Below are 115,343 nucleotides of genomic sequence, written 5' to 3'. Positions count from 1 at the left end.
TCAATAACTCTTTGACGACCCCATCTTAGTTCCAGAGGACGAGCCACCATCATTCGAGAAAAGAGAAAACTTAAAAAGGGGACATAACGTAACCAATGAGGACGTAACTTCACTAACTGCTTTCCAGCATTACGAAAACGTTCAAACTCTTCTTTTAAATAAATTCCACCGCCAGTATTAAGACAGATAACACCTTTAACGATCTCTGGGCAAAGATCGGCTGTCCACAAAGCAACGCTTCCTCCTAGGGAATGACCAATTATCCAAGCTTGTTTGATATCTAAATCTTTAAGTAAACATTCCAAATCTTGAGCATAGGCATTGAGACTATAGTTTCTTGGTTGATTTTCATGATGATTTGTTCCAATAGTTGCCGAATCTCCAAAACCCCTAGCATCATAAAGTAAACATTGATAGTCCGATTGCAATAGTTGTACCAAAGGCTGCCAGTAATGACGGCTTAAAAGCCAGCCGTGAACAAAAACCAACACAGGAAGCTGGGAGTTGGCTACAGGGGCAGTTAGCTCATAGGTATGAAGTGTTTCCAGTATTTTGATCGATGGCATTTTCCTATCGTATCACCATATTTCTAAGGAATTTTCAACTTACTATTGTGTCAATTTTGACCAAAAAATTCTAATTATAAGTTTAGTTAGGAATTGACTGGTATTTACGAAGGTATAGTTTTTCTGGCACGACATACTTTTACGCCTAAAAATAGACTAATATAACTAAGATATACAAAAATATCGTGTTATAACCACAAATCAGTACAGCCATATCGGCATGGTCTTTTGGAAAAAATTATTTAGCAATTCAGATACAGTAGCAACATCAGAAACTACTGAATATAGTAGAGAACTATTCAACTCGGATGCTCAAGATTTTGCTCAGCCTCAAATAATATTTAGTACTGAGCGAGATATCAATCTCTATGAACTAGAAGAACTCTGCGATCGCGTTGGTTGGGCGCGTCGCCCTCTGCGCAAAGTCAAAAAGGCAATTAACCATAGTTTCTTAGTAGTTTCGATGTGGGAAGTCCAAGGTAAAAAGCGACGTTTAATTGGGTTTGCACGTGCTACTTCCGATCATGCTTTTAATGCCACTATTTGGGATGTTGTAGTTGACCCTAACTTTCAAGGACGGGGGTTAGGAAAAGCAATGATGAAATATACAATCTCTCAACTACGGAGCGAAGATATAAGTAACATTACCCTGTTTGCCGATCCTCAAGTAGTCAAGTTCTATCAAAGATTGGGTTTTATTCTCGATCCAGAAGGAATCAAGGGAATGTTTTGGTATCCAGACTAAAATAGCTATTCGTTACCAGTTATCAATTATCAGTAATTGTTAGTTTGATAATTTAAAGTTATGCAGAAAGACAGCTCTTAATGGGTGAACGAAGAAAGGTGTAGGAGTTAAATAATTGAGACGCTTTAAGTAACGAGCCTCTGACGAGGTAAGCAACAGGCAACAGGCAACAGGGGAAATACTTTGCCTCGCAAAATAAGGTCAGAAACTAATTATGACGTAGGTTTTAGCCTTTAATGATTCTGTTTAGTTTCTGGAAAGTAAAAAGTAACGAGTAACGGCAATTAAAATTTTGGCCACCGTAAATTTCGCTCCCCCGCTCTTAATTATCAAACGCTAATTAAAGTTGCGTTACAATCTGTAACAAAACTAAGAGTTAAAAGGAAAATATGAAAACTGCTTTAATTACAGGTGCATCTTCAGGAATTGGAGAGACATTTGCCCGAGAATTAGCAAGCAGAAACATGAATTTAATCTTAATTGCGCGATCGCAAGATAAGTTGGAGCAGCTTGCTAGTGAATTAACTTCCAAACATCAAATTAAAACCGAGGTTATAGTTAAAGATTTAACCGAACCAGGGGCAGGACAAGTAGTATTTGATCGAGTTCAGGCACAAAGTTTAACTGTGGATCTATTGATCAATAATGCCGGATTTGGCGACTATGGAGCATTTAGCGATCGCACTTTAAGTAAGCAGATGGCAATGGTTCAGCTAAATATTACTGTTCTATTAGAGCTTACAGGGTTGTTTTTACCAGAGATGCAACAGCGTGGTAGTGGAGGAATTATTAATATTTCTTCCATTGCTGGTTTTCAACCTTTGCCCTACATGTCAGTTTATGCTGCGACCAAAGCATTTGTACTAAACTTTAGCGAGGCTTTATGGGCAGAAAACAAAGATCTAGGGGTTCATGTTTTAGCTGTCTGTCCGGGACCTACTGAATCAGAATTCTTTAAACGAGCTGACTTCCCAGATACATTTGCTAACGGGAATGGTAACAGTATGGCTTCTAGTGAAGAAGTGGTTGAACAAGCTCTTAAAGCGATGGATAAAAAGCAATCTACTTTGGTAACAGGTGGTATTAGTAACAAACTGCTAGTAAATGTTCCTAGATTTGTCCCCAGAGACTTTTTAGTTACTGCTGTAGAAAAACAATTTAAACAATCAGAAAAATAATTGAAGTTTCTTCTTTTGTGTTTATTATTAAAAGCTAATTCCTATTAGTTAGCTATTGGGATATCTAGTTCAAACTATATCTATTCATAGATTGACTATTTAGCTTATTTTTTTCTAGAATTTTTGCATATAAGAGCAAAATTTGACAACAAGCTAACGGCTAATAGTTAACATCTATAAGCTTTTAAAATAGGGACTGCAATGTATTTAATCACTGGTGCAACGGGATCTTTAGGTCGTAGAATTGTCAGACAATTAAGAGAAAATGAAGAGCAAGTAAAAGCCTTTGTCCGCCTATCTTCCAGTTATGGAGAGTTAGAAGACCGAGGCGCAGAAATTTTTATCGGGGACTTAAAACAAGAAAGAGATATTGCTAAAGCTTGTCAAAATGTCAAATATATTATCAGTAGTCATGGTTCGGGAAGCGATGCTCAAGCTTTAGACTACCGAGCCAACATTGATTTGATCGATCAGGCAGTAGCTAATAATGTTGAGCATTTTGTATTTATTTCTGTTTTGGGAGTAGAGCGGGGATATCAAGATGCCACTACTTTCAAAGCTAAGCGTGAAGTTGAAAAGTATCTGATTGCTAGTGGTTTAAATTATACAATTCTTCGTCCTTCCGGATTTGCTAATAATCTAATTCCTCTAGCTGAGAGATTTAGAGATACAGGAATTTACTTTTCTATTGGAGAGCAAAAAAATCGTTCTTCTATAGTGAGTACTGATGATTTAGCGAGAATTGCGATCGCCTCAACTCAAATCGAAGCTGCCAAAAACCAAATATTTGCAGTCGGTGGTCCTGATATTCTCAAAAGAGAAGATATTCCTCGTATTTTTGCTCGCTTATTTAACCGAGAGCCAATTGTAATTAATCCACCCCTACAACTGTTTGACGGTTTAAGAATGGGAATTGGGTTAATTAATCCTCAGCTAAACAAATCATTAGGAACATTCCGTACTCTCTTGGCTAATGAGTTCTTCTGTACTGTAGATGAGATTGCTCTTTTAGAAGCCACTTTTGGTATGAAAATGGAATCTCTCGAGAGTTTCTTACATCGGTATGTTGGACAATAGAGCTATTAGTCTGCCAATTTAAAAATGATGGATGTTAAAAAAGTTCGGAGTTATAGGTTAATTCGGAGTCAGAAGATTTATCCTTTAATTCAAATTTGCTAGAGTACTATTGCAACTTTTTTGATTGTTAATTTACTTCATGTCTCACGCAGCCATCTATATCGCAGTAACTAGTCATGGCTTTGGTCATGCCACGCGGGTAGCTACTGTAGTAGCAAAATTACAACAACTACGTCCTGATATTAAGCTGATTTTTGTGACTGTTGCTCCTGAATGGTTGTTAAAGTCTTATGTTAAGGGAAATTTTGTTTATCGTCAGCGTGTTTTTGATGTGGGGGTAATTCAAAGCGATAGCTTGACCATGGATAAACAGGCTACCCTGGGAAAGATGCAGTCGATTATTGCCCGACAAGATGACATTATCGCCGAAGAAGCAGACTATATTCGTCATCATAATGTGAAATTAGTGTTAGCTGATATTCCTGCTTTAGCTGCTCCCATTGCCAGAGCAGCGGGTGTTCCCTGTTGGATGATGAGTAATTTTGGCTGGGATTATATTTATCGTGATTGGGGAGCAAGCTTTAACAAGGTAGTTGATTGGATTGAAAACTACTATCAACAGAGCGATCGCTTGTTTCGTTTGCCCCTAGCCGAGCCGATGAGTGCCTTTCCCCAGATTACTGATGTGGGACTAACCGGAAGTACTCCTCAATATGGTCAAGCAGAATTAAAAGAAAGATTTGGGCTTACTATACCGTCTGAAAGAACTGTTTTGCTGACATTTGGCGGTTTAGGATTACAAACGATTCCTTATGAGAATTTAAATAATTTTCAGGAGTGGCAATTTATCACTTTTGACCGAAATGCGCCAGATTTATCTAATTTACTAAAAATTACCAGTCATGATTTCCGTCCTCTTGATTTTATGCCTATTTGCGGACGAATAATTTCTAAACCAGGATTTAGTACTTTTTCAGAGGCATTATGCTTAGACTTACCAATCGTTTCCCTAACTCGCCAAGACTTTGCCGAGTCACAAATATTGCTTGATAATATCCAAGACTATTCGCAGCATCAAATTATTTCTCCTGAGGAATTTTTTCAAGGAGACTGGAATTTCTTACAACAGAATTTGCTACCTCCTCGCAAAACAGAGCGTTTAGCTAAAGATGGAGCTTCTACAATTGCTCAAGAAATCTCTAATTATTTTTCATAATTAATAATTATTAATTATTAATTACTTATTGTATTTCCCAAGAGTCAATCATTTTGTTGGCAGTTTCTAAAAATTTAGAAAATTTTTCTGTTTCCGCTGTATAAATTGCAATATAGACCTGATTATTCTTAATCGTAAAAGTTTCCATTTGTCTTAACGATAAACTTCCCTCTTGCCGCGAATAAACTACCATTCGGGCAGGAGATTGACCAATTTTTGTTTTGCGATCTTGATAAATTTCGATTGCGTCACCATTTTCATGATTAATGCGCTCGAAAACAGTTTGCGTATATTGCTCTAAATCCGTCGGTTCTGGTGATAAATATTCAACGGTAATATTTACCTTTTCCAGGAATAAATCAGCATCTGTTTCTAAAGGAGAAGTAAAAACAACTATTTCTCCTGTGATTGGATCATCTAGCTCTTGATATGTCCAATCTAGAGGATATTTAATCCTAAATTGATAAGCGTTATTAGTATATTCGATAAAGCTTTTATAGGCATTTTTATTAATTCCGATAAATATTATCCCTAAGGCAACTATAAAAGGTAAAGTTAGAAGTGACCAAATTATTCCTTGAATAAACTTAGAACGACTTCCTGATGCTTTGGAACTAGATCTATTGGAAAAACTTGAGGGGGGAACTTGAAATGCTTGGGGATTGCTAAAGAAAGGAGGCGGTAAAGTAACTACGTTCTGCTCAAAATCTAGTTCAGCCAAAACTTCTGCTGCCGACTGGTAACGTTGTTCAGGGCGAGTGCTAACCATTTTGTTTAGTAAATCGGCTAGCTGTGGTCTAATTTTGGCAATAGATATATATCTGGAGTTGGATATATTGTGGGTATTTTCGGATGGTAAAGATTCTGATTGAATTGTTTCGGTAATATCCCCTGTTAAACTATAGATAATTATTTTTCCCAAAGCATAAATGTCAGTAGTAAAGTTGGGCTTGCCTTCTTGTTGTTCTTGAGGGGTAAAAGCTTGATTGCTTACGGTATTAAAAGATTGATTGCCAAATAAAATTGAGTTTTTGATTCCGGCAAAATCAGTTAAAAATTTTTTACCATTTTGGTGCTCAATTAGACTTGAAGGCTGAATATTTAAATGGGCTACACCAGCTTTATGAATAAAGTTTAAAATTTCCAAAATTTCTTGTAGCCAACTGATAGCTTCAGATTCACTAATTAAAGATTCTGCTATTTTTTGTTCTAGACTTACTCCTTGAATAAGTTCCCGAACCAGAAAAAATTCGCGATCGCTCTCAAAGAAAGCCAATAGTTGGGGAATTTGTGGATGTTGGCTGATATGTTTAAGAATAGTTCCTTGGTCGACAAACGTCTGTAAAACTTTTCGCCAAGATTGAGCCCCTAGAATTTCACTGTCATATTGGGGCTGTAATCTCTCTATATGGCATTGAGGACTACCAGCCTGTCCTAGATCTTCAGCCAAATAAGTTTTGCTAAAGGCATCCTGACTTAGTTCTTGGATAACACGATAGCGGTCACTCAATATTTTGCCAACTATTGACTGCATGCAAGTCTAATTAATTTACAGTTGTGAAGATTCAGTATAACTATCTATAACTTAGTCTAATTTTCTAACTAGATGGTTCCTGAATTAATTCATCTAATCTAGCTAAAACTTCTTGACTGTGAATACTGGGTCTTACTCCCAGAAAAGTTGCTCGCAAAACTCCTTGAGGATCGATTAGATAGGTATGTCTTAATGACATAGCTCCTAACCAAGAGCCATAAGCTTTACTTACACTACCATCCGTATCTGCCAACAAAGGAAACTTTAGTCCTTCCGAATCACAAAAATCAGCATGAGAATCAACATCATCAACACTTACCCCTAAAATTTGCGTATTCCGTTCCTCATATTTTGCTAAATCTTGTTGAAAACGTCGAGCTTCAATGGTGCAACCAGATGTAAAATCTTGAGGATAAAAATATAGCACTACCCACTGACCTCGATAATCTGTCAAAGATATTTCACCATCACCGGTATTAGTAGGCAGTACAAATTCTGGGGCAGGTTCGGCTAGAGGTGGTTGTTTACCCCCCATAGCCCAAGCCTTAGGTGTTGCTAGAAAAGAAAGCCAAAATGATAAACCAAGAACTAGACAAAATCGAATTAAACTAAAACGTTTCATAATCCACAAAAATATGATTTACTTAACATGAGTTTACAAGTATTGCTATGACCATAACAAAAATTAATTTGTAAAATTGATTTGTGATGGTTCTAATTGAGTAAAATTTACTGATTTTATCTTGATATTTGTTAACTTTATTGCCCTGAACCAAAAAGTAGTTATCAAAGATGCAGATTATGAGTACAGATTTAATTGCACCCCATGGTGGTGAACTGATTAATTGCCTAGCTACTCCTGAAGAGAAAAAAGACTTCCTAGCTAAAGCTGATTCTCTACCTAGAGTACAGTTAGACGAAAGAGCTACTTCCGATTTAGTGATGATTGCGATCGGTGGTTTTAGTCCCATAAGTGGCTTTATGGAAAAAGACGACTATTTAAACGTAGTTGAAAACATGCGCCTGGCTAACGGTTTGCCATGGTCAGTACCTGTAACTCTGTCTGTAACCGAAGAAGAAGCTTCACCATTAACAATAGGAAGCTTGATTCGTTTAGATGATCCCAATGGCAAATTTGTGGGCATTTTACAACTAACTGAAAAATATGATTACGATAAAGAACATGAAGCCAAAAATGTTTACCGTACCAGTGAAGATAAACATCCTGGAGTCAAAGTAATTTACGAACAGGGTGAAATTAATCTCGCCGGTCCAGTTTGGTTGCTAGAGCGTGAAGCCCATCCCCAATTTCCCAATTATCAAATTGACCCGGCAGCATCCAGAGCTTTGTTTCAAGAAAAAGGCTGGCATACTGTAGTTGGTTTTCAGACTCGTAATCCCATTCACCGTGCTCACGAATACATTATTAAATGTGCTTTAGAAATCGTTGATGGTTTATTTCTTCATCCTTTGGTCGGAGCAACTAAGAGCGACGATATTCCCGCTGATGTTAGGATGCGCTGCTATGAAATCATGATGGACAACTATTTTCCTCAAGAGCGAGTTGTTTTAGCGATTAATCCTTCCGCTATGCGTTATGCAGGACCAAGGGAAGCGATTTTTCACGCTTTAATTCGCAAAAATTATGGCTGTACTCACTTTATTGTTGGTCGCGATCATGCTGGAGTAGGTGACTATTATGGTACTTATGATGCTCAAGAAATCTTCGGTGAATTTAAACCTGAAGAGTTGGGTATTACTCCTCTCAAATTTGAACACGCCTTTTATTGTACTCGTACTGAGCAAATGGCGACTGCTAAAACCAGTCCGGCAACCAAAGAAGAGCGTATTCATCTTTCAGGAACCAAAGTTCGTGCCATGCTTAGGGAAGGGAAAACACCACCACCACAATTTTCTCGTCCTAAAGTAGCAGAAGAGTTGGCAAAAGCAATGAAAGTTGAATAAGTAATTATCAATTACTAAAGCAAAACACTATAATTGGTTACAGGTTAAAGCTGCTAAGCTAGTCTTAACCTGTACTTTTTGGTTTTAATCAACGTTTAACAGCTATTACTGATAGGTTGATAGCTGATATCTACAAGCTAGTAGCTGATATGGGACTTGACCGCCGAACTTTTCTACAGCAAGCTGGATTGGCTTTGTTTGCCTTGGGGACTACCGAAGCAGGATTATTATTCCTAGAAAACAATAGCCAACTAGCACCATTAGTTAAAAATTATCGACAAATTTTAGCCCAGCCTACCAATCGCAAACTGGCTCTGCTAGTAGGAATTAATCGCTATCCTCATCAAGAGCATCTCGAGGGGTGTTTAACAGATCTTGAATTGCAACGAGAACTGCTGATTCATCGTTTTGGTTTTAATCCTCGAGATATTGTGGTTTTAAGCGATCGCCAAGCGACAAGAGAAAATATTGAAACTCTTTTTATCGAGCATTTAGCAGAACAAGCTCGACCCGATGATGTAGTGGTATTTCACTTTAGTGGCTATGGTGGACAAATTAAAATGCCTTTATCTATAGAGCGAGAAAAAACGCCTAATTTAACAAGTCCCGATACATTTCAGTTAGTAAATAGTCTTGTGCCTGCAGACAGCGTGTTGTCTTCTTCAAAAAGCTCAATTGCTAACAATGTATTGCAAGAAACTCTTTTGGTTTTGGCACAATCTTTGTCCACTACTAAGTGTACTTTTGTCTTAGATACCAGCTTCAACACAACTCCGCGAGTTAGACATGGTAACTTTAAAATTCGCTCTACGACTGAGATTGCTGATGCTCCTAGTTCCCAAGAGTTGCTTTTTTTGGAACAATTACGCAATAAGTTGGCTCTTAAAGGGCTTAAACCTAGTAAAAGGTTACTATCTTTGCCTGGAGTAGTTCTTTCTGCTGCGAGTAAAAACCAAGTAGCTGCAGAAAGACAGTGGGATGGATTTAGCGCGGGATTATTTACTCTTGCCCTAACTCAACATCTTTGGCAGATTACTCCTAGTAGTAGGGTACAGGTAGCTCTATCTAGAACTGCTGCAACAGTAGAGCAGATAATGGGTAGACAACAGCAACCTACTCTTAATAGTCACGATAAATCAACTATCTCATACTATCTAGCCACGGGTGATGTTCCCACTGCTACAGGAGTTATTAGTAAGGTAAACGGTAATAGTAATTTTGAAGTTAAGTTATTGGGTTTACCTGCCAAAATTCTCGATTGTTATGGAGTTAATTCTTGCTTGAGTTTGATACTCCCTAATAAGTCTCATAATTTGCCTCAACTACGAATCAAATCTATGGAAGGTTTGATTGGCAAAACCAAGTTGCTCGAGCCAGAAAGATTTGAGGTACCTCAAGTCGGACAGTTTATCCGCGAAACTATTCGGATGCTAGAACGTAATCTGAGTTTAACCCTAGCTCTTGATGCTAACTTGCAAAGAATTGAACGAGTAGATGCCACTAGTGCCTTAGCTAATATTCCAGCGGTCAATTCAGCGGTAATATCAGGAGAACAGAATGCTGATTGTCTTTTAGGTAAAGTCGATCATGTTACTTCTCTAAAAGTAACAGTGAATAATCCTGTAACTTCTGAAAATCAATTCTTTAGCTATGGTCTGTATACTCCTGGTGGAGTCTTAATTGGCAAAACTACAGGAGCAGAGGAAGAGGCAGTCAAAATTGCTATTGATCGTCTTCAGCCTCAATTTAATAATTTATTAGCAGCCAAATGGTTGGAATTAACGATCAATGATTTTTCTTCAGAGTTAAAAGTAGATGCCACCCTGACAGCAAAATTAAACAATCAGGTGACTACTAGTCTACAAAAAGCTACATTTTTATCCGAGATTAAACAACCATCTCCTAAAAAATTAGCTTTTCCCGATAAAAATCAAAGCTCCGATACGATTAATACTGTGCCAATTTTTGTCAAAGGCTCAGAAATAAACTTATCTATCTCTAATACGGGCGATCGCCAGCTATATGCCATTGTGCTGGGTATTGATGCTGATAGTAATATTTTTGCCTTATATACTCCTTCTGAAACCAAAACTGCTGAGTCAAAAGATCAACCACAGAATATAGTAGTTCCTCCCCAAACCGAATTAGTCATTCCTCAAGTAGAAAATTCCTGGAAGTGGAAAGTTCCTGATTCGGTAGGTATAAATACACTGTATGTTGTTTTCGCCGTTAAACCCTGGCAACAGACTCTCCCCGCTTTAGCAACACAGCAAAATTATAAGTCTGGTCAACCACAAATATTAAATGTTGTTAATCCTCATCTTGTCTTAGAGATGGTCATGCAAGATTTACACTCGATAAGTTCTGTTGATTCTGAGCTTTTACCTAAAGACGATGTTTATGCCTTAGATGTTCATAGCTGGGCAACTTTGAATTTTGTGTATGAAGTAGCTAATGCTTAAAAGATTGAATAATTAGGAATGAGGGATGATTGGCAACTAAGAAACTGAGTAAATCAGCCTATATGCAAGCAACTGATATTGTTATTTTGTCTAATGGTCCAGGAGAAATAGTGACTTGGGTCCGACCTGTAGTTAGATGTCTGCGTCAAACATTAGAAGATGAGCGCAATCAGGTAAGAATTTCCGTTCTATTATCTCCGTGTCCTCATAGCACTGGTAAAGAAGCGGCGATCGCCCTTAGTTATCCTGAAGTAGACCGGGTATTGGCTGCCCCAGATTTTTTCACTTACTTGCTTTGGGGTCAAACTCCAGATAATTGGCAATGGTATCAGCAAGGTATAGTGGTCTTTTTGGGTGGTGACCAGTTTTATACTGTGATGGTGAGTAAACGATTAGGATACTCAAGTCTAATCTACGCTGAATGGGATGCCCGTTGGTATCGCTTAGTCGATCACTTTGTAGTTATGAATCAAAAAGTGATTGATAAAGTTCCCCAATCTTATCATCACAAGTTTTCTCTGGTGGGAGACTTAATGGCAGATGTGGCTTTAGAAGTTAATCAAAATACTGACAATCGCCACTCAGAAGAGCCTTTGATTGGTTTATTGGTAGGTTCTAAATCTGTAAAACTATCTCAAGGCGTTCCTTTGTGCATGGCGATCGCCGAAAAAATTCAACAACAACAGCCCCAAACTAAATTTGTTATTCCCGTTGCACCTACCCTCGATATAATTACTCTCAGTAAGTATGCTAATCGGCAAGATAATCCTTTGCTTTCATCTTTGGGTAATGTAGAAGGTCGTTTAATTAACTCTGAAGGCATAGAACCTGATTATTTAATCACTTCCGGAGGCACCAAGATTAAGCTAATTACTCAATTTCCTGCTTATAATACTCTAATCAATTGCCAGATATGTTTAACTACTGTAGGAGCCAATACTGCAGAATTAGCTTCTCTAGGAATACCAATGATTGTCTTGTTACCGACTCAAGAACTTGATGCAATGCGTTCTTGGGATGGATTACCGGGTATTTTAGCCAATTTACCGGGAGTAGGTTCTCTGTTTGCCACAATTATTAATTGGTTTGTCATCAAACAAGGAAGATTATTTGCTTGGCCGAATATCTGGGCCGGTCAAGAAATTGTCCCTGAATTAGTAGGTAAATTAGACCCAGAAAGAGTTGCTGATTTAGTATTGGATTATCTGGCTCATCCAACTAAACTCCAAGCGATGCAAGCTCAATTAATTAAAGTTAGGGGTGATGCCGGAGCTGCCAAACAGATCGCAGATATAGTTCGACAAGAAATAGATTGACCCACTCCCACGCATAAAATGACGTGGAATTCTGGGATCCTGGCGCAAAATGCAGTCTGAGACTGTCTTACTTTTGCTCTCCCACTAGACAAAGCCCTGCCTAGCTGAAAAAATCAGACTACCAGAACTGGTTTTCTTCCTTTAGGCTTCGTAGAACTTAAACCCTGGCTTTTACCCCTAGCGATCTGTCTACCCAGTTAAACTACTTAGCTACGCATGTCCTTGTGCTGCTTGAAGTTTTACCCAAAAGACTAACTTTTGGAACCCCTTACCTCAACTTTATTAGGTTGCTTATGAATATAATACAACGCCCAAAACCCTTTCTGTATGAAGTTTTGATGTCGAAATTGGCGGTGGGCTACGCTGAATCGAATTCAGCTTGTAGAACCACCGCGTTGTATACCTTCGTTCAGATTGCATATACAAAATTCTCGGCTTTTTTCATCCCACACATGAATGACGTGGGCTTTCATTTTCTGTAAAATTTAGAGACTGAAGCTAATATTGTAAATATTTAAGCTATTTTAATCAGTAAATACTTTGCTTTTCTTGTCAAAAATAGATCTTCAAGGTTATATTCAGGTTAGAATTTGATACAGTAGCGTTTCAGCAACTTTAACTTTGTGGTCCCTTAAGTGATCTTAGTCAGAAGAATGTAAGTTCAACTGGTGATTGCGCTCCGCGCAGTGGCAGACCTCAAAGCTCCTATAGGGAGGATTTGCCCAATCGCTATTTAGAGCAAATGGAATTCCCCCAGTCGCTTAAAGATTATACTAATTAGCTAAGTCTTCAACAATCTTAATAAAGTCCTGACTCCAGCTATTTATTATTGCTATTCGACCATCACAGCTTTCTCTGTACTATGCTTAATGTTTCTAAGAGCAAAAGTAGCTCGCTAAATATGCAAGAGACAACCAAAAACCCTCAAAGCCCGACAAAACACCAACTAAACAATTAAGGAAAACTCTAATAAAGACTCTAATAAATATTTGGTAATATCTAAACGCTATAGGTGTGAAATTTGCTGATTTATTTCGTAATTGTTTGATTTGAGAAAAGCTAAAAACATATTGTCAACCATTTCTCAATCAATGGTTTGTATCGTTTTACGGCAATGTAATTGGTAATCAGCCATCAGAATTTTGAGGAAAATTAATGCCCAAACAGATTATTATCGCAGAACAACATCATATAGCTGCTGTTTTCTGGGAAGAACAAATACAAGAATTAATCGTTGCTACAGGAAATCAACAGGTAAGTGATATTTACCTTGGTACTGTCGAGAATGTCATTCCTGGTATAGATGCTGCCTTCGTTAATATTGGCGATAGTGAACGTAACGGTTTTATTCACGTTACAGATTTAGGTCCACTTCGTCTCAAGAGAGCAGCAGCAGCAATTACCGAATTATTGGTTCCCCAACAAAAAGCTCTGGTTCAAGTAATGAAAGAGCCAACCGGAAACAAGGGACCAAGACTAACAGGTAACATTACCCTACCAGGACGATATTTGGTTTTAATGCCCTATGGCAAGGGAGTAAAACTATCTCGTCGTATCTCTAATGAAAATGAACGCAGTCGTCTTCGTGCCTTGGCAATTCTGATCAAACCACCAGGAATGGGCTTATTGATCAGAACAGAAGCTGATGGTAAAGCTGAAGAAGCCATCATGGAAGATTTAGAATTCTTACAAAAGCAGTGGGAATCAATTCAATATCAAGCAAATTATGCTAGACCACCTGTTTTACTGAATCGCGATGATGATTTTATCCAGCGTGTATTGCGAGATACTTACTCAGCAGAAGTAAATACTATCGTGGTTGATTCAGCAGCTGGGGTCAAAAGAGTCAAGCAACAGTTGATGAACTGGAGCAGTGGTCGTTCCCCTCAGGGTGTGTTTATTGATTATCATCGGGAACAACAGCCTATTCTTGACTACTACCGGGTAAGCGCTGCAGTGCGTGAGGCTCTCAAGCCCAGGGTGGAACTACCTTCTGGGGGGTATATCATTATTGAACCCACCGAGGCCTTAACTGTAATTGATGTTAATTCTGGTTCATTTACTCGTTCGGCAACTGCTAGAGAGACTGTATTATGGACAAACACTGAAGCAGCTACTGAAATTGCCCGTCAATTACGTCTGCGCAATATTGGTGGCGTGATTGTCGTAGATTTTATTGATATGGATTCTCACCGAGATAAAATTAAATTATTAGAGCACTTCAACAACAGTTTAAGAGGAGATAAAGCTCGTCCTCAAATTGCCCAACTATCAGAATTAGGACTAGTAGAATTAACTCGCAAACGTCAAGGGAAGAATATTTATGAGCTATTTGGTCAATCTTGTGCCGCTTGTGGTGGTTTAGGACAGATAGCCTATCTTCCTGGGAAATCAGTAGCAGAGTCTTTAGAAACATCTCCTATAGTTACTCCCGCAGCAATTCGCGAACCTGTCAATAGTATTCGCCCGGTAATTGCTTCTCCTACAGAAAGACAAGAACGTCCGGAGTTAGTCAATAATTCAGGTCTTGATTTGGGATATGACCCCAGTAATCGTCAACTAGAGTTGATTAATCATCCTAACTATCAAGAACAGGGAGGAGCAAGTAACGGTAATCGTCGGCGTCGTCGGAGTCGTCGTAACGATCTGTTGATTAAAGAGGAATTAATAGAACCAGAAGGCACTGAGACAATTACCAGTAATCTAGACCAAGATACTGAAAATGGTAATGAAGAACGTAAATCTCGTTCTCAATTGCGTTCACCTCGTCGAGATGAAGCTAACTTAGAAAAAGTTACAGTAGAAATGGGGAACTTAGAACAAGAAATCTATGCCTTAATGGGAGTCTCGCCTCTAGTCTATGCCGATCATGAATCTAAAGATCCCAAATCAGTTTTGGTTTATGTCAAAAAACCTGGTGAAGAAGTAGTTGAAGTAAGCTCAACAGTCACTTCCCAAGAAGACCAAGCATCAGAAGCAGAACGAAAGCCTAAAACCAGAGCCAGAAAAAGTAGCAGTAACAAGGAAACTGAACCAGAAATTCCCGGAATTGAGGTAACAGCTCAGGTCAAAGCTATCAATGAGACAGAGTCAGAGTCTCCAGATCAAGAGGAAGTGCCGACTACTGGTCGTCGTCGTCGTCGTCGTCGCTCTTCGGTTGCCAAAGAGGTAGAAGTGTAAAAATAGTCAAGGTGAGTAAACATTCTTTTTTTGATGATTCTCTCTTATCGGGAATATGGGAGCCAAATACTCTTGTTTTAGGAGTCGATGAAGTTGGCAGAGGGGCTTTATTTGGTTCGGTGATAGCAGCAACCGTAGTCCTGCCCCGTTCAGATATTCCTCAATTAATTGCTATTGGGGTCAAAGATAGTAAAAAACTATCTGCGCAAAAACGCCTGCAACTAGTTCAACCAATTAAAGAAATAGTTGCAGACTGGCACATCAGCTCTGCCAACGTTGCTGAGATAGATCGTCTTAATATTTTACAAGCCTCTTTGTTAGCTATGAAACGGAGTGTGATGGGATTACAAGTAACTCCTGATATATGTTTAGTTGATGGTAAATTCCCAATTCCCAATTTGTCACTTTCGCAACAAACTGTGGTTCAAGGAGATTTGCGATCGCCTGTAATTGCTGCTGCCAGTATTTTAGCTAAGGTATGGCGAGATGAATTAATTACCAGCTTAGCAACCAAGTATCCCGAATATAATTTAGCTGCTAATAAGGGATACCCCACTGCACAACATCGTCTCGCCATCAAGAAGTATGGTATTACTTGCGAGCATCGTCGTTCTTTTAAGTCCTGTCAGAATTTACCTGATGCTTAGAATTTGATTGCCAAAAATCATAAATTGCTGCAAAATCTTGCTGTCCTAATCCTTGCTGAATCGCCTGTTGATAAATTTCCTTGGTGGTATTAGCTAGAGGGAGAGGAACATTAGATTCATAACCTGCTATAGCTACCATTTGCAAATCTTTCTGCATCCATTGCAAAGGAAATTCAGCTTCATATTGTGACTGCTCTAACTTTTCTTTTTTGCCAGCTAAAAATGGTGCCACAACAGGACTACCAATTAACACCTTGAGTAGCATCTCTGATGAAATTCCCCAGGCTTCACCTAATACCATCGCCTCAGCAAATCCTGCCATTGATATACCCAGTAAGAGATTAATTACTAACTTAAGAGCATTTCCCATACCTGGTTCTCCTACATGAACTACTCGTTTTCCCATACAATCCAATAAATTCCGACAATCAGCCAAATTCTGTTGCTCTGCTCCGACCAAGAACACTAACTCTTTTTGTGCTGCTTGCATTTTAGAACCAGCAACGGGGGCATCAATAAATTTTATTTGCCTTTCTGCTGCGATCGCTGCCATTTGTCGGGAAAATGTAGGATTGACCGTACTGCAATCTATCCATAAGCTACCTGCTTGCCAAGAAGTTAAAAAACCGTTGTTGCCTAAAGCAACTTCTCTGACTGCATCGGGATGAGCCAGCATGGTAAAAATTGTGGTTACTTGTTGGGCAACTTCTGCTGGAGTTGCCACACTTAATGCCCCATTGGCAACTAAATGACTAGCTTTATCTTCAGTGCGGTTAAAAATAATTAATTCATGACCTTGCTGCTGGAGGTTGCTAGCCATGCGACTACCCATAATACCCATGCCAATAAAACCGATTTTCATTGATTATGAATTCCTTACTTAATCTAAATTGGAATAAGTGCAATCTATCGTTTTGGTGAGAATAATGCCTTATCAATTGTTAAGAACAGAATATTTTTGTCTGGTTTTTATCTCAGATAGCTGATTCCTGTTTAAGCGATCGCTTAATCCGAGACAATGAAACTTCAGTAATTCCTAAATAAGAGGCAATATGATATTGAGGTATTCGTACAACTAATTCAGGATAATCTTGAGCAAAAGTCAAATATCTTTGTTGAGCTTGCTGTTGCAGTAAGCTACGCGTCCGTAATTCTTTGCGTATCAGTAACCATTCAGCAAATTTGCGACCCAATCTTTCAAATACAGGATCTTGCTCAAATAAAGCCACAAAATCACTAAACTGAGCCACTAGATATGTTGTGGGTTCTAGGGCTTGAATACCGTAAAGAACAGGCAAATTGAGGGCTAATGCTGCTAGAGAACCAGCAAAGGTATTTTCTGGAATAAAAGCCTTATTCGACTCCACACCGTCATCACTTAAATAATAAAAGCGCAGTAAGCCATGACAGACAAAGTAAATTTCATGGACTGCGGTATCTGGTAACATAATATGTTCGCGATGATTGACTGTTCTGCTTTGAAATATTTTTGCTAGCTGTCTCCATTGATCATTACTCAAGTTAACCCAGGAACCAAGAGCATTACGCATCTGTTGATATTGTTCCTTAGCTTCTGATGCAGTCATTATTGTGGCACCGGTAGTTTAAATCATACAGTTGCTCCAAAGTGTAGGTTTAATCTTAAAATCCAAGATCGGGGGACAATTCACTCGAAGACATTGGTTTTAGCTGGGGTTTTAGCTGGATCTCTTGAGATGCCCAAGTACGATAATCCTGAATTAGCTGAGTAACTAGTTTTTGTTTAATTCTGACTAAAACACTTTTGAGAAGTTGATTACCTGCTACTTCTAAGAATGGTTTAGGAGTAAGCATTAATGCTGCAGGTAATTCTACTCCTACCTCTAAATCTGCTTGCCCTGATAAAGTTGTCTCTCCTTCAACTTCTTGAGCATCTAAAATACCTTTTAATTTAAGAGAAAAACGTCGATTTATATAATCAATTCCTTTGATTTGACAACCTTCAGATTTCAAATATACACTTCCGTTAGAGCCAGACCATACTTTGAGCAATACAATTGGTTGAAAATGGTACATTTCCATAAAGTTGATGGGTCGCATTTTCAATTCAAACAAATCATCAGATATCTGTTTCATTAATCGTGGATCGGCGATCGCCTTAACTAACCTTTTAGGTTGGCGTAAATAATGCTGTATAGGTGTTTCTTCGTCTTTGAGCGATATCTGAACTGATTCTGATGTTTTGAAACTTACGTACATAGATAAAATCACCGAAGTTATTGCTAATTATTAATTTTAAGTTACATTACTTCAGATTTTATCTTAATGTAAAAAATTGATACTGTTGCTAAATCTTTGTATCTGAAAAATATATTTCCATGACGCTTTCACTTGCTTATCTAGGTCCAACGGGGACTAATTCGGAAACTGCTGCTCTAGCATACTCTAACTGGTTAACTAGTAGTCGACAGCAAAAATCTACCCTATGTCCCTATCCCAGTATTGTTTTAGCTTTAAGATCTGTAACTCAAGGGGAAGTTTCTCAAGCAGTAGTACCTATAGAAAATTCTATTGAAGGAAGTGTAACGGTTGTTCTGGATACTCTTTGGCAATCGAATAATTTGCAAGTGCATCAGGAGTTGACTATTCCCATTTTTCATGGGTTGTTATCCTATGCTTCATCTCTAGAACAGATTAAAACAGTCTATTCTCATCCTCAAGGTTTGGCTCAATGCCAAAAATGGTTAGAAAATTTTTTACCCCAAGTTCAGCTTATTCCTGCCAAATCTACTACTGAGGGCATAAAATTCCTCCAAGATGATCCAACTGCAGCTGCAGTGTCTTCTCCCAGAGCTGCTGAACTGTATCAAGTTCCATTACTAGCACCAGATATTAAAGATCGACCTGATAACTGTACTCGTTTTTGGATTGTTAGTTCTGAAAAAAGCGATCGGGGAAATTATCTTTCCTTAGCATTTAGCTTGCCAGAAAATGCTCCTGGAGCTTTGGTTAAAGCACTAAAAATTTTTGCTCAAAAAGAAATTAATTTGAGCAAAATTGAATCCCGTCCCAGCAAACGCTTGTTAGGAGAGTACATATTTTTTATTGATCTAGAAGGTAATTCTCAAGCTCCTAAAATAAAAGAAGCTTTAAGCGAATTATCCGAATGTACAGAGATTTTAAAAATATTTGGTAACTACAGTAAACTAGATAATCTGAGTTCGGAATTAGGAGTTATAAGTTAGGAGTTATATTATTTGGTGTCATTTCGATCACCCAACGATTTTTACTGTGAAATTCAGAAATTATAGCAATTTAAAGACAGCTATCAATTGTCAATTTGCCACTTAATCAATCATCCAAAGCATCTTTGAGAGCAGTTCTGGCTGCCAGGTGATTGCGTGTAGAACTGAGAATTTCCTGTTCCCGTTGTAAACGTTTGAGAGTATCTTGCATTTCTAGCAAAGCTTGTTGTTCCGATGCAACTCCATATAAATTACTAGCTACCCAGTAAGATAACTCTGTAGGGGAACTAGGTAAATCATCGGGAAGTTCGATTTTTTGACTAGTTAACTTAGCTGATAAATGAACTACATCTCGCAATAGTTCCTCAACTTTAGTTGCCATTGGTTTTAAATCTTCGGTAGGAGGTTGATCTTCGATCCACTCTACTAAACCAACACGATAGGGTTTTTCACGAATATACTCTAAGACCCTAAATCTTTGCTGTCCCAAGGTTAGCATTTTCATGCGGTCATCAGGAAGTCTCTGAAAATGGAGGATTTCAGCACAGCAACCATATTCAGCGATACCTCCCGTTGCCGGATCAATTGATAACACCCCAAAGCGGCGATCGTTTTCCAGAATTGTATTCATCATAATTCTGTAGCGATATTCAAAGATATGTAGCGGTAACGGACGGCTGGGAAACAAAACTACTTCCGGAAGGGGAAATAAAGGTAGTTCTCTGACTGCGATTGAAGAAGATGCCATCTAAAACTTGTTTTTAGCTATAACATGAATGATTGCTTATTATCTACTGTAGCGGATTTTTTATCAGAACATATATACCTTAATTAGGGAGTCAACAATAAATTTTATAATCTAGTCATTGTCTAATGTTCTCCAGGGCTGACTGAGGAGACTGAGAGTAAGTTTTATAGGTTTACTTACTAGTTGACCAAAATTGCAACTCAATTATCGATTAGCTCAACCCTTTAGAAGCGAATCCAAAGGGCTTAAAAAATGATTAATTAATTGATAATTAAGTACTAAAGTTTAACTTCTATATCAACGCCAGCAGGTAAATCCAACTTCATCAGAGCATCAATTGTTTTGGAAGAAGGCTTATAAATATCAATAATACGGCGGTGGGTACGGGTTTCAAAATGTTCACGAGAATCTTTGTCTACATGAGGCGATCGCAAAACACAATAAATTTTGCGTTTTGTGGGTAAAGGAATTGGACCAACGGCTGAAGCATTAGTTCGATTCGCAGTATCAACAATTTTCTCACAGGAAGTGTCTAATAAACGTTGATCAAAAGCTTTAAGGCGTATACGTATTTTTTGTTGTTGAATCGTTGCCATGTTGTTTAATTGTCGAGGTACGGATATTTAATTTAATATTCTGTGAATCGAGAGCAGACAGCACATTTTACCACTAGTACTGAATGACTCACCCATTTTCTCACATAACTAAGAGAGTAGACCATGTTAGCTAGGTTTTCGGCTGGCCAAATCTACTCTCATAGGTTAAGTTTTTCGTTCTATGTTGGTTGTCCTACGGACTACTTAATGATCTTAGAGACCACTCCAGCACCAATAGTACGACCACCTTCACGAATCGCAAAACGCATTCCTTGTTCAATGGCGATGGGGTTGATCAATTCAACATTCATTTTGATGCGATCGCCAGGCATTACCATCTCTACTGCACTACCATCATCGGCAGTATAATCAGTAATAGTACCAGTTACATCAGTTGTACGAACATAGAATTGAGGACGGTAGTTTTTGAAGAAAGGAGTATGACGACCACCTTCTTCTTTAGTTAATACGTAAACCTCTCCTTCAAATTCAGTATGAGGAGTAATTGAACCAGGTTTGGCCAATACCATTCCTCGCTCAATTTCATCTTTCTGGATACCACGAAGTAGCACACCAACATTATCTCCAGCCATACCTTTGTCTAGAGTTTTTTGGAACATTTCTACCCCGGTCACGGTAGTGCTGCGAGTATCTTTAATACCTACGATTTCGATAGTTTCACCCACCACTACTTCGCCACGCTCAATACGACCAGTAGCTACAGTACCACGACCAGTAATGGAGAACACGTCTTCTACTGCCATTAAGAAAGGCTTATCGACTTCACGCTCAGGAGTAGGAATATATTCATCGACTTGCTCCATCAAGTCATAAATTTTGTCTACCCACTTGTCATCGCCTTTTTTAATGTCGGACTTAGCAGTTAAAGCTTCTACTGCTTTTAGAGCAGAACCAGAAACGATCGGGATGTCATCCCCTGGGAAATCGTACTCGCTCAAAAGTTCACGAATTTCTAGTTCAACTAGCTCAAGTAGCTCTTCATCATCTACTTGATCTTCCTTATTCATAAATACTACCAAGCTGGGAACACCAACTTGCTTTGCCAAGAGAATGTGTTCACGAGTTTGAGGCATAGGACCATCCGCCGCAGATACAACCAGGATACCGCCATCCATTTGAGCCGCACCAGTGATCATATTTTTCACATAGTCAGCGTGTCCAGGACAATCTACGTGAGCGTAATGACGGTTTTCAGTTTCATATTCTACGTGAGCAGTATTAATAGTGATACCGCGAGCTTTCTCTTCAGGCGCAGCATCGATATCTTCGTAATTTCTCGCTTTAGCAGTGCCTAGTGCTGCTAGAGCTAGAGTAATTGCTGCTGTTAAAGTAGTTTTACCGTGGTCTACATGGCCTACAGTACCGATGTTAGCGTGGTCTTTATTACGTTCAAACTTTGCGCGTGCCATTGATTATTATTCCTTATTTAAATTAAGCGTTCCCTTTATTTTTAGCGATAATTGCCTCAGCTTCGACGCGAGGAACTTCGCTGTACTCACTGAACTCCATGGTAAAAATACCACGTCCTTGGGTTTTAGAACGGATATCGGTGGCATAACCAAACATTTTTGCCAAAGGGACTTGAGCAACTACTTTAGCTATACCGTCTTCGGAGTTCATTCCTTCAATGTTGCCCCGACGTGAATTTAAGTCTCCGATAACGTCTCCTAAGAAATCTTCCGGGACTTCAACTTCTAATTTCATCATCGGTTCTAAAACTACAGGAGAAGCTTGTTTAACAGCTTCTCTAATCGCTATAGAACCAGCAACCTTAAAAGCCATCTCGTTAGAGTCTACATCGTGATAGGAGCCATCAACTAGAGTAACCTTGATATCGATCAAAGGATATCCTGACAAGATACCAGATTCACAAGTTTGTTTCACCCCTTGCTCGATAGCAGGAATATACTCTTTGGGAATAGTACCTCCAACAATTTTAGAAACAAACTCAAATCCAGTTTTGGGCTCTGCTGGTTCAATTGACAAAACTGCGTGACCGTATTGACCTTTGCCACCACTTTGTTTAATGTACTTGCCTTCGGCTTGACTACTTTGGCGAATTGTTTCGCGATAGGCTACTTGCGGTTTACCTACGGTGGCTTCAACATTAAACTCTCTCAACATCCGATCTACTAGAATTTCTAAATGAAGCTCACCCATGCCTGCAATTACAGTTTGGTTAGTCTCAGGGTTAGTACTCACACGAAAGGTTGGATCTTCATCAGAAAGTGCTTGTAAAGCTTTAGACAGTTTCTCGACATCACTTTTTGTCTGAGGTTCGACAGCCACTGAAATAACCGGCTCAGGAACAAATAGAGATTCCAAAATAATCGGATTGTTCTGATCGCAAAGGGTGTCACCTGTGCTAGCCACTTTCAAGCCCACTATGGCGCCTAAATCTCCTGCTCTTAGCTCTTCAACCTCAATGCGCTCATTCGACTTAAGGACTACTAGACGGGAAATTCTTTCTTTCTTTTGCTTAGTCGAGTTATAGACATAGCTACCCTTACTTAAAACTCCTGAATAAACCCTAATAAAAGTCAAACGACCAAATTTATCAGTAGCAATTTTGAAAGCCAAGGCTGAAAAAGGCTCGTCGTCACTGGAATGTCGAACTGCTTCCTCTCCATTAGGCAACTCGCCGGCGATCGGAGGTACTTCTGTCGGAGCAGGTAGGTAGTCAACTACTGCATCTAAAAGAACTTGAACGCCCTTATTCTTAAAAGCAGACCCACAAAGCATTGGCATGATTGAACCATCAATCGTACCTTTACGGATTGCCGCTTTAATTTCTGCTTCACTGAACTCCTCTTCCATCATAAATTTCTCTAGGAGCTGTTCGTCAGTTTCAGCAATTGATTCAATTAACTTAGCCCGAAACTCTTGAGCTTGTTCTAAAAGTTCATCGGGAATTTTAACTTCTTCTATTTTCTTTCCTAAATCGTCTCGATAAACTACAGCCCTCATCTTGACAAGATCTACTATGCCTTGAAAATCTCCCTCGCTGCCGATAGGGATTTGAATTGGCACTGCATTAGCTTTAAGGCGCTCTCTAATCTGTTCATAAACTTTGAAGAAGTTTGCTCCCGTTCGATCCATTTTGTTCACAAAAGCAATTCTCGGTACATTGTACCTATTTGCCTGTCGCCAAACAGTTTCGGACTGAGGTTGCACGCCACCTACGGAACAAAACACAGCAATCACACCATCCAAAACTCGCATGGAGCGCTCCACTTCAATAGTGAAATCAACGTGTCCTGGAGTATCGATAATATTAACTTTATGATCTTTCCAACTCGTGCTGATAGCAGCCGCAGTAATAGTGATACCTCGCTCCTGCTCTTGCTGCATCCAATCCATAGTAGCTGCACCGTCATGAACCTCACCCATTTTGTAGGCAATGCCAGTGTAAAAAAGAATGCGCTCTGTTGTTGTTGTTTTGCCCGCATCTATGTGAGCTGCGATACCGATATTTCGCACTCGCTCAAGCGGAATGGTACGTGCCACAAATGCCTCCTTGCTTTTTGCAGGATGAAATTCTTATATGTTTACTAAAGTAAACACTGCTTATAATTCTATACTTTCATATCGGTGTTTATTTTGATAAAAACACTTTATATTTCAGATTTACAATAAACTACATTTTGGCAAAAGTTCAGAACTATAACATCAGCCACTTACTTCCAGCAAACAAACTAGTAAAATATCTAGATCCAAGGAAACTAAAATTAAATTATGTCCAATTTCGATATTTCAAAGGTTTATTTGAGAAATTTTAGTTGAAATGAAATAGTTCTAAATTTTTTAGTAGCGATAGTGAGCAAAAGCTTTGTTTGCCTCTGCCATACGATGAGTTTCCTCTCTCTTTTTCATCGCCCCTCCAGTTTCGTTGGCAGCATCCATAATTTCGTTGGCAAGCTTACTTGCCATAGTACGACCACCTCTGGAACGAGAAAACTGAATTAACCAACGTAAAGCTAATGTTGTACCTCTACCTTGTCTAACTTCCATTGGTACTTGGTAGGTAGCCCCGCCAACTCGACGAGCTTTAACTTCTACTAAAGGAGTTAGATTTTTGATTGCTTGCTCAAAGACTTCTATTGCCTCACTCCCCGTTTTTTCAGCAATAATAGCCATAGCATCGTACATTATGCGAGCAGCTAAAGACTGTTTACCACTGCGCATAATTCTTCTAATAGTCATGCTTAGTAAACGACTATTGTAGACAGGATCTGGAGGGATAGGACGCTTTTTCTTGGTTGAACGACGAGACATTATTTTAATTAATTTAAGTTAAAGACTAAAGAACAATAATTTTAGTCGCCTTCAATACTAAACTTGAGTTATGTTGTGGTATTGATACGACGTTTGATACAAACTAACCAAGCCGAATTACGATTTAACTGTTGCGATAGCATGATTTTTGCTTGGGACCAATCGCTACCTATAGGGCTAGTAAAAACTTATTTTTTACTGTCAAGGAATTTAGGGAACTCGTTATCAGCATTTCACTAAAAATAGCACCCTTGTCTGCTATAGCAACTCTTCAGATGGGGATGCTTCTCAGCCGCCTAGTTTTTAGCAATTAATTAATATGATACAAGCCTCAACTTTACTTAGGACGTTTAGTACCATACTTGGAACGACCTTGAGCTCTGTCTTTTACTCCAGTTGTATCTAGAGTACCGCGAACAATATGGTATCTAACCCCTGGTAAATCTTTGACACGACCACCACGGATTAAAACTACGGAATGCTCCTGCAGGTTGTGTCCAATTCCTGGAATATAAGCAGTTACTTCAAAACCTGAAGTCAAGCGTACCCTGGCAACCTTTCTTAATGCTGAATTGGGCTTTTTGGGTGTGGTTGTATACACTCTGGTACAAACCCCACGACGCTGAGGGCATTCTTTGAGGGCTGGAGATTTAGTTTTCTTTTGCGATTTAGATCGTTCGTTACGAATAAGTTGCTGAATAGTGGGCATGAGTTACTTAGCTGGCGTTACTATTTAATCCTTGAGTTAACCTTGTTGAGGAAAGCTATTGAAAATAGCAGACAAATTCTGATTATATGACACCTAGCATTTGCGTGTCAATCATATTGGCATTAATCTTGGATTTTAATGTCGTGCGACTTGGAAACCCATTGATATTAACATTAGATTTGATTTATCCAGCCCATAAATACAGTTAAACCGTGCTATTTTGTCGCGGCAAAAGAAATTCCACAACCACAAACGTTAGTTACTTTGGGATTATGAAATCTAAATCCTCCTCCCATCAGATCTTCTGAATAGTCTAACTTTAAGTTCTCAATATATTCCCACGATTCTGAGCTGACTACTACATGGATATCATTAATTTCTAACAAACGATCATTGGAATGCACAGCTTGGTGATTTCCATCTTGGCTATCTACCGAATCTTCTAGCTGTAAGTCATAAAATAAGCCAGAGCAACCACCTGATTTTACCTTTAACCTCAAAGAACTTTTGAGTTTATGGGTGTGTAGCTGAATACGCTTGATCTCTTTTGCTGCGGTTGGACTGATCTCGAACATGAAAAATTTGCTTGATTTATCAAGTTTTACCTGTTAATTTATGCTACAGCAAAATACTAATTTTCCAATGGTGTGAATTAGCTTCGTTGATATTAAAAGTTTTTTAGCTCTTAGCTCTTAGCTTTAAGCTTTAAAAATCTACTGGTTAAGACCGTGTTCAAATGAGTGCTGTTGATCTTCATAAACCGCAACTTGAGTTACTAGAAAAAGAATCTAAAAAGCTTATAGCTTATGGCATATAGCCTACAGCTTTTTAGCGAATTACTGGATTTCTTAATTCACACTAGACGTGTAGTACAAATTCTTACTAAGACATACGGAGAAAATCCTTTTCTATAAGAAAGTCAATGTCAACCTATTGACGCGAATAATCATCGCTAAAACGGATAATGTCATCTTCTCCAAGATATTGCCCATTTTGAACTTCAATCAAAACTAGTTTAATCACGCCAGGGTTTTCTAACCGGTGAGAAGTACATTGAGGTACGTAAGTAGACTGATTACTACCGAGAATCATCTCTTGATCGCCACAAATAACTTTGGCAGTGCCAGAAACTACGATCCAATGTTCACTTCGATGATGGTGCATCTGTAAACTAAGACGATGACCGGGATTTACTTCAATTCGCTTAATTTTATAACCTTTACCTTCTTCCAAAGTAGTAAAAGAACCCCAAGGACGAATCTCTGTGGCGACGACTCCTAATTGAGTTGGCGATGATGGTATAGCTGTAACGCTGTTGCTTGGTTTAGATTTGGTTTTTGTTGACTGGGACATAATTACTAGATTTGTTGAAAATAAAATTTACGAACTCAATTCAATTTGCGAGCTTATTTCAAGTTGTCGCTACAATAATATCTGCTAGAAAAGATTTATCAAGTCAATCTATCAAAAAGATAACAGACAATTTTGTAAAATCTAAGTCAAATGCTTTGACAAGCAAGACATCTATACAGAATCTTCATGAACGATGGCTTGAAAAAAGATATTTCAATTACAAATTAAAGTTTTGATAGATATTTGGCAGCACTCTATAAGTAAAAATACTTAATAATATACTGAGTATTTCTGAAATATGATTGTTGATTCCAGAAAACTGTATTCAATAAACCTTTTTATGAAGGTTTACTTCAGTTAGAATAGATATCCTATAGATTGATTTACCAGTTGTTCACTGTTCTAATTAAATAAAAACTATAACTACTGAGTATTCAATTAGCTTAGGTTGAGTTGTACTGAGAATATTGCTGGTATTTATTAGTATCTGTGTCTAACACAATATGATTTTAGATCAAGCATCTGGAAACTTGAATATTGGTATGCTGAGATGAGGAGTAGACAAAATCCCCTTAGCTTTTTCATATATCAAACTTTAGCAGTATTGAGATTGAGACATCAGGTAAATAGTAAACTGTCAGTAATCTGATTACTGGACGTTCTATGTTCGCAGTTAATCTAATCTGGTTTTCAACTATAAAGTGCTTTTTTGTCTAATTTAACGCTAATTAATTTGTAATCTTGAATAACTAATCAGGGTAAGACAATTTTTATTCAATGCTGATTCTACGGCTTTTAGAGTGAATCTGCAATAACAATTAACTATCAAATAACTATCAAAAAAGATATCTAAAATAATTCAACATATTTGGTATGGACAAGCTGGCAATGGAATCAAAAGAAGTTATAAGCAGAAATGTGTATCAGAACAACCGAGAATACGAGTCGAATACTAAACCTTTTCAAGGTCAACGTTGGTTAGTAGAAGAAAGAGATGCTTGTGGTGTAGGATTTATTGCCTATCAGGATGGTCGACAAAGTAATAAGCTAATCAAGCAAGCTCTCAAAGCTTTAGGATGTATGGAGCATCGGGGTGGATGCAGTGCCGATCGCGATTCGGGAGATGGCGCAGGGATTATGACATCATTACCCCAGAAACTATTTGCTACTTGGTTTGCTGAGAATAGCATTTCTCAACCACAGTCAGAAGCTTGGGGAGTAGGCATGATATTCTTGCCACAAGCTGAAGAACAGGCTGAAGAGGCTAAAAAATTTGTTGAAAAAATAGTAGAAGCTGAAAACCTAACAGTCTTGGGTTGGCGAGAAGTTCCTGTCAGCCCAGAAGTCTTAGGTGAACAAGCAAAAGCTTATCAACCTCATATTGAGCAAATTGTTGTTACCTCTCCTGAAAACTTAGCGGGAGATGATTTAGAGCGCAAGCTATATGTAGCGCGATCGCGAGTTGGTAAGCAGTTATCAGATGACTTTTATATTTGCTCTTTTTCTTGTCGAACAATTGTTTATAAAGGAATGGTGCGTTCGGTTGTTCTGAGAGAGTTCTATCAAGATTTAGCTAACCCTGATTATGAAAGCAGTTTCGCTGTTTATCATCGTCGTTTTAGTACTAATACGATGCCGAAATGGCCCTTTGCACAGCCAATGAGAATCTTGGGTCACAATGGCGAAATTAATACTCTGTTAGGCAATATCAACTGGATGTCCAACAGAGAGAAAGAATTAGTTGCCAATTTTAGTGAAGCATCTTTACCTAATTGGAATCAAGCTGAGATTAAAAGTTTGACACCCATTGTTAACAATGACAATAGTGATTCCTATAATTTAGATAGTGCTATGGAGCTATTGGTGCGGAGTGGTCGCAGTATTCCCGAAGCAGCAATGATTTTAGTTCCAGAGGCCTATAAAAATCAACCTTCCCTACAAGAATATCCCGAAATAGTTGATTTTTACGAATATCATAGTGGTCAGCAAGAGCCTTGGGATGGTCCTGCATTGTTAGTTTTTAGTGATGGTAAGACCGTTGGTGCCACCTTAGACCGTAATGGTTTACGTCCTGCTCGCTACAGTATTACTAAGGATGGTTATGTAGTAGTAGGTTCGGAAACAGGAGTGGTCGATTTACCAGATACGGAAGTAATCGAAAAAGGTAGATTGGGTCCAGGTCAAACTATTGTGGTGGATCTCCAGAGCAAAGAAATATTACGCAATTGGGAAGTTAAACAGCGCATTGCTCAAGTAAAACCCTATGGAAAATGGATCGAGCAATATCGTCAATCTCTTGAATCTCAGGAGTTTGGTACAGCCAATCTGATTACTGAAGCAGAATTACTACAACAACAAACTGCTTTTGGCTATACTGCCGAAGATGTGGAATTGATCATTCAGTCGATGGCTATCAACGGTAAGGAGCCAACGTTCTGTATGGGAGATGATATTCCCCTGGCAGTGCTGTCTAATAAGCCGCGACTGCTATATGACTATTTCAAACAGAGATTTGCTCAGGTAACAAATCCAGCGATCGATCCTTTAAGAGAAAAGTTGGTCATGTCCTTGTCCATGCAGCTGGGTTCTAAGGGTAATATCCTTAACTTACAACCTGAAGATGCCAGATTACTAAAATTAGAATCTCCAATCTTAAACGATGAAGAATTAGCCAGTATTCAAACTTCTAGCTTTAAGACCCAAAAGCTGTCTACCTTATATAAAATTGCTACTGGACCAAATGGTTTAAAAGATGCAGTAGCCCAGTTATGTGAAAAAGCGACAGCCGCAATACAAGCTGGAGTAGAAATCATTATTTTGTCTGACCACCCAGGAACACAAAATATCGGAGCAGAATATAGTTATATTCCTCCTTTACTAGCGGTTGGCGCAGTTCATCATCATCTAACCCGTCAAGGATTACGTTTAAGAGCTTCTTTGGTAATAGACACAGCTCAATGCTGGAGTACTCATCACTTTGCTTGCTTAATTGGTTATGGTGCTTCGGCAGTTTGTCCCTATTTAGCCTTAGAAAGTGTGCGTCAGTGGTGGAATAATCCTAAGACGCAGAATTTAATGCAAAATGAGCGTATTGAATTTGTTAGTTTAGACCAAGCACAAAAGAATTATCGTAAGTCCATTGAAGCAGGATTACTGAAAATCCTCTCCAAAATGGGAATTTCTTTGCTTTCTTCTTATCATGGCGCACAAATTTTTGAAGCACTAGGCTTAGGAGTTGATTTAGTTGATTTAGCTTTTGCTGGCACAACTTCTCGTTTAGGTGGTCTGACTGTTGCCGAGTTGGCTCAAGAAGTTATTGCTATTCATCAGAGAGCTTTTCCTGAACTTCAAGGGAAAAAGCTAGAAAATTACGGTTTTGTTAAATATAAAAAAGGCGGAGAATATCATATGAATTCTCCTGAAATGTCGAAAGCATTGCATAAAGCAGTTGCCAGTAAGCAGTATGACCATTACGAACTTTATAAACGGCAGTTGCAGGGAAGACCAGCTACAGCCTTACGAGATTTATTGGATTTTAAACCAGATCGTCAATCTATTCCCCTAGAAGAAGTGGAGTTAGTGACCAGTATTGTCAAACGTTTCTGTACTGGAGGGATGTCTCTTGGTTCTTTATCACGGGAAGCTCATGAGACTCTAGCGATCGCCATGAATCGGATTGGTGGCAAGTCCAACTCTGGAGAAGGGGGGGAAGACTCAACTCGCTTCCAGATTTTAGATGATGTAGATTCTGAGGGTAAGTCCCCAACTCTACCTCATCTCAATGGTTTGCAAAATGGTGATACTGCTAGTTCAGCCATTAAACAAGTAGCATCAGGACGGTTTGGGGTGACTCCAGAGTATCTGATGAGTGCCAAACAACTGGAAATTAAATTAGCTCAAGGAGCAAAGCCAGGGGAGGGAGGACAGTTACCAGGGAAAAAAGTCAGTCCTTATATTGCTTCTTTGCGTCGTTCTAAACCAGGAGTAACTCTAATTTCTCCTCCTCCACACCACGATATTTACTCCATCGAAGATTTAGCTCAGTTAATATTTGATCTGCATCAAATTAACCCGACAGCTAAAGTTTCCGTCAAACTAGTTGCCGAAATCGGTATCGGTACAATTGCCGCTGGTGTAGCTAAAGCTAATTCTGATGTGATCCAAATTTCTGGTCATGACGGTGGAACTGGTGCATCGCCTCTTAGTTCCATCAAACACGCAGGAGTTCCTTGGGAACTGGGATTAACTGAGGTACATCGAGTATTGCTAGAGAATCAACTGCGCGATCGCGTTCTCTTGCGAGCTGATGGAGGCTTAAAAACAGGCTGGGATGTCATTATGGCTGCTCTTATGGGAGCAGAAGAATACGGCTTTGGTTCAATAGCCATGATTGCCGAAGGCTGTATTATGGCAAGAGTTTGTCATCTGAATACTTGCCCTGTGGGAGTAGCAACTCAACAACAACACCTTAGAGACCGTTTTAAAGGTGTGCCGGAACACGTAGTTAACTTTTTCTACTTTGTTGCCGAGGAAGTACGCTCGCTGTTAGCTAAATTGGGTTATCGTAAGCTCGAAGAGATCATTGGTAGGACTGATTTACTGAGACAAAACCCCGAGGCTTCAATAGCCAAAACCGAGGGGTTAGATTTGAGTTGTTTAATTGACCTACCCAATGTCAAGGCAGATCGTAGCTGGTTACAACATGGTGATGTCCATACTAACGGAGCTGTCTTAGATGACGAATTACTAGCCGATCCAGCAATTACTAAAGCGATCGCTAATCAAACTAAAGTTAGCAAAGATGTAACTATTATTAATACCGATCGCAGTGTGGGAGCAAGAATTTCTGGAGCGATCGCCACTAAATATGGCAATAGTGGTTTTGCAGGAGAAATTAAGCTTAAATTCCAAGGTGCTGCTGGTCAAAGCTTTGCTGCGTTCAACCTTCCGGGAATGAAGATGATTCTCAGAGGAGAAGCTAATGATTATGTAGGCAAGGGAATGCACGGTGGAGAAATTATTATTACTCCTGCAAAAGGCTCAACCTACGATTTTGCTAGTAACGTAATTATTGGTAATACCTGTCTGTATGGTGCCACTGGTGGAACACTCTATGCCAATGGTCGTGCTGGAGAGAGATTTGCAGTACGAAACTCTATGGGCAAAGCCGTCATCGAGGGAGCTGGCGATCACTGTTGTGAATATATGACAGGTGGGGTTGTAGTAGTTTTAGGTGAAGTAGGACGCAATGTCGGAGCAGGAATGACAGGAGGATTAGGTTACTTCCTCGATGAAAGTAATACCTTTACGAGAAAAGTTAATCCTGAAATTGTCAAGATTCAACGAGTTATTTCTCCCGCAGGAGCAAAACAACTGCAAGACATGATCTTGAAACACATCGAGAAAACTAATAGTCCTAAAGGAAAAGCAATTCTGCAAGATTGGGACAATTATCTAGATAAATTTTGGCAGGTAGTACCACCATCAGAAGCTGATAGCCCAAAAGCAAGTCTAGAAGAAAATAAAGCTCTTACTTCGGTATAGCTTCTCGGCCACCAATAAATATTGTTAATAAAAAGGGGTAGGGGTTAATGAAATGCCAACTACTCTTTTTTGTATCTTCAAAAAATCAAATTTTGCAGAGTTACATTTACTTTTATTACCAAAAGTGGATCTTCAAAAGTTTGTTAGTAGACTTTTAGTAAAAAATGTCGGTAGTATTTTCAATTGTTGATTGCTTAGAAAGCCTAAGCTCAAAACCAGCTCAATGATTGAAATATAAGAACTTAAGTAAATTTTTAGAGTAGTATCTTAAATATAATTTTTTCAGGTATCACTGTTGAATAATAGCCCTACCAATTATGACTAATTCATCTCCTCAAGATCCGCAAAATTCTGACCCACAGCGCAGAAAGAGACCCGTGGGCGGAGTGACTTTCGATGAAATGATCGCCATGATTGTTGCTTTTTCCACTATTGGGGCAATATTGTTTTGGTCTTTAGGCGTTAAAAAAGATCGGCTTGCTGGTGACTTTGGTTTAGGCAAGTGGGATAATTTACTTTCCGCTGGTCAAACTAAGGATACCGGAATAGAGTCAACAAATATTGAACCAGGTAAAAGCTTTTCCAGTGCAACAGATTTGGACTCTTCCGAATCAACATCTAGGTTATCAGAATCAGAATCACTAGGAATTGTAACGCCTCCAATCCAAGAGTTTAATGTTACCTCTGGAGTTAAACAAAAAACTGAGCAACTTGATTTTGAAGATAACCTAGCTCCTGTAACTGGGGTTGCTACTCTGCCAGCACTCACAACTCTTCCTAATGGGAATCAAGACACTGATGCTGATCCTACAGTGAAAGAACAGGCTGGAGCAACTAACGACATAGATTCTCAGACAACTGCTCCTGGTAACGCAGGAACCAATGACGACATAGATTCCCAGGCAACTGCACCCGATAACACAGGAACGAATGACCAAACTGAGTCAACCGAAATGCCTGATGATATTGCTCCTAGTTATTGGGCTTATCCTTTTGTCAAGCAGATGAGCGATCAGGCGCTAGTTCCCGAATTTTCCGACGATCATAATTTTGAACCTGATAAGCTGATTACTAGAGCTAGTATGGCAACGCTAATTAGCCAAGCTTTTGACCAGCAACCTGAAACTAAAGAAATTAAGAAATTCAAAGATGTAACCAATAAAAACGCGATCGCAGCTGATATAGACAAAGCAGTCCGTATTGGTTTCATGCATGGTTATTCTCAGGACGAGTTTCGTCCTTTAGAAAATATTCCTCGTTATCAAGTACTAGTAACTTTGGCAACAGGATTAGGCTTAGAACCGTCCCAAGATACGGAGCAGATTCTCCAAAAATTTAGGGATGGTGCAGATATGCCTGATTGGGCAAAACAACAAGTAGCAGCAGCCATAGAAGCGGGTCTAATGGTTAATCATCCTGATTATGCTAAAGATTCTCTGATGCCGAATGAACCAGCAACTCGTGCCGAGGTAGCAGCGATGATTCATCAAGCTCTAGTAGAAAATGGTAGACTTGAGCCTTTAGAGTCTGAATATATTCTTAATCCCTAAAGTATAAGTAGATAGAAGTATTTATTTGTAAAAATTACAGAAGATAGTTTTTGGCAGTATCTTTGCTAATTAATTACTATACCCCTAGATTAAGTCTATGGGTTTTTTTATCTTTGCTCTTTCACGATTATTTATGTCTGCTCCTCCGATTCAATGGTATCCAGGTCATATCGCCAAAGCCGAAAGGCAACTTAAAGAACAGCTCAAGCGAGTCGATGTAGTTTTAGAAATACTTGATGCCAGAATTCCTCTAGCTTCTCATCATCCTCAAATCGACAATTGGATTGGTGATAAACCTCGCATCATCGTCCTTAATCGTATGGATATGATTCCTGAGTCAACTAGACAAGATTGGTCAAAGTGGTTCAAATTACAAGATGAACAACCATACTTTACTAACGCTAAACAAGGCAAGGGAATCAAAGCAATTAAAAGTGCTGCCCAAAAAACAGGAGTAGCAATGAATCAGCGTCGGCGCGATCGCGGAATGCGTTCTCGTCCTGTCCGTGCAGTGGTAATTGGATTTCCCAATGTAGGTAAATCTGCCCTGATTAACCGCTTAGTGGGTAAAAAAGTAGTTGTCAGTGAGCGTCGGGCAGGTGTAACTCGTCAGTTACGCTGGGTCAGAATTTCTGATGAAATTGAATTGCTTGATGCTCCAGGTGTAATTCCTTGGCGACTCGAAAATCAGCGTGATGCAGTAAAATTAGCTATTTGTGAGGATATTGGTCAGTCTGCCTATGACAATCAAATCGTGGCAGCCGCAGCAGTAGATTTATTGTTGGAGTTGGGTTTTAGTAAAGCACTCGAATCTCGCTTTCAGCTTGACCCTACTGGAATGACTGGAGAAGCCTTTATTCAATTAGTAAGCGATCGCTTTTACAAAGGTGACAAGGAAAGGGTTGCCCGTCAAATACTGTATGATTTTCGTACAGGGAACATGGGGGCTATCCCCCTGGAATTACCACCTGTGTGAGAAGTTTATTGATTTTTGGCGGACATAGTGAGATTGGGAAGTGAGGAAGAAAGGAAAAAAGACAACATAGTGAGATATAAACGGTTAATTTTGTTATTATCGTTAGTTTTTTGGTCTGTGTTTATGCCAATAGCTAATGCAGAAATGTGTGGAGTGCGGGATGGACATCAGATCTGTATTCTCAAGCTAAAACGCAGTGCAAAATACTATTGGGAATATCGAGCGACTGTCAGTATTGACGGGCAAAGGCAAAGAAACCAAGAAATCTACAACTGTCGCGATCGCACTTTGACTCGCAAGGGCAAATATCCCATACCTCTCAAATCTAATAGCCCAGGAGAGTTAGTCTGTAACTTATTTCAAAAATAATAAAATAGTAATTAAAGACATTAATTTTAGAGGATTCAGCAATGGAAGCGATCGCCATTCCTCAGGGATTTCGCGTAACTCCAGAACAATTTGAGCAATTAGCTTTTGCCGAACAACTAGCGCGATTGGAGTTGACTGATACTGGAGAGTTAATTGTTATCAGTCCTACGGGAGGAACAGCAGGAAGAAAAAATCGACGCTTAACACAACAATTGGGAAATTGGGCTGATCGAGATAGTACTGGAGAAGTATTTGATTCTTCAACGGTTTTTATTTTACCTAGTGGAGCAAGGAGAGGTCCTGATGCTAGTTGGATTAAACTAGAAAAATGGAATCAACTGACTCAAGCACAACAAGATGGATTCCCACCACTAGCTCCTGATTTTGTAATTGAATTAGTAAGCCCTAGTGACCTAAAAAACCAGCGATACGAAGATTTACAGTTAAAGATGCAAGAGTATTTAGACAATGGAGTCAAACTAGGTTGGCTGATTGAGCCATCGGCTAAAATAGTTGAGATATATCGGTATGGGCAACCAGTAGAGATATTAAACAATCCTCAAACTCTCTCGGGAGAAGATGTGTTACCAGGATTCACTTTAGATTTAATTGAAATTTTTACTGCTTAATTTTGTTGATTAGTAATCAGCTCGAATAATTTAGATAGTGAGCGATCGCTATTCCAAGTTTCCATTCTACTGATATACTCTTCGCGGTTATTAAATACCGTGTGAATTTTATCAAGCAAGCTATCTTTAGTTAAATCTTCCTCCAAAATCATTTCAGCAAACCCCTGTTTTCTAAAAACTTGAGCGTTCTCAATTTGGTCGCCACGACTGGACTTTTTTGATAGGGGAATCAGAATCATCGGTTTTTTGAGAGATAAGAATTCAAAGATAAAATTAGAACCTGCACGAGAGATCACTAGATCCGCAAGGCACATTAAATCCGCCAGTTCATTAGATACATATTCAAATTGCTGATAGCCTTCTTGTTTTAGATCTTGCTCCACATTACCTTTTCCACAAATATGGATAATTTGGAAATCTCTTAATAATGAATCCAGAAGAGAGCGTATTGTTTGATTGATGTATACAGAGCCAAGACTACCACCTGCAACTAAAATCACTGGTTTGGTCGACTCAAAATTGCAAAAAAGACGTCCTTTTTCAGAATTACCCTGTTTTAGCTCTGGACGTACTATTGCCCCGATAAATTCTGCCTTATCTTTGGGTAGGTGCTGAAGGGTATCTGGAAATGTAGTGCAAATTTTTTGAGCAAAATACATATTGATACGGTTTGCTAGCCCTGGTGTCAAGTCAGATTCATGGGAAATAACTGGTACATTGTTCAATCGACTACCAAGCACAACAGGAACAGAAACAAAACCTCCTTTAGAAAAAACAACTTTAGGCTGTTCATAACGAATAATTTTATAAGCTTCAATTATTCCTTTTAGCACGCGGAAAAAATCAGTAAAGTTTTGTCGAGCAAAGTATCGTCGTAATTTGCCTGTAGAAATGCTGTAATAAGTTACTTCAGAAAAATCTGAGATTAATTTTCGTTCAATTCCATCAAAAGAACCAATGTATATTATTTTCCACCCTGACTCAATCAACAAGGGAATTAAAGCTATATTGACAGTGATATGACCAGCAGAACCACCACCTGTTAGCAAAATCTTTTTCGTCACTTTTGATATTTCAAGTTATTTCACAAACAATATAAATTAATTCGACCAATTTTTGCTTTCATCCTTTATAAGGTATGCTTCCTCAAAGAGTTAATATTAACAAAAAATAAAAAATAAATGTCAATAAAAAGAGATAAAATCCAAGCAGGTAAATTTCAGTGGTTTTATCGTCAAACAGAGTTAGAAAGCGAACGTACACCTCTACTTTTTTTACATGGTTTACCTTCTCATAGCTATACGTGGCAGAAAATGATGTCTCTTTTAGCCGATGAAGAGATTCCCAGTATTGCCCCAGACTGGCTGGGATGTGGATTTTCTGATAAACCCAATCAAAGAAATTTTGCCTATACACCAGAAGCTTTTTTAACAGCCTTAACTGAATTAATTAACGCTCTAAAGTTAGACAAATTTTATTTAGTTGTTCAAGGATTTTTGGGTTCGGTTGGTTTGCAGTATGCTTTCCAGAATCCCGAACAGATAGAAGGATTGATTATCCTAAATACCCCTATTACTACCAGTGCCAAACTGCCTTGGGCTATGAAACAAATGACATTTCCCCTAGTAGGGGACATGATGACTCAAGATCCTTTGTTGGTTGATCGCACGATCGAAAAAGGCAGTGGCTTTGTAGTGGCCGATGAAGATCTTGATGTATTGCGGAAACCATTTTTGCAAAGTTCAGACGTTGGTAGATCCTTAATGGCTATCCTCAAAAAATTACAGTTAGAAAACACTACCAAGGAAATTGAAACTGGACTAAGTCAGTGGGCAAAACCCGCTCTAATTATTTGGGGAACAGCAGATAACTGGTTAAATGTTACTGATATCCAAAAACTGGCAGCTACTAACTCAGAGATTACTTTAGTCGAGTTGCCTGAGGCTAAACATTATCCTCAAGAACACTGGTCATCGGATATCGCTACCGAAATTTTGCAGTTTTTCCGCCGTAAAATTTTTTAAAGATGCAGGTTTCCTGAGAAAATTAAGTCAAAGTAACAAAGTTTGTTTTGAGCAAGATGAAAATTTTCCGTCCTATTCTTTCTTTAATATTAGTTTTAGCTACAACTCTTTTGGTTAGCTGCGGTGGTCCTAGTGCATCTGCACCACCTACTTATACTCCCGAAAAGCTACAGAAAATTAGCACTTATCGTATTCCTCTTGATGTAGCTCGTCAAAGAATTCCTGAATTAGGTCAATATATTACCAATGAAGATTGGGTCAATGCAGATAATTTTCTGCATGGTCCTTTAGGTTTAATCAGAAGAGACTTAACTTATCTGTCTAATGCTTTGCTCCCTGACGAACAAAAACCAGCACTAGATGTGGCTAAAGATATTTTTAAGCATATTGAAAATATTGATGCTGCTGTTGATGAGAAAAACTATAGGGTGGCAATTAACCAATATAAAGAAGTGGTGTCTGATTTAGATTCCTATTCCAGCTTGATTCCCGAAACTAAAAAACCAGTTGACCAAGCAGCAAAAGCTATGGAAGAAGCGGAAGTTATATTTGAAGGAGTCAAGGCGGAAATAGAAGATACTATTGAGCAAATTAGTCCTGAATTTGATGATAATGCTTAATTTAATCTGATACTAGTAAATTAACTTGAGAAAGGCTTGGCATTGCCGAGCCTTTTAAGTATCTATAATCAATAGTTATGAGTAAAATTGCCATAATTGGCTGCGGTGTCGTGGGAGCCGCGATCGCCTATGAACTAAGCCTGATTCCAGACTTGCAGATCACGGTAATCGAAAAAAATACTCCTGCTTCTGGTTCCACAGGCGCAGCTTTAGGCGTGCTGATGGGGGCAATTAGCCACAAGAAAAAAGGTAGAGCTTGGCGACTTCGTGCTACTAGTTTAAAACGTTATGAAACTTTAATCCCCGAACTTGAAGCAATCACTGGACTGGATATTCCTGTTAATCGCCAAGGTATCTTTAAGCTGTTATTTGCAGGAGATAATCTAGACAAATGGCAAAAATTACAAGAATTTAGAAAACATGAGGGGTGGGACTTAATAATTGGCGATCGCGATTATGTGAGTCAGCAGTGTCCTCATCTTGTTCATGAGAAGATTATAGGCGCAGTTTATTCTCCTCAAGATCGACAAATTGATCCTGTTAAATTGACAAATGCCTTGGTAGCCGCTGCAACAGTGAATGGAGTCAAGTTTCATTTTGGGTCAACAGTAGAAAATTTTCTCACTCAACCAGCAAAAGAAAACGAACAATTAAGCTGTCGTCAACTAGTAACCTCTACCGACAAAATAGAAGTAGAGCAAGTAATTATCTCAGCGGGATTAGGTTCAACTCCCCTGACTAGATCTTTGCACCAAACAATTCCCATTCGACCTGTACTAGGACAAGCGATTAAATTTAAGCTAGATAGTCCTTTAGGTCATCCCAATTTTCAACCTGTAGTGACAGGCAATGATATCCACATCGTACCATTGGGTAATCAAGAATATTGGCTGGGGGCAACGGTCGAATTTCCAACGGAATCAGGTGCAAGTTTTGCCAATCCTAAATCTCTAGAACAACTAAAGCAGGAAGCGATCGTCTTTTGTCCTCAATTAAAAACAGCAACTATTTCCAAAACTTGGTCGGGTAAACGCCCTCGTCCAGAAGGTATCCCTGCCCCTATTATTGGCAAATTATCAGGCTACAACAATATTTTGCTAGCTACAGCTCACTATCGCAATGGAGTCTTGCTTGCACCTGCCACAGCGTTAGAAATTGTTCAGATGATTAAAAATGAAACTTGTTTTAAAAGCTAATGGCTAATGGCTAATAGCTAACATATCCAATATCTCTTCCGAGCAAGCCGAGGCAATACTAAACATCAGTAATATCAGTAATCATTCCTAGTAAAAATGTATTGCCATCAAGATTTTGAAAACAGGATTTCTTGGTAATAATTATTTTGTCATTTCCTTCTTCATCGGTAAAAGGTTCTTCATCAATTTCTTGACCTCCTGAGAGCATAACCAGCTCATCTTTTGCCCAGTAAATATCTGCTTGTTCTTGAGGAAAGAAGTCTGGTTCAGATTTGCCCAAAATTTCAGCTTTAGAAGCACCGATAAATTTGCAGTAAGCATCGTTAACTAATACCCACTGATGATTTGTATCTTTAACAAAAATCGGACTACTAATACTATCTATTGCCTTTTCTAAAAAGTCTTTAGCATTTTCAGTTTGTTGTTTTTGGTTACTGATATCACTAACATCCTCATAAGAGCCAAATAAACCAATAATACGACCATTTTTGTCTTTTAAAGCTATTTTATTGGTTCTGAGTATTAATATTGAGCCATCTTCTCTAATTTGAGATTCTTCATAATTAATTTTAGGTGTTCCACCAGCTAGAATTACCTCGTCATCAGCACGATACAGATGAGCAGACTTATGCCAACTTAATTCAAAATCGTTTTTACCAATAATTTCTTCAGGGGAGTTTAATCCTGCATCTTGGGCAAATAGCTGATTACATCCTAAATAATTAAAGTTTTTGTCTTTCCAAAAAAATCTTTGCGGTAAGGTATCAAAAATTAGACGAAGTAATTGTTGCGATTCTCTTAATTCTTGCTCTGCTTGTTTGCGATCGCTAATATCTATCATTAGTCCATCCCAAATTATCGAACCATCAGCCTGTTTTTCAGGTTTAGATGCAGTTTGAATCCATTTGGTTTTACCTGAAGGAGTGGTAATTCGACCTTCCCAATATTTAGGCTGTAAAGTTTGTGCCGATTTTTCTACCACTTGTTCAAAGCTAGATAAATCTTCAGGGTGAATCAGAGATAAGATTAGCTCTGAATTTGACATCAGTAAGTCTGAAGAAACTTCACATATTTCATGGCAGTCAGAACTAATATAGGGAAATGAGAAGCTGCCATCAATTTCTTGCTTAAACTGATAAATTGACCCTGGAACGTTGACGACTAATTTTTCAAAACGAGCTTTGCTAGCAATTAATTCTTCAGTTCTTTTGGCGATCAAGTTTTCTAGATTTTGAGTTTGTGTCTGTAATTGCTGTTCTAACTCGACTCTTTCAGTAATATCTTCAAAGGTTCCTACTATGCCAACGATATTGCGATGACTATCGTGAAGCAACATTTTATTGGTTTTTAGCCATCTTTGGCTACCGTCAGCTTGTTGTTGTGGCTCGATAATATTATATTCAGAAGTTTGAGATTCAACTACTCGGCGATCGCATTCCCGAAACCAGTCTGCTTCTTCTTTTTTCCAAGGTAAATCATAATCAGTTTTACCTACAATTTCTGACTGATTATTAAAACCAGAAACTTCGACAAATCTTTGGTTACAACCTAAATACACAGAATTACAATCTTTCCAGAAAATTGCCATCGGCATTGCATCTAGTATTGATTGTAATTCTGAAACTGATTTTGAAAATTGTGGGCTTGATGATGGAGAACCAACTTGTTCTACACTCAGTAGAATCAAACTTTGTTCTTCTAGTTCAATTTTTACTCCTGACAGACTAACAGGAATAGGTTGTCCATTAGCATCTAAGTAAGAACGCTCTGCGGTAAATTTCCCTTTGGTATCTAGGCTAGCTCGATCTATCGATTGACTAGCGTGATATTTAGCAGGGGTAATCGCCCAGATATTTAACCCTAAAGTAGCAATTAATGTTCGACCAATGAGATTGGCAAAAGCTTGATTAGCGTCTAATATTGTGCCATTAAATTGATAGACTGCTTGGGGAATAGGGGAATTATTCCATAAAGTCCGATGATAATCTTGATCATTAATTGACTGGGTTAAATTCTCAGATTGTTGCTGTACCATTGATAACTTCGATATTCTCAGCTTAGTTTCAGGTTAGCTTTAAGTTTTCTAACTTAATTAACTAGATTGCACGTCGCAGCACTTTTAAACCTCTCAGTGTCTAGTCATTTTGAAAGCTATTCACAGGACATGGACCATTAGTATCAGTGTTCCCGAAAAACTAGGAGAAATTAACAATCAAACAAAGTAAAGGGAAATGGCGATTAATTACCATTTCCCTGAGAGCGAGAACATTTAGATTGTTGTTAGTAAATTTCTTTGGTGCAAGTTAGTCGTACATTCTTGCTTCTAAAGCACTAGGATTTTCTTCGCAATATAGTTCAAATTCACTCTTGGGTTTTTCTACAAAGTCACTTTTATTGAGAATATCGCTAATAGAAATTATGCCCAACAACTCACCTTTGACTACTGGTGCGCGACGAATACGAGTATTGGCAAATAACCGCGCCACGTATTCTACCCCTAAATCGGGATTAACTACTACACAGGGTTTAGTCATAATTTCATAAACCCGCATCTTTTTAGGATCGTGTCCAAAAGCTGCCACTTTATAAACAATATCGGTTTCAGTGACGATACCATAAGGATCGGTATCACTGCGACGTTCAACAATGAGACCACGCAAACCTTTATCTTTCATCAGCTTGACGGCATCAGCAACTGTTGCCGAACCACTTATGGTAGCAACATCCCTAGTCATAATTTCTTGAGCTTGCATCATAGTGATTTCTCCTCTAGTTGAAAACCTTGGTAACTAATCTTCGTAAATTCGGCATTCTTCAGCGTCAGGATTCTCAGCACAATAAGCTTCTAAAGAACTCATGCTTTTTTTCTCTTGACGTTTATGCGCTGCTGCCGCTTGCAATTCTTCTACTTGATCCCAGGCTGCAGCACATTCGGGAGAAGTTGCTCCCTTAGCAGCACAGATCGCACGAGCTTCTTCGCGAGCAACTTCAATTCTGTCTTCGATATATAGTTGTTTCGGTTTCTCAACAAAATCACCTTTTTTGAGAATATCGCTGATAGAGATGATTCCTAATAATTTCCCTTCAATAACGGGGGCACGACGAATACGAGTATTGGCGAATAACCGCGCCACATACTCTACTCCTAAATCGGGATTAACTACTACACAGGGTTTAGTCATAATTTCATAAACCCGCATCTTTTTAGGATCGTGTCCAAAAGCCGCCACTTTATAAACAATATCGGTTTCAGTGACAATACCGTAAGGATCGCGATCGCTGCGACGATCGACAATTAATGCTCTTAATCCTTTATCTTTCATCAACTTTACAGCCTCGGCGACTGTGGCAGAACCATTAACAGTAACTACATTTGTAGTCATGATATCTCTGGCTGAGAGCATCGATTTTTATCTCCTAAAATTTATTGCAGTTATTAAAAATGTAGCTAAAAATTGCCAGCCAAATATTTATGTCGACAATGTTGTCAGCCGGGACATTGTTGAACCATTGTTTTTGGGAATAGCTAGGGGAGAATTGTTGATATTTTGCTGTCTAGTAAAATTGGATGTGCTTGAAGCATGGGCTTCGATGACATCGCCACTTAGAGAACAAATAATCAGCAAATAATCACAATTAGGGCATTCTGTCTGAATTACTCGATTTTCTGGACAATTACCATATTTTGTTGCTTGGCTGATAAAGTGCTTGCGAATCGCCTGACCACCACAATTGGAACAGGGGATGGTGTAAGTTTGATCCATTGGATAGAGTTTTATATGAGAATTCGATTGAAAACTGGAAACAATTTGAGAAAGGATTAAGGATGAATTATCAAGAAATTTGTGCTTAACATCTGCATAGCCAAGACTCAAAAGAAAAAATGATTTAGTGCAGTTGCCAACTTTTGTTACTCTTCATCCCTCATCCCTCACTTTTAAATCAATGCCTCCAATATGCTAACAAGCTCTAAAGTCTCAGTTGTGTTTCTAAGATGTTGCTGTAGGTTTCGTAGGGTTTTGTTCCGAATAGGCTTTCTACTAATTCACCATTTTTAAACACTAGTACAGCGGGAATACTTCTGATACCGTACTTTTTGGCGTTGTCTTTATTTTGGTCAACATCAACTTTAACAACTGTCGCGCGATCGCTATATTCCGTTGCTAATTGATCGATTAAGGGCGCAACTACACGACACGGACCACACCAAGATGCAGTATAGTCAGCAACTAGCAGCTCCTTTTCAGCAAGTAACTGTTCAAATTCACTTTTATCAACGTAATTTGCTTTGGTTTCAGAAGTCATTTGATTAATCTAGTAAATAAATAAATTTTAAATTTCGATTTTAGTAGAGTTCGTCTTCTTGATGAGTCATAATCTTGCAGTCAGAAGTAGGGAAGGCGACACAAGTCAGCACAAATCCTTGCTCCATCTGATCGTCATCTAGAAACGCCTGTTCAGACTGATCGACAGTTCCTGAGAGAATTTTTCCGGCACAACTAGAACAAGAACCAGAACGACAAGAAACAGGTAAATCGATATCGTTTTCTTCAGCAGCATCAAATATATATTGGTCGTCTGCTACTTCAATGGTTTGGTTTAATCCTTCGGCTTCGTTAACTAAAGTTACTTTGTATGTTGCCATGGTTTGATTCTGCTTATTTGTTTAGAGATGAAACTTTTGTTGATAAACTTATGTATATATATGCTTATTTGCTTAATCACTATGAGCGCCGAAAATCTCAATACCCATAATGAAATTTGGCAAAGATTAGAAAAGGGGAGACAGGCTAAAGCTGCCGAGGGTGGGTACGCTGGCTACGGTTCTCCTGCATTTGGTCAAAAGGTTGTTAACGGAGAATTGGTAACAGACCCTCATGAACAAGAAATTATTGAATTAATTCGTCGCCACCACAAATCTGGGAAATCTCTTCAGCAGATTGCTGACTGGTTAAATCGCCATGGTTATAAAACCAAGCGTGGTCAACAATGGCGCAGAATTTCAATTAAACGAGTGCTTGACCGTCTTTATGGGAGAACCAAGCGAACTTCTGGTATCAAAAACTCCTTTTAATCAATCGACACCTATAAATGCTTATAAACAATATACAATAAAAGCTATAGTTTTTTATTTGTAACATCCCTTTTAATAATAAACCCTAAGTGAGTCAAAAAAACGTCGTTTGATCGCAAGACGCTTTTGGTTAGAAATATTTGTCTGATTAAATATTTATCTCAACCAAGCACAAGGATTCGATGAGCAGAAATAATTAGACAAACATTTAATTAAATTTAATTAAAATAAATTTTTAATACTTTAATAATACTTAATATAAAAATAAGAAAATTATTACTAAAACAATCTTGACGACCCAGAAAAATTTTTTATGGTCTTACTATGAAATCCAATGACCAATTATTCACTACACCAGATTTAGAAATAGCAATTGATCGTCATCCTCTAATAGTTCAACCAGATGTCTCTTTGACTAAGGCGATCGCCTTGATGGGTCAAGCTAAAGGAACTAAATGTGAACTAGTTGAAGACTATCACTCAGAATTTTTCTTTCGAGACAAAAATCGTTCTGGTTGTGTCTTAGTTATGGAAGACTCAAAAATATTAGGCATTTTAACCGAGCGAGATATTGTCAAGCTCACTGCTGCCAAACTAGTGTTTGCTGATGTGACCGTTGCCGAGGTAATGACACAACCAGTGGTGACTCTACTCCGGGAAAATTTCCAAGATATATTTGCAGCACTGTTTTTGTTTCGTCGTTATCGTATTCGTCACTTACCTATCGTCGATGATGCAGGGCAGTTAATTGGTGTTATCTCACCAGAAACTATCCGTCAGGCGATACGTCCAGCCAATTTACTTAAGTTAAGACGTGTCTCAGATGTAATGAGTAGAAATATTATTCATGCTCCCTTAAATACAACGGTGTTGAATATCGCCCAATTGATGGCAGAGAATCGAGTGAGTTGTGTGATCATTACCGAAGGAGACGAAGCAGAAAATATCTTGATTCCTGTGGGCATTATTACCGAAAGAGACATTTTACAGTTTCAGTTCTTGCAAGCTAGGTTAGATAACTTGGAAGTTGAGCAAGTCATGAGTACCCCATTGTTTCTTTTAAGTCCAGAAGATTCATTGTTATCTGCACATCAAGAAATGCAGCGCAGAAGAGTCCGTAGATTAGTGGTCTCATGGAATTGGGGGCAAGGATTAGGAATTATTACCCAGACTAGTATGCTGCGTATTTTTGATCCCATGGAAATGTTCAGCGTAATCGAAACTCTACAAAGTACGGTTCAGCAGTTAGAACAAGAAAAAGCAGAACTGTTAGCCTTAGTCAAAAAAGGAAGTTAATTGCCAAAAAATAGTACGGATAAGATGATTAAAACTTTTTATTTTTGCTGGTGGAAAGGATGAAGATCGACTTTACGAAAAATTAAAGCCGATCGCTATCTGTACTCGACAAACAAAATAAGCTGATTGTGGTGATCGAAGTTATGCAAGAACAACGGGAGCATCACCCTGTTCGCTTAGATATTACTTTAGCCGGCACGCCAACTGCTACTGAGTAAGGAGGAATATCTTTATTTACTACTGCTCCTGCTCCGATTACGCTACCTTGACCGATAGTGACTCCATCTAAAACCTTAACGTTCGTTCCCAACCAACAGTCGTCCTCAATGACAATTCCCTTGCAGGTAATTCCTTGTTCAACAATCTTACGGTTAGGATCTGTAAAATTATGATTGTTACCGTATATTCCTGAATGAGAGCCGATAAGACAGCTCTTCCCAATTTTGATCGGGCCAGGACCAGCTAAACAAGTGTAAGGACCAATATATGTAAATTCACCAATCTCAATATTTCCTTGGTCAAGAGCTCTAATATCAACACCATGATCAAGGTTTACTTTCTTTCTCAAATAAATTCGACTGTTATTTCCAGAAGTATTAATCTGAACACCAGAAGAAATGATTACTTGATCTTCAAAGCAAACACTATTGTTTCCTACTTTGGTTTTGTTCTTGGCTGAACTACTAATCTGAACTCCACGATGAATTTTGACGTTGTTGCCTATTTCTATATACCGAGGTTGAATAAATTCTACTCCTGAGTCAATGCGTACCGAACTACCTATCTTGGCAAAAAGAGAACTGTAAATCCAATTTCTTAGAACAATACCTGGCGCTCTGGGGATCCATTCTACTAAAGAAGTTAAGATAGATTCTTTGCGATATAACCATAACGAATCAGGTTGTGCCCTCTCCTTTTTCATAGCTAGATTGAACATTCCCTTACTCTGACAAGGTTTGAAGATTCAGCTTTATTACTAGCATTAGCATTAAGTCGTTCATCTAGTAAATCCAGAATATTATTTTCTGGCTTGGGATCAAATTTTCTGGCAAAATGAAAGTTTTTATTAACAATCTTGTCATAATCGACAGTAGTTAAATTTCGAGCGCAGCCCGCAAGCTCTGCAGGAAAATCTAAATAGCGTAGACAGTCATTACAAATATTAACTTCTTTACTATTGGCTAGAATAGTAGCAACAATAGATTCTTCAGGAGCGAGAGTTCTTCGATAGTATTTCAATAGCTCAGGATGCTTCACTAAATAATTTCTTAGTAAATCAACACATTTTTTAGATAAAGTATTCCAGTACCATCCTCCATAACATTTAAAATTATCACTAAAAGGAGTTGAATGGGCTTGAAGTCCGATCAGAGCATACCGCCACTGTATATTTAAAAAAGGTACGAAAGGCTCTATTCTCGTCATTTTTCTGAGCCACCACTTGCTCCATTCTGGAAGTTTTATATACTTGGCAAAATAGCGTTTTTGGCCTCCTTCTTTACCCCAAGGAGATTTTTCTGAATATATATCCCAATAATTGATAAACCCATCATATTCTGTTGTAGCTAAGAAGGTTTCAATCTCTGGAATTGGAAGAACTGGATAATCCTGACCTGACAAACAAACTAGCCAGTCATAATCAAAATTATTTTCAAATAACCAATTTATAGCATTTAGATAAACTGCTAAAACAGAGTCATCACCACGTCTGACTGATTTATTTCTTTTGATGAGTTCAATTCCATAAAATTGCCTCAGTTCGTTTAAATCTAGAGAAGAACAACTGAAGTCATGACTGAGTAAAACTAATGAATTAGGACTAGACATTTTAATAACTTTAACTAACCGACAAACTTGTTCCGGATTTTTATGGCTTTGAATGAAATAGACCACTTTCATAAGGCAATAATTCTGATTAAATTTTTTTCACGACTAGCAATTAGTTTTATGGTGCATTGGAAGCAACTATAGTAATCTTCAGTAATATTGAATAATCTCTATTACCTATTACTTACTTGTTACCCTGGTGAACAATGTAACCTCTCCAATAAAATAGGCTTAATATATCTGCTAAAAATGAGGATTTCATTGAAAAAAGTCGATGTATTGTAGTCGTGGGAAAAAAGTCGATGTGATTTATTGTAGTCGTGGGAAAAAAGTCGATGTATTGTAGTCGTGTAACTTAATGATACTATCCGAATAGTTAACGGAATCGGTTAATATATTTTGTTACATTTCAATGGAAAAAAATTTACAGAACTATATTGATTTTTTCAAAGTCTTAAAAAACTGTACAATAGTTTACTCTACTACCTTCTGAACATACCCATAACTCCGTTGAGACCATTTTGGGATATGTAATGGGTAGTAGATATAATCCTGCCATGCCTTCTCAAAGCTGGGCAGCAGTTCTCAAATTCTGGCAAGGTTTATCAGTCAGGCTCCGAGAAACCCGGAGCTTGCTTTGTGGTTTGGCGTAAGAAACATATTCTAGTGCTGCGTCAACTAATTAATGATGGATATATTTTTACAGTTAAAAACTATCTTTTAACCTTTTCACCTTTCCCTTTACCCGTCAATTATTAATTGACAGAATACTAGACCAGGATAGGTATTAGTAGCATGATGTTACCGTCTCTGTCTACTTATTTCCAATAAGGTCTATTTTATTTCCGAGTTTTCGAAATTTCAATAGTAATTTAGTTCTTGTTACTGTATTGACAAGAGTATGCTCAATCTTACCAAGGAGTCGAGCAACTAAAGATATCTCTTTATCTGAAATTTGATATCCTAACTTTTGAAGTTCATCGTTTTCTCTAAATGCTAAAAATACTCTCATTTTTTGCTTGGAAGTAAGTAAATTTTTCCATTTATCAATTTCACTAACTTCAGGATTTCTATTATACATTTTTTGCTCATACCAAATCTCTTCTTTGGTAATCGCTTTTTCACCAAAATGTTCAAATTTGGAAGGTTTTAGCATCTGTTTTGACCACTCAATACCCAAAAAATCACAAATTTTCTTGGTTTCATTTTCGGGTTCTGTTACCAAGTTTTCATAAACTAATAGTAGGATTTTTGTGGGAGTTTTGCTAACAGATAAAAATCCACTGTCAAGGCAATTTTTAGTATGAGCAATAGCATTTTTTATGTTACGAATATATTTTACTCGATTTCTTCCTTTCTCTTGAGCGCGTTTGCCAACTTGAAGTAGTGATGAAACTACTGCTCTAGGGTCTCTAACCACATAGATAAAATGCGAGGCAGGAAATAATTCGATTAGCTCTGAGAACACTAGAATATTTTCAGGAGTCTTCTCACTATAAAATTTACAGTTATTTTGATTAGCTAATGGGAGAAAAAAATTTTCGATCAGGGAGCATATTTTTTGATCCGCCTCTTCATGAGAACAAAGAGCTGAAAGAAATTCTTTGCCAATATTTTGATGTATTTCCCTTCTTAAATAGATAATCTCTCTGAGTAAGAGGAATTCTGGACCACCACAAATATCTGGGTGCGAATCGAGAATATTCTGAACTAATGTTGTTCCAGAGCGAGGTGCTCCCCCAATAAATATTAGTCTTTCACCCCTGTTGGTTTTACAGGTATGGGAAAGTTGGTTTATTGGCTCAATCATGCTCCTAATGTATTTATCAAAAGTTGTTGTTTCTTTTACAATAGCGTCAATCAAAATAGCATCGTCGAAATTGACACATTAGGAAGCACATCGGTTTCTGAATAAGCATAAATACTCGGGCTAATGTCTTTGTTCAAATAAGCACAGCGCAGTCTCAACATGGGAGATACATTTTTTTGATTCCATCTAACTCATTTTAAAGTCTAAACTACCATCGAATTGATATAGGAATAGGCTTTAAATTGATTGTCATCCCTTCTTTTCCAACATCCCATTCAAGATATACATGATTTTCAGTTCCTTTGGTAATAAATATCAGATTTCTAGAGCAAAACCATTGAACTTCTTCTGAAAGTTTTGGATTAGATGTTGTATTAATTTTGACTTTAGTGAGTCTATGTTTACTTCCTCTATGCTCAAGTAACAAAGGATTAGATAAATTTCTTTCACATGGGGCTTTTGTTACTTTTGAAATAAATAGTAAAGGTTCATACATTGAGTTGGGAGGCGTAACTATGGGAATAGTCGCACCTCTTGGCAAAAATGGTGCATTGTATGACCACGTTGGGACGGGAATATTCTGCTCTGTATTTCGGATAAATCTAAAAGATACTCCAAATGGGCTTGCTCCAGTGTCTTTCCATTGAATCCTTTCCCATAGAGATAGAGGTTGTACTAAATTTGATTGCAATTCTTTGACATTGTCGGGAAAAAGAAACTCTAAATACGCATTATCAAAGAAAGCACATTTACTAGCAGTTCCTTGACCTTGATGAATTTGTTTTGTTGACAAATTTAAACCAAACTCAGTTGCAATATTATCAAGGTCTAGTTCATTGGATACACAAACAAATACATGGTCTAATTCCAACATCAGTAAAGTTTTATTGAAATAACTGTCTTAAAATTAAACGTCTTATTATCTATTTAGTCGTAAAATATAATAAAAAATTGCGATGATAGTCTACTCAATCCGTTAAAATTATTGATACCTCAAATATCAGTAACAAGTATGGTTATCTCTGAGATAGCATTACCCTCTTTAATTGAAATTGCGCAACAAACTCGCGTAGCAGCAGGAAAGCTGGCGGTATTGTCTACAGAAGCTAGAAATAATGCCTTGGAAGCAATAGCTAAAGCTTTAGAGGCTTCTAAATTAGAGATTTTAGCTGCTAACGAAGCAGATCTTAGAGTGGCCGAAGCAGATAATATTGCTCCTGCATTGTACGCCAGACTTAAGCTAGGAGAATCAAAACTACAAGCAGCGATCGCCGGCGTGCGAGATGTAGCTAAACTAGATGATCCAGTTGGGGTAAATCAGATTCATCGTGAGCTAGATGAAGGTTTGATTTTAAAGCGAGTTACCTGTCCTTTAGGAGTGTTAGGAATTATTTTTGAGGCTCGTCCTGAAGCCTTAATTCAAATTACTAGTTTGGCAATTAAGTCGGGTAATGGTGTAATTCTTAAGGGTGGCAGAGAAGCAATTAACTCCTGTCAGGTATTAACCAAAGTAATTCGCCGAGCATTAGATTCTACTGAGATCGACTCTGATGTGGTGCAGCTTCTAACTACTAGGGAAGAAATTAAACAGCTACTAGAACTCGATCAGTATGTAGATCTAATTATTCCCAGAGGTTCAAACTCTTTCGTACGTTATGTTCAGGATCACACTCGTATTCCTGTTCTGGGTCACGCAGATGGGATCTGTCATCTTTATCTTGATAGTGCGGCAGAGATCAACAAGGCCATAAATATTACCGTCGATGCTAAAACCCACTATCCCGCAGCCTGTAATGCAATTGAGACCTTACTAGTGCATCAGGATATTGCAGAAGAATTTTTACCCCAGATTGCTACTGCTTTGGAAGCAGAAGGCGTGCAACTGCGGGGAGATGAAGCAACCAGAAAGATAATTAATGCGACTCCCGCCAATGAACATGACTGGAAAACAGAGTACAGCGACTTAATTTTAGCTATTAAAATAGTTGATTCTCTAGAAACAGCGATCGCTCATATTAACCAGTATGGTTCTAAACATACCGATGGGATCATTACCGAAGATCGACAAGCTGCTGTCATGTTTCAAGATCGTGTCGATGCGGCAGGAGTTTACCATAACTGTTCAACGCGGTTTGCAGATGGTTTCCGCTATGGCTTTGGTGCGGAGGTTGGCATTAGTACTCAACAAATGCCTCCTCGGGGTCCTGTTGGTTTAGAAGGTTTAGTGACCTATAAATACAAAGTAACTGGTAATGGTCACATTGCAGCTACTTACACTGGATCAGATGCTAAACCTTTTACCCATATTGATTACTAATTACTGATTACTGATTACTGAAGCCCAAAACTATTGAAATTCTATGCTTTGATATTAAATTTATAAGTTCAATCGTGTCAGGCGTCATAGTTTTTACTTGTGGAAAAATCTAACATTGATATTTATGATTTTGCTAAAAAGTTTGCTGTTAAGATAGTTAAGCTATGCAACTGGATAGAACAGACACCAGGAGCCAGACGCACTTTAAGCAATCAATTAATTCGTTCTGGAACTTCAGTTGGCGCAAATTTATATGAAGCTAAATATGCCGAATCAAATGCTGATTTTATTCATAAACTTAGAGTTAGCAGAAAAGAATGCAGCGAGACTATATTTTGGCTGGAGATATTAATTGATTCAGGGATAATTGAAAAGAAACAACTACAGCCTCTTTTAGAGGATGCTGAAAGAATTGGTAAAATTTTGACTTCAATTATCAAGTCTAAACTCAGTAATTAGTAATCAGTAATCAGTAATCAAAAATGGATTCAATTCAAGTTAGCGGTATTCGCGCTTATGGATATGTTGGTTATCTTCCAGAGGAACGAGTTTTAGGGCAGTGGTTTGAAGTGGACTTAACTTTGTGGGTGGACTTAGAATCAGCAGGAAAGAGCGATTGCATTGAAGATACCTTAGATTATCGGGAAGCGATCGCAATTGTTAAAGAGCAAATTACTACGGCTAAGTTTGACTTGGTAGAGAAGTTAATTAGTGCGATCGCCGATAAGCTTCTCAGTCTGGAAAAAGTCAACCAAGTTCAGGTTCGGTTATCGAAACCAGCCGCACCTATTCCTAATTTTAGTGGTCGAATTACCCTCGACATAATTAGAAGTAAAACCAATTAATACATAATATCTGGTTTTTGGCAATTCGTAAGAATACTTGATATTTAATTGATTAGCACTAAATTTTAAGTAATTCCGACCAAGGGGAAAGATATTTAATTGGGCAAATTAATAATAGAAGAAGAATCAAAACTAATTTAAATTATCAAAAAAGGACTTTTGGTCGATGAATAGAAAAATAAAATTAACAGCTAATCTATTTTGGCAATATATTAATCAGCAGCTTTTTCATAAATATTCTGTTTGGAATTTTAGACATTTTTGGTATTTATATCAAATTACTTTATTTAGAAGATGTTGGGAACAAGAATGTACTCAACAAAGTAAAAATCACTATTAAATATTTAAATATTGCCTAAAATTGTTTTTTTGAGAAAAATTTTTTTTGTTATTGATTTGAATAACTTTACGAAGAATAAGAGTTGAAAAATTATGTTTCTGAGTTATTTAGGAATATATTTTTTAACTCTTTTACTTTTTGGAAAACACTTTAGCTAGGAGTTTTACAGGTTAAAACTACTCGAGTTAAAGGTAATTGATTGTTCTGAGGGGCAAGATCTAGTAACTCTAGATTTCCTCCCATTGTTTCTAATAAAGTTTGGGACAATAACAGCTTCATATTGGGAGACAAGCTAATTTCTTGCAATAACTTACGGATATCAGCTAAATCGCTACTTTCTAGATTGGGTTCGCTAGTTTTTTGCTCATACCAGAGTTCAGTAGGGCACTCTAGATCAATTTCAATGGTAACGGTGTCTAAACTTACATCGGCAGTAGATACCTTGATGTTACCTGTATCCATCAAACTAATACCGCTATCAATTAAATTAAATATTAACTGGATTAACCGAGAACGATCTGCATATACATAAACCGTAGGGTCTGGCTCAATAATTTCTAATTGAAGGTTGTGATTAGCTGCTTGAAGATGAGTCAAACGATCAATTTCAGTAAATATTTCCTTGAGTTGCAGAGATTCTAAATTTAATCGATTGCTGCCATATTCTGTTTTGGATACAGCCACAATCTCATCGATCAGCTTCATTAACTTCAATGCTGACTGGTAAGCCTGAGTAATAAATTCTTTTTGTTCTTCTGGGCTTTCACAGAGATCCGACAGAATTAACTGATGTAAGCCAATCATGCTGCTTAGTGGCGATCGCAACTCATGGGAAGTGCGAGCCAAAAAACCGGCTTTAAACTGGCTCATTTGTGCTGCCATTTGGTAAGCCAGTTGTGCTTGTCTCAGTTCTTCCTTTAACTCCTCGATTTCATTCATATATTTCATCAGATGGGTTCAGGTTATCACCGAATAGTTGGCACCATCCCTCTTACTCTTCTAGTAATTTGGCTTACAACCGTTTAACGCCACTCTAGTGCTTTGTTTCCCAATAAATACAACGATCCGAATAATTATTACATTAACTATTTAGTATTGCATTATTGTTGTTTAATCTAGCATAGCTTAAGGCAATCACTTGGTTCAATCCTCTAGAATTATTTTACAGTTACACTACCCTGACGTAAAAGTTCCCACTGCTGATTTTTCCAGTGAATAATAGTAGAGGGCAGTCCACTTCCAATTTTATCCTCTAGCTTAAGCATTGAATCTTCCAAAACCAAAACATCGGGAAAAACTTGAGCTATCTCAGGCATAGAAGTTAAACTGTTTTGTCCGGAAATGTTAGCACTGGTGGTGGCTAAAACTCCAGTTTGCTTGAGTATTTGACGTGCAATGACATGATCCGGTACTCGGATTCCTACTGTCTTTGATTTAGTGGGGTTGATTATAGGTGGAACTAAAGATGATGCTGGTAAAACTAAGGTTAGCGCGCCTGGTAAGTATTTATTGAATATTTGTTGCCAAATTTCTAACTCTGGGGCAGTGTAATCAATAAAAGGGAGTAAATCACTAATGGATGCTCCCATCAAAATTAAAGGTTTATTTTCAGGTCTCTGCTTAAGCAGAAAAATTTGTTCAGCTAACTCTGGTTTAATTGCTAGGGCAGGTACAGTGTCAGTCGGAAAACTCACAGCTTTTCCAGCGATCGCTCCTTGAACTAGTTCTGCCTGAGAAACTTGAACCATAAAATTTTAAAGTTTATTTCATGTCCGTTATTAAAGTTGATTTTCCTCGCGGTACTATGACTGAAATTAGCGACGATGTGCCAAGACAAAACGCTCAATACCACTGAGATCGGGAAATATTTTTATATCGTAGTATTTTTCCTGCTGTTCTAAAAGTTTTACAACTGCATGATGCTGACCAGCCATAATTTCAATTAACCAAATTCCTCCAGAAATTAGGTAGTGGGGAGCAACCTGCACTAGATGACGAATATCATTCAGACCATCTATCCCGCCATCAAGAGCTAAATGTGGTTCGTGGTTTGCTACTTCTGGTTGCAATTGAGATATTTGTGATGTAGGAATATAGGGGGGATTAGAAACCATTCCCCTGACCTGACCTTGAAGAAACTCTAAGGGTTGCCACCAGCTACCCTGATAAAAACAAATATTTTGATTTAAATTTAGCTGTTCGGCATTTTCTTGGGCAACGCCTAAAGCTTCTGGACTATAGTCAACAGCGTGAATAGTTGCTTGAGGTAAGCTACTGGCTAATCCTAAAGCGATCGCACCGCTTCCTGTTCCTAAATCTACCCAGTGTTGTTTGACATCGGCAATAAGACTATTTTTATTTTGACCAGCAGCTTCGATGGCGATATCAATAATTAATTCTGTTTCAGGACGAGGTATCAAGACTGCGGGAGTAACCCGCAATTGAAAACGCCTCCAAAAAACAGTGTTCACCAGATACTGCACTGGTACGCGTTCTTGAAGACGTCTTTGCCATAGTTCTTCTATTTTCCAAAGAGGTCTTTGACTAACTATAAAAGATTGATTGGCATAAGAGCCTAGACGTATGGACAGGTTGCTCAAGTTAGTTATGACCTGAAGTAACCAATCAACTTCATCTGGATCAATATTATTAGCGAGCGCTGATTGTTTAGCTTGCTGATACCAAGAATACAGTTTAGCGCCAGAAATACTGTTCAATATTAATAATTTATTCTGGAGTTTTCTCTGGTGCCACTTCTGGAGTAGCCTCTGGAGCTGTTATTCCTCCATTTTGGGTAGATGAATTTTGGAGAAATTGAATTGATTCTGTAGAAGGTACTAGCACAATTTTTTCGAGCATTTTATCTTCACTAGTTTCGAGGGTTTCAATTACTCCCTCTAAAGGCACAACCTCAATATCAACACTGGCTGCGACATCAGGCTTTTGTTCTTTAAACTTAGCTACCATATCTTCTAGTTGTTGTTTATCAAAGAAGAAAGGAATCACTTGTTGAGCATCTTTTTCAATCGTTAGATAACCCTTGCCTTCGCCTCCCTTGGCAACAAATAGAGGTACTCCACCTTGATATGGTTGATTATTAGCTTCACCAATAGTCTTGGCTGAGTTGACAGCTTCTTGTTCGGGAACATAGGCAAAATTCAAAGCATTTTCCTGACTTTCAGCAGATTCAGATAATTTGTAAACCTCTCCTAGTGATACAGGGACAACCTTGACTTTACTCGCTAGCTCAGGATTCTGGGTTTTTAGCTGATTGACAAATTGGTTAGCATCATCTTGACTAATAAAAACTCCTGCAACCTTAGCTTGATCTTCACCTGATGCGACTAAAGGTGCACCTTGTTCATCGGCTATGGTGAATACAGGGACTGGATCGAGCTTTTTCAAAACTTGATCTTCTGGTAAAGCCAACGCTGTGAAGTTTGTTACTATCCCAGAACCGATAAAAGCAGTTCCAGCTATTCCCAAGGTTGCACTCCAACGGACTAATAATTTCATCATGTCTATCTGCCTCATTACACTACCTGCTAATTGTTTATTGTGTATAAAAAACTGTTAATTACTGGATAATAAGCGAATATTTTTTGATTCTTACTATTTATCTTGATCGTAAAAAATGCTTGTTTCTTTTAAAACTTTAAAAAAGTAAACTAATGTTTCCGCCCATTATACAAGAGGAATTTTATTAAGCAAATTTCATGAGATGAGATACTCTAAATTACATTATTAATCTTTTAATTCTATTCTTTGGAGGCAGAGGTAATTGTTAATCTTTGAAGCTTGAAATTATCGGGATGACAGGATTTGAACCTGCGACATCCTGCTCCCAAAGCAGGCGCGCTACCAAGCTGCGCTACATCCCGTACCTAAGTTGCTGTCAACTGACCACATCTTGAGGGCGTTTTCGACGCTCACTTAGGATAACATAATTTTCCCAGTAATAATTGCTAACTAAAAAAGTAATCAAAAATCAAAATCAGGTACTAACTGTAAAACTCCCATACCAAGCTCTGTACCATTGATCGACTGCACTTCAAATAGAGCTAATATATCTTTTAATTGTGGATTCCCACGATTAACCCCTGTTGCTCCCATAGCAACGATCAGACCACAATAACCCTGGTTTTTTTGGCAGCGTTGACGCCAATTGTCTAGGGATTTGAGCTGCTGAGCAACTTCTTGAGAATACTCGGCAAATATATACAATTCGTCGTCTCCGGTTTGCAACATTCCCAGCTGAAAAATTTCTCCACTGAAGGGATCTTCACCAGGATTAAAACAAATAGACTTTAATCCACCTGCATCTTTGATTCTGGTAATCAAATGTTTGGCTTTAGGACGGGTAGTTTGAATAAAAATTATGGGAAATTCTTCGCTTTTATTGGTAATGTTTAAGGATTGATGGTAAGTCTTGGGTTTGTGTTTTAGCTGTTGAATAAATTCCCAGTTAATACTGGTTAAACTAATCAGAGAACCATCTGGAATTAAATCTTCTTGAATAGCAATATCAATATCTTCTGCTAACTTTTCTGGCCGATCTTTGATGCCCAGATTAAGCAATTCTTCTGTCAGTTTAGGTAAACTACAAACCTTGGTAGATAACGTTTTTGCTTCTATTCTGGATTCCGGAAGATTGATGCGATAGGATTTGCATATTGCCTTAATTGGTTCTTGAGCGAGAATAGTTCGATTACCGCGGTAAAAACGCAGCAAAGACTCTAAAGCTGCATAAACTATCTTTGTTTCCTCTTCATCCAAGAAGGGGCGCATTCCTTCAAAGGGATGAATGCTGCCGAAAAAAGGTTCAATTGAGACTGCCTTGCCCATACCTTGAGTCTCTATTTCAACTTCATCATAATTAAGAAACCAACAATCCTGAGCTAAAAAAGCTTGCTCTAATTGTGCGGGGGACTTACTATCTCCTAAAGCAGCAGCACGAAATTGCTTTAGAGAATCTAGGGAGCGATAAAGTAATACTCCATATTCGGCTGACATCATGCCCATAATGCAGAGATATATCTTGTCCACGGCGCAGTTTTTCAGCTCAACACACAAAATATCACTATCGGCTAATAATTCCCAAGGGGCAATATCCCAAATGTTAATAGCAGTATCATTAATAGCTTCTTCATAAACAGAGGGGAGAGCTGATGGCTGAATATTGCTCATTGCAGCAAATCCCTCAAATAGATGATCGATTACTGGCAGTTGAGTAGAATACTCAACAGTAATATCTAAAGCTTGTAAAACTCCCCGCAACAAAAATTGAATTTCGCGATCGCGTACAATTACTTTTTGGGGACGACTTGGTTGCCCTGGGTGGTGAGGAGATTCAATCGCCCTCAATAAAGTACGTACCGTGGCCTCAATCCCTGTTTCTCCAGAAACTACATCCATCGCTCTGACGGAGCCTTCTGAGCCGTCAACCCAAATAATACATTCTTCGTCGGCATCTATATTGGCATCTAAGTAAGAAGCCATATTTTCCAACGGACGGCGATCGCCTTCCCAAACAGCGGTAGTTTGTGGAAGTTTTTTGAGTCTACTTCTGGTGGTAGGAGGAAGAGCCGTCATAGATAGTTTTGCTACTTTACTTAATTAGTAATACTGACTTTATTTTTGTTCAAGGTCTGTAATAATAAACCATATTCCATACCTTCGACTACTGCTTGGTAAGAAGCATCAAGGATATTGACCGATACTCCTACAGTTGTCCATCGTTCTACTCCGTTGGTCGATTCTACCAGTACACGAGTTTTAGCTGCTGTCCCGGCACTGCCATCTAAGATTCTGACTTTGTAATCTGCTAAGTTAAAATTGGCAATTTCAGGATAGAATTTAACCAAAGCCTTGCGTAAAGCCAGATCTAAAGCCGCTACAGGACCATTAGCCTCTGCTACCTCTAGTAGATTTTTACCATCTACCTCTACTTTTATCGTAGCTAAAGCTTTGCTAGCTGGGTTATCTATTTCTTGATGAATATCACAGTGAACCTGAAAACCCTTAAGTTGAAACAATTGCTTTCCTGGTTCGAGGATTGAGCGCATTAATAATTCAAAACTAGCCTCTGCAGCTTCAAATTGATATCCTTCATTTTCTAATGCTTTTAACTTCTCGAGAATTTGACGACAGCTTACGTCTTGTTTACCAAGATTAATGCCAAACTTCGCCGCATAATGTAGAACATTGCTCAAGCCGGACTGATCTGAAATAACGATTCGTCTCTGATTTCCAATTAACTCTGGTTGAATATGTTCATAGGTTAAAGGATTTTTAGCTACTGCAGAGACATGAACTCCCGCTTTATGAGCAAATGCCGAGCGCCCGACAAACGGTGCATGGTCATCGGGAGCAAGATTAACAATTTCGCTAATTAAACGACTAGTAGGACTCAGTTGACCAAGTTGTTGATCTGCTAAACAATGATAACCAAGCTTCAACTGTAGATTAGGAATTAGAGTACAGAGATTGGCATTACCACATCTTTCTCCATACCCATTAATTGTTCCCTGCACCATTGTTGCTCCTGACATTACAGCCGCGATCGCATTGGCAACTGCCGTTCCTGAATCATTGTGAGTATGTATACCCAGCCTGACTGAGTCGGAGGAATTTAATTCGGGAAACCCAGCCATTATCTCGGTGATAATTTGACTGACTTCATGGGGTAATGTGCCGCCGTTAGTATCACACAAAACTAACCATTCTGCTCCAGCTTCTAGGGCTGTTCTAATTGTTTTGACAGCGTACTCAGAATTGTGTTTATAACCATCAAACCAATGCTCAGCATCATAAATTACTTTTCTACCCTGGCTACGCAGATATTCAATTGTGTCGCGTATCATTGCCAAGTTCTCGTCCAAGCTAGTTTTTAAGGTTTCCTTAACGTGTAGATCCCAGGATTTACCAAAAATCGTCACCCATTGAGTTCCTGCAGCTAATATTGCTTGCAGCATTTTATCCTCGGCAGCCGCTAAATTCGGACGACGGGTAGAACAAAAAGCAACTACTTTTGAAGTTTTCAGCGGTTCCTCTTGAAGTCTCCAGAAGAACTGAACATCTTTAGGATTTGCCCCCGGCCATCCCCCCTCAATAAAGGGAACTCCCATTCGATCAAGCTGACGCGCAATTTTCAGTTTATCTTCTAATGATAAAGAAATTCCCTCTCCTTGAGAGCCGTCTCTTAAGGTTGTATCGTAAATCCAAATTGTTGATTCTTGATTCATGAAGTCAAATTTTACTCCAATCAAAGTTAACAAATGTTAAGTTACTCAGAGATAAATATTTTTTTGCCCAGAGTAGAAATTGCTTATGCCCACCGTAACTGTACAGGGAAAAACTTTTACCTGTGACTATAATGCTAATTTACGTACGCAGAGTTTTATTGAAACATAAAATCAACCTCTATAACGGTAAGTCAAGAATTATCAACTGTAGAGGCATCGGTAGTTGTGGTACTTGTGCCGTAGAAATAGTCGGTGAAGTTTCTTCCCCTAACTGGAAAGACAAAACTCGGCGATCGCTTCCCCCTCATTCTCCAGAGCAAAACCGTCGTTTAGCCTGTCAAACGACAGTTTCAGGAAATATTCAGGTACCTAAATATGACGGCTTTTGGGGACAAGGCAATTTAGTAATCAGTAATCAGTAATCAGTAATCATAAAAATGAATATTTTTAAAATTTCACCTATTATCCGTATTACTCTTTTGTGTCTTTATATTGCTCTAACAGTTCCTTTACCTTTTTTAGCTGAGTTTACTAATGCACCAATACCATCTTCAGTATTATGGTTGGGCATTGTTTTAGGGGCGATCGCTGTATATGCTGCTCTCAGTGAAAGAGTAATCTTAGACGATGACAAAATACAAGTAACTTACCCCAACTGGGTTCCCAAGTTTTTCCGTAAGGGTTGGTCTTTGTCTTGGCAGGAAATCGACCAACTCAAGATGCGCACCACAGGACAAGGAGGTTTAGTTTATTATTTTACTTCTCCCACAGAGGAAAAAGCTTATTTGCTGCCAATGAGGGTAGCTGGATTTAACAAAATGGTTAATCTTGTTGCCAAGAAAACAGGTATTGATACTGCTGATGTCCGACCGCTAGCACAACCTTGGATGTATCTAATTTTATTTGCCTGCACTATGGTTTTATGGCTCGTTGATGGTTGGACAATTTGGACTGCAACTCATTTAGCTTCTTAAATTTCTTCCCGAGGCTGTTCCCTATTCCCTATTCCCTATTCCCTATTCCCTATTGCCCTTAAATTCATACTTCTTACTTCTGCGTAGCGGAACTAGCTTGCCATAATAATTTAGAAAAATTTTTGAGTTATTAACAATATATGTGTATAATTGTAAAGAAAAGTTAAGACAACTGAGATTACTAAATTAATTTTAATAAAAACTACATAATTGAATGGTTTTGTTCAACTCCCCCCAGCCAATTATTCGTCGCAAGCAACAAGCACTAGATTTTCAAGATCGCCAAGGACTTCTACAGCTTAAGCTGCAAATCAGCAATAGAACTCTTTTTAACAGCCTGTATACAAGAATCGATCAGGTTTTTGTCCTTTGGGGATTGGTTACAGCTCTCATCTTTTTTACAGCTCAATTTGCGCCAATAGACTGGATTACTCAAGCTACTTTTTGGTCTGTATTGACGGTAGTTGCTACTGGAGTTATGTCATTTCTAACCCATTTCTGGGTTACTGTAGAGCGACTCCGCTGGGTTTTGTATAGCTGGATTGTTCTAATGGTAGGTGGTGTTTTGATCACTGACTTAGGAATCTTGTGTGGCTGGGGGACAGTTTTAATGAACCTTTGTCCATTATGGTTAGGTTTGAGTGCAGTAGGTTACATCTGCACGGGATTGGGACTGCGATCGCGTGCGTTTATCATCGCCGGATTGTTTCATGTTGTAGGAATCTTTGTTTTGCCCTTTTGCATCGGTTGGCAATTTTTAGCTACAGGTTTAATTATGACGATTAACCTACTGGTATTTGCTGAAACTCAGTGGGATATGCGTCCTCCAATTGATAATTATTCAGTTTTGAGTGAAGAACAAAAAGAATTTAACCGTCAGCAATATTTAATTCGTCAAACTGAATCTTGCTCTTATTAAATACCCTCGAGCATTTTACAGTTATCTGTTTTGCAAAAGACCAATTTAATGAGTTGGTCTTTTGGGCTTTTTGGCGAATCGCGTGAATATTTTCACTTTGGACTGCTGCATCTGCCATATATCCCGCACTGGCACAGATACCCAAACCAGCAATTTTATTGACCTCTACTTCGGGACGTGTAGTGAAATAATTAGCAGCGGCAATGATATCTTGAGTTTTATTAGCAGGATTTTCTAAAATAACAAAACCACAGCTTTCAACTGTGGTTTTAAAAATTTAGTATAAGTTATTCAGAAACTAGTCATATACTTCCTTTTAGAAGGTAAATGTAGTTCTAAGAACACCAAGCAAAGCGTCATCATCATCGTCGTTACCGTTAGGATTAATTATGTAAATCACCCCAGGAGTAATAGATACATTGTCATTAAATTGATACTTATACAAACCTTCTAGGTGAATTGGATTGCTTTGATCGTCGGCATAAGGTTCAACACCAGCAAAAATCGCTGCCAAATTACCTTCTTTACCAAAATCAGGTAGTGACAATCCAGCTCCGTAAGACCAAATATCTGCTTCTCCATCACCGTCATCTTCCTGAGCATCGGTATACATACCAAAAGCATTAAGAGCAAATCTATCATTCAGTTGAAAAGCTGCTTCTACTCCGAAAGAGTTGCTCTCTACTTTAATATCATCGCCAAAAGGCTGTCTAGCATCGGCTGTACCAACACCTAAGTCATAAATCGTGTTATCGTCAGCACCAAATTGACCACGAACATAGGTGCCAGCGACCTGTAACCTATCATCCAATAAGCTTACTGTAACCTGACCTAAAACAGAAAATTCTTCATTAAATAATCCACCATCTTCATTTTCAACGGGGTTAAAGGAATCACCACCAAAGAAACCAGCACTTACGGTAACAAACTCTAAGGGACTAAAGTTAAGACCAACACCACCACCAGAAGCCAGACCAATTTTATAGATAGGGCTAGATTCAGCAAAGCTGGAAAGAGAACCAGTTGCACCAGTGAAGGAGTCTAAATAAGGACTTAGAGTAGGTACAAAATCTTGCCATAGTGGAAAGGCTGCGGGCAGATAGACGTCGATTTTATCGCCAAGAGGGAAATAGTAAGCTAACCAGCCAATTTCCAAGTTGTTATCGTTGGGAGCAGTTTGGTAGGTTAACGCCCCAGTTTCCAGGGGAACACCTACTTCATTTGCATTAGTCGTCTGAAACCCAGTAAAATTACCGTCGTCATCTTCGGTATTAAAGATAGCATTGGAAGCATCTAAACGGGTGTATAGAGCATCTTCCCCAGTGAAACTAGAAACGAAAGCTAGACGTACTCGATCTTGGAATACTACCTCATTAAAATCAGTATTGTTAAACTCACTACTGATACCAAAGACAGCTTCCGCTTCTAACTTGGTAGTAGTAGAGAACTGATTATCTTCTAGGATTGCTGTGCGACTTTCTAACTCATCAACGCGTCCACCCAAAGTGGCTAATTCAGCTTCAAACTCTTGAGTCAAGCGGTTAATGGTTTCTAGATCTTCAGCAGATACTGCTTCAGAAGAAGCGATTAGACGCTCAATCTGGTTTAAACAAGAATTTAAACCGGCTGCAAATTCGTAACGAGTTAAAGCTTGGCTACCACGATATGTTTGATTGGGGAAACCAGCAATACAGCCATAACGATCCACTAAGCTGCGTAATGCTTCATAAGCCCAGTCAGTAGGTGAAACGTCTCGTAGTTGGTTGACGTTAGTTACCTGATTGCGGGATTTGGAACGTCCTTCTTGGCTGTAGTTGTTAATTTTGTCTAATATCTGACTATTGCCTGCTTCTGCTTCTGCAACTAACTGAGCAGAGGCTGATAATTGAACTCCAAATACTAAACCAGCTACTGCTGGTGAAACCAACAATAAATTGCGTATTAATTTATGCATTTTCCTCACACCTTAAAAATTTAATCGCTTACTTTTGCGATCGCTTTGGTATTTCGCTTTAGTATTAGATAATTAAATCAAATACGTTAGAAACACAAAGTCAAAAGTATCAATTATATCTTGAATTTTATGTATCCATAGATACATTTTTAGATATTATCCTGGTACGCGTTTTTGTTGTCAATCGGCAGTTCAAGTTATGTTTCAAGATAAGATTCAGTTCAGACAAACGCTCCCAAATTTAGCCTTCTACCCAGTTAACTAAAGTCCTGACTGGAAACCCTGTTGCACCTTTATTATTCACTCCGCTGGGGGAATCAGCCCAAACCGGACCTGCTACATCTAAGTGCATCCACGGAGTGTCTTTGATAAATTGTTTGAGAAATAGAGCTGCCGTAATTGATCCTCCTGCACGAGGTCCAGTATTTTTCATGTCAGCAATCTCGGACTTCAAACCTTCAAAATATTTCTCTTCCATAGGTAATTGCCAGAATTTTTCTCCCGCTAATTCGGCAGCAGTTTTCATTTCTTCAGCCAGAGCATTGTCAGTACTCCATAATCCAGCAATATCATTGCCCAATGCCACAATACAAGCACCTGTCAAAGTTGCCAAATCGACGATCGCATCTACTTCTAATTTTTCAGCATATATCAAGGCATCAGCCAGAGTAAGTCTTCCCTCAGCATCGGTATTATTGACTTCGATAGTTTTACCATTAGCAGCTTTGAGAATATCTCCTGGGTGCATTGCTCGCCCGCTAATCATGTTTTCGGTAGCGGCACAGATAAAGTGAACCTCCACATCTGGTTTTAGTTGAGCGATCGCCTTAGCAGCGCCGAGAGTGGCCGCACCGCCTCCCATATCCATTTTCATAGTTTCGATTCCGCTACCACTGGGTTTGAGGTTTAGACCACCAGAATCAAAAGTGAGGCTTTTCCCGACAATTGCTACTTTACGTTTGGCTGTACCAGCGGGTTTATAGGTCAGATGGATAAATTTAGGAGGAATATCAGAAGCTTGTCCTACACCTAAATATGCTCCCATGCCTTGCTCGAACTGTTCGCAATCTGATTGTTCGAGTATTTTGATTTCCAAGTTGTAGTCTGAGGCTAATTGTTGAGCTGTTTCTGCCATAGTTATGGGAGTAAGTTCGTTAGCTGGAGCATTGACTAACTCCCTGGCTAAAATTACACCATCAGCAACGATTGAAGCATTAGCAATTGCTTTATCTTGTCCTGCTAAGCCAATTAAATCAACAGTTTCCAGTTTAAGCTCTTTATCTTCTGGTTCAGATTTAAAACGATTATCTTGATGCAAAGCTAAAATCATCGCTTCTGTAATTACCTGGGCTAATGACTCTGGTGATTCAGAACCTAAGGGTAAACTAATTCCCAAAGTTTTTGACTTTTTTGCCATACGAGCGATCGCTGCCGTAGCAGCGCGCCAACTATCTAGTTTTAAATCTTCAGATTTACCTAATCCTACCAAGGCAATTTTACGGATCGGATTTTTGCCTCCAACACGACTGATAGCAGTAGTAGCAGATTTTCCTTCAAATTTCTCGTCGGCGATTAATTCAGAGATTGTACCTGATAATTTCTCATCTAATTGCGCTAAGTCTCCCGATAGCTCAGTTTCACCTTCCAAGATACCAACTGCTAGTAAGTCGCCAGTCCAATCTAATAATGGTGTATCGGTCGCTTTAATTTGCATCCTTTCTTACTTAATCCTTTGTGTGAAGTAACTATAGTTTCAGTTTATCAAGCTCTTAGCTTAAAGCTTAAACACTTCGTAAGAAGCAAATAAGCTAAAGGCTTTTTATCCAAACAATTAAATTAATAGTTAAAAATATTTTCCACCGAAAATCACTTAATTTATTAACCACTAAAAATACTATTAATTAAAGTGTTTATACTGTTGTGCTTACCTTTAGTAAGAACTTAAGATCGAATGTTAACCTAAATGTTATAAAGCTACCAATTATCTGTTCTAATGTCATAATAGTATGCAAGAAAATTCAGCCTATATTATTAGATATTTTTTAGAAAATTGTGAATACTTCCACCTCTCATAATTCTTTATCAACTAAGTCTGGTCAACACAAACAGCTAGGTGTGATTTTAAGTGATGCGGGTCTAATTTCCGCACAACAAATTGAAGTTGCTTTAAGAGATCAGCTAAGAAACTCAGAGATGCGAATTGGCGAGATTTTAGCTTTAAGAGGTTGGATTAAGCAAGAAACTGCTGATTTTTTTGTAGAGAGATGGGGTGAACTTGTTGAGCAGCCACAGAAAAAGCCTCTAGTTTACTATTTTCGTGAGTCTGCACTTTTAGATGAAGATCAAATATCAGCAATTCTTCTTGAAAAAAGTAAAAGAATGGAAAAAGTTCGCTTTCATCAAGTAGCAGTTCAGATGGGTTTAATTAGTCAACAAACTGTCGACTTTTTTATTAAGAATTTAATGATTGGTGCTCAGCGCAAAAGATCTTCCAGAAAATCTTCTTTTGCTACTCCTTATGAACTTCTAAAAAACTATATTCGTGGAGAAACTAATTTTCAGCGATCGCAGCTAAAAAAAATTCAACTTAATCACGTCACTCTCAAAGCAGTTAATTTAGATAGTTCCAATTTAACTGGGGCTGAACTAAAACAAGCGAATTTAAATAACTCATCTTTTAAAGACGCTAATCTAAGTAATGCCAATTTAGAAAAAGCACTTTTAAAAGAAGTTGATTTTGAATCTGCTTGTTTGAATCGCGTTAATTTAACTGATGCCCATCTAGAAGGTTCTAATTTTAAAGCGGCTAGCCTTAAAGAAGCCGATCTCAGGGACGGTTATTTTGTCAATGTCAGTTTTCAGGGTGCAGACTTGAGCAAAGCTAAGTTACAAGGCGCGAATCTCAAAGGAGCCTTATATAATGCTCAAACTATTTTCGACCCAGATTTTGATCCTACCAATGTAGGAATGGAATTAGTTTAATGCAATTTTAATTTGTTAATTGTTGATTGTGAGAGTGTAATTTTGAAGTTTCTCTTCCTTCTGAAAAGGCTTCACTGAGAGAACGTTTTCCCCCGGAATTTTTGATTGCTAGCGGTAGTACATCTAAATCGGGGCGTAAAGCTTGCGCTTGACGTAAATAACGATGAACCATTGCCGACTGAGCTAGGGGAGTGTTGACTTGAATTAGAATCCTAATGCAACGTTTTAAACTTCCTTTGACGTGCATTTGTTGTAAATCAATTAGAGGAACATGATTCCAACCAGGGCGTTTTCTGGCAACAGCAGCCGGAAATAGAACATCTAGATCGGCAGTGGTAGTAAAAAATACGCAAACTATATCGTCAGCTTGGAACTGATTATGGGCTTCAATCTCATCTAGGAGTTCATTAACTGCCTTTGCCAATGCAGTCGCTGTATTTTCAGCAACAGTCGTTGCCCCTCTAATGCCTCGTACTTTCCACTCCACTATTTTTTTCTCCCCTAATTTGTTCTTTATTCTTTCTCACCACATTATTATTGCAGAGATAACTTTATCGGTCGAAACTACGCCAAGTGTATCTCACGAATTTAATAATTGATGATTCGTTTCATAAAAGCTTGTTTAAGGGCGATATAACCATAAAGGCAAACCACTGGTAGCCAAATCAAATTGAACAGAATCAATTACCATACCAATACCAGTTTTAGCTTGGCTTCTCCCAGGAATGAATCGATTTATAAATGGTTTAGGTTCTTCAATATTAAAGTATTCAGCTTTGTCAGGATCTAATCCCGCTAATTCTGCTGCCCAACGACGGGCATCTTCTTCCGTACCCAGGCGATCTACCAGACCTAATTCTAAAGCTTGTTCTCCCGTAAATACACGACCATCGGCAAAGGTTCTAACAGTTTCTTCTTCTAAGCCACGACCTTTGGCAACGGTAGAGACGAATTGACCGTAACTTACATCGATTAACTGTTGTAGGATAAGTTCTTCTTCTGGAGTTAGTTCCCGGTCAAATGCCAAAATATCTTTATAGGGACCAGACTTAACTACTTTAAAAGAGACTCCTACTTTATCCAAAAGACGTTCTAAATTGTTGCCCCGCAGAATAACCCCGATACTTCCCGTAATGGTTCCTGGATTAGAAACAATATGTTTTGCCCCCACACCAATATAGACTCCTCCTGAAGCGGAAATATTACCGAAACTAGCGACTACCTTGACATCTTTTTCTTCTTGCAGCCTTTGTAAAGCGGTAAAAATTTCGTGAGAATCTGCTACTGTGCCGCCAGGTGAATCGATTCGCAGCAGCAGAGCAGGAAATTTCTTTTCTTCAATGGTCTTAAAAGCCTTGAGGACGTGTTTGCGAGTTTCCGAAGCGATCGCCCCAGTAATTTCAATTCGTGCAATTTGTTTTTTAGTTTTATTGAACGGCCAAATCATTAAAAAATATCTGTAAGATGAGTTTAAAAGGTTATTTTAGTTATCAATTGTCCCCCTTCGAGGATAAATCGATTGGTAATTGTTCACTACGAACCCCTCGTTGAATTTTAACTGATATTGCTCTGCTTAATCCCACAATAAAAAGAGCCTGATGGTGCCAAGCTCTTAAAAATTAATTATGGATATTGCTCAAATAAATAACTAAGAAGTTAACTCTACCTCTGTTTCTGGTTTAGTTGGAAATTCAGCATTACTCTTATGACCATTATTATGGGAATTATTAGAGCTTCCTGTACCTTTATCCCTTCTGATTAGGGATTCTAAACTTTTGATCATGATATAAAGAGAAGGTACTAGGAATAAAGAAAGAACCGTAGCAAAGAGTAATCCTCCGAATACTGCTGTACCTAACGACCAACGGCTAGATGCACCCGCCCCAGTTGCGATAACTAAGGGATAGAAACCAACCAAACTAGAAATAGCAGTCATCAAAATGGGGCGAAAACGTTCTTGTCCCGCCTTAATTGCGGCTTTAACGTTATTTAATCCTTGTTCTTTGAGTTGATTAGCATACTCGACAATCAGAATTGCGTTTTTACTGGCTAGACCAATCAGCATCACCAGCCCAACTTGGACATAAACATCATTATTAATTACAGGCCAAATACTACCTGCTTGAAGCAGATTCGCCCTTAGCCAAATAGCAGCGATCGCGCCTAGGACTGCTAAAGGCACTGTCAGCATAATGATAATTGGGTCAATATAGCTTTCGTATTGGGCTGCTAGGACTAGAAATGCCATCAATAAGCCTAAGCCAAAGATAATCGCTGACTGTCCGCCTGCCGATTTTTCTTCTAGAGCAGTACCAGTCCATTCATAACCTAAACTAGCGGGTAATATTTCCGCTGCCACCTCTTCCATTGCCTGAATAGCCTGTCCAGTACTATAGCCGGGAGCAGGAGACCCTTGAATTTTGATCGACCGGAAGAGATTGTAATGGGTAATAGTTTGGGGACCGGTAAATTCCTTCAGTTGAACTAAAGTATCCAACGACACTAACTGTCCACTTGCAGAGCGGACATAAAGCTTACGAATATCTTGAGGATTAGAGCGAAAATCTCCATCAGCCTGAATATAAACTCGATACTGTCTTTGTCCTAGAACAAAATCGTTAACATATCTAGAGCCTAAATAGGATTGGAGGGTATCAAAAATATCGTCGATGTCAATTTCTAAAGCTTTAGCGCGATCGCGATTGACCTCTACCTCTATCTGAGGCGTATTGGCGGCAAATTGAGTAAATGCTGCTCCAATTTCCGGTCTTTGATTAGCAGCGCCAATCACTTTATTGGCGTTTTCTATCAATACTGAAATTGGTAAACCCCGACGATCCTGTAATTGGAATTCAAAACCACCAAAAGTACTGAGACCTCTTACAGGAGGAGCATTAACTGCAAAAGCCTGTGCGCCAAGAACGCTCTGAAAAGAGCCATTAAGACGACCCAATATTGAATATACTGATTGACTTTCCTTTGGTCTTTCCGACCAAGGTTTGAGTTTTCCAAAAACGAAACCACGGTTACTGCCGTTTCCTTCAAAGCCAAAGCCACTGAGGGCAAAATAGCTATTTATGTCTTTGTCGTTGCCAATTTTCTCGCCAATTTGCTCCATAACTTCTTGAGTATAGTTAAGGGATACTCCATCAGGTGCTTGAACGATGGTAAAGAAATAACCTTGATCTTCCTCGGGGATAAACCCTGTCGGAATCAAATTATAGAGAAAATAGGTAAATATAATTAGAGCAGTAAAACCAGCTAAAACAAAAGGACGAACATATTTTTTAGTTAAAAATGTAATCGCCTGGGCATATTTGGCTGTAATCCAGCCAAATACCTGATTAAACTTGTTGAAAAACCAGCCTAAAACCCCTTTTCTTTCCTTGGCTGGGCGCAATAAAAGACCTGCCATTGTAGGAGAGAAAGTTAGAGCGTTAAAAGTTGAAAGAGTGATCGCAAAGACAATGGTTAAAGCAAACTGTTTAAAGATCACTCCCGTTGAACCAGGGAAGAAGGACACAGGAATAAATACTGCTGCCAAGACCAAAGATGTAGCAATTACCGCTCCGCTTAACTCGTTCATTGTGTCGATCGCTGCAATCCGCGGTTTCATTCCCCGTTCCACCTTGGTCGCGATCGCTTCTACTACCACGATGCCATCGTCTACTACCAACCCTGTAGACAGCACCATCGCAAACAGAGTAAGAGTATTGATCTGAAACCCAAAAACATTCAGGAAGGCAAAGGCTCCAATTAAAGATACAGGAATGGCGATCGCGGGAATAATCGTGGTACGCCAGTCTTGGAGGAAAATAAAAATGATTAAGACTACCAATAAAATTGCCTGCACCAGAGTTTTAACTACCTCTGTCATCGATACTTGCACAAATTCAGTGGTATCTAGAGCAATTTCATAATTCATTCCTGGCGGAAAGTCATTTGCTAATTCGGCAACTACTTCTTTAACTGCACTACCAACTTCTAAAGCGTTACTACCAGGAAGCTGAAATACCCCCATCCCGACGGCAGGATTGCCCTTGAATTTAGCCGTAGTATCATAATTTTCTGCCCCTAATTCAGCTCTGCCAACATCCTTGAGCTTAATTAAATTACCTTGCTCTCCTCTGCCTACTACTAAATTTTCAAATTCTTTCACGCTCTCTAATCTACTGGCAGCGCGGAGAGTAAACTCAAATCTTTGCTCATTGGGAGAAGGCTGTTGACCAATTTTACCGGCACCCACTTGAATATTTTGTTCTTCTAGGGCGGCAACCACGTCTTCTGAGCCTAAATTACGCGCGGCAAGAGCATCAGGATCGAGCCAAAGGCGCATCGCATATTTTCTTTCCCCGAAAATAATAGCTCGTCCGACCCCTTCAATTCTCTTTACCTGATCAACTAGATAAAGATCGAGATAATTACTGAGAAATAAGTCATCATATTCGCCATTTTCCGCATAAAAAGCAATCCCCAGCAATAAGTCTGGGGAAGATTTCTGAACCGTTACTCCAGTTTGTTGTACCGACCCTGGTAACTGTGGCTCTGATAGGGCAACTCGATTCTGTACGTTGACCTGAGCAATATCCCGATCTGTACTGGGAGGAAAAGAAACCACAATATTGCTAATACCATCATTACTCGTATTAGACGATATGTAGCTCATATTCTCCACCCCATTAATTTCTCGCTCAATAATGGAGGTAACGTTGGTTTCCGTTGTCTCAGCATCAGCACCAATGTAAGAAGAATTCACTTCTACCTGAATTGGGGCCACTTGAGGTAATTGGGAGATTGGCAGCATGGGAATACTGATACCCCCAATCAAGACGATTATGGCAGCACATACCGTCGTTAATACTGGGCGTTTGATAAAAGTATTGGCAATACTCAAAAGCATTTTGATTACTGATTACTGATTACTGATTACTGATTACCTGGCTAGTAACGGATTCTGTCGAGATGGGAGTGCCATCAGCAAGATTAAGAATGCCAGAGGTAATTAATTTATCGCCCGATGATAAACCTGAAATAACTTGATATGACTGACCCTGAATCGCCCCTAGTTCAACCAGTCTTTGTTTGGCGACAAGAGCGGTTGAGCCATCTTCTTGTTCGGCTTCTTGAGCAACAAAGACAAAGTTTTTGCCAGCAATACGGGACACGGCTTCGGTAGGGATTAAAATCCCAGTTTGTTCTGACCAAATAATTCTGGCTCTGGCAAAGCTGTCATCTCTCAATCTACCGTCGTTGTTGAATACCGCTTTAACTAAAATTGCTTGGCTACTTCTATCGGCTCGGGGGGAAATAAAGCTAATATCTCCTTCGGAGATCGCCTTTCCCTGACGGTCGATAATTTCTACGGGTAATCCTAATTCTAGACGAGAAGCCTGCTCTACAGGAACGCCAATATTTAACTCTAAGGTATGAGAGTGAGTGATACTGGTGACTTGGTCTCCTGCCTCTAAGTAATCGCCAACTTTGGGCTGTATATTAGCCACTACGCCATCTATCGGCGCAACAATGCGATTAAAATCTAGATTATCGGTGGCTATGCCCACCCTCGCCTGGGCTTGCTTAAGAGACGCTTGTTGCCTGGCGATCGCCGATCTAGCAGAGTTGACTCGTTCTCGGTTAGCCCTAAGAGCTTTTTGATTAGAATTTAAGGCTGCTTTGAGGGCATCTATCTGGGCTTTTGCCGCATCCAAATCTTTAGTGCGATCGTCTAAATCTTGTTGTGATTGTGCTCCCTGCTTAACTAAAAATTTAGTTCTTTCTAAGTTGGTTTTAGCTAGCTCTAATTCAGCTTCTTGCTCTCTTAAATCTGCTTGACTTTGTTCCACCGCTGCCTCGGCACTTGCTACCTCAGCTTCAGTAGCTCTCAACTCAGCTTCAGCATTGCTTACATTAGCTCGTTGAATATTAACTTCCGACTGCGCTGCCTCTACCTCGCCTTGCTCTCTAGTAAGTTGCAATTGAAAAATCAAGTCACCTTTTTTGACCTGATCTCCTTCTTGTACTGCGATTTCAACAACCCTACCGTCAACCCTCGGAGCCAGAGCAACTCTTTGTTTGGCTTCTAAGTTGCCCACAAACTCGGAACTCGTTCGAACTTTGTTACTACCTAAATCCTCAATTTCGACTGCAACAGCAGCAGGAGGAGTTTGAGCTACTGGTTGTTTACCGCAGCCTGTCAAAACTAAAAATAACAAAGATATACCTATAGCTTTACTAGCATGAACACTATTGTGTGTCATAACAATATAAATAAATAATTAAAATCTTGCCTATAATATGACGCAACTAGACTCTTTATCGCAAGTAGAAACTTAATGGTAATATAGTTACCTTATGGTTTCCGAAAAAGCTCAAACACCTTTACTCAATCAAGACTGTGCCTTACGCCAGGTAATTAGCATTATTGGTGACAAATGGACTCTGCCCGTTTTGTATGTTTTAACTCAAGGTACAAAACGATATAGTGAATTACAGCGCGCAATACCAGGAATATCAAAAAAAATGTTGACCCAGACCTTAAGACGGTTGGAATCAGACAACATTGTACAGCGAACAGTTTACCCTGTCGTCCCTCCCAAGACAGAGTATAATTTGACTGTTTTCGGCAACAAGTTAATTGAGCCACTGCAAGTATTGGCGAACTGGGCAGAGGCACATCAATCAGAATTACAATTAATTTGCGATCGCCGAAACCAAGATGTTTCCTCGAATAAATCACTAAATTCTGAGTAATTATAAAATTCAAAATTAAAGTTAGGTTATAGCTAAATCTTTACTTTTTCCAAACATGACATGAAAATCGCTGCACTCAAACTATTTGATCGAGCAAGTTTAGGTTTATCCGTAATGAACCTCTACATCATTAGAGAGCTGATTTTGCCTTTCTTGTTCGGGATGGGGATTTTTACTTCTCTGGGCTTATCGATTGGTGCAGTATTTGAATTGATTCGTAAGGTAACAGATTCAGGACTTTTTTGGGGAGTTGCTGCCAAGGTATTAATACTTAAAATGCCTGAGTTTATTGTCTTGGCTTTTCCCATGTCAATCTTATTGGCAACATTAATGACTTATAGTCGTCTTTCTAGTGATAGTGAACTAGTAGCTTTACGCAGCATCGGAGTTAATATCTATCGTTTAATTTTGCCAGCGATCGCTTTTAGTTTGTGTATTGTAGCTATTACCTTTTTTTTTAATAACTTTGTTGCCCCAGCTGCCAACTATCAGGCTACAGTAACTCTTAAGGAAGCATTAGGGACAACTACGCCTGATTTTGATACGGATAATATTTTATTTGATGAATACTCAGAGATCACGACCAAGGATGGTCATACCAGAGATGTACTAACTCGGTTATTTTACGCAGAAGAGTTTGATGGGGAGCAAATGAAAAACCTGACAGTGTTAGATCGCTCTCGCAGATCCATTAGCCAAATTGTCACAGCGAGATCGGCTAAATGGAATGTATTAGAAAATATCTGGGATTTTTACAACGGCACAATTTACTTAATAGGAGTAGATGGTGGCTATAGCAATATAGTACGCTTTCAGCATCAACAACTGGCACTACCGCAAACTGCTTTAGAGATTACCAAAAAAAGTAAAAAGATTAAGGAAATGAGTATTTTTGAAGCTAGAGACTATTTAAAAGTAATTAAAAATAGTGCTGACGAGCAAAAAATTCGTAAATGGCAAGTTCGTATTCATACAAAAGTTGCTTTACCCTTTGTCTGTTTGGTATTCGCGCTTATTGGTGCTGCTCTTGGTGCTAAACCTCAAAGCTCAGGCAAAGCTACTAGTTTTGGAATTTGTATTGGACTAATTTTTACTTATTATCTTTTATCTTTTATCTGTGAATCTTTGGGAATTTCAGGAGCTGTTCCTCCTTGGTTAGCAGCATGGTTACCAAATATCCTTGGTTTGAGTGCGGCAGGTGGTTTATTGACGCAAGCAACCGATTATTGACATTGATCACATTTCCTAATACTACTTGGGAGTTTGTACGAGTACTATCAGTATCAGTTATCAGAATTATGTACCTGAAAGGTGAAATGTCCTATGCTGAGGCAATGGGGTTATATTGAATGATCTAAAGCAACTACACGAAACAGACTTTAATCTTTGGATTGAAGCGATGAAAACGGCGATCGCCAATCGAGATTTAGAAGCTATGGACTGGGATAATTTGCTGGATGAAATTGACGACATGGGTAAATCGCAAAAGCGATCGCTAGAAAGCTATTTAGAATTGCTCATTGCTCATATACTCAAGCTTCAATACTGGCATTCTGAGAGAAAAAGGAATTACAAACATTGGAAAGTCGAAGTGGTCAACTTTCGTAATCGGATCAATCGGCTACTTAAACAAAATCCCAGTTTCAAGAAATATATGGCTGAAGTTTACCCTGGAGTTTTCGCTGATGTGGTTGAATCCTGGCAAATTGAATTTGATATACCTGAAGATAATTTTGTGGAGCTTAAGCAAATAATGGAACAAGACTATTTTGGGTAAGCTCACCCCGCGTCGCATTTTCGATCTCGTAGCCTTAGAACCAAATTCCAAGGCTCAGGAATTAGACGTTATCTAATAAGTTTTATTATAAATACATAAATATAGGGATGCTGATACTTGCATCCCTAAAAAGTCAAGCTTTAATTTGTTGCCGTCAATGTTAATTAATCAGATAGACCAAAACAAACAACACTAACCAAATAACATCGACAAAGTGCCAATAAATCTCTGCTGCTTCTACTCCAAAATGGCTGGAGCTAGTATAATGACCTGGTTGACGCGATCGCCAAATAACACAGAGTATCAATAATACTCCAGTCATAACGTGCAAACCGTGAAATCCAGTCAAAACAAAGAAGCAGCTGGCAAACAGGTTAGTAGTTAAACCAAACTCGGCGTGGAGATATTCATAACCTTGTCCTCCAAGGAAGAGCGCGCCCATTAAAGCGGTAATCGCAAACCAAGTTTGTAAACCCTTGATATCGTTATTTTTTAAAGCAGCTTGTCCTTTATGCATTACAAAGCTACTAGATACCAGGATTGCTGTATTGATAATTGGGATTAATAATTCCAATTCTGGCGTACCTTCTGGAGGCCAGACGGCTATAGTGGCACGATAGATAAGTAATGCCGCAAAAAAGCCTAGGAAAGTCATACTGTCGGAAAGTAGGAAGACATAGACGCCAATCATCCGTAAGTCGGGATGTTCGTGATGCCCTTCTGCAGCTTGTTCGGCAGCGATCGCTATTTGTGATTTATTATCTACAGTTGAACCTTGCATAAATTAATTTAAGTAAACTGATTTTGTTCCTGTTGATTGTTAATGGTCAATTATTACTAATAAGTTGTCAGTAGAGGAGATAAAAGAGGGAATAAGGCTTATAAAGGTGAAATTTTTGAGCCAATATGAATGACTTATTCCTTACTTCCTCATCCCTCAATTTTTTCTATTGACCTTCGGCAGTCACTGCTGCCAACATATCCTCTACTGATTCATCCCCATCAATACTTTCTGTATCAATACCATAATCATAAGGTCCTGCCCACAAGACAGGTTCCTCTTCAAAGTTTTCAATGATTGGTGGAGAAGCAGTTTGCCATTCTAAAGTTAAAGCACGCCAGGGATTACGGGGTGCTTTCGGACCTTTGAGCCAACTCCAAACAACATTGATGATAAAGGGAAAAGTTGATAATGCCAGAATATACGACCCAATAGTACAAACCATGTTTAGAGTCTGAAACTGAGGATCATAAAGAGCAACACGACGGTTCATCCCTTGCAAACCTAAGGGGTGCATCGGTAAGAAAGTAATATTAAAACCAATAAAGGTCATCACAAAATGTATTCTCCCCCAGGTTTCGTTAAGCATTCGACCTGTCATCTTAGGGAACCAATGATAAACTGACGCAAATAAACCAAACACTGACCCGCCAAAAAGGACATAGTGGAAATGAGCCACAATAAAGTAAGTGTCGTGGACATGAATATCAAAAGGTACGGCAGCCAACATTACGCCACTTAAGCCACCAATTAAGAAAGATGAGAGAAAGCCAACGGCGAACAACAGGGCACTGTTGAGGCTGAGTTTTCCACCCCAAAGCGTAGCACACCAGCTAAATACCTTAATTCCAGTAGGTACAGCAATAATCATTGTGGTTGCCATAAAGAACATCCTGAGCCATCCAGGAGTTCCACTGGAGAACATATGATGCGCCCAGACAATGAGACCGAGGAAACTAATTGCCAAGCTAGAATAGGCGATCGCTCTGTAGCCAAAGATTGGTTTGCGAGCATGGACGGGTAGAATATCAGAGATTGCGCCAAAAAATGGCAAAATCATAATATATACTGCCGGATGAGAATAGAACCAGAACATATGCTGGTAAACTATCGGATCCCCTCCCCCCACAGGATTGAAGAATGCCGTCCCCGCAATTAAGTCAAAGGAAAGTAGGATTAGAGCTGCTGCCAATACGGGGGTACCAAGTAGGATCAAAGCAGAAGTCGCTAGCATGGACCAACAAAATAGAGGCATACTGTGGATATCCATATCAGGCATCCGCATCAGTAGCATAGTGGTGGCAAAGTTAATTGCTCCCAAAAGAGAAGATGTCCCCAAAAGTAATACGCTGAGAATCCAAATTTCTTCTCCCCAGGTGCCAGTCATTAAACTCAAGGGCGGATAAGAAGTCCAGCCAGCTTGGGCTGTCCCAGACTCGACAAAAAAGCTACTGAGAAAGAAAATACCTCCAGGAGGAATCATCCAAAATGCCACCCCATTGAGACGGGGAAAAGCCATATCTTCTGCCCCAATCATAAGGGGAATTAAAAAGTTGGCAAAAGCTGCTCCCGCAGGAATAATCCACAGAAACAACATAATTGACCCGTGCATGGTCATCGCCTGATTATAAAAATCGGGCTGAATAAAATCAGGGTCAGGAGTAGCAAGCTCAGTTCGCATCACTTCAGCTAATGCGCCACCGATAAAGTAGAAAATGAAAGAAGTAGTTAAGTATTGAATAGCGATCACTTTATGGTCGGTACTAAAGCCAAAGTAGTCCTGCCACTTCCTTTCAGGATGTTTTTGATGCCCGTCAGATACAGCCGGGACTTTTTTTTCGATTGTTGTACTCATATAATTTGAAAATCTGATTGATATTAATCAGCTAATAGCTTTTCAAGGTTGCAATTGAGCTAAAGAATCGGCATCAACCCCAAGGTCATCGGCATAAGGGGCTAAAAATTCTTGATCGGAACTAGCAGCAGGATTAACTGCAACGGAAGATTCATCTATATCTTCTTTCATAGCAAAAGTATTGTCCTGAACCCATTGTTGATAATCTTCTTCGCTTTGAACGTAAAGCTGCGTTTTCATTCCGCCATGATATGCACCACATAATTCAGCGCAGATTACGGGATATTGACCGACTTTATTGGGAGTAAAGACCAAACTAGTTTCTCTACCAGGGATTACATCTTGTTTGATCCGAAATTGAGGTAGCCAGAAAGCGTGAATCACGTCTCCTGCGGTCATATTTAGAGCCACAGGACGATTAACTGGAACGTGTATTTCCCCTGAAATCACTCCGCTATCAGGATAAGTAAAAATCCAAGCATACTGAATGCCATTAACTTTTACTTGCAAAGGATCTATACCCTGTTCTGAGCCTGGTGAAACACCCAGTCCCAAAGCTATGTTTTGCCGATTAGAGTCTAATGCTACTAATTCCGAGTGCTGATTAGCATGGGCGATCATGGGACCAGAATCTCCTGATACCATTGGGTCTAAGCCTCCCATGCGATTGTAAATTTCAAAACTGTAGATAGCTAAAATAAAGACAATCACAGTAGGAATAGCAGTCCAGAAAATTTCTAAAGGTACATTGCCTTCAACTGGAGGTCCATCAGTAAAGTCATCTTTTCGACGGCGAAATTTAAATAGAGAGTAGACCAAAACTCCTTCTACTATCAGAAATAGACCAGTGGCAATGGTCATCATAAAGTTGAACAACTCGTCTACCTCTCCCGCATCATTAGATGCAGCGAAGGGCATTAGTCCATGATTTTGACCGTACCATAGACTGATTAAAGTCAGTGCTACGCCGGCTATGAGGGTAATTATATTGCTGGGAATATTCACGGTAAGGATTGAGTGAGTGTTTTCGGCATCAGCGGCTTAAAAAAACCACTATCTGCTCTTTGTTTCTAATTTATTATTTACAAACAATTTTTGTTGAGGGAATAATTACGAGAATTTCAACTACAAAATTATATTTTGTTCACTTATTTAGATTAAAACAAATTACTAGGTGATAAATCAGCTAAGAAGCTAAAGTTATTACTGCTAAACCTAATTCTTTAGTTTTTTTTCGGGATCTGTCAATCCTTGAAATGTAGACTTAATCGATAAATTTGATATTTGCTTTTAAATTTAATTTTTTCTTTATGAATTTTAAGTTTTATAGAGTATATCTTGACTCAATCTGAAGAATATCTAAAAAGATCAAACTATTAGAAAAAGCTGGCTAGAGTAGGATAAGAGAAAACCGAAAAATTAGAAATCTAATCAGAAGTTAAAAATATAAGCAATAACTATTACTTTTGGTAAAGTTTTATCTCAATCGAGTGTGCTATGACCGAATCAGTCTTTCAACCGCAAATCAACAGTATCCAAGAAACATCACAGCCCCAGGTTTGGATTCGTCGTCTAGTCTGGAAAATGGCGATCGCCACTTTACTTTTAATGGCGGTAGGAAGTGCCACCAGGGTAATGAATGCCGGGTTGGCCTGTCCAGATTGGCCATTGTGTTATGGTCAATTAGTACCTAGCCGACAGATGAATCTCCAAGTATTTCTCGAATGGTTTCATCGCTTAGACGCTGCTCTAATTGGCTTTAGTGCGATCGCTTTATCTGGTCTAACTTGGTGGTATCGTCAAGTATTGCCAAAATGGCTCCCTTGGGCTGCGATCTTTGCCTTATTCCTGATTGTTTTCCAAGGCATCTTAGGAGGACTTACCGTAACCCAGCTATTACGTTTTGATATTGTTACGGCGCATTTAGGCACAGCACTATTGTTTTTTACTACCCTAATCATAATTGGTACAGCATTACTACCATACCAGGGAACCAGAGCGGCAGGAAAGCTTCGCTGGCTGGGCTTAAGTGCGACATTTCTAGTTTATTTTCAAAGCATTATAGGCGGATTAGTTGGCTCTCGTTGGGCGTTACATCAGTGTTTTGCTGGTTCACAGCTATGTAGTGTGATGAATGCTCATATTTTAGGAGTCGTCCCCCCAACTTTAGCAACTATTGCCGTAGTCTGGTTTGCTTGGAAAACTGCTGGCTTACATAAAAGTCTTCGGGTCTTAGCTAACGTAGCCGCAGTATTAATTAGTCTACAAATTCTACTTGGTATTGCCACCTTTAAATTACATCTACAAGTAGAACCGTTGACCGTTACTCATCAAGCAGTAGGAGCGAGTTTATTAGGAGTACTAGTGGCTTTTACAGTTTTAGCTATACGGGATCACAAAAATCAAACATCGATCATTTAGTTATTAGTTCGGCAACAGCACTCTAAATAACTGATGTTACGTACGTCAGGACTGAAACCCATAATATTTCGTCCTCAAATAATTACTGAAACTACTGAAATCTCATTGAGCTGCGTAACATCAGTAAATAAAAAAACACAAATTTTAGGAAGAATTATAATGACAGGGACAAGTATCACCCAGCGCAATCAAAACTTGGCTGAAATAATCAAAAGCTATTATCAGTTAACCAAGCCAAGAATTATTCCGTTGCTGTTGATTACCACTGCTGCGTCGATGTGGATCGCCTCTCAAGGGAGAGTAGATCCCTTTTTGCTGTTAATCACTTTACTTGGAGGAACATTAGCGGCAGCTTCAGCTCAAGTATTCAACTGCATTTACGATCAAGATATTGACTACACTATGATCCGGACTCGTAAACGTCCGATCCCCTCAGGTAAAGTACAACCCCGTCACGCCTTGATTTTTGCTGTTGTTTTAGGGGTATTATCTTTTTCTTTATTAACCTTGTTTGCTAATTTACTGTCCGCGCTGCTAGCAATGTCGGGTATTGTCTTTTATATGTTGGTGTATACTCATTGGCTGAAACGTTATTCGACCCAGAATATTGTGATTGGTGGTGCAGCAGGATCGATTCCCCCTTTAGTTGGTTGGGCCGCGGTAACTGGAGATCTAAATATTATTCCTTGGTTATTATTTGCCATTATCTTTCTCTGGACTCCTCCCCACTTCTGGGCTTTAGCACTAATGATTAAAGATGATTATGCTGAAGTAGGAATACCCATGCTACCTGTGGTTAAAGGAGAAGAAATAACTGTCCAGCAAATCTGGATCTATACTTGGCTGGTAGTACCCTGTAGCTTATTACTGATGTATCCTCTGGGAAACTTAGGCATAGTCTATGGTGCGATCGCTCTTTATCTTGGTTATAAGTTTCTTTACAAAGCCTGGGAATTAAAGCAAGATCCAACCAACAATCAACTAGCCCGGGGAATGTTTAAGTATTCCATCTTTTACATGATGCTTTTATGTGTTGCCATGATTATTGATACTTTGCCTATTACTCACCAGTTGCTCGGTATGGTATTTACTTGTGGCGGATAGGAATTTAGCCGTACAAAGTTATATTAGGATAAGTTTATTTGATTACTCGTAAGTAATGAGTAATGAGTAATGAGTGTCCTAATGTAAGTCCGTATCGCTATAGCAATTGATCTAAATTCATTGAAAACGCGATGGTCTTAATAATGAAATCCAATCGCCTTCAATCTGATTTAGTTGTTTTGCAAAAATACACCGTAGAAGATCTTCACCAGCTATTTGAAGCAATTAGGGTCTCCATAGATCGTGTCTATCCCTGGCTACCTTGGTGTCATCCTAATTACACGATTACTGAAACTGAGGAATGGTTAAAAACAAGACCTCAGCGTTGGGATGAGGGAAAAGAGTTCGGCTTTAGTATTCGAGATCGCCAAGGTGCAATAGTTGGTGGTTGTGGAATAGGTATTAGATCATTACCTTGGTCTGGTAATTTAGGCTACTGGTTGAAAACTGGAGCTACAGGGAAAGGTTACGCTACTGAAGCGACTAAGCTATTAGTTCAATTTGGCATCCAAGAATTGCAGCTAAAACGCATCGAAATCGTAGCTTCAGTAGAAAATTTTTCTAGCCAGAAAGTTGCCGTAAGATCGGGAGCTTTTAAGGAAGGAGTAAGCAGAAATAGACTATTAATCCATAGTAAATTCCATGATGCAATAGTTTATTCTTTTATCCCCCAAGATTTTGATAGGTAGTAGTCTGCCAATTCTGGAATGATGAATGCTAAAAAAGTTCGGAGTTATATGTTATAGGTTAGTTCAGAGTCATAAGATTCGCCCCTCAATTTAAACTTTATAGAGTAGTGATCAAAGCAGTAATTTTCGACATGGATGGCTTGCTAATAGATTCTGAGCCTCTGTGGCAAGAGGCAGAAATAGAAATCTTTAAACAAATCAATATTATGCTCACTCCTGAACTCTGTTTGCAAACCAAAGGCTTGAGAATAGACGAGGTGGTAGATTATTGGTATCAAAAGTTACCTTGGGCTAATCTTTCGCCGGAAAAAGTTGAGCAGTTAATTGTTGCTAAGTTGATTGAGCTAATTCATACTAAAGGGAAGCCACTTAAAGGTGTAGATTATGCCGTGTCTTTTACCAGACAAAAACAAGTGAAAATTGCTCTGGCTTCCTCCTCCTACTCAAAAATTATTCAGGCTGCACTACACAAACTCAATCTCATTAATGCTTTTGAAGAGGTCTATTCAGCGGAGTCAGAAGTTTTAGGTAAACCTCATCCTGGGGTATATTTAACCACTGCTAATAAATTAAATGTTTTGCCTCAGGAGTGTCTTGCCATAGAAGATTCTTTAAATGGGGTCTTAGCTGCCAAAGCTGCCCAAATGAAGTGTATCGCCATACCAGAACCGTTAGAATACGATAATCCTAAATTTGCGATCACCGATGTTATTCTCAAATCTCTTGAAGAATTTAACGATGATGTCTGGAATAAAATTAACGTAATCCTGTAAATTAGCATCTAGTGGTCTCACTACATTTGTTGTTAACAATTCTGCTGCAATCACAATGTCTACGATACTCAAACGTTTTAAAACTTGGATTTTTGAAAGTCGTAGCTTTGTCTTCTCTTGGTATACCAAAGACCGTAATCAATTACAAGAACCGACAAGATCTTTAGTCGAGTTACCGTCATCTCTCAGAGAAAAGTTAATTGCATTAACTAACCAGCTAGCCGATAATCCAGCCGACACTGAGGTAATTCGTACTTCTATCGATGAAGCGTTTGAAAAATGGCGCGCTCATCCTCAACGTGCAGAAAACTCTATTGTCATCCTCACCAGCCCTGTAATGGTCGTCTCGCGCATTATCATTACAATTCTCGAAAACTGGTCAACCCAAAAGCAGGTATCGGTTAAGATTTTACCCTGGAACGAGCGACCAGCAGACGTTGATTCGATTGAATTAAAACTCCAGCAGTATTTGAAACGAGAAGCAGGAGATATTGCTCGACAACAGCCAGAGGTAATGGTTATTCCCAATCTTAGCTGGTGTTTTTTGCGCTCGATGGATGGTTTGGATGGTATCGACTATTTGCAAAAAATGCTATTGCATGACTCTTCTCGGTTTTGGATTATCGCCACAGGTAAAGTCTCTTGGGACTATCTAAATTCTATCTCCGATCTAGAAGCCGATTGTGGTCGAGTTTGTCGTCTACCTGAAATAAAAAGCGACAGTTTGCGAGAGTGGCTCAAACCAATCACATCGGAATTAAATATTACCTTTGCCGATCCACGGTTTGAATCACAAATTTTAGAAGGAGATAAAGATGCCGAGACTATCTACTTTGAAGATTTAGCCTCAATTTCTAGAGGGATTAGCGTAATTGCCCTACAAGCTTTTTTAGCTTCCGTTAACTATCAACTTCCCGATGATGAAAACGAGCAAAAGCAAGGTTTTTTGACTGTTGAAAGCCCAGAATTACCTAATTTGCCTGAATTAGAATCAGCGCATCATTATCTCTTATATTTTTTGTTACTTCACGGAGATATAACCCTATCTACTTTGGCACATAGTATTGGTGACAAAGAATCGAAAGTAAGAAAGCAAATTAAATTTCTGCGCGGAGAAGGTTTAGTCAAAGAGTTCGACGAGATCCTTAAAATTAATCCTATTTACTATCCCAAACTAAAGCAGGAACTAATCAACAACAACTTTATTCTTTAATTATGGCTTTATATTTTAATTGGTATGTCTTAGCTCAATCTGCTGGGGATGCGGCTCAAGAAACTGCCGAAGAAACAAAGCAACTTTTGAGCAAAATTACTACCTGGAAAGTTACCCAGGCAATATTAATTGTATTACTCTGCTATGTCTCTTTGAGAATAATTGATTGGTTAATTATTTGGGTTTCTGAAAGAATTGCTAGGGAATGGCGATTGCAGGTTAAGCAATTCATTCCTGTTTTAAGGACGGTAGCACTTGGTACTACTGTCATAACTTTGATGAATTTATTTCTTAATTTGTCGCGAGAGAACATCATTGCCGTAACAGGTGCGGCAGCAGTAGCTTTGGGATTTGCTTTTAAAGATTATGCCAGTTCGATTATTGCAGGTATCGTGGGTATTTTTGAAGGTTCTTATCGAGTGGGCGATCGCATTAAAATAGGCGAAGATTATGGAGAGGTAGTCCGTTATGGACTGCGAGGAATTCGTCTTCAAACCCCTAGTGACAATACTGTAACCGTTCCCCACAGTAAAATTTGGACGGAATCTATTTCTAACTCCAATGCAGGAGAATTAGAAGCACAGGTGATTACTGAATTTTACTTTGCTCATGAAGTAGATACAGAGCTAGTCACTAAAATTTTATATCGAGCAGCCCATACTAGCAGATATACACAATTAGAACTTCCTATTGTTGTAGCTATGGCAGAAACACCTTATGGGACTCATTTTAAGCTCAAAAGCTACCCCTTGGATGCACGAGATGAATTTACCTATCAAACTGACTTAACCAATAAAGCTAAAAAAGCGTTTGCTAAATATAAGCTGGCTTATCCTCGTTTGCTAGATATGGAGCAGAATTAGATCAATTAAAGTCATTGCGATCGCAATGAACCAAATCGTAAAACAGCTTTCTCCAATTGAATAATATGCCGATCTTGAAAATAGACAACAAATATAGATGCAATCAAAAAGTTACACAATTGAAGTCAGTTTAAGGAAACTATCAGAATTAAGCTGGGAAATCACATAAGCTATTTCTCATTATTTACTACGGATTGTCCACACTGTAATTTCACTCGATTTTCTCGACTTAAACGGATTATATATCTCGGTTACAGGATGTTTTTTTGTCAGAATTATCGTCGAATATATTACGAGTAAAGTATAGAACTAGAGATAGAAGTTTTAATTTATTTTTCTCACTAATATGAATATATAGATCAGGATAAGTTTCCTGATGCTGAAAAAATTAACAGGCTTTAAATACAAATAAAATGGAATATCAAACAACCGCAGGGTGGTCGCTTATCAGTTCAGGATTAACTACCTTATTACTAATAGTTTTACCTGGTAAATCTCTTTGGTGGGGAGTTGCTTTGTTAGCGATTGGGAGTACAGTACTTTTTGTCCGCAAAGCTGATATAGCTTAATCTTAGATTAGGTATATCTAATTTAGAAAATAGTTTAGTTTCGAAAGTGTAAAAGCTAAATGGGCACCTCGAAAAATTGAGCAAGTCAGTCTCTAGATGAGAAGATAAGAAGATACCGTGGTCAGAGTTTCGCCCCCTGCTGTCACAAATCCATAACAAGCCCAGAAAAAGTAATGCAGGACGTAAATATTCAAGCTGTTAAAGTTTCTCAGTCACATCCATGAGCGTGCTTACCGCAACCGTCCTTTAACTGAAGAACAAAAAGACCCGAATCGACAACCCTCGAAGGTACGAGCTAAAGTCGAACACGTTTTTGGCAATTGGGTTAGCTTGTTTTAAATTGGCAGATTGGCAAGGGGGAGAGATGGCCGTTTCGGCTGTACCTGGTGCAGGTAAATCTCATAGTCTGTTAGTAGCAGCAGCGATCGCCATAGCCAGAAATCAATTACATAGTCGCAGACAGCTAGTAATTGTCATACTAAAATAAATCCCGATATGCTTTAGGGGTAATTTGGAAGTATTGACGGAAAACTCTGGTGAAATGACTTTGGTTTTTGAATCCTACTTCCTGACAAATAAAGGCGATCGCACTTTCTCTATGGCGCAAAAGATTCTTAGCCTTTTCTAGACGACATTTAGTAATGTATTTATGGGGTGATGTACCAGTAGATTGTTTGAACAGGCTAGCAAAGTAATGAGGACTTATTTGGACTAAATTTGCTAGTTTAGTTAGGGTTAAGTCTTGGTCTAAATGGGTTTGAATATATTCGATGATTAGTTTTAATTGATAAGTTGGTAGCCCCCCTTTATATTCTTTAATAACTGAATTTTTAACAGCATATCGCCGTAACAAATGGGCGCTCAGTGCCGTTGCCATTGAATCAGCGTATAGCTTACTATCTTCACCGGCTATTTCTAGTTCAGTCTTTAATGCCAATGCCATTTGTTGAATTAAGGGATCGCGCAGTCGAAAATGAGACTGTAATTGTATTTTTGGAGGTGCAATTTCTCCTACTGCATCAATCAAAATATCAGGAGACAAAAATAAGTCAATCAAAGGCACTTCGCGATCTGTTTTTACTCTAGGGAAAAGTTCACCAGCCACGAAAAGAGCTATATCCCCTTGAGTATATTGCTCATGATGCCATTGTCCATTGATTTGAAAACTAGCCTGAAAATCTCCCTGACAAACAATCAGTATATGACTAGAAGTAAAGGCTTCTGGCATTTCTCCTTTTGGTTCTAATTCATACACCAAGCCAACTTTGTCCCATCCTGCCTGGTCACTAGAGAGTAAATGGGGATGTTCAATATATTCATCGTAGAGGTTGGTGAGAAACTGTTCAGAAGACACAATCGCCAGTCAGTTCAATAATTAACAATAAATAAGGGAAACTATGCCATAGATTTAATCAATATTTTGCATCCTCTTATCTACCCAACGTTTCGCCTTTCTAATTGCTAGTTTAGTGGTAATGGCACAGGGGACAGCAACCGCACTACCGAGTTTATAATCTACCCAGGCAGTATAAATATCTTGTCCTCGCCATTGGTCACGGGCAATCTGAATTTTAAAATCACGATAGACAAAGGCTAGGACTATATTTGGATAATCTGGATCGATCATAAAATCAAAATAATGTGCAATATCACATGGTTGAATATTTACCGAATGCGAGCGTAAAGCCCCTGGCTTCAGACATGGGGCGGGACTTATAAACTGCGCCCGCAGGTGACGCAGACAGCCCCTCGATATAAGCGAGAGTACAACTTGGCGACTTTTATTGATACTTAAATCATGATACAATATACATCATGAAGACATACAAATTCAAGTTATACCGACATAAAAAAAATAAATATTTGCACTATTCAATTAATGCTAGTGCCAGTATTTATAATCATTGTATAGCGTTGCATAAACGCTACTATAAAATGTTTGGCAAGCACTTGAATCAGTTTCGTCTTATGAAGCATATAGCCAAGTTGAGAAAACGCATTAAGTACTGGCAGCAGGTAGGTTCACAAGCTGTTCAAGATGTAATTCAACGCATAGAAAAAGCGTATCAAATATTTTTTAAACAACATCAAAAAGGAACTAGACCACCTAATTTTAAAAAGTGCAGAAAGTACAAGTCTTTCACTTTGAAACAAGCTGGATATAAATTTATTTTTAACAATAAAATAAAAATAGGAAAACAAGTTTTTAAGTTTTCTCTTAGTAGAAAAATCAAGGGTAAAGTCAAAACATTAACTGTTAAAAGAAATAATTTAGGCGAATTGTTTTTGTTAGTAGTGACAGACTATCAACAAGAACACATTCCAATCGTGACAGGTAAAAATGCGGGTTGGGATTTTGGCTTAAAGACATTTTTAACTAGCAGTGACAGCAAAAGTATTGAATCGCCACTATTTTTCAGTCAATTGAGAAACAAATTAAAAGCTGCTAATCGTTCTTTATCTAGAAAGAAAAAAGGTTCTAGTAATTGGTATAGAGCGAAAGACCATTTAAACCGAGTATACGAACAAATATCTCATAAGCGTCGAGATTGGTTTTGGAAACTGGCTAATCAGTTAACAGATGAATACGATGTTTTGATCTTTGAAGATTTAAATTTAGATGGAATGAAGCGTTTGTGGGGTAGAAAAGTAAGCGATTTGAGTTTGGCTACTTTTTTAGAAATCCTTGAAACGGTTGCTACTAACAAAGGAAAACTAGTTCACTATATAGATCGGTTTTTTCCAAGCTCTAAGACATGCTCTTGTTGTGGGTATGTCAATCAAAAATTAAGTCTTCAAGAGCGAGAATGGACTTGTCTTCAATGCAATACAACGCTTGATCGGGACGCAAATGCAGCAATCAATATTCAAAGGGTTGGGGCATCAACCCTTAAGCTAGGAGATGTAAGACAGTCTCAGACTGCTATCTCTGTTTGAATTTAGAATCCCCTGCCCTTCTAGGCATGGGGAGTATGTCAAGCTCGATCGCATCTGCTACTCGACAAACATCGTACATTTCTGGCACATCATGAACTCTTAATATATCTGCACCTCTGGCAATCGCACCGTAACAGGCAGCCGCAGTCCCCCAGATTCTTTCTTGAGGATGCTCTTTATTTAAGATAGGACGCATAAAACTTTTACGAGAAACCCCAACTAAGAGGGGAAAGTTTAAAGACTTCAATTCAGATAAGCGTTGCAGTAATTCTAGACTTTGGGTTGCAGTTTTGGCAAACCCAATACCAGGGTCAATAATTATCTTTGATCGATCAATGCCACAAGCAGTTGCTTGAGCTATTTGTGTAGTTAAGAATTGCGCTACTTCCGCCACTACATCTTGATATTCAGTTAATGTCTGCATCGTTTTGGGTGTACCGCGAATATGCATGAGGATAATTGGAACATCTAACTGGGCTACCGTTGCCAACATTTTGCTATCAAAAGTAGCTCCAGAAATATCATTAACAATATCTGCTCCAGCGGCGATCGCTTTCTCGGCAACTATAGCTTTAGTTGTATCTACAGAAATAGGAATTGAAGTTTCCTGCCGTAGCTTTTGAATTACAGGAATAACTCGATTTAATTCTTTTTCAGTAGAGATTTGCTCTGCATGGGGACGAGTAGATTCTCCACCAATATCAATAATATCTACGCCATTATCGATCATTTTCCTAGCTTGAGCTATAGCCTTTTCTAGACTGCCAAATTCACCACCATCACTAAAACTATCAGGAGTAACATTGAGGATACCCATTAAATAGGTTCTGGCTCCCCAATGAAAATGGCGATCGCGAATTTTCAGGATCATAGTCAATAGAAGGACTCAAACTAAAATGAATTCGTTAAGAATGTAGTCGTCTTTAGTATTATTCTGCTCTTTTGAGTGTTAAGTCAATCTAGTAGCTGAACCACCATTTCAGTGCGAGAAGATACATTTAATTTACGAAATATTCTTTTTAATGCTTGTTTGACGGAATTTTCCGTAATCCAAAGATCTTTGCCAATTTCGGAGTTAGTTCGTCCTAAGGCAACTAACTTGGCAATTTGCAATTCACGAGGAGTAATCAGCTTAGTTTTGACTGAAGCAAATCTTAGTTCTTGGGAGCGTATTTTGGCGATACAGGTTGATAAATGTAAACATAAAGCACTCATATCGATAATATTTTGCTGATTGAATCCTGAAGCATGGCGATCGCGAGTTAAGCCGATGCCTCCCACTAAAGCACCATCATTAACTATTGGTCCTGCAATCACATGACCATGATCGAAACGAGGGCAGATGATTTTCCACTCTGATGCTGGCAAGAGAACTCCTTCGTGAACAGGAGCATGATGTTCAAAAACATAACGCAAAATAGGATTATGTTCGATGGATAATGCTCGTTGGAACAAGCCTGACATTTTTGGCGGAAGTTGATCTAGAAAAAATAGTCGATAGCGTTTGGCAGCAAAATATTTTCCAATCTTAGGAACAACTTGTTGCTGAAGATGCTGTTCGTTATCGGCTTGGGCGATCTCCTGAAATAAAGCTGATAAAGAATTTGCCATTTTATTTTATAGATTAGCCAGAGTTCTAAAGTGTACTCTTTCGAGGACTATGCTTAGATAAATCTAACTTTTATGATAACCAGAGTTGAATTAGAGATTGCTTAAATATTATGTTGAACTATGCAGAACCAGAAACTCTGATAGATACTCAATGGTTAGTTGAACATCTTCACGATCCCAACCTTCGCATCATTGAAATGGCTTTAGACCCACAGTCCTACGATCAGGGACATATTCCAGGCTCTATTTTTTGGTCAGCTTATGAACCACTCTTACCCGATATGAGGATTAATTTCGACCCAGAGGCAATGGAAAAATTGCTTTCTCGTTCTGGTATTACTAATAACACCACTGTAATTGCAGTTCACGGAGACTTTATTGCTACTTCTGGTTTAATTTTTTGGTTGCTAAAAATTTGGGGACACCAAGATGTCAGAATTCTCAATGGGGGTCGTCAAAAATGGCAACAAGAGGGTCTGCCTCTAACTAAGGAGTCAACAGTTGTTACGCCTAGTGATTATCGTATTCACGCCTTGGATGAGAGCTTACGAGTTTCAGCAGCAGAAGTAAAAAAATCGATGGGGCAAGAAAATTGTATTTTACTTGACGTTCGCACATCTCAAGAATATCAGGGTGAAATATATTTACAGAAATCTCCTCAAGAAGATGAACGTGCAGGACACATTCCAGATGCCATTAATCTTTACTATGAAATGGCTCACAATGATGATAGTACTTTCAAATCTGCTGCCAAATTACAAAAAATCTTCGGCGACTCAGGCATTACTCCTGACAAATTGATTATTCCCTACTGCGCTGTGGGGGGACGTTCTGCTCATACTTGGTTCATTTTAAAATATTTACTGGGCTATCCTCTGGTCAAAAATTATGATGGCTCTTGGAATGAATGGAGTAAACTTCCCGATGCTCTAATTGAAACATAAGCTTTTAATTACATCACGCATCTATGAAAATGTTTGATTCAAAAAACCTTAATCTTAGTACCAGAAAAGTAGTTTGTTTTTTTTCTACAATTTATAAAGAGATTGCAATTTTAAAACTTTAACAGTGTGAGCGGGAATTCCCCATCTTCTTAAGTTGGGGACGGCAATAGCTTTAATTTTCTAGATTACAAACTAGAGCGTGAACATAAAAATATCCAGGAATAACAATGGACTTCTTATCTAATACAGTTGTACTGTCGCGGATGCAGTTTGCGCTGACAGCCATTTTTCACATGATTTGGCCAGTTTTAACTACTGGGATGGCAATCTATCTCATAGTCGTTGAAGGAATGTGGCTCAAAACCCGTAAAAAGGAATATTATCTTCATGCTCGTTTTTGGTCTAAGCTCTATGTACTCAATTTTGGCATTGGGGTGGCTTCGGGTATTCCGATGGAGTTTCAGTTTGGTACTAACTGGGCTCCTTTTTCTGAGGCAGTAGGAGATTTCTTTGGTAGTATTTTAGGGTTTGAAGCTTCGATGGCATTTATGCTAGAGGCTGGTTTTCTCGGTATTATGCTCTTTGGTTGGGAAAGAGTACCAGCAGTCATGCACTATATCGCCACAATTATGGTGGCATTTGGAGCTAACCTGTCGATCTTTTGGATTTTAAGTGCTAATTCTTGGCTACAAACTCCTGCGGGGGGAGCATTTATTGATGGTAAGTTTGTTGTCAGCGACTATTTTCAGGCAATTTTTAATCCATTTATGGTTAATAGTATTCTCCATATGTTCTTAGCAACTTTGGAGACATCCCTTTTTGTAATTGGCGGAATTAGTGCTTGGTATATTTTAAATAAGCGTCATCCTCAGTTTTTTGCTCTTTCTTTCAAAATAATATTGGCTGTGGCGATCGCCGTTACACCCCTACAACTATATGTGGGACATTTAAGTGGGGAACAAGTTTATCATCATCAACCTACTAAGCTAGCTGCTATGGAAGCTCAATGGGAAACTATTCCCGCAGGAGAATCTCCTTCTTGGAGTATGGTGGCGATACCTAATGAGAAAGCGGAACAGAATAACTGGGAAATTTCTATTCCTGGATTGTTGAGTTACATTCTGGAAATTAAACCTCGGCTTTCGGAACCAGTAATGGGGTTAAAAGCTTATGCTCCTGAAGATCGTCCCCATCTGATTGGTTTAATTTATTATGCTTTTCGTCTGATGATTGCGATCGGTGTTTTTCTGGCAGTGTTAATGGCGGTTACTACCCTACAATGGCTGCGGGGTAAACTATCTCCAGAAAATATTACTCAACAACGTTGGTTACTCAGGACTTGGTTATTATCTGCACCTCTAGGATATATTGCGATCGAATCTGGTTGGATTGTCCGCTGTGTAGGCAGACAACCCTGGACAGTTTATGGTGAAGTGCGTACTATTGATGCTGCTACTAGCCTACCCCCAGGGGATGTTTTAACTTCTCTGATAGGATTTGCAATTACCTATAGCATTTTATTCATAGGGGCGATTTACTTCGGTAGTCGCATCATTCGCCAAGGTCCGAATCTTAATTTACCTATTCCAGGAGAACAGCTTGAGCCTGAGCTAGATACTACTCCAGCAGAATTTGTACCCAACAGTCGCCCCGTTGAGGCTCAACAGTAAGTAACTAATTTATAACTTACGTCTTATGTGAATCAAACTCACCATTTCCAGTAAAAATTAGCTAGCAAAACGACATCTTGACTGAACTTTAGTTACGAAGGGGCTTGGGGAAGCCGTCACTTCCCCAACAGGGGGTCTGGGGGAAAGTTCCCCCAGAGATAAATATAGTTTTAAAGGGTAAATTAACAACAAGATAGTTCAGAATTAAGTATTATTAATCCACATCAAGCGTACAAATGGAAGCTCTACAATATTTTTTACCTCAAGTTTGGTTTGTCATCTTGGCGTTATTTCTTCTGCTTTACGTCATGTTAGATGGATTTGATCTTGGAGTAGGTATCTTATCCCTAACTGCCTCAACTGAAGAACGTCGCGGAATTTTAATGACTAGTTTAAGTAATGTTTGGGATGCGAACGAAACTTGGCTAGTGCTGATGGGTGGTGCTTTGTTTGGGGCATTTCCTCTAGCTTATGGCACGATTTTGCAAGCATTGTATATTCCCATCATGATTATGATCTTCGGGCTGATTTTTAGAGCGGTAGCCTTTGAGTTTCGGGAACATTCTAACCGTAAACTAGTGTGGAATCTAGCTTTTGGTATTGGCAGTTTATTAGCTGCCGTAGGTCAAGGTTTTGCCTTAGGTGGAGTGCTACAAGGAATTACAGTAGATCGAGCGGGTCACTTTGTAGGTGGTAATTTTGATTGGCTTGATTGGCAGTCCGTCTTAATAACACTGACTTTAATTCAAGGCTACGTTTTGATTGGCTCAACTTATCTGATCAATAAAACTGAAGGAAAATTACAAGAAATTCACTTTAGTACCGCTAAATTGGCTGCATATACTACGTTAATTGGAGCAGTGTTGATTACTATTACTACTCCGATTTTTTATATCAGTTCGAGAGAGCGTCTATTCACAGCACCATTTGTGTATGTGTTCGCTATAATTCCTGTGCTGGGAATTTTACTAATTACCCTATTGATCAGAAGTATTGATCAACGCCGCGAGAAAAGACCATTTTTTTGGACAATTCTACTATTTTTACTAACTTTCTTGGGCTTAGGCTTAATCGTATTTCCCTATATTATTCCTACCGAAATTACTATTTACGAAGCTGCGGCTGCGCCTAGTTCTTTAGTATTTATGATTATTTTTATTGGCTTTTTAATTCCGATTATGTTGGCATATAATATTTATCAATATATTGTCTTTCGCGGCAAAGTTGCTGGAGAAAACTACGGTGAATAAAGTTCAGTAGATAGCAAAATTTTTTTCAGAAATTGCGATCACGTGCCTGGGAAACGTGAATTCGATGAGTACAAAATTTAAATGGTAAGTAGCTCCACCTAATAAAACGTCTAATAGAACAGTAAAAAAATTGAAAATGATTCTCCCTAATCCCTAACCCCTATCACCTAACCCCGATCTTAACCATTCCATGTTTAATAAAGTGGATCTAATTAAGAAGTAGGGAATCGGGAACGGGGAATAGGCAATAGGGTAGATTTCTCGTTCCTATCAGCATCGAAAATATCTACGTCTATTATAGTTGCTTCGTAAGTAGTATATTTCATGAGTTAATGTAGTGCGATCGCAATGATTATTATTTTAAATTTGCTTCAATTGTTTGGTGTATTTTGTCGTAATCGATTGAATTAAAATCAGTTGTATCTATCTTAATTGTGCGATCGCAAATATCTAAAATTTCATAACCTCCTCGTCTCCAATTTTCTTCCATCTCTTCATAAATTAAATGATCTACATGACCAGGGTGTCTTTTTTCTGATGTTGCCCTGTTTTTGAATCTTTGCAAGGCAATTTCTACCGAAGTGTAGCAATGAATTTGGAGAAGATTAAATTGATATTTACTTTGAAGTTTTAATAGTTTAGCTGTATCTATTTTAGATTTGAAATTACTTTCGGTAATTAATGATTGCTTATTTACTAACAACTTATCCACAAATAAATACAGTAAATCATAACTGGCAATACCTAATTTTTTAGACCATTCTCGATTTGAATAGCCCAGAGAATCATACAAAGATTCTTTTATCTCATCTCTACCTATTAATGGTAGCGAATAACGCTGAGCTATCTTTTTCGCTAAAGTGGTTTTACCAGTACAGGAAAAACCAGAAATCAAAATAAGTATTGGCTTCATTATTTATTCAATTTGATAAAATTTTTTTATTACTAAGCAATCGAAATTCTAAAAATATAGTATCTCTCACGATATGACAAAAGCTACAGAATCCGAGAAGATCGCTGCTACATTCGATGGTGACTACGATAAGGTTGAACTAGTCAAGCCAGTCATTCGCATGAGTGTTGTCCAATCTTGTATACGTGCTGTGGATGTGAATCGGTTGCACGAAACTCGTCAGGATAACCTAAATCATATGTTGGAGTTGATCGATGCCGCCAATGACTGGGGAGGACCGAAAGACCTCCTTGTTTTTCATGAATTTCCCCTCACAGGATACTCCCACAAGTGGAATCGACAGGATGTGCTCAAGATTGCGATCGAGATTCCTGGTGAAGAGACCGAGGCAATTGGCAAGAAGGCTAAGGAATACAATAGCTACATTGTCTTCGGCTCCTATGCAAAAGATCCAGAATGGCCAAATCATGTCTTATCTATCACCACAATCCTTGGTCCCGATGGCACGATTATCGACAAACATTGGAAAACAAGGAATATTAAACATGTGTTTGGACCAGGGTTTGAACTCTTCACTACCACAATTTATGATGTGCTCGATCAATATGTCGAGATGTATGGTTGGGATGCTGTTATTCCTGTTACTCGTACCCCTATTGGTAACATTGCCACTAGCTCCGTACAGCGAGAACCAGAACTTTTTCGAGCTTTTGCCATTAAAGGTGCGGAGATCATACTACGTACAGCTACAGGTGGCTTCATGCCGATTGACGTCCAAGCTACCTCACTCTATAACAGTGTTTACACAGCCATTGTCAACAATGCTGTCTCGCCGAACAATCCTGGGTACTTATCAGATAGCGGCAGTGGAGGTTCAGCAATCTACGGACCACGTGGCGAGCTACTCAGGGAAGCTAACTCCGTGCATGAAACCGCTGTGACGGCGACGATTCCTATTGCCGACTTCCGTAGGCACCACTATCCACCCTCAGTGCATATGGAGTTGTACCGCCCGATATTTGAGCAATACGTCAACCGCTATCCTCCCAATCTCTTTACATCTTATCAGCCAGAAAATACCTCTGATGCATTTCGATATCTATCCGACAAAGCAGTCTGGAATCCAAGAAGCCAATGAATCAACAACACAAGTTAAGATTTTGAACTAGTAAAATTTAATTGATTAAAAAATTGTGTCATGCTAACGGATTGTTCGGAAATTCGCTCGGCAATGTTGACTACTTTTTGAACTGAATCCCTAGTAAAGGTGGAATTTTGTATTTGATCTTCAAGGGATTTAGAAATATTATCAATGAGGTTACTCATCTCATGATTCAGTGCAACAACTCGATCTAGATTTTCTCGAGCTATTTGAAATTCTTCAACTCCACTGTTGAGCTGTTGTGTTTCTAATTCTAAAGCAATGGTTTTCTCAAGTACTTCTGTTTTAATATTGGTAAATAAAGGGTCGATTTTTGCCGTAGCTTCAAATAGCTCTTGCATCAAAGTAAAAATTCGATCTGATATGTCATTAATAAAATCTTGATTACTCGATTCAACTTGACTGAAATTGAGGGATCTGGTTATGGTCATGGATTGTTGTGCTATTTGTTTACTCAAATCTTTGAGAGTAGCAATTGTCTCAGAGAGTTGTTGACAAGAATGACCAAGACCTTCAAATACCTTAGTAACATTGTTAACTGTTTGTTGAATATTTGAGCTATTGTTTACGGCACGATCTAAAATTGCTTGAGAATCTTTAGTAGATTGGTCTATCTGTTCCAGTAGCTTGGCGTTATCAAGAGCATAACCAACTTGTGTAGCAATTTTAGTTAGCCAATCAACTTCAGATTGATGCCATTCACGAGTATTAGAACATTGTTGAGCCACTAATAGACCAAACAATTGTTTTTCTTTGATAATAGGAATTACCAGATTTGCCTTGACCTCTAGCTGTTCTAACTGTTCAATATGACAACTGCTCATTCCTGCTTGATAAATGTCGTTCCAAACCCGAACTCTCCCGTCACGATACTTTGCTAGATACCTGGCTTCAAAGCAAGGGTCTTTAATTACTTTTCCCTCCGCTCTTGTCCAACCATGGGTCACAGATTCAGCGACAACTACACCATAGTTATCTTCGTTTAAGCTATAAATCAGGACGCGATCGCAATTTAAAATTCTGCGTACTTCTCGAACGCTAGCTCTGAGAATATCCTTGGTTCTAGGCGATTGACGTATCTGGTGAATCACATCGGTAAAATACTCCGACCACTTTCTTGATTCTTCTGCTTGCTGACGTAGTCGTTGAGCATCAGCCAACAACTGGGCATTTTCGAGCGCAAAACCTATTTGAGTGGCAATTTGAGTTAGCCAATAAATTTCATTTTGCTGCCATTGACGAGTACCAGAACACTGTTGAGCCACTAATAAACCAAATAGTTTTTGATCGTTGATAATCGGAACTACCAGATTTGCCTTGACCTCCAGCTCTGCTAGTTGTTCAATATGACACTGTGTTAATCCTGCTTCATAAATGTTGTTCCAAACCCGAACCCTTCCGTCACGATACTTCTCGAGATATCTGGCTTCAAAACAAGGGTCTTTGATGATTTTGCCTATCCCCTCAGTCCAACCAGCAGCTACAGATTCGGCGACGATCTTACCATAATTATTTCGACTCAGACCATAGATTAAGACGCGATCGCAATTTAAAATCTTGCGTACTTCTCGAACGCTAGATGCGATGATATCTCCTGTTTTAAGCGATTTACGTATCTGTTGAATCGCATTGGTAAAATGTTCTGTCCAGTTTTTTTGATCTATTATCTGATTTGTAACATCAGCAAGTTGTTGTTCTTCTTGTTCGTTATCGATAAAAATTTTATTATATTCGAGCATAATACCTACTTGATTAGCAATTTCAGTTATCCAGTTAATTTCTTGTTCTTGCCAACTACGAGTCTCAAAACACTGATGGGCAATTAATAAACCAAATAGTTGACTTTCTCTAATAATCGGCGCAACTAAGTGAGCTTTGACTCCTAAAGCCTCCAACTGTTCAAGATAACAGGGAGTTATGTCCTCAGCATAAATATTATCCCAGGCACGGACTCTACCATTACGATATTTCTCTAAATATCTGGCGGCAAAGCAAGGGTCATCTATGGTTTTACCTAAAGCCTTAGTCAATCCAGCAGCAACAGATTCGGCTACTACAACCCCATAATTATCTTGCTCTAGACTATAGACCAAAACGCGATCGCATTTAAGTAGTTCACTTACTGCCGCAACTGTTGTGTTGAGGATGTCTGCTTGGTCAGTTGCATTGGTTATTTTGTTGATGACATCGGTAAACAAGCTATTTTTATTCTCTAGATTGATGCTTTTCTGCTCTTGATGTCGATAATCTTTGTTATCTTGACTATCAGCTATCTGTTTAATGAAATTAAAATCTTGCGATTTCTCAGTATCGGTAATATTTGAGAGAGCTAAGCTGACGGAGCTTGCTTGCTCTGCCAAAAAATCAACTGCATCAAAATTCCAAGGTTGGGGTTTAGAGCATTGATGAGCTACTAAAAAAGCTAATAATTCATTACCGACAGAAATCGGCGCGATCATCTGGCTTTTAATCTCCAGTTTTTCTAGTTCTGCTATGTCAGTTTTATGGGCATCTGTGGTCTGGATATTATCTATACTTACAGACATACCATAACAGTACATTTCTAAATAACTACCATCTAGAAAAGGGTCTTTAATTGTTTTGCCCAAAATAGAAGAGTATTTAGCATCAACAGATTCTGCTAAGATTAGCGCTTGGGGTAATTCGCCAGCATCATAGACAATTACTCGATCGCAATTCAAAGATTGTCTGGTTGTTTGAGCAGTAACTTGAAATAGCTCTTTAATGTCCTGATAATTATTGGTTTTTAAATCAAGGTATTCTGTCATTGCTCGTATTATTTTGTTGTTTCTCAAAAACTTAAAGTAATTAGGAATCATTTTAAAAAAGCCGATCTAAGTTGCTTGAGCTCAAGTTTGTAGGTAAAAATATGACTTTAAAAGATCGCCAAAACTAACGAACCTAAAAGAAGAATTGAGATTATAAGTATGTTTTGATTGTCTCTGTAAAATGTCAGCAAAAAGTTTTAACATATATTTTTTCATTAGAGCTTTTGAATTAATATGACTAATTGGTTAAATGACTGAGTGATGCTCATGGACTGTTCGGAAATTCGCTCGGCGATGCTTGCTACTTCTTGAACTGAATCTTTGGCAAATGTTGAGCTTTGTGACTGATTTTCCACTGCTTGAGAAATCTTAGCGATCAAATTACTGATCTTGGTATTAAGAGAAACAACTCGCTCTAGCTTTTGACAAACTGTTTCCAAATCTCCAACTCCGTTGATTAGCTGCTGTGTTCCCGAGTCGAGAGCAATTGTTTTCTCCATAACTTCTGTTCTTACATTGCTAAATAAAGGTTCAACTCTGGCTGTGGCTTCAAATAATTGCTGTATGAGGGAAAAAATTTTGTCGGACAAATCGATAATCGAGTTTTGACTTTCGATTTCAATCTGACTACGATTTACAATTCTCGTTATACTCATAGATTGCTGAACTATCTGCTTACTCACATCTTTGATCGTATTAAGTGTCTCAGAAAGCTGTTGGGAAGAATTAGTCAAATTATCAAAACCAACTGCAACATTTTGCACGGTGTGTTGGATATTGGAGATGCTATTTATAGAACGATTTATACTTTCTTTCGTATCTTTTAGGGCTAAGTCATTTTGTTGCTCTTGGAATTTGAGCTGTTGAACGTTTAAAGCTATTTCATTAAATAAATCGGCAACTTGGTGGATTTGATGTAGAACATTGATAATTGTTTCCGATTGAAGCATGGCTTCTTGAGAAAGAGTTTGATAAGCATTTCCATTTTCAGCAAGTATTTCAACTACTTGATGTTTGAGAATTTCTGTTTGCTCATGTTGCTGATGAGATACAGATTGCTTCAGTTGCTCGAGCAGTTTAGCGTTATCCAGAGCCAAACCAACTTGGGTGGCAATTTGAGCTACCCAACGAATTTCAGATTGTTGCCAATTACGAGGAGCAGAACATTGATGAGCCACTAATAGTCCAAATAATTTTCCTCCATTGATAATTGGCGCTACTAAATTAGCCTTGATTTCTAGCTTCTCTAATTGTTCGATATAACACCCAGTCATACCTGATTCGTAGATGTTGTTCCAAGCCCGAACCCTACCGTTACGATACATCTCGAGATATCTAGCTTCAAAGCAAGGATCTTTAATTACTAGACCCTTGGCTCTCGTCCAACCAGCAGCTACAGATTCAGCAATGATCGTACCGTGATTATCTGAGTTTAGGCTGTAGATAACAACCCGATCGCAATTTAAAATTCTCTGTATTTCCCGCACGCTAGTTTTCAGAATATCGCGAGATTTAAGGGATTGACGAATATGTTGAACGGTATCAGTAAAATACTCTGTCCACTTACCTTCGTCTTCTACTTGCTGGCGTAGTCCCTGGGCATCAACTAATAATTGGGCATTGTCAAGAGCAAAACCAACTTGAGTAGCGACTTGAGTTACCCAGCGAATTTCAGACTGCTGCCATTTACGAAAGTCAGCACAATGATGGGCAACTAATAATCCAAATAGTTTCCCTTCACTGATAATTGGTGTTACTAGATTAGCCTTGACTTCTAATTGTTCTAGCTGTTCAATGTAACATCTAGTCATTCCTGCTTGATATATATTGCTCCAAGACCGAACCCTACCATTACGATACTTTTCCAGATAATTAGCTTCAAAGCAAGGATCTTTGATGATCCTTCCCTGCGCTCTCGTCCAACCAGGAGCCACGGATTCGGCGGAGACCAGACCATGATTATCGGAGTTCAGACTATAGACAACAACACGATCGCAATTTAAAACTCGTCGTACTTCTTCGACACTAACTTCGAGAATATCCTCTTGGTGCAGAGATTCTCGAATATAGCGAGTCGCATCGGTAAAATACTTGGTTAGTTGAACCTCGTTTTGTAACTGATATTGCAGTTGCTTGGCATCTGCTAATAGTTTGGCGTTATCGAGAGCAAAACCAACCTGAGTAGCAATTTGAGCTACCCAGCGAACTTCAAGCTGTTGCCAATTACGAAAGTCAGAACATTGATGGGCAACTAGTAACCCAAATAGTTTTCCTTCATTGAGTATCGGAGTAACCAAATTAGCCTTAACCTCTAGCTGTTCTAGCTGTTCGATGTAACACCTAGTCAAGCCTGACTCATATATGTTGTTCCAAGCCCGAACCCTACCATCGCGATACTGGTCAAGATATTTAGCTTCAAAACAAGGATCGTCAATTACTCTGCCCAGCGCTTTAGTCCAACTAGCAGCTACGGATTCAGCAACAATCGTGCCCTGATCGTCTTGGTTCATGCTGTAAACTACGACGCGATCACAATTTAAAATTCTCCGTACTTCTTTAACACTGGCCTTTAAGATATCTTCCTCGGTTAAAGATTGACGAATATATTGAATCGCATCAGTAAAATGCTGATTCCATTTAATTTCACTCTCGGTTAATGGTTGTGATTCTTGTTGGTCATTTTCGGCAACCATTCCACTATATTCAAGCAGAAGACCTATCTGGGTAGCAATTTCAGATATCCAGTTAATTTCTTGTTCTTGCCAATTATGAGTATCAGAACAGTGATGGGCGATTAATAAACCAAATAATTGACCTTCTTTAATAATTGGTGCTACCAAGTTCGCTTTAACTTCTAAAGCTTCTAACTGTTCAAGGTAACAGGAAGTAGTATATTCTCGATAAATATCATCCCAAGCACGGAGTCTACCATTACGATACTGTTCTATATATCTAGCTGCAAAACAAGGATCATCTATAATTCTTCCTAATGCCTTAGTCCATCCCATAGCAACAGATTCAGCTATGACTTCCCCATAACTATCTTGATTGAGACTGTAAACTACAACGCGATCGCATTTGAGTAAATGACGTAATTCATTAACTGTTGTGTTGAGAATATTTTCTGAGCCCAATTCATTAGCTATTTCTTCCTTGACTTCGGCAAAAGATCTACTTTGATCTTCCTGAATCATTGTTTTCTGCTCAGTATTTTGAATATCGCTATTACTGTTGCCATTGCTTTTTTCTTTGCGATCCATGGTTGGGGAATTTCCTTGCTTTTGATCAACGGTCACATCAGACCCAGTCCTAAACCGACTGGGTAATTTGTGGCTTTCAAGGCTATCTATTTTCTGTTTAGTGAAATTAGTATCTGAATTGGACTTCTCAGTCATGGCAATTTTTGAGAAAGCTAAGCTGGCTGTGTTTGCTTGCTCTGCCAACAGATTGATTGCTTCAGAATCCCAAGTTTGAGGTTTCGAGAATTGATGAGCAACCAAAAAAGCTAATAATTCATTGCCCAGACAAATCGGCGCGATCGCCAAACTTTTGACGTTTAATTGTTCTAAACTTTCTAATTGGTTTTTACTGACATCCGCCGAGTTAAGATCATCTATGGCTACAGTTTGACCATAGCAATAAAGTTCTAAATATTCTCCGGATAAAAAAGGGTCGATAATTTTTTGGCCGAGGATAGAAGCATATTTTGAGTTAACAGATTCAGCTATTATTTCTGCGGCAGGTAGCTCACTGGCATCATAAATAATGACCCGATCACACTTCAGAATTTTTTTGGTTGATAGGGCCGTAACTTTTAAAATTTCTTCGATATTCTGATAATTGTTTGGTTTTACATCAAGAGATTCAGTCATCAATCATAGTTAGTTATTTAGATAGCTTCTCAAAAACCCAAAGTAATTAAGAAGTAATATTTTCAGTCCCCAAAACTACTTTTCAGACATCCTCTTAAGAATTCTGAGTGCGAAAGCAAGATGCTAAAAGTTACTTCCGTAAAATTACTTAGTATATTTGTTATGTATAGATTAATATAGATTGATAATATAATACAAAAATTTGTTTATATATTATTTGCTTAATTCCACTAAACTATGGAAAATTTCCATCAGAAGATTTATGAAAAACCGATATTAATAACTGTCGTTTTAGCGGTCTTTATTGTTCTAGGATGGTCTGTAGCATTAATCTCGGTAGGAATTTGGCAAATATCTCAAAACTCAAGCATTAAAGCCTCAGGAGTTGCCCAAAATATTCCTGATTTTGCTCATGTGCCTAACGTAGCAACTGGCGTTTTTAATTATGGTGGCAGCAGTGCCTGGGCTTCACTTCGTTTAGTAGTAGATTCAGTAATTCAATCTGAGCGACCCGAATTACAATTACGCTATGTACAACCCCAAAATCAACCTCCAGGCACTAGCCCAGGAATCCAGATGTTACTTGAGGGTCAATTGGCTTTTGTCCAGTCTTCTCATTCACTATTGCCCCAAGAATACGAACTAGCCCAACAAAAAGGATTAAAGCTAAAACAAGTGCCGGTAGCGGTCAATGCTATAGCTGTTGTCGTTCACCCTCAGCTAAATCTTTCTGGTCTAACTCTTAGCCAACTTCAAGCAATTTACACCGGAAAAATTTCTAATTGGCAGGAGGTAGGGGGGCCAGACTTAGCAATTACAGCCTATTCTCGTCCTCCTAATATAGGAGGTATGGTTGATTTTTTTGCTTCTAGGATTCTTCAGGAGCAAGAATTTGGTTCAAATGTTGAATTTATTGCCACAACTACTCAAGCACTTCGCCAATTAGCCAGTAATCCGGGAGGCATTTACTATGGTTCTGCATCAGCACTTGTTCCCCAATGTACTGTTAAACCTTTGTCTTTGGGTCTTCAAGGAAGTGATCTGATTGCTCCTTACCGCAAGCCTTTGGTATCTCCTGCTGATTGTCCCCAGCGACGTAATCAACTAAATATCAAAGCTTTGTCTACTGCTCAATATCCTCTAACTCATTATCTATACGTAGTATTTCTCCACAATGAAGGAGTGCGATCGCCAATAGGTCACAGCTATGCTAATTTCTTGCTAACACCCCAAGGACAGAAGCTAATAACCAAATCTGGTTTCATTCCTCTTGATTAATTTTCAGCAGTTCACGATTCCTCAGCTTCCAACTGGTCTGGTGTTGTTTCTCTGGCTGATGATCTTTCTATCCCTGCTTTCATATCGTTGATTAGACTTACCATTTGGTAAAGATTCTGGTTGGACTGGTTAAGTACCTCGACTTTTTCCTTAGCTTCAGCGATCGCTTCTTGATATAGTCGCTCATGATCACCAGTACTGAGTTGACCCTGTATCTCTTCTTGTACTGTAGTAATGTCTTTTGTCTGTTGATTATTTGATTTGAGCATCAATTCTTCAGAAGCCATCTTGGGCTCAAGTTCTAATGAATCAAGGTCGCTTCGCTCTAGTTCAGAGTTAGTAGTTAGTAGTTCGGAGTTGGGCTCGTTTGAAAACAGACTTGAACCTCTAGCTAACTCTGAATTCCGAACTCCGTTGCGAAGCTTCTCGCGTAGCGAGTACTCCGAACTCTTCTGGTCATGCTGTTGCTTAATCGCCTTTGTTTGAGGAGTAAAATCGTTCGTAAATACTGAGCGATCGTTAATTTGGGTTTTGAGATCTTGCAGTGCCGCTTTATTTTCGGCGATTAATTCTGAGATCTTTTGTTGAAAATTTAGTAGTTCTAGCTGCTGTTCGTCAGACTCATGGTTGTGGTTTTGTTGTGCCAATTCCAACTCTTCCTTAAGCTGAAAACGTTCCAGAGCAAATCCTAATTGAAGAGCTAATTGAGCAAATAGATCTATTTCTGATTGTTCCCATTGATGGGGTTGTTCACACTGATGACCAATTAATAAACCGAATAGTCGCTCATCTTGCAAAATTGGCACTACAAGACTAGCCTTAACTGCTAGGGATTCTAACTGTTCTAAGTGACAGGTAGTTAAATTTGCCTGATAAATATCGGCGATCGCCTTGATGCGACCTTGACGATATTTTTCTCCATATTCTTGACCGAAGCAGGGGTCTTTAAACAGAGTATTTAACCCTCTGGGATATCCAGTTGTTAAAGATTCAGCTACTATATTACCGTTCCAGTCAGCATCAAACTGATAAACAATGACGCGATCAAGCTTCACTATTTTACGGGCTTGTTCGACAGCAATTTTAAGTAGATCTGATGTGTTGGTTCCTTCACTGATATCGAGACTAAAATTTTTGAGTAATTGAGTTGCTAGACTATCGTTTTGAAATCTTTTTAATAAGGCAGCGTTATCCAAGGCAAAACCAACTTGAGTAGCAATTTGGGTCATCCACCGAATTTCATAGTCTTGCCAGTGGCGGGGTTGACTACACTGATGAGCTACTAATAAACCAAATAACTTACCTTCATTGAGGATGGGTGTAACCAGATTGGCTTTAACTTCCAGAGTTTCTAACTGTTCGATGTAGCATTTAGTCATTCCTGCTTCCCGGATGTTACTAATTGCCCGAACCCGACCATCACGATATTGCTCGAGATATTTGGCTTCAAAACAGGGGTCTTTTATTATTCTATTTAAGGCTCTGGGATAACCAGGAACAATTGATTCAGCAATCACCACACCGTATCGATCTTGGTTGAGACTGTAAACTACGACGCGATCGCACTCTAAAACTCGGCGCACTTCTTCCACGCTGATATCCAAAACATCATCTTGTGAAAGAGATTGACGAATATATTGAATGGCATCGGTAAAATAATTCGTCCATTTTCGTTCTCTCTCTGCCTGAGCTTGTTGTCTTGTCGATTCAGCTAAGATCTTGGCATTATCCAAGGCGAAACCAACTTGAGTGGCAATTTGAGTCATCCAGCGAATTTCATAGTCTTGCCAGTGGCGGGGTTGGCTACACTGATGAGCTACTAATAAACCAAATAATTGACCTTCATTGAGAATGGGCGTGACTAGATTGGCTTTTACTTCTAGAGTTTCCAATTGTTGGATGTAACATTTGGTCATCCCTGCTTCATGGATGTTATCAATTGCCCTGACTCGACCATCACGGTATTTATCCAAATATCTGGCTTCAAAACAAGGATCTTCAATCTTTCTATTTAAGGCTCTGGGATAACCAGGAGCTAATGATTCGGCAATCACCACACCGTATCGATCTTGGTTAAGACTGTAAATAACTACGCGATCGCACTCTAAAACTCGGCGCACTTCTTCCACGCTGATATCTAGGACATCGTGTTGCTTGAGGGATTGGCGAATATACTGAGTGGCATCGGTAAAGTAATTAGTCCATTTTCGTTCTCTTTCTGCCTGAGCTTGTTGTCTTGTCGATTCAGCTAATAGCTTGGCGTTATCCAAGGCAAAACCAACTTGAGTGGCAATTTGGGTCATCCAGCGAATCTCATAATTTTGCCAATGGCGGGGTTGGTTACACTGATGAGCTACCAATAAACCAAATAACTTGCCCTCATTAAGAATAGGCGTGACCAAATTAGCTTTAACATCCAAAGTTTCTAACTGTTCGACATAGCATTTAGTCATTCCTGCTTCTTGGATATTATCAATTGCCCTTACTCGACCATCACGGTATTTATCGAGATATCTGGCTGCAAAACAGGGGTCAGAGATAGTTTTATTCAAGGCTCTGGGATAACCAGGAGCTAGTGATTCGGCAATAACCACACCGTATTGAGCTTGATTGAGACTGTAAATAACTACGCGATCGCATTTTAAAACTCTACGTACTTCTTCAACACTGATATCCAGGACATCATTTTGCTTGAGGGATTGGCGAATATACTGAGTGGCATCAGTAAAGTGATGAGTCCATCTCCTCTCTTTCTTTGTCCGAGCCCGAAGGCGAATGATATCATCTAATAACTTAGCGTTTTCCAGAGTCAAGTCTGCTTTTTGAGCAAGTTGCAGCAAAAAATTAATTTCTGCTTTTTGCCACTTTCGCGATGACTTACATTGATGAGCTACTAATAACCCGAACAACTTATCTTGGTTGAGGATTGGTGTAACTAGATTGGCTTTGACTTCTAGCTGTTCTAATTGCTCCAAATAACATGGAGTCATTTTTGCTTCGTAGATATTATCAATTGCCCTCACTCGACCATCGCGGTACTTTTTGAGATACTTAGCTTCAAAACAGGGATCTACTATCGTTCTACCTAATGCTTGTGTATAGTCTGGAGCTACTGACTCTGCTACTACAACACCGTACCGATCTTGGTTGAGACTATACACAACAACGCGATCGCAATTTAGATAGTTACGAGCTTCTTCGACAATGGCTTTGAGAATATTTGGTTGTGAAACAGACTGATTAGAATTTTGAATAAATTCCCCATTCACATAGGTTTCATCTTCTTCCTCTATTTCTTTGGTAGATATTTTTGATCTCGAATCTAAGAGTCTTTTTGTTCCCCAAGCAGCTATAGCCCCCGTCAGTAAAGCTGTAGTCCCCGTACCAATTAACAATGCTGCCAGTAGCTGTTGTAGTTTTTGTTGTCGTGCTAATTCTGTTTCTGCTAAACCCAGATTATCAAATCGTTTCGCCAAGATAGCTTGTTTATTGAGGGTTTGGCTTCCAAAATAATAAGTTGCTGTTCCCACTGCTAATATGGGCAACATTACTGCGCTACCTACTAAAATAGCTACTGTCTGAGTTTGTAAGTGGTGAAAAAATGCTTTTTTAGGCTGTTTTTTCGGTGATTTAGTCTCAACCTTAACTATTTCTCCCCCTTTAGTCTCAGTAACATTTTTACGAACTGATTTTGGCGTAGCTTGTTCGGGAAGAGCTGATTGATTCAAATCAGTTGGCACAGGATCGTTTTGTCTGTTATGCCGTAACTTTCTCTCTTGAGAAGTTTTAGGAAGAGTTGTTTCTCCATCAATATCACTTTCACGTGTTTGAAAGCTAGATTTATCTTGATCTATATCGTTTTTAGGTGCAGACATCTTAAGCTATAGATACATCCTTTTAAAATAGGCAACGAAGATGCTTATAATTTGTATTGCTCAGCAAACAAGAGACGCTAGTATTCTGTCAATTAAAAATTGACGGGTAAAGGGAAAGGGGAAAAGGTTAAAGGATAGTTTTTAACTGTAAAAATATATCCATCATTAATTAGTTGACGCAGCACTAGACAAACTACTTTGTTTAATTAAGAACTAGTAGAAAGCAACAAAAAACTTACGTATTATTACTTAGTTTTCCAATCATACAATAATTGCCTGTTAAAGAAAACTTTGGGTGCGGTGTTCTACCCCCAAATACGGCGATTTAAGTTTAAATCTTCTACAATGCCGATCATTAATTGCAAATCTTGAAAATATTCCCTGAGAGGAGCAAAAGAGAGCATATTCTTAAATAGTTTGGGTTCAAATAAATTGTGTCTGTAGGGAATCGCAATATAGACAAACCCATCAATAAAAGAAAGATATACTTTGCGTCCAGCCTTGCAATTAAAATCGACTAAACGACTCATTAAATTAGTCGAGAGAATATAGCGGGATTCAATTTGGCTATCACCATAAACTCGAAATAGGCGATTAAATTCAGGATCTTCCAACTTGATTAGTTCTCCACGCCAATTATTTAAATGAGCAATTTTACTCTTAGTATCATTAGGCACAATAAAAGTCCGACTGACAAACTTTTTAGAAAATTTGGCCTCAAAAAATAAACCGTGAAAAATGTCAGATTTATGGATAAAACTTTCTAAACCCAACTCATTTCTTTGCCCACCTATGACCTTTTTAACTAAAATTTCGGCAAAAAAGACATCTGTATTGCCTATAGTGCCGTAGATACAGTCTTCTTGTTCTAGAGATTCGGGTTCTTCTAATTCATCTCTCAAGATTTGACTTTTAGTAAAAGCGATAATCGTTTGGCGTTTATCTTCTAAAAATAAATGACTTGCATAACTAAGTCTGCCTCGATCATCAATAAAATCAATTATTTTAGCAATAATATTGCGTTTAAAACCTAAACCATAAACTTGAATACAGCTACGACAGAAAATCAACCAAATAGAGAGGGGGAAACTAAGGCAAGAGAGATATAACAAGATTACATTACCAATTGCCAAATGATTTAATAATATTCGACATATAAACCAGGTAAATACCAAGCAAATAATACCGGAAATAATAATAGTTATGAGAGTTCTTTTTCTCGTATTTTCTAACTGTTTTAAATATCCTAATAAATTGTCCTGGCAGTATTGCTTAAACTCTGATAAAGTTTTCAGTTTGATACCGGTTAATGATCGATCTACTGTTGACTCTGGTGTTGCCTGATCGGACTGAGTAACTAAAATCTGTTGATAAATTTCTGGAGCTAGAGATGCTAAAAATTTCTGTCCCCAAAGACAAGTGGCTGCTACATCACTAGTAGCCATCTGTTGACATAATGCGATCGCTTGTTCGATTTGTTGGTTTTGTTGATAGGCTTTGACTAACTGACGTTGAAGATTGAAATAGATACTATGACTAGCATCTAGCTCTTGAAATAGTTGTTCAAAAATATTGATGGCGGCGATAAAATTTCCCTGATGAAAACTGCGATCGCCCTGAATAAAAAGTCGTTCAATTTCTTCTGGAGACAGGGGATTATTTTGAGAATCGATATCTTGATGCATAAAATGCTTTGGCTATTAACCATTTAATAAATCACCAACATTTACATTGCTACGTTCTTCCTCAGTCGTAACAAACAACTCTTTGGGGCGATATTGCATATAGTTGGCGACCAGGTTACTAGGAAACATTTCAATTGCATTGTTATATTCTGTAACCGCAGCATTGTAAAAACGTCTAGCAGCAGATATTTGTTCTTCAATTTCGTTTAAAGAAGCTAATAATTGATTTACGTGTTGATCAGATTTTAATTCAGGGTAATTTTCAATCAATGCCAAAATATTCCCCATGGTGCGGGAGATTTGATTTTCGAGATTTAATCTTTCTCCCTCGCTTACCTCATTGGACATTACTCGCGATCGCAATCTCGTGATTTCGGCTAAAGTTTGCTGTTCAAACTCCATGTGATGCTTAACCACCGAAACTAAATTAGGAATTAAATCCCATCTTTTTTTGAGTAAAACATCTACACTGGAAAAAGATTTACTAACCTGATTCTTTTTATAGATTAAACCGTTATAAATCCTGACTCCAATGATAAAAATAGTAAAAGTCAGCAACAAAAAGACAATTACCACTGATAACAGGATCGATACAAAAGAATTCATATTTATCAACTCACTTTCTTGAAAATCTAAAGAAGAATAATTAATCTAATTAAAAAAATTATCTTTCTCTTAGAATTCCCAAAAAATCATAAAAAGTAGCTAGTCTTACAGGTATAGCAATACGGAATTACATTAGGACACTCATTACTTATTACTTATTACTTGTTACTTACGAGCAATCAAATAAACTTGTCCTAATACAACTTTTTTTGATAATCTCTACTGTTTAATCATTTCAATAAAAGTCAGGGTTTGCTGATACCCAGCTAGATTATCCGCAGCTAAAAAAAGTTGGGCTGCGTGCCGTAAATCTTTTAACCCCTGTTGCTTATCTCCTAACTGAGCGCGTAAGAATCCTCTATTTCCATAGGCTTCTGCCAAATTAGGATCGAGCTTAATCGCTATATCATAATCTGCGATCGCGCCTTGATAATTGCCAATTTCGGTACGTGCTTTACCTCGATTGTAGTAAGCATCAATAAAACTAGCATCGAACTTCAAGGCTTGAGCAAAATCTTTCAGTGCTTGCTCAAAATTGCCCTGTTCTGCCAAAACAATTGCACGTTTATTATAAGCATCAGCATGACGCGGTGCTAACTCTAATGCTAGATTGAACTCTGCAATCGCTTGTTGAAAATTACCTAAGCCATAGTGAGCCATACCTCGATTGCAATAAGCTTCTAAATATTGAGGGTTCAAGGCGATAACTTGATTAAAGTCAGCAATCGCACCTTGGTAATCGCCATGCTGAGTTTTCTTGACACCTCTATCGAACAACTTATGGATATTCTGCTGACTAGATTTACTTATCTGTTGCTGCTTGATAGGAGAAATAGCTACTGTTGGTTGAACCAAAACGAATATTCCTCCAAGAGTGAGGACTATTCCTAGTAGAATTCTCGTTGTCGATTTCATGACTATGATGTTTCTTGCCAATTACTGAGGGCAAGGAGCTTAACTCTTAATACTTTCTAGTATGGCAAATCTAACTCTAAATTGCTCAACTCTCATTGACATCCTCCCACCACTAAGTCCTCATAACGTCGGACTATAGTCAAATAAGTTAACGATTTTAAATGTTAGGGAAGTTGGGACTTAGGGAAATGGGGCAATAAACTTAAGTTAGCTGATTTTTGCCTTAATTCAGTCTTAATTTTCTGGATAATTATTCTGGTAGCTCGACTTAGTTGAAAATATGTTTTCAATCGAGAATTCATAAATTTATTACCAATAAAATGAAAGCTCGCCTCACGCTCATCATCGAAATAATAAAACTGGAATATGACTGCTGCGTAGCATTTGAGCCGTCGTACTACCAATTACCAGATGGCGAATTCGACTATGTCCGTAAGCTCCCATAAGTAATAAACTAATGTCTTGCTCGGTAACATAGTTCGAGATCGCTTTTTCAGAATGTCCTTCGATTACAGAACAAACTGGTTCAAATCCAGCCTGTTGTGCCAATTTCTTGGCTGATTCAAGTCGGGCGATCGCTGTTTGTTCTACTGCGTTCTTAGCAACGGTAACGATATGTAATTCCAAACCCTCAAAAACAGATGAATCTGCGATAAATCGAAGAATTTTATCGCTACTACGACTACCATCATAAGCAATCAACACCCGTTTAATCGGTTTGAACTGACGTGAAGTTACTAAGCAGGGTTTATAGCTACTACGAACGATCCTTTCTAGGTTTGCTCCTAAGTGTCCCGAAGCAAACTCGGCAGCTTCACCTCGCTTTCCTAATACGATCAGATCGCAACTAGCTTCAAATTTCGCCAAACAATCTACCAGAAAACCTGTTTCGTGGAGAAGGTTGATCCGTTCTACTCCTTCTGCCTTAAGGGTTTTGGCTGCCTCTTGTAAAACTAATTTCGCCCGTTGATGATTAATCTTAGCTTTTTCATGTTCCAATTCCACTAAGCGATTGAGCAAATTTTTTGAGGCATCAATGCCAATACTACCACTTAAGTTTTGTTGGGAAATTGCTTGTTGACCTCGAACATCAGTCACACAGAGAACATCTACTTCTTCTGCTTTTAGGTTCGTGGCAAACCATGCACCATAACGGTAGGTATTATCCGCAAAAGCCGAGCCATCACTACAAAGTAAAATTTTTTTCATGTTTAAAAGTAAAGATATGATTAAAAGTCTTAATTCTCAATAACTACGGATTCTTTATTATCTGCCAATCTATTGAATAGAGTCGCACTGGCTTCATTTAAACCGACTACCTGAACTTCTACACCATTACGACGAAATTTACTCACCACTTTGTCAACGGTTTCTACTGCCCCCTGATCCCAAAGATGAGCCTGAGTTAGATCGATAGTGACACGCTCGACTAGTTCCCTAAAATCAAAGGAGCGGAGAAACTCTTCTTTGGATAAAAAGAAAATTTGACCAGCTACTTTATAAATACGGTGAGCACCATCATCACTCAAAGTTTTATTCACAAACACGAGCAAAGCAATCTTACGAGAGAAGAACACCGTACTCATTACAATTCCCGTTGCCACACCCAAAGCAAAATTACGAGTAAAAATAATAACAAACATAGTAGTTAACATCACCGCTGTTTCAGTACGCGGAATGCGGGACATATTTTTAAAAGATGACCAACTGAATGTGCCAATAGAAACCATAATCATCACTGCCACCAGTGCAGCCATTGGCATTTCTTTAACCCAATCTTGTAATACCAAAATAGCAAACAGCAGAAAAACCCCCGCTGAAAGAGTTGATAATCTACCTCGACCACCCGATTGTACGTTGATCACCGATTGTCCAATCATGCCACAACCTGCCATCCCGCCAAAAAAAGCGGTCACTATGTTGGCAATACCTTGCCCTTTAGCTTCTTGATTTTTATCACTTGGAGTATCAGTTAAGTCATCAACTAAAGCAGCAGTTAGAAAAGAAGCTAATAAACCGACGATCGCCATTGTTAAAGAATAAGGAAAGATAATCTGTAAGGTTTCTAGATTGAATGGCACTTGTGGTAACGCAAATATAGGTAGTGTGGCGGGTAATTCCCCCATATCTCCCACGGTGGGAACTTCCAGCTTTAGGGCGATCGCTGCTATAGTCATTACGGCTAAGGCTACCAGGGGAGAAGGAACAACTTGAGTAAAGCGAGGCAAAATATAAATAATTGCCAACGAAAGCAGCGTTAAGATATAAACCGTAACAGGGACATTAGTAAGTTGGGGCAACTGAGCCAAAAAAATTAGCACCGCTAAAGCATTGATATACCCAATCATCACCGCTCTTGGTACATATTTCATTTGGCGACCTAGTTTTAGTATTCCAAATAGTACCTGTATTATTCCCGTTAAAAAAGTGGCTGCCAAAAGATACTGCAAACCATGATCTTTTACTAAATCGATCATCAGCAACGCCATTGCTCCCGTTGCAGCAGAAATCGATCCTGGTCTTCCGCCCAAAAAAGCCGTCATCACAGCAATAATAAACGAAGTATAAAGCCCTACTTTTGGATCAACTCCAGCAATAATCGAAAAAGCGATCGCTTCTGGAATCAATGCCAATCCTACTACTGCTCCTGCTAAAAGGTCTTGTCTGGTATTAAAAAACCACTCTCGTTGGAAAAATTTTAGGTTCAATTTAGCTCCTCAAGTTTCAAGTAGAAGTGAAAACACAACTTTTGTTTAAGCTCTTGTGTTTTTAAACAAGATATATATTATTTCATAATCCTGAGCGAGAGGAATGGCGGGGTTGCCTCGCCATAGCCAGAAATCAATTACATAGTCGCTAAGTTGAAAAAAGAGTTGCTCGAAGAAGAAATCAGGAAAAGCTCTGAATTATATCAAGAGGTTTATCAGAGTGATCGTGAATTACAAGAATTGACTGATGATGCTGCTAGCCTATGTCTAGAGTAAAGCCAAAACGAGGTGATATCGTTGACTTCGATCTAAAATTAGATTTAAGGTAGCCATTGAGGATGAAAGCCAATAAATGGCAATTGCTCGATACTAGGAGTATTTGTATCGGCTAGATTCGCAGCAGGAATAGCCAACCAGATACTATTTTTTTGATTTCCAGGAACGTTGACAGAATTCCCTCTGAGCGATCGCTCAAAAAGAATTCCCAAGCCATCGGGAGCAACGCTAACTTGACTTTCTTGATAATTTGGCACAGTTACAAGAGTATTTATCTTGCCTGTTTTGAGGTTAATTTCGGCTAGATAGGGTTTTTCAACATATACTTCTCCCTTGGCTAATTCGGTTAACCAACAATAGAGATGCTTGGCTGTGGGATCGAACTGACAGTTTTGAATCGAACCATCAGTATTTAAAAGTTTTTTCTGTATTACCTGATTGTTAACATAATAGAGAGAGCGCGTATATTTTAACTTCTCGCTATCGGTATTGTAATTAATCATGGCTGCCCCCGTTCCATCGGCGGTAAAATCGAGTACCTGACCAAATTTCGGTAAGAAATCTAAAGCTTGGGCTTGAGCTTTTAAAGGTAACAGAGCAATCCCCTCTCCCTGGGCTACCGCTACTGCTTGACTATCGGGAGTAATCAGAAAGTCACCAACTTGAGCATTAGTAATTAATTGGGGGGATTGACCATCAACAATTTTCCACAAACCATAATCTCGGGGATTATTACGGTTGAGTCTTTGTACCAC

Annotated in this window: 97 protein-coding genes, 1 tRNA gene and 3 pseudogenes (2 of these 101 only partly in view); 46 read left to right on the top strand and 55 right to left on the bottom strand. The window is 38.7% G+C overall.

The window, feature by feature from the left end:
• Positions 1-566: the 5' portion of an alpha/beta fold hydrolase gene (locus PLEUR7319_RS0127090; RefSeq protein ID WP_019508371.1), read on the bottom strand. It extends 307 nt beyond the left edge of the window; the window shows 566 of its 873 coding nt (coding positions 1-566); its start codon is at positions 564-566; its stop codon lies off the left edge, out of view.
• A gap of 220 nt (positions 567-786) precedes the next feature.
• Here PLEUR7319_RS0127090 and PLEUR7319_RS0127085 point away from each other — a divergent pair, with 220 nt between their 5' ends.
• From PLEUR7319_RS0127085 to PLEUR7319_RS0127070, 4 genes are all read left to right on the top strand, one after another.
• The gene (locus PLEUR7319_RS0127085) at positions 787-1,311 is read left to right on the top strand and encodes a GNAT family N-acetyltransferase (RefSeq protein ID WP_019508370.1); all 525 of its coding nucleotides are present in this window, start codon (positions 787-789) and stop codon (positions 1,309-1,311) included.
• Positions 1,312-1,700: 389 nt separating this feature from the next.
• Positions 1,701-2,489, top strand: coding sequence for an SDR family oxidoreductase (locus PLEUR7319_RS0127080; protein WP_019508369.1), 789 nt, complete (start codon positions 1,701-1,703; stop codon positions 2,487-2,489).
• 201 nt (positions 2,490-2,690) lie between these two features.
• On the top strand, positions 2,691-3,566 hold the full coding sequence (locus PLEUR7319_RS0127075) for an SDR family oxidoreductase (RefSeq protein WP_019508368.1): 876 nt from the start codon (positions 2,691-2,693) through the stop codon (positions 3,564-3,566).
• Positions 3,567-3,705: 139 nt separating this feature from the next.
• Positions 3,706-4,782, top strand: a complete 1,077-nt coding sequence (locus PLEUR7319_RS0127070) for a hypothetical protein (RefSeq protein ID WP_019508367.1) — start codon at positions 3,706-3,708, stop codon at positions 4,780-4,782.
• Positions 4,783-4,807: 25 nt separating this feature from the next.
• Here the strand turns inward: PLEUR7319_RS0127070 and PLEUR7319_RS0127065 are convergent, their stop codons facing one another.
• Positions 4,808-6,316, bottom strand: coding sequence for a protein kinase (locus PLEUR7319_RS0127065; RefSeq protein ID WP_019508366.1), 1,509 nt, complete (start codon positions 6,314-6,316; stop codon positions 4,808-4,810).
• 64 nt (positions 6,317-6,380) lie between these two features.
• Positions 6,381-6,938 carry a peroxiredoxin gene (locus PLEUR7319_RS0127060; protein ID WP_019508365.1) on the bottom strand — a complete coding sequence of 186 codons (558 nt, stop codon included), beginning with the start codon at positions 6,936-6,938 and terminating at the stop codon, positions 6,381-6,383.
• A gap of 179 nt (positions 6,939-7,117) precedes the next feature.
• On the opposite strand from PLEUR7319_RS0127060, the gene sat reads away from it, so the two are divergent.
• The 5 genes from sat (at position 7,118) to PLEUR7319_RS0127035 (ending at position 15,886) form a co-directional block, all read left to right on the top strand.
• The gene (sat, locus tag PLEUR7319_RS0127055) at positions 7,118-8,281 is read left to right on the top strand and encodes a sulfate adenylyltransferase (protein WP_026102815.1); all 1,164 of its coding nucleotides are present in this window, start codon (positions 7,118-7,120) and stop codon (positions 8,279-8,281) included.
• Positions 8,282-8,430: 149 nt separating this feature from the next.
• Positions 8,431-10,743, top strand: a complete 2,313-nt coding sequence (locus tag PLEUR7319_RS0127050) for a caspase family protein (RefSeq protein WP_026102814.1) — start codon at positions 8,431-8,433, stop codon at positions 10,741-10,743.
• Positions 10,744-10,805: 62 nt separating this feature from the next.
• Positions 10,806-12,059, top strand: a complete 1,254-nt coding sequence (locus tag PLEUR7319_RS0127045) for a hypothetical protein (RefSeq protein WP_019508362.1) — start codon at positions 10,806-10,808, stop codon at positions 12,057-12,059.
• 1,155 nt (positions 12,060-13,214) lie between these two features.
• Positions 13,215-15,239, top strand: coding sequence for an Rne/Rng family ribonuclease (locus tag PLEUR7319_RS0127040; protein ID WP_019508361.1), 2,025 nt, complete (start codon positions 13,215-13,217; stop codon positions 15,237-15,239).
• An 11-nt stretch (positions 15,240-15,250) separates the two neighbouring features.
• Entirely contained in the window at positions 15,251-15,886 is a 636-nt protein-coding gene (locus PLEUR7319_RS0127035; protein ID WP_019508360.1) for a ribonuclease HII, read from the top strand.
• Here the strand turns inward: PLEUR7319_RS0127035 and PLEUR7319_RS0127030 are convergent.
• From PLEUR7319_RS0127030 to PLEUR7319_RS0127020, 3 genes are all read right to left on the bottom strand, one after another.
• Positions 15,855-16,748: an NAD(P)-dependent oxidoreductase gene (locus PLEUR7319_RS0127030; protein ID WP_019508359.1), complete on the bottom strand. Its 894-nt coding sequence runs from the start codon at positions 16,746-16,748 to the stop codon at positions 15,855-15,857. The genes PLEUR7319_RS0127035 and PLEUR7319_RS0127030 overlap by 32 nt on opposite strands.
• Before the next feature lie 112 nt (positions 16,749-16,860).
• Complete coding sequence (locus PLEUR7319_RS36855) at positions 16,861-17,472, bottom strand: Crp/Fnr family transcriptional regulator (RefSeq protein WP_019508358.1); 612 nt, start codon at positions 17,470-17,472, stop codon at positions 16,861-16,863.
• Positions 17,473-17,527: 55 nt separating this feature from the next.
• Entirely contained in the window at positions 17,528-18,124 is a 597-nt protein-coding gene (locus PLEUR7319_RS0127020) for a DUF1997 domain-containing protein (protein WP_019508357.1), read from the bottom strand.
• 119 nt (positions 18,125-18,243) lie between these two features.
• On the opposite strand from PLEUR7319_RS0127020, the gene pheA reads away from it, so the two are divergent.
• Positions 18,244-19,110 (top strand): prephenate dehydratase, encoded by an 867-nt coding sequence (pheA, locus tag PLEUR7319_RS0127015; protein ID WP_019508356.1) that lies wholly within the window; start codon positions 18,244-18,246, stop codon positions 19,108-19,110.
• 106 nt (positions 19,111-19,216) lie between these two features.
• On the opposite strand, the gene PLEUR7319_RS0127010 is transcribed toward pheA, so the two are convergent.
• From PLEUR7319_RS0127010 to PLEUR7319_RS0126975, 8 genes are all read right to left on the bottom strand, one after another.
• Positions 19,217-19,858, bottom strand: coding sequence for an LON peptidase substrate-binding domain-containing protein (locus tag PLEUR7319_RS0127010; protein ID WP_019508355.1), 642 nt, complete (start codon positions 19,856-19,858; stop codon positions 19,217-19,219).
• A 278-nt stretch (positions 19,859-20,136) separates the two neighbouring features.
• Positions 20,137-20,454, bottom strand: a complete 318-nt coding sequence (gene rpsJ, locus PLEUR7319_RS0127005) for a 30S ribosomal protein S10 (RefSeq protein WP_019508354.1) — start codon at positions 20,452-20,454, stop codon at positions 20,137-20,139.
• A 200-nt stretch (positions 20,455-20,654) separates the two neighbouring features.
• Positions 20,655-21,884 (bottom strand): elongation factor Tu, encoded by a 1,230-nt coding sequence (gene tuf / locus PLEUR7319_RS0127000; protein ID WP_019508353.1) that lies wholly within the window; start codon positions 21,882-21,884, stop codon positions 20,655-20,657.
• A gap of 22 nt (positions 21,885-21,906) precedes the next feature.
• A complete protein-coding gene (gene fusA, locus PLEUR7319_RS0126995) occupies positions 21,907-23,982 on the bottom strand; it encodes an elongation factor G (RefSeq protein ID WP_019508352.1) in 2,076 nt (691 codons plus the stop codon).
• A 297-nt stretch (positions 23,983-24,279) separates the two neighbouring features.
• Positions 24,280-24,750, bottom strand: a complete 471-nt coding sequence (gene rpsG / locus PLEUR7319_RS0126990; protein ID WP_019508351.1) for a 30S ribosomal protein S7 — start codon at positions 24,748-24,750, stop codon at positions 24,280-24,282.
• A 337-nt stretch (positions 24,751-25,087) separates the two neighbouring features.
• Positions 25,088-25,459: a 30S ribosomal protein S12 gene (gene rpsL, locus PLEUR7319_RS0126985; protein ID WP_019508350.1), complete on the bottom strand. Its 372-nt coding sequence runs from the start codon at positions 25,457-25,459 to the stop codon at positions 25,088-25,090.
• A gap of 215 nt (positions 25,460-25,674) precedes the next feature.
• A complete protein-coding gene (locus PLEUR7319_RS0126980; RefSeq protein WP_019508349.1) occupies positions 25,675-26,034 on the bottom strand; it encodes an iron-sulfur cluster assembly accessory protein in 360 nt (119 codons plus the stop codon).
• A 355-nt stretch (positions 26,035-26,389) separates the two neighbouring features.
• Positions 26,390-26,812, bottom strand: coding sequence for a phosphomannose isomerase type II C-terminal cupin domain (locus PLEUR7319_RS0126975; protein ID WP_019508348.1), 423 nt, complete (start codon positions 26,810-26,812; stop codon positions 26,390-26,392).
• A gap of 873 nt (positions 26,813-27,685) precedes the next feature.
• Between PLEUR7319_RS0126975 and gltB the strand changes: the two genes are divergently transcribed.
• The 5 genes from gltB (at position 27,686) to PLEUR7319_RS0126950 (ending at position 35,880) form a co-directional block, all read left to right on the top strand.
• Positions 27,686-32,356, top strand: a complete 4,671-nt coding sequence (gene gltB, locus PLEUR7319_RS0126970; protein WP_019508347.1) for a glutamate synthase large subunit — start codon at positions 27,686-27,688, stop codon at positions 32,354-32,356.
• Between the two features lie 317 nt (positions 32,357-32,673).
• Positions 32,674-33,906 carry an S-layer homology domain-containing protein gene (locus PLEUR7319_RS0126965; protein WP_019508346.1) on the top strand — a complete coding sequence of 411 codons (1,233 nt, stop codon included), beginning with the start codon at positions 32,674-32,676 and terminating at the stop codon, positions 33,904-33,906.
• 97 nt (positions 33,907-34,003) lie between these two features.
• On the top strand, positions 34,004-34,882 hold the full coding sequence (gene ylqF / locus PLEUR7319_RS0126960; protein ID WP_019508345.1) for a ribosome biogenesis GTPase YlqF: 879 nt from the start codon (positions 34,004-34,006) through the stop codon (positions 34,880-34,882).
• A 123-nt stretch (positions 34,883-35,005) separates the two neighbouring features.
• Complete coding sequence (locus PLEUR7319_RS0126955; protein WP_019508344.1) at positions 35,006-35,251, top strand: hypothetical protein; 246 nt, start codon at positions 35,006-35,008, stop codon at positions 35,249-35,251.
• A gap of 41 nt (positions 35,252-35,292) precedes the next feature.
• Positions 35,293-35,880: a Uma2 family endonuclease gene (locus tag PLEUR7319_RS0126950; RefSeq protein WP_019508343.1), complete on the top strand. Its 588-nt coding sequence runs from the start codon at positions 35,293-35,295 to the stop codon at positions 35,878-35,880.
• On the opposite strand, the gene PLEUR7319_RS0126945 is transcribed toward PLEUR7319_RS0126950, so the two are convergent.
• Positions 35,877-36,944 (bottom strand): undecaprenyldiphospho-muramoylpentapeptide beta-N-acetylglucosaminyltransferase, encoded by a 1,068-nt coding sequence (locus PLEUR7319_RS0126945; protein WP_019508342.1) that lies wholly within the window; start codon positions 36,942-36,944, stop codon positions 35,877-35,879. The two genes, PLEUR7319_RS0126950 and PLEUR7319_RS0126945, sit on opposite strands and share 4 nt — an antisense overlap.
• Positions 36,945-37,061: 117 nt before the next feature.
• Here PLEUR7319_RS0126945 and PLEUR7319_RS0126940 point away from each other — a divergent pair, with 117 nt between their 5' ends.
• From PLEUR7319_RS0126940 to PLEUR7319_RS0126930, 3 genes are all read left to right on the top strand, one after another.
• Positions 37,062-37,904, top strand: a complete 843-nt coding sequence (locus PLEUR7319_RS0126940) for an alpha/beta fold hydrolase (protein WP_019508341.1) — start codon at positions 37,062-37,064, stop codon at positions 37,902-37,904.
• A gap of 56 nt (positions 37,905-37,960) precedes the next feature.
• Positions 37,961-38,524, top strand: coding sequence for a photosystem II protein PsbQ (psbQ, locus tag PLEUR7319_RS36850; RefSeq protein WP_019508340.1), 564 nt, complete (start codon positions 37,961-37,963; stop codon positions 38,522-38,524).
• 77 nt (positions 38,525-38,601) lie between these two features.
• Positions 38,602-39,720, top strand: coding sequence for an FAD-binding oxidoreductase (locus PLEUR7319_RS0126930; protein WP_019508339.1), 1,119 nt, complete (start codon positions 38,602-38,604; stop codon positions 39,718-39,720).
• 58 nt (positions 39,721-39,778) lie between these two features.
• Here PLEUR7319_RS0126930 and PLEUR7319_RS0126925 read toward each other — a convergent pair whose 3' ends face one another.
• The 6 genes from PLEUR7319_RS0126925 to PLEUR7319_RS0126900 all read right to left on the bottom strand — a co-directional run bounded on the left by PLEUR7319_RS0126925 (position 39,779) and on the right by PLEUR7319_RS0126900 (position 44,365).
• Positions 39,779-41,755: a PAS domain S-box protein gene (locus tag PLEUR7319_RS0126925; RefSeq protein WP_019508338.1), complete on the bottom strand. Its 1,977-nt coding sequence runs from the start codon at positions 41,753-41,755 to the stop codon at positions 39,779-39,781.
• Positions 41,756-42,023: 268 nt separating this feature from the next.
• Positions 42,024-42,476 (bottom strand): CBS domain-containing protein, encoded by a 453-nt coding sequence (locus tag PLEUR7319_RS0126920; RefSeq protein WP_026102811.1) that lies wholly within the window; start codon positions 42,474-42,476, stop codon positions 42,024-42,026.
• A 33-nt stretch (positions 42,477-42,509) separates the two neighbouring features.
• Complete coding sequence (locus tag PLEUR7319_RS0126915) at positions 42,510-43,124, bottom strand: CP12 domain-containing protein (RefSeq protein ID WP_019508336.1); 615 nt, start codon at positions 43,122-43,124, stop codon at positions 42,510-42,512.
• Positions 43,125-43,190: 66 nt separating this feature from the next.
• The gene (locus PLEUR7319_RS41710) at positions 43,191-43,484 is read right to left on the bottom strand and encodes a hypothetical protein (protein ID WP_192816075.1); all 294 of its coding nucleotides are present in this window, start codon (positions 43,482-43,484) and stop codon (positions 43,191-43,193) included.
• 205 nt (positions 43,485-43,689) lie between these two features.
• The gene (gene trxA / locus PLEUR7319_RS0126905) at positions 43,690-44,025 is read right to left on the bottom strand and encodes a thioredoxin (RefSeq protein WP_019508334.1); all 336 of its coding nucleotides are present in this window, start codon (positions 44,023-44,025) and stop codon (positions 43,690-43,692) included.
• Positions 44,026-44,065: 40 nt separating this feature from the next.
• Entirely contained in the window at positions 44,066-44,365 is a 300-nt protein-coding gene (locus PLEUR7319_RS0126900; RefSeq protein WP_019508333.1) for a 2Fe-2S iron-sulfur cluster-binding protein, read from the bottom strand.
• A gap of 81 nt (positions 44,366-44,446) precedes the next feature.
• On the opposite strand from PLEUR7319_RS0126900, the gene PLEUR7319_RS0126895 reads away from it, so the two are divergent.
• Together PLEUR7319_RS0126895 and PLEUR7319_RS0126890 are read left to right on the top strand one after the other, a co-directional pair.
• Positions 44,447-44,794, top strand: coding sequence for a recombinase family protein (locus tag PLEUR7319_RS0126895; RefSeq protein WP_036799169.1), 348 nt, complete (start codon positions 44,447-44,449; stop codon positions 44,792-44,794).
• Positions 44,795-45,118: 324 nt separating this feature from the next.
• Entirely contained in the window at positions 45,119-46,090 is a 972-nt protein-coding gene (locus PLEUR7319_RS0126890) for a CBS domain-containing protein (RefSeq protein WP_019508331.1), read from the top strand.
• A 163-nt stretch (positions 46,091-46,253) separates the two neighbouring features.
• Here the strand turns inward: PLEUR7319_RS0126890 and PLEUR7319_RS43230 are convergent, their stop codons facing one another.
• From PLEUR7319_RS43230 to PLEUR7319_RS0126870, 4 genes are all read right to left on the bottom strand, one after another.
• Complete coding sequence (locus PLEUR7319_RS43230) at positions 46,254-47,027, bottom strand: acyltransferase (RefSeq protein ID WP_019508330.1); 774 nt, start codon at positions 47,025-47,027, stop codon at positions 46,254-46,256.
• On the bottom strand, positions 47,015-47,917 hold the full coding sequence (locus tag PLEUR7319_RS0126880) for a beta-1,6-N-acetylglucosaminyltransferase (protein WP_237743622.1): 903 nt from the start codon (positions 47,915-47,917) through the stop codon (positions 47,015-47,017). Before PLEUR7319_RS0126880 ends, PLEUR7319_RS43230 begins: the two co-directional genes overlap by 13 nt.
• Positions 47,918-48,731: 814 nt before the next feature.
• Positions 48,732-49,781, bottom strand: coding sequence for a sulfotransferase (locus tag PLEUR7319_RS0126875; protein ID WP_144054390.1), 1,050 nt, complete (start codon positions 49,779-49,781; stop codon positions 48,732-48,734).
• A gap of 154 nt (positions 49,782-49,935) precedes the next feature.
• On the bottom strand, positions 49,936-50,601 hold the full coding sequence (locus tag PLEUR7319_RS0126870; protein WP_019508327.1) for a VOC family protein: 666 nt from the start codon (positions 50,599-50,601) through the stop codon (positions 49,936-49,938).
• Between the two features lie 138 nt (positions 50,602-50,739).
• On the opposite strand from PLEUR7319_RS0126870, the gene proA reads away from it, so the two are divergent.
• From proA to folB, 3 genes are all read left to right on the top strand, one after another.
• Complete coding sequence (gene proA / locus PLEUR7319_RS0126865; protein ID WP_019508326.1) at positions 50,740-52,044, top strand: glutamate-5-semialdehyde dehydrogenase; 1,305 nt, start codon at positions 50,740-50,742, stop codon at positions 52,042-52,044.
• Positions 52,045-52,143: 99 nt separating this feature from the next.
• Positions 52,144-52,503 carry a four helix bundle protein gene (locus PLEUR7319_RS0126860; protein ID WP_019508325.1) on the top strand — a complete coding sequence of 120 codons (360 nt, stop codon included), beginning with the start codon at positions 52,144-52,146 and terminating at the stop codon, positions 52,501-52,503.
• A gap of 23 nt (positions 52,504-52,526) precedes the next feature.
• Complete coding sequence (folB, locus tag PLEUR7319_RS0126855; protein WP_019508324.1) at positions 52,527-52,889, top strand: dihydroneopterin aldolase; 363 nt, start codon at positions 52,527-52,529, stop codon at positions 52,887-52,889.
• A gap of 490 nt (positions 52,890-53,379) precedes the next feature.
• Here folB and PLEUR7319_RS0126845 read toward each other — a convergent pair whose 3' ends face one another.
• From PLEUR7319_RS0126845 to cimA, 7 genes are all read right to left on the bottom strand, one after another.
• Complete coding sequence (locus tag PLEUR7319_RS0126845) at positions 53,380-54,168, bottom strand: sensor histidine kinase KdpD (RefSeq protein WP_019508322.1); 789 nt, start codon at positions 54,166-54,168, stop codon at positions 53,380-53,382.
• Positions 54,169-54,386: 218 nt separating this feature from the next.
• On the bottom strand, positions 54,387-54,977 hold the full coding sequence (locus PLEUR7319_RS0126840; RefSeq protein ID WP_019508321.1) for an L-threonylcarbamoyladenylate synthase: 591 nt from the start codon (positions 54,975-54,977) through the stop codon (positions 54,387-54,389).
• A 66-nt stretch (positions 54,978-55,043) separates the two neighbouring features.
• Positions 55,044-55,946, bottom strand: a complete 903-nt coding sequence (gene prmC / locus PLEUR7319_RS0126835; RefSeq protein ID WP_019508320.1) for a peptide chain release factor N(5)-glutamine methyltransferase — start codon at positions 55,944-55,946, stop codon at positions 55,044-55,046.
• A gap of 10 nt (positions 55,947-55,956) precedes the next feature.
• A complete protein-coding gene (locus PLEUR7319_RS0126830) occupies positions 55,957-56,745 on the bottom strand; it encodes a Tic22 family protein (RefSeq protein ID WP_019508319.1) in 789 nt (262 codons plus the stop codon).
• 291 nt (positions 56,746-57,036) lie between these two features.
• Positions 57,037-57,110, bottom strand: a tRNA-Pro gene (locus PLEUR7319_RS0126825).
• Positions 57,111-57,210: 100 nt separating this feature from the next.
• Positions 57,211-58,821 (bottom strand): hypothetical protein, encoded by a 1,611-nt coding sequence (locus PLEUR7319_RS0126820; RefSeq protein WP_019508318.1) that lies wholly within the window; start codon positions 58,819-58,821, stop codon positions 57,211-57,213.
• A gap of 20 nt (positions 58,822-58,841) precedes the next feature.
• The gene (cimA, locus tag PLEUR7319_RS0126815; protein ID WP_019508317.1) at positions 58,842-60,473 is read right to left on the bottom strand and encodes a citramalate synthase; all 1,632 of its coding nucleotides are present in this window, start codon (positions 60,471-60,473) and stop codon (positions 58,842-58,844) included.
• A gap of 85 nt (positions 60,474-60,558) precedes the next feature.
• Between cimA and PLEUR7319_RS36840 the strand changes: the two are divergent.
• The 3 genes and pseudogenes from PLEUR7319_RS36840 (at position 60,559) to PLEUR7319_RS0126800 (ending at position 62,366) form a co-directional block, all read left to right on the top strand.
• Positions 60,559-60,895: pseudogene (locus PLEUR7319_RS36840) on the top strand (2Fe-2S iron-sulfur cluster-binding protein).
• A gap of 15 nt (positions 60,896-60,910) precedes the next feature.
• Positions 60,911-61,447: a hypothetical protein gene (locus PLEUR7319_RS0126805; protein ID WP_019508315.1), complete on the top strand. Its 537-nt coding sequence runs from the start codon at positions 60,911-60,913 to the stop codon at positions 61,445-61,447.
• 214 nt (positions 61,448-61,661) lie between these two features.
• Entirely contained in the window at positions 61,662-62,366 is a 705-nt protein-coding gene (locus PLEUR7319_RS0126800) for a hypothetical protein (protein ID WP_019508314.1), read from the top strand.
• 316 nt (positions 62,367-62,682) lie between these two features.
• Here the strand turns inward: PLEUR7319_RS0126800 and PLEUR7319_RS0126795 are convergent, their stop codons facing one another.
• A complete protein-coding gene (locus PLEUR7319_RS0126795; protein WP_019508313.1) occupies positions 62,683-64,320 on the bottom strand; it encodes an iron uptake porin in 1,638 nt (545 codons plus the stop codon).
• Positions 64,321-64,561: 241 nt separating this feature from the next.
• Positions 64,562-66,034, bottom strand: coding sequence for a leucyl aminopeptidase (locus PLEUR7319_RS0126790; RefSeq protein WP_019508312.1), 1,473 nt, complete (start codon positions 66,032-66,034; stop codon positions 64,562-64,564).
• Between the two features lie 338 nt (positions 66,035-66,372).
• Between PLEUR7319_RS0126790 and PLEUR7319_RS38590 the strand changes: the two genes are divergently transcribed.
• A complete protein-coding gene (locus tag PLEUR7319_RS38590; protein ID WP_019508311.1) occupies positions 66,373-67,302 on the top strand; it encodes a pentapeptide repeat-containing protein in 930 nt (309 codons plus the stop codon).
• Between the two features lie 103 nt (positions 67,303-67,405).
• Here the strand turns inward: PLEUR7319_RS38590 and aroH are convergent.
• From aroH to PLEUR7319_RS0126765, 4 genes and pseudogenes are all read right to left on the bottom strand, one after another.
• Positions 67,406-67,789 (bottom strand): annotated as a pseudogene (gene aroH, locus PLEUR7319_RS36830) (chorismate mutase); the annotation flags it as partial.
• Positions 67,790-67,924: 135 nt separating this feature from the next.
• Positions 67,925-68,749 (bottom strand): signal peptide peptidase SppA, encoded by an 825-nt coding sequence (sppA, locus tag PLEUR7319_RS0126775; RefSeq protein WP_019508309.1) that lies wholly within the window; start codon positions 68,747-68,749, stop codon positions 67,925-67,927.
• Positions 68,750-68,950: 201 nt separating this feature from the next.
• Positions 68,951-72,202: an efflux RND transporter permease subunit gene (locus tag PLEUR7319_RS0126770; protein ID WP_019508308.1), complete on the bottom strand. Its 3,252-nt coding sequence runs from the start codon at positions 72,200-72,202 to the stop codon at positions 68,951-68,953.
• Positions 72,203-72,221: 19 nt separating this feature from the next.
• Positions 72,222-73,559: an efflux RND transporter periplasmic adaptor subunit gene (locus tag PLEUR7319_RS0126765; RefSeq protein ID WP_019508307.1), complete on the bottom strand. Its 1,338-nt coding sequence runs from the start codon at positions 73,557-73,559 to the stop codon at positions 72,222-72,224.
• Positions 73,560-73,653: 94 nt separating this feature from the next.
• On the opposite strand from PLEUR7319_RS0126765, the gene PLEUR7319_RS0126760 reads away from it, so the two are divergent.
• The 3 genes from PLEUR7319_RS0126760 to PLEUR7319_RS0126750 all read left to right on the top strand — a co-directional run bounded on the left by PLEUR7319_RS0126760 (position 73,654) and on the right by PLEUR7319_RS0126750 (position 75,829).
• Positions 73,654-74,052 carry a helix-turn-helix domain-containing protein gene (locus tag PLEUR7319_RS0126760; protein WP_019508306.1) on the top strand — a complete coding sequence of 133 codons (399 nt, stop codon included), beginning with the start codon at positions 73,654-73,656 and terminating at the stop codon, positions 74,050-74,052.
• A gap of 60 nt (positions 74,053-74,112) precedes the next feature.
• Complete coding sequence (locus PLEUR7319_RS0126755; RefSeq protein ID WP_019508305.1) at positions 74,113-75,282, top strand: LptF/LptG family permease; 1,170 nt, start codon at positions 74,113-74,115, stop codon at positions 75,280-75,282.
• Between the two features lie 115 nt (positions 75,283-75,397).
• Positions 75,398-75,829 (top strand): DUF29 domain-containing protein, encoded by a 432-nt coding sequence (locus PLEUR7319_RS0126750; protein ID WP_019508304.1) that lies wholly within the window; start codon positions 75,398-75,400, stop codon positions 75,827-75,829.
• Positions 75,830-75,989: 160 nt separating this feature from the next.
• Here the strand turns inward: PLEUR7319_RS0126750 and PLEUR7319_RS0126745 are convergent, their stop codons facing one another.
• From PLEUR7319_RS0126745 to PLEUR7319_RS0126735, 3 genes are all read right to left on the bottom strand, one after another.
• Positions 75,990-76,610 (bottom strand): heme-copper oxidase subunit III, encoded by a 621-nt coding sequence (locus PLEUR7319_RS0126745; RefSeq protein WP_019508303.1) that lies wholly within the window; start codon positions 76,608-76,610, stop codon positions 75,990-75,992.
• A gap of 166 nt (positions 76,611-76,776) precedes the next feature.
• Positions 76,777-78,465, bottom strand: a complete 1,689-nt coding sequence (gene ctaD / locus PLEUR7319_RS0126740; protein WP_019508302.1) for a cytochrome c oxidase subunit I — start codon at positions 78,463-78,465, stop codon at positions 76,777-76,779.
• Positions 78,466-78,507: 42 nt separating this feature from the next.
• The gene (locus PLEUR7319_RS0126735; RefSeq protein ID WP_026102807.1) at positions 78,508-79,470 is read right to left on the bottom strand and encodes a cytochrome c oxidase subunit II; all 963 of its coding nucleotides are present in this window, start codon (positions 79,468-79,470) and stop codon (positions 78,508-78,510) included.
• 492 nt (positions 79,471-79,962) lie between these two features.
• Here PLEUR7319_RS0126735 and PLEUR7319_RS0126730 point away from each other — a divergent pair, with 492 nt between their 5' ends.
• The 9 genes and pseudogenes from PLEUR7319_RS0126730 to PLEUR7319_RS41480 all read left to right on the top strand — a co-directional run bounded on the left by PLEUR7319_RS0126730 (position 79,963) and on the right by PLEUR7319_RS41480 (position 86,584).
• Positions 79,963-80,886, top strand: a complete 924-nt coding sequence (locus PLEUR7319_RS0126730; protein ID WP_019508300.1) for a heme A synthase — start codon at positions 79,963-79,965, stop codon at positions 80,884-80,886.
• A 159-nt stretch (positions 80,887-81,045) separates the two neighbouring features.
• Entirely contained in the window at positions 81,046-81,990 is a 945-nt protein-coding gene (locus PLEUR7319_RS0126725; protein ID WP_019508299.1) for a heme o synthase, read from the top strand.
• 143 nt (positions 81,991-82,133) lie between these two features.
• Positions 82,134-82,679 (top strand): GNAT family N-acetyltransferase, encoded by a 546-nt coding sequence (locus PLEUR7319_RS0126720; RefSeq protein ID WP_051044474.1) that lies wholly within the window; start codon positions 82,134-82,136, stop codon positions 82,677-82,679.
• A 107-nt stretch (positions 82,680-82,786) separates the two neighbouring features.
• Entirely contained in the window at positions 82,787-83,452 is a 666-nt protein-coding gene (hxpB, locus tag PLEUR7319_RS0126715) for a hexitol phosphatase HxpB (protein WP_063822253.1), read from the top strand.
• 55 nt (positions 83,453-83,507) lie between these two features.
• On the top strand, positions 83,508-84,665 hold the full coding sequence (locus tag PLEUR7319_RS0126710) for a hypothetical protein (RefSeq protein ID WP_019508296.1): 1,158 nt from the start codon (positions 83,508-83,510) through the stop codon (positions 84,663-84,665).
• A gap of 2 nt (positions 84,666-84,667) precedes the next feature.
• Positions 84,668-85,528, top strand: coding sequence for a mechanosensitive ion channel family protein (locus tag PLEUR7319_RS0126705; protein WP_019508295.1), 861 nt, complete (start codon positions 84,668-84,670; stop codon positions 85,526-85,528).
• A gap of 413 nt (positions 85,529-85,941) precedes the next feature.
• The gene (locus PLEUR7319_RS41705; RefSeq protein ID WP_019508294.1) at positions 85,942-86,097 is read left to right on the top strand and encodes a hypothetical protein; all 156 of its coding nucleotides are present in this window, start codon (positions 85,942-85,944) and stop codon (positions 86,095-86,097) included.
• Positions 86,098-86,316: 219 nt separating this feature from the next.
• Positions 86,317-86,412: pseudogene (locus tag PLEUR7319_RS42895) on the top strand (IS5/IS1182 family transposase); the annotation flags it as partial.
• Positions 86,411-86,584: a hypothetical protein gene (locus tag PLEUR7319_RS41480; RefSeq protein WP_019508293.1), complete on the top strand. Its 174-nt coding sequence runs from the start codon at positions 86,411-86,413 to the stop codon at positions 86,582-86,584. The pseudogene PLEUR7319_RS42895 and the gene PLEUR7319_RS41480, both read left to right, overlap by 2 nt.
• Here the strand turns inward: PLEUR7319_RS41480 and PLEUR7319_RS0126690 are convergent.
• Positions 86,576-87,451, bottom strand: a complete 876-nt coding sequence (locus tag PLEUR7319_RS0126690) for an AraC family transcriptional regulator (RefSeq protein ID WP_019508292.1) — start codon at positions 87,449-87,451, stop codon at positions 86,576-86,578. The genes PLEUR7319_RS41480 and PLEUR7319_RS0126690 overlap by 9 nt on opposite strands.
• 54 nt (positions 87,452-87,505) lie before the next feature.
• Positions 87,506-87,724 (bottom strand): hypothetical protein, encoded by a 219-nt coding sequence (locus tag PLEUR7319_RS0126685; RefSeq protein ID WP_019508291.1) that lies wholly within the window; start codon positions 87,722-87,724, stop codon positions 87,506-87,508.
• A gap of 188 nt (positions 87,725-87,912) precedes the next feature.
• Between PLEUR7319_RS0126685 and PLEUR7319_RS0126680 the strand changes: the two genes are divergently transcribed.
• Positions 87,913-89,034, top strand: coding sequence for an RNA-guided endonuclease TnpB family protein (locus PLEUR7319_RS0126680; protein WP_026102804.1), 1,122 nt, complete (start codon positions 87,913-87,915; stop codon positions 89,032-89,034).
• On the opposite strand, the gene folP is transcribed toward PLEUR7319_RS0126680, so the two are convergent.
• Positions 89,021-89,905: a dihydropteroate synthase gene (gene folP, locus PLEUR7319_RS36825; protein WP_019508289.1), complete on the bottom strand. Its 885-nt coding sequence runs from the start codon at positions 89,903-89,905 to the stop codon at positions 89,021-89,023. The two genes, PLEUR7319_RS0126680 and folP, sit on opposite strands and share 14 nt — an antisense overlap.
• Before the next feature lie 83 nt (positions 89,906-89,988).
• Entirely contained in the window at positions 89,989-90,645 is a 657-nt protein-coding gene (locus PLEUR7319_RS0126670) for a LuxR C-terminal-related transcriptional regulator (RefSeq protein ID WP_019508288.1), read from the bottom strand.
• Positions 90,646-90,755: 110 nt separating this feature from the next.
• Between PLEUR7319_RS0126670 and PLEUR7319_RS0126665 the strand changes: the two genes are divergently transcribed.
• The 3 genes from PLEUR7319_RS0126665 (at position 90,756) to cydB (ending at position 94,509) form a co-directional block, all read left to right on the top strand.
• On the top strand, positions 90,756-91,589 hold the full coding sequence (locus tag PLEUR7319_RS0126665; RefSeq protein WP_019508287.1) for a sulfurtransferase: 834 nt from the start codon (positions 90,756-90,758) through the stop codon (positions 91,587-91,589).
• 227 nt (positions 91,590-91,816) lie between these two features.
• Positions 91,817-93,259: a cytochrome ubiquinol oxidase subunit I gene (locus tag PLEUR7319_RS0126660; RefSeq protein WP_026102803.1), complete on the top strand. Its 1,443-nt coding sequence runs from the start codon at positions 91,817-91,819 to the stop codon at positions 93,257-93,259.
• 236 nt (positions 93,260-93,495) lie between these two features.
• Positions 93,496-94,509, top strand: a complete 1,014-nt coding sequence (cydB, locus tag PLEUR7319_RS0126655; RefSeq protein ID WP_019508285.1) for a cytochrome d ubiquinol oxidase subunit II — start codon at positions 93,496-93,498, stop codon at positions 94,507-94,509.
• A 355-nt stretch (positions 94,510-94,864) separates the two neighbouring features.
• Here the strand turns inward: cydB and PLEUR7319_RS38585 are convergent, their stop codons facing one another.
• On the bottom strand, positions 94,865-95,422 hold the full coding sequence (locus tag PLEUR7319_RS38585) for an AAA family ATPase (protein ID WP_019508284.1): 558 nt from the start codon (positions 95,420-95,422) through the stop codon (positions 94,865-94,867).
• Between the two features lie 73 nt (positions 95,423-95,495).
• Between PLEUR7319_RS38585 and PLEUR7319_RS0126645 the strand changes: the two genes are divergently transcribed.
• Complete coding sequence (locus tag PLEUR7319_RS0126645; RefSeq protein ID WP_019508283.1) at positions 95,496-96,560, top strand: nitrilase-related carbon-nitrogen hydrolase; 1,065 nt, start codon at positions 95,496-95,498, stop codon at positions 96,558-96,560.
• Positions 96,561-96,574: 14 nt separating this feature from the next.
• On the opposite strand, the gene PLEUR7319_RS36815 is transcribed toward PLEUR7319_RS0126645, so the two are convergent.
• Both PLEUR7319_RS36815 and PLEUR7319_RS0126635 read right to left on the bottom strand, forming a co-directional pair.
• Positions 96,575-99,373 (bottom strand): GAF domain-containing protein, encoded by a 2,799-nt coding sequence (locus PLEUR7319_RS36815; protein ID WP_036800877.1) that lies wholly within the window; start codon positions 99,371-99,373, stop codon positions 96,575-96,577.
• A gap of 215 nt (positions 99,374-99,588) precedes the next feature.
• Positions 99,589-103,245, bottom strand: a complete 3,657-nt coding sequence (locus tag PLEUR7319_RS0126635) for a GAF domain-containing protein (RefSeq protein WP_019508281.1) — start codon at positions 103,243-103,245, stop codon at positions 99,589-99,591.
• A 237-nt stretch (positions 103,246-103,482) separates the two neighbouring features.
• Between PLEUR7319_RS0126635 and PLEUR7319_RS0126630 the strand changes: the two genes are divergently transcribed.
• A complete protein-coding gene (locus tag PLEUR7319_RS0126630) occupies positions 103,483-104,523 on the top strand; it encodes a PstS family phosphate ABC transporter substrate-binding protein (protein ID WP_019508280.1) in 1,041 nt (346 codons plus the stop codon).
• Between the two features lie 11 nt (positions 104,524-104,534).
• On the opposite strand, the gene PLEUR7319_RS0126625 is transcribed toward PLEUR7319_RS0126630, so the two are convergent.
• The 6 genes from PLEUR7319_RS0126625 to PLEUR7319_RS0126600 all read right to left on the bottom strand — a co-directional run bounded on the left by PLEUR7319_RS0126625 (position 104,535) and on the right by PLEUR7319_RS0126600 (position 114,312).
• The gene (locus tag PLEUR7319_RS0126625; RefSeq protein ID WP_019508279.1) at positions 104,535-108,398 is read right to left on the bottom strand and encodes a GAF domain-containing protein; all 3,864 of its coding nucleotides are present in this window, start codon (positions 108,396-108,398) and stop codon (positions 104,535-104,537) included.
• 305 nt (positions 108,399-108,703) lie between these two features.
• Entirely contained in the window at positions 108,704-110,083 is a 1,380-nt protein-coding gene (locus PLEUR7319_RS38580) for a DUF3137 domain-containing protein (RefSeq protein ID WP_019508278.1), read from the bottom strand.
• A gap of 15 nt (positions 110,084-110,098) precedes the next feature.
• A complete protein-coding gene (locus PLEUR7319_RS0126615) occupies positions 110,099-110,689 on the bottom strand; it encodes a LemA family protein (protein WP_019508277.1) in 591 nt (196 codons plus the stop codon).
• Between the two features lie 219 nt (positions 110,690-110,908).
• Positions 110,909-111,604: a tetratricopeptide repeat protein gene (locus PLEUR7319_RS0126610; protein WP_019508276.1), complete on the bottom strand. Its 696-nt coding sequence runs from the start codon at positions 111,602-111,604 to the stop codon at positions 110,909-110,911.
• Between the two features lie 342 nt (positions 111,605-111,946).
• Entirely contained in the window at positions 111,947-112,813 is an 867-nt protein-coding gene (locus tag PLEUR7319_RS0126605) for a universal stress protein (protein ID WP_019508275.1), read from the bottom strand.
• Between the two features lie 29 nt (positions 112,814-112,842).
• Positions 112,843-114,312 carry a SulP family inorganic anion transporter gene (locus PLEUR7319_RS0126600; protein ID WP_019508274.1) on the bottom strand — a complete coding sequence of 490 codons (1,470 nt, stop codon included), beginning with the start codon at positions 114,310-114,312 and terminating at the stop codon, positions 112,843-112,845.
• 153 nt (positions 114,313-114,465) lie between these two features.
• On the opposite strand from PLEUR7319_RS0126600, the gene PLEUR7319_RS43225 reads away from it, so the two are divergent.
• Positions 114,466-114,588: a hypothetical protein gene (locus PLEUR7319_RS43225; RefSeq protein WP_019508273.1), complete on the top strand. Its 123-nt coding sequence runs from the start codon at positions 114,466-114,468 to the stop codon at positions 114,586-114,588.
• 44 nt (positions 114,589-114,632) lie between these two features.
• Here PLEUR7319_RS43225 and PLEUR7319_RS0126590 read toward each other — a convergent pair whose 3' ends face one another.
• Positions 114,633-115,343, bottom strand: partial view of an Ig-like domain-containing protein gene (locus PLEUR7319_RS0126590; protein WP_019508272.1) — the 3' portion only. 753 nt of this gene lie beyond the right edge of the window; 711 of the gene's 1,464 nt are visible here — the last part of the coding sequence; the start codon falls outside the window, past its right edge — the gene reads right to left on this strand; the stop codon is at positions 114,633-114,635.

The organism is Pleurocapsa sp. PCC 7319 (genome assembly GCF_000332195.1).
Lineage (GTDB): Bacteria > Cyanobacteriota > Cyanobacteriia > Cyanobacteriales > Xenococcaceae > Waterburya.
This window is presented reverse-complemented; position numbering and strand designations above follow the sequence as displayed.

What these genes read in the sequence shown, in the direction of transcription:
- PLEUR7319_RS0127045 (WP_019508362.1), top strand. Translation starts at nt 10,806, where the DNA reads ATGCAAGCAACTGATATTGTTATTTTGTCTAATGGTCCAGGAGAAATA.
- tuf (WP_019508353.1), bottom strand. Translation starts at nt 21,884, where the DNA reads ATGGCACGCGCAAAGTTTGAACGTAATAAAGACCACGCTAACATCGGT.
- trxA (WP_019508334.1), bottom strand. Translation starts at nt 44,025, where the DNA reads ATGACTTCTGAAACCAAAGCAAATTACGTTGATAAAAGTGAATTTGAA.
- PLEUR7319_RS0126955 (WP_019508344.1), top strand. Translation starts at nt 35,006, where the DNA reads ATGCCAATAGCTAATGCAGAAATGTGTGGAGTGCGGGATGGACATCAG.
- PLEUR7319_RS0127010 (WP_019508355.1), bottom strand. Translation starts at nt 19,858, where the DNA reads ATGGCATCTTCTTCAATCGCAGTCAGAGAACTACCTTTATTTCCCCTT.
- PLEUR7319_RS36855 (WP_019508358.1), bottom strand. Translation starts at nt 17,472, where the DNA reads ATGACTGCATCAGAAGCTAAGGAACAATATCAACAGATGCGTAATGCT.
- rpsG (WP_019508351.1), bottom strand. Translation starts at nt 24,750, where the DNA reads ATGTCTCGTCGTTCAACCAAGAAAAAGCGTCCTATCCCTCCAGATCCT.
- PLEUR7319_RS0126900 (WP_019508333.1), bottom strand. Translation starts at nt 44,365, where the DNA reads ATGGCAACATACAAAGTAACTTTAGTTAACGAAGCCGAAGGATTAAAC.
- PLEUR7319_RS38585 (WP_019508284.1), bottom strand. Translation starts at nt 95,422, where the DNA reads ATGAAGCCAATACTTATTTTGATTTCTGGTTTTTCCTGTACTGGTAAA.
- PLEUR7319_RS0126920 (WP_026102811.1), bottom strand. Translation starts at nt 42,476, where the DNA reads ATGATGCAAGCTCAAGAAATTATGACTAGGGATGTTGCTACCATAAGT.
- PLEUR7319_RS0126670 (WP_019508288.1), bottom strand. Translation starts at nt 90,645, where the DNA reads ATGGCAAATTCTTTATCAGCTTTATTTCAGGAGATCGCCCAAGCCGAT.
- PLEUR7319_RS0126705 (WP_019508295.1), top strand. Translation starts at nt 84,668, where the DNA reads ATGGCTTTATATTTTAATTGGTATGTCTTAGCTCAATCTGCTGGGGAT.
- PLEUR7319_RS0126725 (WP_019508299.1), top strand. Translation starts at nt 81,046, where the DNA reads ATGACAGGGACAAGTATCACCCAGCGCAATCAAAACTTGGCTGAAATA.
- PLEUR7319_RS0127075 (WP_019508368.1), top strand. Translation starts at nt 2,691, where the DNA reads ATGTATTTAATCACTGGTGCAACGGGATCTTTAGGTCGTAGAATTGTC.
- PLEUR7319_RS0126805 (WP_019508315.1), top strand. Translation starts at nt 60,911, where the DNA reads ATGAATATTTTTAAAATTTCACCTATTATCCGTATTACTCTTTTGTGT.
- PLEUR7319_RS0126615 (WP_019508277.1), bottom strand. Translation starts at nt 110,689, where the DNA reads ATGAATTCTTTTGTATCGATCCTGTTATCAGTGGTAATTGTCTTTTTG.
- PLEUR7319_RS0126820 (WP_019508318.1), bottom strand. Translation starts at nt 58,821, where the DNA reads ATGACGGCTCTTCCTCCTACCACCAGAAGTAGACTCAAAAAACTTCCA.
- sat (WP_026102815.1), top strand. Translation starts at nt 7,118, where the DNA reads ATGAGTACAGATTTAATTGCACCCCATGGTGGTGAACTGATTAATTGC.
- PLEUR7319_RS0127085 (WP_019508370.1), top strand. Translation starts at nt 787, where the DNA reads ATGGTCTTTTGGAAAAAATTATTTAGCAATTCAGATACAGTAGCAACA.
- psbQ (WP_019508340.1), top strand. Translation starts at nt 37,961, where the DNA reads ATGAAAATTTTCCGTCCTATTCTTTCTTTAATATTAGTTTTAGCTACA.
- PLEUR7319_RS0126840 (WP_019508321.1), bottom strand. Translation starts at nt 54,977, where the DNA reads ATGGTTCAAGTTTCTCAGGCAGAACTAGTTCAAGGAGCGATCGCTGGA.
- PLEUR7319_RS0127065 (WP_019508366.1), bottom strand. Translation starts at nt 6,316, where the DNA reads ATGCAGTCAATAGTTGGCAAAATATTGAGTGACCGCTATCGTGTTATC.
- PLEUR7319_RS0126930 (WP_019508339.1), top strand. Translation starts at nt 38,602, where the DNA reads ATGAGTAAAATTGCCATAATTGGCTGCGGTGTCGTGGGAGCCGCGATC.
- ctaD (WP_019508302.1), bottom strand. Translation starts at nt 78,465, where the DNA reads ATGAGTACAACAATCGAAAAAAAAGTCCCGGCTGTATCTGACGGGCAT.
- PLEUR7319_RS0126800 (WP_019508314.1), top strand. Translation starts at nt 61,662, where the DNA reads ATGGTTTTGTTCAACTCCCCCCAGCCAATTATTCGTCGCAAGCAACAA.
- folP (WP_019508289.1), bottom strand. Translation starts at nt 89,905, where the DNA reads ATGATCCTGAAAATTCGCGATCGCCATTTTCATTGGGGAGCCAGAACC.
- PLEUR7319_RS0126765 (WP_019508307.1), bottom strand. Translation starts at nt 73,559, where the DNA reads ATGACACACAATAGTGTTCATGCTAGTAAAGCTATAGGTATATCTTTG.
- PLEUR7319_RS0126755 (WP_019508305.1), top strand. Translation starts at nt 74,113, where the DNA reads ATGAAAATCGCTGCACTCAAACTATTTGATCGAGCAAGTTTAGGTTTA.
- PLEUR7319_RS0126710 (WP_019508296.1), top strand. Translation starts at nt 83,508, where the DNA reads ATGTCTACGATACTCAAACGTTTTAAAACTTGGATTTTTGAAAGTCGT.
- gltB (WP_019508347.1), top strand. Translation starts at nt 27,686, where the DNA reads ATGGACAAGCTGGCAATGGAATCAAAAGAAGTTATAAGCAGAAATGTG.
- proA (WP_019508326.1), top strand. Translation starts at nt 50,740, where the DNA reads ATGGTTATCTCTGAGATAGCATTACCCTCTTTAATTGAAATTGCGCAA.
- PLEUR7319_RS0126980 (WP_019508349.1), bottom strand. Translation starts at nt 26,034, where the DNA reads ATGTTCGAGATCAGTCCAACCGCAGCAAAAGAGATCAAGCGTATTCAG.
- PLEUR7319_RS0127020 (WP_019508357.1), bottom strand. Translation starts at nt 18,124, where the DNA reads ATGTACGTAAGTTTCAAAACATCAGAATCAGTTCAGATATCGCTCAAA.
- PLEUR7319_RS0126925 (WP_019508338.1), bottom strand. Translation starts at nt 41,755, where the DNA reads ATGGTACAGCAACAATCTGAGAATTTAACCCAGTCAATTAATGATCAA.
- folB (WP_019508324.1), top strand. Translation starts at nt 52,527, where the DNA reads ATGGATTCAATTCAAGTTAGCGGTATTCGCGCTTATGGATATGTTGGT.
- PLEUR7319_RS0126975 (WP_019508348.1), bottom strand. Translation starts at nt 26,812, where the DNA reads ATGTCCCAGTCAACAAAAACCAAATCTAAACCAAGCAACAGCGTTACA.
- PLEUR7319_RS0126635 (WP_019508281.1), bottom strand. Translation starts at nt 103,245, where the DNA reads ATGACTGAATCTCTTGATGTAAAACCAAACAATTATCAGAATATCGAA.
- PLEUR7319_RS0126870 (WP_019508327.1), bottom strand. Translation starts at nt 50,601, where the DNA reads ATGTTGGAATTAGACCATGTATTTGTTTGTGTATCCAATGAACTAGAC.
- ylqF (WP_019508345.1), top strand. Translation starts at nt 34,004, where the DNA reads ATGGGTTTTTTTATCTTTGCTCTTTCACGATTATTTATGTCTGCTCCT.
- PLEUR7319_RS0126940 (WP_019508341.1), top strand. Translation starts at nt 37,062, where the DNA reads ATGTCAATAAAAAGAGATAAAATCCAAGCAGGTAAATTTCAGTGGTTT.
- PLEUR7319_RS0127060 (WP_019508365.1), bottom strand. Translation starts at nt 6,938, where the DNA reads ATGAAACGTTTTAGTTTAATTCGATTTTGTCTAGTTCTTGGTTTATCA.
- PLEUR7319_RS0126890 (WP_019508331.1), top strand. Translation starts at nt 45,119, where the DNA reads ATGAAATCCAATGACCAATTATTCACTACACCAGATTTAGAAATAGCA.
- PLEUR7319_RS0126665 (WP_019508287.1), top strand. Translation starts at nt 90,756, where the DNA reads ATGTTGAACTATGCAGAACCAGAAACTCTGATAGATACTCAATGGTTA.
- PLEUR7319_RS0127030 (WP_019508359.1), bottom strand. Translation starts at nt 16,748, where the DNA reads ATGAAAATCGGTTTTATTGGCATGGGTATTATGGGTAGTCGCATGGCT.
- sppA (WP_019508309.1), bottom strand. Translation starts at nt 68,749, where the DNA reads ATGATTTGGCCGTTCAATAAAACTAAAAAACAAATTGCACGAATTGAA.
- PLEUR7319_RS43230 (WP_019508330.1), bottom strand. Translation starts at nt 47,027, where the DNA reads ATGTTCAATCTAGCTATGAAAAAGGAGAGGGCACAACCTGATTCGTTA.
- PLEUR7319_RS0127070 (WP_019508367.1), top strand. Translation starts at nt 3,706, where the DNA reads ATGTCTCACGCAGCCATCTATATCGCAGTAACTAGTCATGGCTTTGGT.
- PLEUR7319_RS0126880 (WP_237743622.1), bottom strand. Translation starts at nt 47,917, where the DNA reads ATGTCTAGTCCTAATTCATTAGTTTTACTCAGTCATGACTTCAGTTGT.
- PLEUR7319_RS41710 (WP_192816075.1), bottom strand. Translation starts at nt 43,484, where the DNA reads ATGGATCAAACTTACACCATCCCCTGTTCCAATTGTGGTGGTCAGGCG.
- PLEUR7319_RS0126610 (WP_019508276.1), bottom strand. Translation starts at nt 111,604, where the DNA reads ATGAAATCGACAACGAGAATTCTACTAGGAATAGTCCTCACTCTTGGA.
- PLEUR7319_RS0126630 (WP_019508280.1), top strand. Translation starts at nt 103,483, where the DNA reads ATGGAAAATTTCCATCAGAAGATTTATGAAAAACCGATATTAATAACT.
- PLEUR7319_RS0126895 (WP_036799169.1), top strand. Translation starts at nt 44,447, where the DNA reads ATGAGCGCCGAAAATCTCAATACCCATAATGAAATTTGGCAAAGATTA.
- PLEUR7319_RS0127050 (WP_026102814.1), top strand. Translation starts at nt 8,431, where the DNA reads ATGGGACTTGACCGCCGAACTTTTCTACAGCAAGCTGGATTGGCTTTG.
- PLEUR7319_RS0126790 (WP_019508312.1), bottom strand. Translation starts at nt 66,034, where the DNA reads ATGCAAATTAAAGCGACCGATACACCATTATTAGATTGGACTGGCGAC.
- PLEUR7319_RS0126770 (WP_019508308.1), bottom strand. Translation starts at nt 72,202, where the DNA reads ATGCTTTTGAGTATTGCCAATACTTTTATCAAACGCCCAGTATTAACG.
- PLEUR7319_RS0126625 (WP_019508279.1), bottom strand. Translation starts at nt 108,398, where the DNA reads ATGTCTGCACCTAAAAACGATATAGATCAAGATAAATCTAGCTTTCAA.
- PLEUR7319_RS0126685 (WP_019508291.1), bottom strand. Translation starts at nt 87,724, where the DNA reads ATGATCGATCCAGATTATCCAAATATAGTCCTAGCCTTTGTCTATCGT.
- pheA (WP_019508356.1), top strand. Translation starts at nt 18,244, where the DNA reads ATGACGCTTTCACTTGCTTATCTAGGTCCAACGGGGACTAATTCGGAA.
- PLEUR7319_RS0126950 (WP_019508343.1), top strand. Translation starts at nt 35,293, where the DNA reads ATGGAAGCGATCGCCATTCCTCAGGGATTTCGCGTAACTCCAGAACAA.
- PLEUR7319_RS0126845 (WP_019508322.1), bottom strand. Translation starts at nt 54,168, where the DNA reads ATGAATGAAATCGAGGAGTTAAAGGAAGAACTGAGACAAGCACAACTG.
- PLEUR7319_RS0126760 (WP_019508306.1), top strand. Translation starts at nt 73,654, where the DNA reads ATGGTTTCCGAAAAAGCTCAAACACCTTTACTCAATCAAGACTGTGCC.
- PLEUR7319_RS0126915 (WP_019508336.1), bottom strand. Translation starts at nt 43,124, where the DNA reads ATGCTCTCAGCCAGAGATATCATGACTACAAATGTAGTTACTGTTAAT.
- rpsL (WP_019508350.1), bottom strand. Translation starts at nt 25,459, where the DNA reads ATGCCCACTATTCAGCAACTTATTCGTAACGAACGATCTAAATCGCAA.
- PLEUR7319_RS0126680 (WP_026102804.1), top strand. Translation starts at nt 87,913, where the DNA reads ATGAAGACATACAAATTCAAGTTATACCGACATAAAAAAAATAAATAT.
- PLEUR7319_RS38580 (WP_019508278.1), bottom strand. Translation starts at nt 110,083, where the DNA reads ATGCATCAAGATATCGATTCTCAAAATAATCCCCTGTCTCCAGAAGAA.
- PLEUR7319_RS0126660 (WP_026102803.1), top strand. Translation starts at nt 91,817, where the DNA reads ATGGACTTCTTATCTAATACAGTTGTACTGTCGCGGATGCAGTTTGCG.
- PLEUR7319_RS0126605 (WP_019508275.1), bottom strand. Translation starts at nt 112,813, where the DNA reads ATGAAAAAAATTTTACTTTGTAGTGATGGCTCGGCTTTTGCGGATAAT.
- PLEUR7319_RS0126745 (WP_019508303.1), bottom strand. Translation starts at nt 76,610, where the DNA reads ATGCAAGGTTCAACTGTAGATAATAAATCACAAATAGCGATCGCTGCC.
- PLEUR7319_RS0126830 (WP_019508319.1), bottom strand. Translation starts at nt 56,745, where the DNA reads ATGAAATTATTAGTCCGTTGGAGTGCAACCTTGGGAATAGCTGGAACT.
- cydB (WP_019508285.1), top strand. Translation starts at nt 93,496, where the DNA reads ATGGAAGCTCTACAATATTTTTTACCTCAAGTTTGGTTTGTCATCTTG.
- PLEUR7319_RS0126645 (WP_019508283.1), top strand. Translation starts at nt 95,496, where the DNA reads ATGACAAAAGCTACAGAATCCGAGAAGATCGCTGCTACATTCGATGGT.
- PLEUR7319_RS0126965 (WP_019508346.1), top strand. Translation starts at nt 32,674, where the DNA reads ATGACTAATTCATCTCCTCAAGATCCGCAAAATTCTGACCCACAGCGC.
- PLEUR7319_RS0126730 (WP_019508300.1), top strand. Translation starts at nt 79,963, where the DNA reads ATGACCGAATCAGTCTTTCAACCGCAAATCAACAGTATCCAAGAAACA.
- PLEUR7319_RS0126795 (WP_019508313.1), bottom strand. Translation starts at nt 64,320, where the DNA reads ATGCATAAATTAATACGCAATTTATTGTTGGTTTCACCAGCAGTAGCT.
- cimA (WP_019508317.1), bottom strand. Translation starts at nt 60,473, where the DNA reads ATGAATCAAGAATCAACAATTTGGATTTACGATACAACCTTAAGAGAC.
- rpsJ (WP_019508354.1), bottom strand. Translation starts at nt 20,454, where the DNA reads ATGGCAACGATTCAACAACAAAAAATACGTATACGCCTTAAAGCTTTT.
- PLEUR7319_RS0127040 (WP_019508361.1), top strand. Translation starts at nt 13,215, where the DNA reads ATGCCCAAACAGATTATTATCGCAGAACAACATCATATAGCTGCTGTT.
- PLEUR7319_RS0126720 (WP_051044474.1), top strand. Translation starts at nt 82,134, where the DNA reads ATGAAATCCAATCGCCTTCAATCTGATTTAGTTGTTTTGCAAAAATAC.
- PLEUR7319_RS0127080 (WP_019508369.1), top strand. Translation starts at nt 1,701, where the DNA reads ATGAAAACTGCTTTAATTACAGGTGCATCTTCAGGAATTGGAGAGACA.
- PLEUR7319_RS36815 (WP_036800877.1), bottom strand. Translation starts at nt 99,373, where the DNA reads ATGACAGAATACCTTGATTTAAAAACCAATAATTATCAGGACATTAAA.
- PLEUR7319_RS41705 (WP_019508294.1), top strand. Translation starts at nt 85,942, where the DNA reads ATGGAATATCAAACAACCGCAGGGTGGTCGCTTATCAGTTCAGGATTA.